This window comes from Stenotrophomonas sp. YJH_SMC_40 (assembly GCF_059368615.1).
This window is the reverse complement of record NZ_JCAFRX010000002.1, coordinates 111648-222907: the sequence shown is the minus strand read 5'-3', so window position 1 is coordinate 222907 and position 111260 is coordinate 111648. Positions and strand designations below refer to the sequence as shown.

Sequence of the window (111260 nt, the reverse complement as noted above, 5' to 3'; positions counted from 1 at the left end):
GCTCGCGCAGCGCCTGGCGCTGGCCCAGCAGGGTCCAGAAGCGGGTCGGCCACTGCGCCATCGGCAGGTCGCTGGCGACCGCGGCGAAGGCGCGCATCACCGCCACCAGGGTCTGCTCGGCTCGCGCGGCATCGCCGCACTGCAGCTCAGCCACCACCAGGGCGCGGCGCTCGACGCCACGCAGGAACGCCGACAGCGCGCCGGCCGCGGTCGAGGAAACAGGGGCGGGCACAGCCGTCATCGGTCACTCCAAAGGTCTGCCGGCATGATAGCGGCAGCCCATCGGCACCCGTAGGACTTGCGCGCGCCGGCACTTCGTGCTGCAGGTTGTGCACAGCACCACGCCCGCCTTGGGGAAAACTGCGGCATCCAGCTGAATTCACTCTGTTTCAGCAATGTTTCACACTCAAGTTGTTGATTTTGAATGACTTTGAAGTGTGGCGATTTTTTGACCAACCCAAGCGTGAGCTCGTCGCCATCGGCCTCCTGCGTTCCCGTCGACCGGTAACACACAACGTTATCCACAGAACATGTGGATAAGACTGAATCTCCAATGGACACCGATATTTAGGTGACATTTATGATTCGACGGAGGCCCCCCGGCAGTCTCTGGCCCCTGCCATCCGCGCGCGCATGGCCCGTTACACTGGCCCGATGCTTTCACCCATTCCGACCCTGCAGGTCGCCCTGCCCGTCCCGCTGCCGCGCCTGTTCGACTACCTGTCACCAGAGGGCGATGGCCCCACGGTCGCGGTCGGCTGCCGCCTGAAGGTGCCGTTCGGCAACCGCGAGCTGGTCGGCGTAGTGGTGAGGCACGGCCAGACCGATGACGGCCAGGGACTGCGCCAGGCCTTGGCCTGGTGCGACCCGCAACCGCTGCTCCAGGGCGAGCTGTGGCACAGCCTGCAGTGGCTGGCGCGCTACACCCATGCGCCACTGGGCGAGGTGCTGAGCACCGCCCTGCCGGGCCCGCTGCGCCATGGCGACGCCCTGCCCGACACCCATCACTGGGGCTGGCAGCTGACCGCCGAAGGCCGCGCCCAGCGCGAAAAACTGCGCGCCGGCAGCCGCCCCCGGCAGCTGGCCGAGCTGCTGGCCGACGCCATCGTCGATGAGGACGTGCTGGGCGAACGCATGGACGACTGGCGCACCGCCGCGCGCAGCCTGGCCAAGCGCGAGCTGGCCGAACGCGTGGCGCTGCGCGTCGCTCCGCAGCACGCGCAGCCACTGCCTGGCCCCACCCTCAACACGGAGCAGGCAGAGGCCGTGGCGGCGATCAACGCAGTCGAGGGCTTCCAACCGTTCCTGCTGGATGGCGTAACCGGCAGCGGCAAGACCGAGGTCTACCTGCAGGCCATCATCCACTGCCTGGCCCAAGGCAAGCAGGCGCTGGTGCTGGTGCCGGAAATCGGCCTCACCCCGCAGACCCTGGCACGCTTCCGCGGCCGCCTCGGCATCGCCGTGCATGCACTGCATTCGGGGTTGAACGACAACGAGCGCGCCCGGGTCTGGGCGGCGGCTTCGCGCGGCGAGGCACGGGTGATCGTCGGCACCCGCTCGGCGGTGTTCACGCCGCTGCCGCAGGCCGGCCTGCTGATCGTCGACGAGGAGCATGACGGCAGCTACAAGCAGCAGGACGGCATCCGCTACCACGCACGCGATTTCGCTCTGGTCCGGGGCAAGGCGCTGGGCGTTCCGGTGCTGCTGGGCAGCGCTACGCCTTCACTGGAGACGCTGCACAACGCCTATGCCGGGCGCTACACCCACCTGCGCCTGAAGCAGCGTGCCGGTGATGCGCGGCCACCGCGCGTGCGCATCCTTGATGTGCGCAAGCGACCATTGCATGACGGCCTCTCGGCCGACGTGCTGGCCGGCATCGGCGAGCACCTGCAGCGCGGCCAGCAGGTGCTGGTGTTCAAGAACCGCCGTGGCTATGCGCCGGTACTGCTGTGCCACGACTGCGGCTGGACCGCGCCATGCAACCGCTGCGATGCACCGATGACCGTGCATGGCGGCGGTCGTCGCCTGCAGTGCCATCACTGCGGTGCGCGGCAACCGGCGCCGCTGGCATGCCCCGCGTGCGGGAGTCTGGCGCTGCAACCGCAGGGCATCGGCACCGAGCGCCTGGAAGAACATCTCACCGCCGCCTTCGCCGACTTCCCGGTGGTGCGCATCGACCGCAGCACCACCTCGCGACGCGATGCACTGGAACAACAGCTGGCGAAACTGGGCGACCAGCCCGGCATCCTGGTCGGCACGCAGATCCTGGCCAAGGGCCACGACCTGCCCAAGCTGACCCTGGTGGTGGTGGTCGGCATCGACGAGGGCCTGTTCTCGGCCGACTTCCGCGCCAGCGAGAAACTGGCGCAGCAGCTGATCCAGGTCGCCGGTCGCGCCGGACGCGCGCGCGACCCGGGCGAAGTCTGGCTGCAGACGCATCACCCGGGGCACCCACTGCTGGAGACCCTGGTCAGCGGTGGCTACCACCCGTTCGCGCAGGCCGAGTTGAACCAGCGCCAGGCCGCAGGATTCCCGCCGTTCGCGCATCTGGCGCTGATGCGCGCCGAAGCGCAGCAGGTGGAGCATGCCAATGCATTCCTGCTGGCAGCGCGACAGCTGCTGGGCGAGCAGGACGTGGTGGAAGCCTATGGACCCATGCCGGCGCCGATGCCACGGCGCGCAGGTTACCAGCGCGCCCAGCTGCTGCTGTCTGCCGCGCAGCGGCCACCGCTGCACGGGGTGCTTTCGCAACTGGTACCGCAGCTGTATGCGCTGCCGGAAGCACGCAAGGTGCGCTGGTCGCTGGATGTGGATCCGACGGATCTTTATTGAGGGGTCAGAGCCTACCCGTCGGGTGGGATCCGACCCCGATGCCCTGGGGTCGGATCCCTTTTCGCAGAAAAGGGCTCTGACCCCGGACGCTTTCGCTTACGTCAGCGGCGACATCACGCCGCGCTGGTAGGCGGGGCGCTCGCGAAGACGGGCGTACCAGTCGGCCAGGTGCGGCAGTTCCGGACGCTGGATCGGCAGTTCGAACCAGGCATAGATCAGCGAGCCCAGCGGGATGTCACCCATCGCGAATGTCTCGCCGGACAGCCACGGCTGCTTGGCCAGGGTGGCATCGGCCATCGCCAGGTAGTCGCCGGCGCGCACGATGGCGGCATTGATCCGCGCTTCGTCGCGGTCGGCCGGGGCGGTGCGCATGATGCCCCAGATCAGGTCGGTGTACAGCGGCGCCATGCGCGAGGTGCTCCAGTCCATCCACTTCTCGGCCTGGGCGCGTTCCATCGGGTCTTCGGCGTACAGCGTGCCCAGCGCGTAGCGCGCACTCAGGTAGCGCACGATGGCGTTCGATTCCCACAGCGGCAGGCCGCGGTCTTCGATCACCGGTACCAGGCCATTGGGATTCATCGCCTGGTATTCCGGCGTCTGCGTGCCGCCGTGGCTGCCACCGACCTCGATGGACTCGTACGGCAGGCCGATTTCCTCGGCACACCACAGCACCTTGCGGACGTTGCTGGAATTGCGACGGCCCCAGATCTTCAACATGCGGGTATTCCTTGCTGGCAATGCGAGCGGCAACGATACCCCTGATCGGGCGGGGTGTGTGCATACCGGATGCGGGATCTGGCGTCAGGGAATTGCCGGCCAGCGGCCGGCACTACCGGTTCCTCGCTGGCCAGCGGCCGGCATTACCGGTTCTTTTTCGGCAGCGCGCGCACGTAGGACGACTTGCCATCCTTCTTCAGTTCGAACAGGCCGATCGCTGCCAGCAGATCGCTGAGCTTGCCGTAGCCGTAGTTGCGCGGGTCGAACGACGCCTGGTTGCCGATCTGGCTGCCGACCGGGCCGAGGTGCGACCAGCCATCCTCGCCCTCGGCCGCGGACACCGCGCGGCGCAGCATCTTCACCAGCCGCGTGTCGCTGCGCATTTCCGCACCGCTCTTGCGCGGGCGCGCATCGTCGTTGGCCACCGGCTCGTTCGAGGCCTGTTCGCTGGATGCCTGTTCGGTATCCGGCACGCTGGCGTGGGTCTGGCCCAGTGCTTCCAGGTAGGTGAATTTCGAGCACGCGTTGACGAACGGCTCGGGTGTTTTCTTCTCGCCGAAACCGTACACCTTCACGCCATCGGTCAGCAGGCGCATCACCATCGGGGTGAAGTCCGCATCGCTGGAGACGATGGCAAAGCCATCCAGGTTGCGTGCGTACAGCAGGTCCATGGCATCGATCACCATCGCCATGTCCGAGGCATTCTTGCCCTTGCTGTAGGCGAACTGCTGGATGGGACGGATCGCATACTCATGCAGCACCGCTTCCCACCCCTTCAGTCGCGGGCTCTTCCAGTTGCCATAGGCGCGGCGCACGTTGGCCACCCCATAGCGGGCCACTTCGGCCAACACCTCGTCGATCTTCGAGGCCGGCGCATTGTCGGCGTCGATCAACAGGGCGATGCGCTTTTCCGGTTCGCTCATGGACTCCTCGCGGGCGGTTGCCTGAACCCGAGTATCGCCGATCCACGCGGGCGCTGACGTGACAGGCGGCCGCCGTGCGAAGATGCCAGGCGCTTCCCCCAATGCCCCCACTGGAGTGAGTCGATGAGTCGCGAGCGCGTTCCCCACCTGGTTGTTGTCGGCGGCGGTTTTGCCGGTCTCTGGGCCACCCGTGCCCTGGCCCGCGAGCGCATACGCATCACCCTGGTCGACCGCCGCAACCATCATCTGTTCCAGCCGCTGCTGTACCAGGTGGCCACCGCCGGCCTGTCCGCGCCGGATATCGCTGCACCACTGCGCCATATCCTCGGCCACCAGCGCAACGTGGAAGTCCGCCTCGGCGAAGTGGTCGCCATCGACAAGCAGTCCCGGCAGATCCGCATGGCCGATGGCAGCACGCTGGACTACGACAGCCTGCTGCTGGCCACCGGCGCCACCCACGCCTACTTCGGCAACGACCAGTGGGCCGATGATGCGCCCGGCCTGAAGACGCTGGACGATGCGATCGCGCTGCGCCGCAAGCTGCTGCTGGCGTTCGAGCGTGCCGAAGCAGAACCGGACCCGGCGAAGAAGGCCGCGTGGCTGAGCTTCGCGGTGGTCGGTGGCGGTCCCACCGGTGTTGAACTGGCCGGCACCCTGGCCGAGATCGCGCGGCATACATTGCGCAATGAGTTCCGCCACATTGATCCGGCCAGCGCCAAGGTGCGGCTGGTCGAAGCCGGCCCGCGCGTGCTGTCCTCGTTCCCGGAAGTGCTTTCGCTGAAAGCACGGCGGCAGCTGGAAAAGCTGGGCGTGGAAGTGCTGACCGGTACCCCGGTGAGCGACATCGACAGCCAGGGCTTCACGCTCGGTGACCAGTTCGTGCCGGCCCGCACCGTGGTCTGGGCCGCCGGCGTGGCCGCTTCACCGCTGGCGCGCACGCTGGACGTGCCACTGGACCGCGCCGGCCGCGTGCCGGTGCAACCGGACCTGACCCTGCCCGATCACCCGGAGCTGTTCGTGGCCGGTGACCTGGCCGCACTGAGCCAGGCCAACGGCAAGCCGGTACCCGGCGTGGCGCCCGCCGCCAAGCAGATGGGCAAATACGTGGCCGAGGTGATCCGTGCACGCCTGCACGGCAAGCCCGAGCCCGGCCCGTTCAAGTACGCCGACTACGGCAACCTGGCCACTATCGGTCGCATGGCCGCGATCGTGCACCTGGGGCGGCTGCAGCTGTCGGGCGTGCTGGCCTGGTGGTTCTGGCTGGCCGCGCACGTGTTCTTCCTGATCGGCTTCCGCAACCGCATCGTAGTGCTGCTGAACTGGGCCGTGGCGTACTGGAGCTACCAGCGCAGCGCGCGCATCATCTTCGGTGATGACCAGGAAGACCGGCGACCCCGACGGTAGTGCCGGCCGCTGGCCGGCTGCCGCGCGGTCCGTCCCCTCTCCGCAGGAAAGGGCTCTGACTCCAACATCATCCATGCATGGCGTGGATCTACCGCTTCATCGGGCCGCCGGGCACCCGCCGTTTCGACCATGCGCGGCAGAAGTCCTCCTTCCTTGCGGTGTCGGCAATCTGCGCGGCACTCCAGTTGCGGGTAATCCAGATCGTCAGTGCCGTGCTGCTCAGATGCCAGCGCAGCATGTCGTGCCGTGGCTGCCGCCAAAGATGGCGGCGGGCAATCCAGAACGCCTCCCGTTCCACCTCTGGCACCTTCTTCTTCATCGCGTCGTCGTCGAAGAACTGCGCGGCGAAACTCCAGGGATTCATCGGCTGAAATCCTGTTCGCGGTTCACTGCTGCACGCAGCCACACCACTGGGCGCACGGTCTGCTGGCTTCGGCCAACCGCCCACCAGGGCAAGCCCGAGCAGGTACAGCAGGCCAGGCAGCAGTGCGATGCCGGCGGCCAATACGACGACGGAGACCCATGCCTTACCGGCGGCACGCATCGTGCTCACTTCGCCTTCGGTTTCGGGTACCACAACGCATTGACGATGACCCAGCGCTGGTCGAAGCGCCCCATGTGGAAGTAATCGACGAACCACGGCGTTTCCAATCGCACCGAGGCGGCATTGCCGGTCACGTCCAGCACCGTGCAGCGGCGGTCCCATTGATCCTTCGGGGTTTTCAGCGCGCCCTGCTTCGTCAGCGCGACCAGTTCTTCCTTCGACATGCGGCGCAGGCCCAGCCGCTCGTCGGGCGTATCGCCGAGGACCGCGCGCTTGGCCAGGTCCGGGTGCAGGGAGCGGGCGACGCGCTGCGGGTCGGCCTCCAGCTGGCCGTCGACGTAGTCATGGCAGGTGGCTTCGATGGCCGCGAGGGTGGCCGGGTCGGCAGCGGGACTGGTTGACGCGGAGAGAGCGAACAACAGGGCGACGGTGGACATCCGGGTCTCCAGCGCTGAGGGCTGGGCGATCATCGCATGGCGGCACAGAGGCATCCATGTATGCCATGGATCTACAGGGACCGAGCATCCACCGCCTGCAGCCAGGCCAGCTTGCGTTCGCGCGGCTGCTGCTTGAGCTGCCATTCGGCGCGGGAGGCGGCGGCCCGGTCCGGGTACTCGCGCACGGCCAGCACCCGCAGCGGCGGCCGGGCCCGGGTGTAGCGCGCGCCCTTGCCAGCCTGGTGGGCGGCGAAACGCGCGTCCACGTCGGTGCTGATGCCGGCGTAATAGCTGCCATCGCGACATTCGAGCAGGTACAGGAACCACGGGCGGAGGGACGGGGCCATGCCCGGATTATGCCGTGCTGCACTGCAGCGGATATACTGGCGCCCGAATGCAGGAGAGAGGCGCCGCGCTGGCGCCCGCCGAAGGCGCAGGCTCCCATGATCGCTCAGGCCGGTGGGCTGGAATCCCACCAACCATGCATTCGACTCGCCGAGCTGGAGAGAGGTCACCGGGCATGCCCGGGACGATCCGCCGAAGGGGCACGCGGCCCATGCCGCTGAACTCTCAGGCAAAAGGACAGCGGGAGCGGCACCGGTCATCGTCATTCCGTCATTGCGCAGGCAATGGCGGCGTCCGCGCATGGCCGGCCCCACCGCGCCCGGAGCCTGCCCCATGCTGCTGTCCATCATCTACCTGATCGCCATTTCCGCCGAAGCCATGACCGGCGCGCTGTCCGCCGGCCGCCGCCGCATGGACCTGTTCGGCGTGGTCATGATCGCCTGCGTCACCGCACTCGGCGGTGGTTCACTGCGCGACATCCTGCTCGGCCACTACCCGCTGGGCTGGGTGAAGCATCCCGAGTACCTGGGCTTCACCGTGTGCGCGGCGCTGATCGCCACCTGGGTGGCGCGCTGGATGCACCACTTCCGCCGCACCTTCCTGGTGCTCGATGGCCTGGGCCTGATCGCCTTCACCCTGATCGGCTGCTCGATTGCGCGCGAAGCCGGCCATGCGATGCCGATCGTGCTGATCGCCGGCATGCTGACCGGCGCGTTCGGCGGCGTGCTGCGCGACATCCTCTGCAACGAGGTGCCGCTGATCTTCCAGAAGGAGCTGTACGCGATCATCGCGCTGCTGACCGGCGCGGCCTACCTGTTGCTGCTGCACTGGGGCGTGGCCGACGCCACCGCGATCCTGTGCTGCCTCGGCGGCGGCTTCGCGCTACGCCTGCTGGCGATCCACTACCGCTGGGAAATGCCGAAGTTCGTGTACCACGACGAAGTGCATTGAGGTTCGCGCGGCGGAATCCGCACCACCCCGGCGATGTACCTGGCGCTGTCGCTCATGCGCAGCGCCAGGCGCATCGCCGGTGCAGATGGGCCGGTCTCCAACTCCGACCGGCCCTGATCGCGGCCGCACCCCCGCAGGCGCTGGCCGCCATCCACACACGTGCCGCAGTCAAGCGGCTTCGGACACCTTCACGTCGCGACGGGCGCGCACGGCCGCGGCCAGTCGCTCCAGCACCGTCACGGTGGTGTCCCAGTCGATGCAGCCATCGGTGATGCTCTGCCCGTAGACCAGCGGTTGGCCTTCCACCAGTTCCTGGCGACCACCGACCAGATGGCTCTCGATCATCACACCGACGATGCGCTGTTCACCGTCTTCCAACTGAACGGCGATGTCCTCGATCACCTTCGGCTGGTTGTCCGGATTCTTCAGGCTGTTGGCATGGCTGGCGTCGATCATCAGACGAGTCGGCAGCTTGGCCTTGGCCAGCGCCTGGCAGGCCTCGGCGACACTGCCTGCATCGTAGTTCGGCTGCTTGCCGCCGCGCAGGATCACATGGCAATCCGGGTTGCCAGTGGTCGACACGATGGCGGTGCCGCCCTGCTTGGTGACCGACAGGAAGTGATGCGGATTGGAGGCCGCACCCACCGCGTCGGCGGCGATCTTCACGTTGCCATCGGTGCCGTTCTTGAAGCCGACCGGGCACGACAGCCCCGAGGCCAGTTCGCGGTGCACCTGGCTTTCGGTGGTGCGCGCACCAATGGCGCCCCAGGCCACCAGATCGGCGATGTATTGCGGCGAGATCACGTCGAGGAACTCGACGCCGGCCGGCAGGCCGAGCTTGTTGATGTCGCGCAGCAGGCCACGGGCGATGCGCAGGCCCTTGTCGATCCTGAAGCTGCCGTCCAGGTCCGGATCGTTGATCAGGCCCTTCCAGCCCACCGTGGTGCGCGGCTTCTCGAAGTACACGCGCATCACGATTTCAAGTTCCCCGGCCAGCGCGTCACGCAGCGGCTTCAGGCGCTGGGCGTACTCGATGGCGGCCTTCGGGTCGTGGATCGAGCATGGGCCAACCACCACCGCCAGGCGGTCGTCACGGCCATGCAGGATCTGGTGCAGGGCCGCGCGCGAGGCGCTGACGGTGTCGGAGGCTTCATCGTCACACGGCAGCATCGCCAGCAGCTGGGCAGGCGGTGTCAGCGGTTCGATGGTGCGGATACGCAGGTCGTCGGTGTGCGGGGGCATTGGGGGAGGTCTCCGGAACGTTGGGGGTCCCCAGCGTGGCAGCATGAAAAAAGCCGCCAGGTTCGCTGGCGGCTTTCGGGAATGCGTCTGAAGCTTTCTTCAGGGTGAGCGCAGTCCTTCCTCCGCCAGTGGCTTCGGAAAGTAATACCAGTAAAAGCGGGTGGCGGCTGCGTTCATGGGTTGTATTGATAGCACAGCTTTTGCGCAGTGCAAAATGTTTCATCCGCAACTGGGGACGCGGTTCAGCGAGATGCGCGCCAGCCCTGCCCACGCGGCGGCACCCACGCAACGTCGCTCATTTGCCATGCACTTCCACGTCCAGCAGCAGGCCCTCATGGATGTCGGCCCAGCGTTCCAGCACGCGATCCAGTTCCTGCCGGGCCTCGTCCAGCTGCTCGGGGTTGAGCAGGGAACGCGCGGTGTAGAGATCGGAAACCAAGCGCCGCAGGGCCGATTCCTGGATGGCCACCGACGGCCCCTCCAGCCCCGGCAACTGCAACGCCGGGCTGTCGCCAAGAGGGCCGAACAGCGTGACCTGGAGCGTGCTCTGCATGATCGACCTTCCTGCGGATGGACATGGGCAATGTCCTGTTTACCGCGTCTGCGTGACAGGCGCATGTGCCACCCATGCCCAGCACCGGGATCTGCCGGCGTCTGCCGCCCCGCTACAAGGCCGCCAGGTCGGCAAGGTGCTGGGCCATGCTGTCCATCGCGCCTACCGCCTGGGTGGTGGTGAAGTACTCATGCCAGCCGGTAGCGGCAATGCCGGCCATCAACGCATCGACCTCCTCGCGGCTTGCGCAGCGCCAGACCGCATAGAACTGCTCATCGCTGCCGTGCGGTACGCCCGAGGCAATGCGGCCCATCGCCAGCGGCGTGATGCGGACCGGATCGAACTGCTGCATGCCGGCGCCGATACGGGCGAAGAAGGCGTTCCGCTGCTCGGGCGGAAGTGTGGTCCAGGCAGGAGTGGCGGTGTAGAGCTCGATGAAGGTGTGCGACATGGTGGTTCTTCCTTGAGGGTTCGGGGGTTGCCGGCCAGCGGCCGGCACTACCGGAGCGAGCGCAGCGCGCGTTTGCGGATGTAGGCGTTGGCGTCGCTGTGGCGCTCATGCTGCCAACGCGTACACAGCTGGCGCAGCCACTGCGGCTGGGTCTTGCCGGCATCGTTGAGCCAATTTCCGACCGAATCCTGCACATAGCGTTCCGGATCGTCGGCCAGTGCTTCCAGCAGCGCGGATGCATGTTCCGGGTGCTGCTTGAACAGTGCGATATGCGTGGCCCAGACACCGCGCGGACGCAGTGCTTCGCAGGCGAAGCGGCGCAGGTACGGCGATGTTTCCTGTGACCACGGTTGCAGGTGCTCCAGCGCCTGCAGTGGTGCGGCAACGATGTCCGTGCGTAGTGCCAGCCACGCCCATTCGCGCACACCGAAATGGGGGTCATCGGCCAGTGTGCGCATCTGCTGCAGCTTCCCTGCCAGCGTTGCGCGGGCATCGCTGCCGATCAGGTAGCAGGCCCAGCCGCGCACGGTATCGGAGCTGTGATGCTGCCAGAGCGCAGGCGCCCCCTGCCCCGCCTCACGCAGCAGTTGCGCAGCCAGGGCCATGCGCAGCGTGATGCCCTTGCCTGAGGCGTCCCGCATGCGTTGCAGCGCCTCCGGTGCAAGCGCAGGCGCCACCACCTGCAGCAGCGCGGCAAAATCCACTGCCAGGCATTCTGCCAGATGGGTGGCGGGGACGCGGCCGGTGTTGAGTGCTTGCCGGCGTTCCGCAGGAATGGCCGTGCTCATGCTGCGGATTCCCGCCCGGCGTCCGTGTGCTGCCAGACCTTGTGCAGCAGCTGTGACAGCTGCTGCTGTTCATCAGCATCCAGGCCGTTGAACAGCCCACCGATCCATTGCGTGTGCTGCTCGAACAGCGATTCGGCCAAACGCTTTCCCGGTGCGGTCAGCACGATCTGCAGGCGGCGGCCATCCCCGTCATCGTTGCGACGCTGCAGCAGGCCTTCGCGCTGCAGGCCATCGAGCAGGCCGCTGATGGTGGCGCGGGTCACGCCGGCGCGCTCGGCCAGCACATGCGGCGGCAGTGCGCCACCGGCCCCGTGCAACAGGAACAGCACGATGAAGCGACCCTCGCTGAGCCCATGCGGTGCCAGCCGCGCGGCGCAGTCGCGATCGATCGACGAGGACAGCGAGAGCAGCTGGAAACACAGGCGCAGCGGCGCGATGTTGGCGTGACCGCGTCGCTGCGCTTCCTCGATCAGGGCATGGTGCTTGGCTTCGATCATCTCACGCACGTGATATGGTTAGGTGGCTAATCATACAGCCGAACAGCCGCTGCCTGTAAACCACAGCCGATATCAGGTGAACTTTCCCAGCAGCAGGCACGCAACCAGCCCGCCGCCCTCCCGGTGCAGCAGCTGCAGTTCGCCCGCGTGCCGCCTCGCCACATTGGCGGCCACTGCCAGCCCAAGTCCCGCACCACCGGTGGTGCGACTACGAGAACGCTCGCTGCGCTGGAACGGTTGCAGCAGGCGTACTCGGTCGCCCTCGGCGATACCTGGGCCCCGATCCATCACCTCCAGCTGGACCCCTCGCTCAACCACGGCAAGCCGCAGTTCCACCGCCCCGGCATAGCGATCGGCATTGTCGATAAGGTTGTCGAACGCGCGCCGAAGCAGCAGCGCGTCGCCGTGCCAGGGCAGACTGTCCGGCCCCTGGATGGAGATCTCGACACCGCGCAGCAACGCTGCCTGCACGCACTCCTCCAGCAGCGCGGCCAGATCCAGCGGGCGCATCTGCAACGGCTGCAATTCGCCGCGTGCGTAATCGAGCACCTGCTCGATCATCGTGTCCATGCGCTCGATGTCCGCCACCATCCGGGCCGCCTGTGGTGTGGGCGCGAACTCGGCGCGCAGTCGCAGGCCGGTCAATGGTGTGCGCAGGTCGTGCGCCACTGCAGCCAGCATATGGGTCATGTCCTGGGCCTGCGCACGCAGGCGCTCTCGACCGGTGCCGATCGCGGCGGCCAGCATCTGTACCTCGCGCGGGCCATCATCCGGCAGGGGCGTGTCGGCTTGCAGGTCCACACGTGCACTGGCATCGGCCAAGCGTCGTAGTGGACGCCCCAGCCGGATCGATGCCCACGCCGCCAGCGGCGCCAGCAACACGGCACCGCCCAGCAGCGCCAGTATCACCTGTCGCCGCCAAGCTGCCAGATCACTGTGATCGCTGCCGACCACCCGCCAGCGGCCATCGGCCTGGCGCACGCCCAGTTCAAACGGCGGCCATTGCATCGCGGTCAGCAGCGCGGCCTGCGCCTTCAGTACACCGACCCGCGCCGTGCCGTCGAGCACCGCGCCGCCTTCGATGACCTGCACATCAGGCGCCTTGCCCTGTCCGCTCCAGACCAGGCGCACCTCCTTCGCCGGCAAACCCATCTGCAGCGCCGCCAACTGGGTGAGCCAGTCACTGGCACTGCCCTTTGGTGGCGCATCCTGCGTCGCCAGATGCAGGCCCAGTGGTGCCGCGGCCTGCTCCCCCCGCAGCACCTGCACGGCCTGGTCCAACCGCATCGGTGGCGGCGCGGGCCGAGGCATCCAGCCAACCACGGCCACGCTGACCAGTGTCGCCAGCAGCAGGCTGGCCAGGGCCAGCATCGTGATCCAACGCGCGGTCGGCCACCGGCTGTTCACAGCACCTGGACCTCGGCGTGGAAGCGATAGCCTTCGCCACGCGATGTCTGCACCAGGGCTTCCGCACCGGGTGAGGCCTGCCCGAGCTTGCGGCGCAGGCGGCTGATCGCCAGGTCGACCGCGCGGTCGACGCTGTCACTCGGTTCGCCACGGCTCAGCTGCAGCAGCTGCTCGCGCCCCAGCACCCGCCCGGGGCGTTCGGCCAGCGCCAGCAACAGGCTGAATTCACCACGGCTGAGCACCAGCTCGTTCCCATCCGGCGCCAGCAGGCGACGTTGTTCCGGCAGCAACCGCCAACCAGAAAAGCGCAGTTCACTGGCTACCTGCGCGCGCAGCTTGTCCTGCCGGCGCAGCAGCGCGCGTACCCGCGCCAGCAGCTCGCGCGGGTCGAACGGCTTGGCCAGGTAGTCGTCCGCGCCCATCTCCAGGCCGATCACCCTGTCCGGTGCGCTGCCCATCGCCGACAGCATCAGGATCGGAATGGCCCGTGCCTGCAGCCGGCGGCAGACCGACAGGCCATCCTCACCGGGCATCATCCAGTCGAGGATGATCACGTCCGGGCGATCGACCTGCAGCAGCACGTCCAGCGCCGTCGCGTCCGCTGCCACCCGTACCTGGTAGCCATGCAGCAACAGGCAATCGGCGATGGCATCACGGATGCTGGCGTCGTCATCGACAACGATGACACGGGCGGGAGTCGTCATGCAGGCAGTATCAGGCAGGTCTGTATCAGGACGGTATCAACGCCGATATTCCCGCGATACGCCGCTGCGCGCCAATGGTCACCCATGATCACTGCGGAGACTTGCCTTGCGCCTCATCCCATTCGTCCTGCTTGCTGCCCCGCTGGCTGCGCTGGCGTCCGATTCCCCCGAACACATCCTGCCGATGTGGATGCAGGGCGGTCATCCGGCCGTGGCCGTGTCGCTGGACGGGCGTGCCGAACCGCTGCGCTTCGTGGTCGACAGCGCGGCAGGCGCCACGCTGGTCGATGACCGCGTCGTGCGGCGCTACGGTCTGGGAGATGCGGATGCGGAGGTATCGCAGGCCCAAGGGGCAAGTGCAGCCTCCGCGCGGCTGCAGCGCATACGCAGAACGTCCTGGCAGCTGGGCAGTTGGCAGCTGCAGGCCCAAGCCATGAAGGTCGATCTGTCGTCGTTGCCGAAGGACGATGATCCGGCCATTGACGGCTTGATCGGCAACGATCTGACCGGACGCTGGGACACCCGTTGGGACTTCGGCCGCAATCAACTGGCGCTGTGGACACCCGGCGGATTGAACCTGGAAGGACCGGGTTGCCAGCCCAATGCGCTGCCCGGACGCACTGACGGCCTGCGCCAGTTCGGTTTCATCATGCTTGCACTGGGCGCGCCCGCGGTGGACGCCATCGCCGTGGTCGACACCGGTGCCGCGCAGACCGTCCTCAACGCCGAAGCAGCCCGCGCACTGGGGCTGCGCACCGACGGCAGCGACGCACGGGTGCGGGTGCGTGAAAAGGGCACCGAAGGCCTGGGCGGCGGAAAGCAGGCAACCTGGCTGTACACCCTGCCCGGCATGGCCGGCAACGGCTGGCAGCACCCCTCGATGGAGGTCCGCATCAGCGAACTGCCAGTGTTCAAGGCGATCGGCCTGGAGGGCCGGCCGGCGCTGATCCTTGGTGCGGATGCAATGCGCGGCGGCCAGGTGGACATCGGTGCCGGCGCGTCCCGGATCTGCCTGCGCCGGCCGCAGGCCAGCTGACATCCGGCAATGACGCCAGCGGCAGCCTGGCGTAGCATCACCGTGCGCCCCACCAGGAGTTCCACGCATGTGCCGTGCTGCCCTGATGTTGCTGACGCTGTTCCCGCTGGCCGTGCTGGCTGCACCTCCCCCGGTACCCTCGCCGGCCCGCATCGATGCCGAAGCGCAGCGGTTGATGCAGGCCGCACAGGCGCGCGGCATGGCACTGGCGGTGATCGACGGCGGCAAGGTGGTGCACGTCGCCGCCTACGGCGAGCGCAATACCGCAGGCGAACCACTGCGCACTGATACGGTGATGTACGCCGCCTCGCTGACCAAGATGGCATTCGGCCATCTGGTCGCGCAGCTGGCGCAGGACCGCAGGATCGATCTGGATGCCAGCATCGCCACAGCGCTGGACAAGCCGTTGCCAGACTATCCGCCCGAAACGAAGAAGTACGCCGACTACAGCGTGCTGGCCGATGATGCGCGCTGGCGCCAGCTCACCCCTCGCCTGCTGCTCAACCACGCCAGTGGTTTTGCCAACTTCGCGTTTCTGGAACCGGACGGCCGGCTGAAGTTCCACTTCGATCCAGGCAGCCGCTACGGCTATTCCGGCGAAGGGCTGATCCTGCTGCAGTTCGTGATCGAACGCGGACGGCTGGGCGAGGATGTGGGTGCGTTGATGCAGCAGCGGGTATTCGACCGCTTCGGCATGACCCGCACCAGCATGATGTGGCGCGGGGACTTCGCCACCAACCTGGCCGACGGCTGGACCAAGGAGGGCACCGCCGAGCCGCACGATGAGCGCAGCCGCGTACGCGCGGCCGGTTCGATGGATACCACCATCGCCGACATGGCCCGTTTCGCCGCCGGCTACGTGCGCGGCGATGGGCTGTCAGTGACGATGCGCAAGGAGCTGGTGCGGCCGCAGCTGCCGATCACCACCGCCAGCCAGTTCCCCACCCTGCAGCCGGAGCTGCCGAAGGCGCTGCAGCGCAAGGACCTGGCGGCCGGCCTGGGGGTGGTGACTTTCCGTGGCCCGCAAGGCGCGGGCTTCTACAAGGGCGGCCACGATGATGCGGTCGGTAATACGCTGGTGTGCGTCGAGCAGCAGCAGCGCTGCGTGGTGATCCTGGGCAACGATGTGCGCGCCGAGGCGACCTTCCCGGCGATGGTGGCCTTCGTGCTGGGCGACATCGGCGTACCGTGGCAGTGGGAGTACGGCGCAGCGAAGGCATTCGTGAAGTAGATCCACGCCATGCGTGGATGATCTCCCTTCAACGCGCCTGCTCGAAGAACATCAGGTAGACCAGCCGCCCATTCTCCGGCCGGTCGCCGAAGGCCGGGCCGGCGGTATGCCAGAACCACGGGCGCAGCAGCACCAGGCGGTTGAAGCGCATCGGGATGCGCATGGTCATTTCCCACTGGCTGTCGTCGACGCTGTCGCGCTCGATGATGTCCCGATGCATGTCGCCGCCGTTGGCGTAGCCCAGCGCAGCCAGCTCGTGGGCGTTCAGCGCCATGCGCTCGGTGTTGGTGCGGCGATGGCGGAAGAACTCGGTACCCCCTTCGCAGTGCTCCGGGGCGCTGAGGTAGAGGATGCCGGACCAGTGCGAATGGTCGGTGTGCACCTTGGCGCGACCCACATCGCTGGCCAGGGTCAGCCGGAACTTGCCGTGCGACTGCAACGGATTGACCGGCCGCAGCGGCTCGTTGACCAACCGCGACGCGGCCTCGGACAGGCCGTCCAGCTCCAGCCGTTCGAGCGAATTACGCCCGGGGAATGCCCCCTCCTGCGCCGGGTAGGTCAGGCCCAGCCCGGCCTGGCGCAGGCCGTGTGCATCGGCTGGAGAGAGGAAGTCGTCGACGACGATGAACGAGGTAGGCATGGTCCTGCGAGCGTAGCGACGCGGCGCCATGGCGGCAACCGGACAACAAAAAAACCCCGCCTCGCGGCGGGGTTTTTCCTTGCATCGGGGAGACGCGCCGGCCAGGGCCGGCAACGTCCGACGCGGGCGTGGACCTTAGAAGTCCATGCCGCCCATGCCACCCATGCCGCCCATGCCACCGGCGCCGCCCATGGCCGGCTCGTCCTTCTTCGGAGCTTCGGCAACCATGGCTTCGGTGGTGATCATCAGGCCAGCGATCGAGGCCGCGTTCTGCAGCGCCGAACGGGTCACCTTGGTCGGGTCCAGGATGCCGAACTGCAGCATGTCGCCGAACTCGCCGGTAGCGGCGTTGTAGCCGAAGCTGCCGGTGCCTTCCTTGACCTTGTTGATGATGACCGACGGCTCGTCACCGGCGTTGGCAACGATCTCGCGCAGCGGGGCTTCCATCGCACGCAGGGCGATCTGGATGCCGTGGTTCTGGTCTTCGTTGGCGCCCTTCAGGCCGGCCAGCGCGGTGATCGCGCGGACCAGGGCAACGCCGCCGCCCGGAACCACGCCTTCTTCAACGGCCGCACGGGTGGCGTGCAGGGCGTCGTCGACGCGATCCTTCTTTTCCTTCATTTCGATTTCGGTCGAGGCGCCGACCTTGATCACGGCAACACCGCCGGCCAGCTTGGCCACGCGTTCCTGCAGCTTCTCGCGGTCGTAATCCGAGGAGGTGTCCTGGATCTGGGTCTTGATCTGCGCCACGCGTGCATCAACGTTGGCCTTGTCGCCGACGCCGTCGATGATGGTGGTGTTCTCCTTGGAGACCTGCACCTTCTTGGCGCGGCCCAGGTCCTTGATGGTGGCCTTCTCCAGCGACAGGCCGACTTCTTCGGAGATCACGGTGCCGCCGGTCAGCACGGCCATGTCTTCCAGCATCGCCTTGCGACGGTCGCCGAAGCCCGGGGCCTTGACGGCCACGACCTTGACGATGCCACGGATGGTGTTGACGACCAGGGTGGCCAGCGCTTCGCCTTCAACTTCCTCGGCCACGATCAGCAGCGGCTTGCCGGCCTTGGCGACGCCTTCCAGCACCGGCAGCAGGTCACGGACGTTGGAGATCTTCTTGTCGTGCAGCAGGATGAACGGGTCATCCAGGTCAGCGGTCTGCGACTGCTGGTTGTTGATGAAGTACGGCGACAGGTAGCCGCGGTCGAACTGCATGCCCTTGACCACGTCCAGCTCGTTGTCCAGGCCCGAGCCTTCTTCAACGGTGATGACGCCTTCCTTGCCGACTTCCTTCATCGCGTCAGCGATGATCTGGCCGATCGACTCGTCCGAGTTGGCCGAGATGGTACCGACCTGGGCGATCGCCTTGTCGTCGGCGGTCGGCTTGGAGATGTTCTTCAGCTCGGCGACGGCGGCCGAAACGGCCTTGTCGATACCGCGCTTGAGGTCCATCGGGTTCATGCCGGCGGCAACGGCCTTGGCGCCTTCGCGGATCAGGGCCTGGGCCAGCACGGTGGCGGTGGTGGTGCCGTCGCCGGCATCGTCGTTGGTGCGCGAAGCAACTTCCTTCACCATCTGCGCGCCCATGTTCTCGAACTTGTCAGCCAGTTCGATTTCCTTGGCGACGGAGACGCCGTCCTTGGTGATGGTCGGGGCGCCGAAGCTCTTTTCCAGCACGACGTTGCGGCCCTTCGGGCCCAGGGTGGCCTTGACGGCATTGGCGAGAACGTTGACGCCGCGCACCATGCGCGAACGGGCGTCTTCACCGAAACGAATATCCTTGGCAGCCATTGCATTTACCTCATTGGTAGCGCCGGACGGTGCCCGGCGGCTGGGAGTTTGGGATCAGGTTGAAACAGGTCGCGCCGAGGCTCAGCCGATGACGGCGAGCACGTCGTCTTCGCGCAGGACCTTGTATTCGACGCCTTCGCTCTTGTACGAGCTGCCGGCGTACTGGCCATAGATGACCTTGTCGCCGACCTTCAGCGACGGCGCGCGCACGTTGCCGTTGTCCAGCGGCTTGCCCGGGCCGACGGCCACGACCTCACCCTTGGTGGACTTTTCCTTGGCCGAGTCGGGGATGACGATGCCACCGGCGGAGATTTCGTCGGCTTCGATCGGCTTGACCACAACGCGGTCGTGCAGCGGCTTGATGCTCATAGGAGACCTCTTAAGTGATTGATTGGTCTAAAAAAGTCCGGCGATGTTAGCACTCACCCCAGGCGAGTGCCAGAACCGCACGTGAAGAAACCCGACAACGTCGGGAGCAGGGCAGAGATGGAGCCCCGCCGCCCCCTTTCAAGGGCGGAATGAAAAAATTTTTCCACCCGCGCGCCTCGGCCAAGGCGTCGGTCCTGGACAATTTCGGTGACAAGCGTCGCACTGTCAGATATCTGACGTTCATTTACGACAAAGTGTCACTGGATCAGCCTTAGGCTCGGTCAGGCATTCCCAATCACAAGGAGTAGTCGATGCGATTGCTGTCCCCGCTTGCCGCCGCCTGCCTGCTGGCACTGGCCGCGGCGCCGGCCCAGGCCGAGGTCTTCATCAACGAACTGCACTACGACGACAGCACCGCCGCCGGTGACGTCGGCGAAGCCATCGAAGTGGTCGCTACCGCAGGTGAAGACCTGTCCGGCTACCGCCTCTACCTCTACAACGGCAGCAATCCTTCGGCCGCCACGGTCTACGCCAACAACCCGGTCCCGGCCGGCACCGCCGCCGGTTGCGGCAGCGCCAGCATCGCCGTGGTCAACTACCCGACCAACGGCATCCAGAACGGCCCGAACGACGGCATCGCCCTGGTCGACGCCAGCGGCAAGGTGGTCCAGTTCCTCAGCTACGAGGGCGCCATCACCGCCTCCGGTGGCCCTGCCGCCGGCATGACCAGCCAGAACATTCCGGTGGCCGAGACCAACAGCACGGCGCCGGGCACCTCGCTGCAGCTGACCGGCAGCGGCAGCCAGTACGCCCACTTCACCTGGGCCGAGTCGGCCAGGCAGACCTTCGGCAGCTGCAACAACGGCCAGACCTTCAGTGGCGGCGGCACCCCGGGCCCGAACACGCCGCCGTCGGTGTCCACCACCACCCCGGCGCAGGGCAGCAGCACCTTCCCGGCCGCGGCCGATCTGGAAGTGGTGTTCAGCGAGACGGTGAACCTGGCCAGCGGCGCGTTCGCGCTGAGCTGCGGTACCTCCGGCAGCGTGCCGCTGACCTTCCCGGCCAGCGGACGCAGCGTGAAGCTGTCCACCAACACCGCGCTGGTGGCCGGTGAAGCCTGCCGCTTCGACATCCGCGCCGCGCGCATCACCGACCTGCAGGGCGCACACCCGGCGGCCGACAGCCGCATCGCCTTCACCGTGGCCAGCACCGGCGGCAATCCGGACCCGGGCAACCCGGGTGTGCCGGCCGGCTACTACTCCAAGGTCAACACCTCCAGCCCGAGCCAGCTGCGCTGCTCGCTGCACGCGACAATCAAGGGCCACACCGCCTACCCGTACAGCGGCTCGGGCACCAGTACCTGGACCATCCTGGAGATCGCCGACGAGGACCCGAACAACCCGAACCGCATCCTCGACGCGTATCGCAACCGCAGCTACGCCAAGGTGACCGATCGCGCCGGCAGCGGCAGTGGCCTGAAGTACAACCGCGAGCACACCTGGCCGAACTCGCTGGGTTTTGCCACCACCACGGGTGACAAGGGCCTGCCGTACGCGCCGTATACCGACACCCACATGCTGTACCTGACCGATGCACAGTGGAACGCCGACCGTGGCAACAAGCCGTTCGGCAAGTGCGACGCCAGCTGCGGCGAGCGCGCCACCGAGGCCAACAACGGCCAGGGTGGCGGCAGTGGTGGCTATCCGGGCAACTCCAACTGGGTGCGCACGCCGGACGGCAACACCGGCACGTTCGAGGTGTGGGGCAAGCGCAAGGGCGACATGGCGCGTGCGGTAATGTACATGGCGATCCGCTACGAGGGCGGCAAGGATGCAGCCACTGGCCAGTCCGAGCCGGACCTGGAGCTGACCGACGACCGCAGCAGGATCGTCAAGACCAGCAGCTCACCGGCCTACATGGGCCTGCTGTCGACGCTGATCGACTGGCACCTGTCCGACCCGCCGGATGATGCCGAGCGCGCGCGCAATGACGTGATCTACAGCTTCCAGGGCAACCGCAACCCGTTCATCGACCACCCCGAGTGGGCGACCCCTGGCCTGTTCACCTCGGCCAAGCCGGCCACCTGCCAGCTGGCCAACTGACCGCGCAACGCAGCGGTCCACGGCCGCCGCCGGGTCCTGACCCGGCGGCGGCCCTATACTCGACGGTCATGTCGACCGTCGATCCCGTCCTGCTGCTGTTGACCACCTGCCCGGACCGGGCCAGTGCCGAGCGCATCGCGCACGCGCTGGTTGGCGAGCGCCTGGCCGCGTGCGTGACCCGCCTCGATGGCGCGCAGTCGACCTACCGCTGGCAGGGCGAGGTGACCACCGACGCCGAGCTGCAGCTGCTGGTGAAGACCACCGCGAGTCGCGTCAATGACGCAATCGCCCGGATCGTCGAACTGCATCCGTATGAACTCCCGGAGTGCATCGCGGTCGAAACCCGGGCCGGCCTGCCGGCGTATCTGGACTGGATCCGGGCACAGACCCGGGAGGACACTGATTGAAGACTCTGTTTGCGCGTGGCGCCGCCCTGTGCGCCCTGTTGTGGCTCTCGCTGCCGGCGTTCGCCCTGGATGAGAAAGACCTGCTGCCGGTGGACCAGGCGTTCGCGCTGACCGCCACCGCCCCCGAACGTGGCCAGGTGCAACTCCAGTTCAAGATCGCGCCCGGCTATTACCTGTATCGCCACCGCACCAGCGTCAAGGCCGACCCGGCCTTCAATGCCGGCGCGCTGCAGATGCCCAAGGGCGACAAGCACCACGACGATTTCTTCGGCGAGGTCGAAACCTATCGCGAGCGCCTGCAGGCCAGCCTGCCCGGCACGCCGACCGAGGCCGCCGGTACCATCGGTCTGGAAGTGCGTTACCAGGGCTGCGCCGATGCCGGTGTCTGCTACCCGCCGCAGAAGCGCGTGGTGCAGGTCACCCTGCCCGGCAGCGGTGCACAGGCGGCGGCCCCGGCCAGCCGCGCCGGTGCGGCCAGTCCGTTCAACAACCCACTGGCCGGTGCCGGCAACAGCGGCGGCCTGCGCCTGCCGGGTGCGGCCAGCAACAGCCAGGCGCTGCCGCTGCCGTCGGAACAGGCGTTCGGCTTCGATGCCATCGCCAGCGACGGCAACACCCTGCTGCTGCGCTTCAGCCCGGCACCGGGCTACTACCTGTATCGCGACCGCACCTCGCTGAAGCTGGAAGGCAGCACCGGCGTGCAGGCCGGCACGCCGCGTTGGCCAGCCGCGCAATCGCATCGCGACGAGCACTTCGGCGATGTCTCGGTGTACTTCAACCAGGTGGAAGTGCCGCTGCCGTTGCGGCGCACGGTTGCCGACGCGGTTGACGGCACCCTCGTGGTGACCTTCCAGGGCTGCCAGACCGATGGCATCTGCTACCCGCCAATGACCCGCCGGGTGAAGCTGTCGATCCCGGCCGGCAAGGTCAGCGCCAGCGCCGACCAGGCACCGCCGCGCAACGAGGTAATCAGCCCGTTGGCTGTGGCGCCACGCGAAGGCGCCAACGGCGCCCCCCTGCGCCTGCTGCCGACGGTGCCCAATACGGATGCCGCCCCCCCGGCCGTCGCAGGCACCGTGGACGGCAATGAATTCGCCGCCGATGCGCGCGGTGACAACGCGCTGCGTACGCGCCCGCCGGCGACCACACCGAACCCGGACCGTTCGTTCGTCTGGGTGCTGCTGCTGGCGCTGGCCGGCGGCCTGGTGTTGAACCTGATGCCCTGCGTGCTGCCGATCCTGTCGCTGAAGGTCCTGAGCCTGGCACAGAGTGGCGAAAGCCCGCAGCGCGCACGCAGCCACGCGCTCTGGTACACCTTGGGCGTGCTGGTCGCATTCGCGGTGATCGGTGCGTTGATGGTGGGCCTGCGCGCAATCGGCAACGCCGTCGGCATCGGCTTCCAGCTGCAGCACCCGGGCGTGGTGGCGGCGCTGGCCTACATCATGTTCGCGGTAGGCCTGAGCCTGTCCGGCGTGTTCACCCTGGGCGGCGGCATCGGCAACCTGGGCCAGTCGCTGGCCAGCCGCAGCGGCCCGGCCGGTGACTTCTTCACCGGTGCGCTGGCCTGCGTGGTCGGCAGTGCCTGCGTCGGCCCGTTCATGGGTGGCGCGATCGCCTACGCGTTCATTGCCCCGCCGCTGAAGGCGATGACCGTGTTCCTGTTCCTCGGCCTGGGCCTGGCGCTGCCGTTCCTGCTGATCGGCTTCGTGCCGGCGCTGGCGCGCCGCCTGCCCAAGCCCGGCCCGTGGATGGAAACGCTCAAGCACGTGCTGGCCTTCCCGATGTACGCCACCGCGCTGTGGCTGCTGTGGGTGCTGGGCAAGCAACGCGGCGTGGACGGCATGGCGCTGGTGCTGGGTGGCCTGTTGCTGTTCGCCTTCGGCCTGTGGCTGTTCGAGCGCAACCGCTGGACCGGCTCGCGTGCGGTGACCCTGCTCGGCGTGCTGCTGGCGATCGGCGCATTGGTACCGGCCTGGGGCGTGACCCAGCTGGCAGCGCCGGCACGCGCCGCACAGGCCGCCAGCGACAACGTGGTGGAGTATTCGCCGCAGTTGCTGGACCGCCTGCGCGCCGACAACCGCGTGGTATTCGTCAACATGACCGCCGACTGGTGCGTGAGCTGCAAGGCCAACGAGCGCGCCGTGCTGTCGCGGCCGGAGTTCAAGGACCTGCTCAAGCGCACCAACGCGGTGTACATGCGCGGTGACTACACCAACGTCGATCCGCAGATCACCACGTTCCTGGAAGAGCACAAGGCCGTCGGCGTGCCGCTGTACGTGGTGTACGGCCCCGGCGCACCGCCGACCGTGCTGCCGACCCTGCTGACCCAGGCGGTGGTGGAGGAAGCGCTGCTGCGCACCGCACGATGAAGTGGCAACGGCCAGCGCTGCTGTGGACAGCGGTGCTGGCCGCCGGCCTTGGCCTGTGGGCCGGGCATCGATTGGCTCCTGCGCCGGTTGCGCCTGAGGCCATGCCAGCGGCGCCTGCTGTGGCGGCTGCGGCACCTGCCCTGCAGGTCGGCGACAGCCTGCCCGCGCTGTCGCTGCCCGATCTTGAAGGCCGGCCGCTGGACCTGCGCCAGCACGCTGGCGGTCGCCCGCTGTTGATCAATGTCTGGGCCAGCTGGTGCGCGCCCTGCGTTGAAGAAATGCCCGAACTGGCGCGTTTCGCACATGTCCAGGGCGAGCACGGTGTACAGGTGCTGGGACTGGCGCTGGATACGCCGGAAGACGTGCGCGGTTTCCTGCAGCGGGTACCGGTGGATTATCCGATCGTGATCGAGACCCCGGGGCCGCGCGATGCCAGCGTGCAGCTGGGCAATACACAGGGCCTGCTGCCCTACAGCGTGCTGTTCGATGCGCAGGGGCGGCTGGTGAAGGCAAAGCTGGGACCGTTCGCCCACGGCGAGATCGACAGCTGGGTGAAGTGAGGGTGTTTTTTTCAGGGCTTGCAGCCCTGCACCCTGCTCAATGCAACGGCAACAGCCAAAGCCAAAGCGGGCATTCCGTGGGATGGCGGGGCGGTGTCGGAGTGCGGGGACGCTGCAAGTACGTCCCTGTAAGCTTGGCAGCCGCATCCATGCGGCTGACACCCCGCACTCCGACACCGCCCCGCCTCTGACAGATCTTCGCGGCTGTTGGTAGGTGTCGACCTTGGTCGACACATCTGTCAGATATCGATATTCAGAACGGAATCAGACCCCGTGCCGACCAACGGTCGGCACCTACCAAAGCAGAACGCCGTTCCGACAGATCGCAGGAAACTGTCGAAGGCGGGGTGGGTCCGGCTGAGGGGGCGTGAGCCGCATGGATGCGGCGACCGAGCTTACATGGGTGAGGGCGCTTTGCTTGCGAAGCACTGCTTCGCAAGCGCCCGAACGCACAGCCGCCAGCGGCTGGGCCGGGCCCCGGAGGGGGACTTGCAGCGTCCCCCTCAACCGGACCCACCCCGCCAACCCACGGAAAGCCAGCTTTTGACGTTGACGTTGCTCCGGCTTGTAGCGGGTGCAGGGCTGCAAAGCCCTGCAACAAAACCCTCCTTGACCGTAGCCCGTCCGCCACGGAAAATTCCGCGACTAATTCTCATTTGCTGTTGCGCAGGATGCGGGCGGCAGCCTTCCAGGCCCTCCTCCTTCCATGTTCAAGAACGTCCTGTTCCAACTGCACTGGCTGCTGGGCATCACCGCCGGTGCCGTATTGGCCGTGATGGGCCTCAGCGGCGCCGTGCTGTCCTTCGAGGACGAACTGCTGCGCGCGGCCAACCCCGGATTCGCCGAAATCGCCGAGCACCATGCCGACGGCCAGCTTCCGCTTGAACTCAGCGAAGTGGTGCCGCTGCTGCAGGCCGGCGGTGATCGCCCCCTGCAGCGCCTGCGCGTGGACGCCACCGGGCAGCGGCCCTCGGTGGCACGCTTCGCTGGTGGCAAGGAACACTGGGTCTACTTCGACCCGTACAGCGGCGAGCGCTTCAGTGCCTTGCGTGGGCAGGCGTTCTTCGATTTCGTCGAGGACCTGCATCGCCACCTCGCCGCCGGCGAGCGCGGCAAATGGATCACCGGCAGCTGCGCCATCGCCCTGCTGTTCTTCACCCTGTCCGGTCTTTACCTGCGCTGGCCTCGACGCTGGTGGCACTGGCGCAGCTGGCTGGCGGTGGAATGGAAACGCAGCGGCCGTGGCTTCCTGTGGAGCCTGCACTCGGTGGTCGGCACCTGGGTGCTGCTGATCTACCTGATGAGTGCGCTGACCGGCCTGTGGTGGTCCTTCGACTGGTATCGCAGTGCCGCCAATACGCTGCTGGGCGTCGCACCGGCCGCCAAGCACAAGGTCGCCACCGGCGCCACCCTGAACCTGGAGCGCATCGAAGCCACGCTGTATGCCCTGCCCGGCGTGCACACCGGCTACATCGACCTGCGCCTGCCGGAAAAGCCTGGCCAGGCGCTCAACGTGCGGGTGATGGCTGGCGATCCGTCACAGCGCGGTGGCCACCATGACCGTGCACATGATCTGCTGCAGCTGGATCCGGCCAGCGGGGCAATCCTCGATTCGCGCCCCTACGCGCGCCAGGGCGCCGGCGCGCAGCTGGCCACCAGCGTGTTCGCATTGCACTCGGGCAGCTACTTCGGCATGCCCGGGCGTGTCGCGGTGATGCTCAGCAGTCTGGCCATGAGCCTGTTCTTCATCACCGGCTGGATGCTGTACCTGGACCGCCGCCGCAGCCAGCGTGCCGCGCGCGGGCTGCGCCGGTCGCTGCCGGTTGCCACCGATGATGGCCACGCACCTTGGCTGGTCGTGCATGCCAGCCAGAGCGGGCTGGGCGAGCAGCTGGCCTGGCGTGCGGCCGCGCAGCTGCAGGCCGCTGGCCATGGCGTGCAGGTACTGCCATTGGCCCGGGTCGATGCCACGCAGCTCGCGCGCACTGCGCAGGCATTGTTCGTGCTGAGCACCTTCGGCGATGGCGAGCCGCCGGATGCGGCACGGGGCGCTGCGCGGCGGCTGCTGGCACAAGCGCCCGATCTGTCGGGCCTGCAGTTCGGCCTGCTCGCCCTGGGTGACCGCCAGTACCCGCATTACTGCGGCTTTGGCCGCCAATTCGATGGCTGGCTGCTGGGCAACGGCGCACGTGCGCTGTTCGAGCGCATCGATGTCGATGCCGCCGCGATACCGGCGCTGCGCCAGTGGCAGCAACATCTCGGCGCGCTGACCGGCATCGCCACCGATGACAGCGTGTTGCCGGCCGCGACGCAGATGCACGAGTGGCGCCTGCTCGGCCGTGACCGCCTCAATCCAGGCAGCATGGGCGGCGCCATCTGGCGCATCCGTCTTGCGCCACCGGCCGATGTGCAGTGGCAGGCGGGCGACATCCTGCACATCGCGCCCCGCCACAACGCGCGGCACGCCGCTGCAGTGCTGAAGGCACATGGGCTGGATCCCCAGCAGCCGTTGCTGACTGACGGCCAGCCACGCACGCTGTTGGCGCTGGCCAGCGAGCGCGAGCTGCCCGATGCCGATGCTGCGCTGGCGGTGCAGGATGCCTGCCTGTGGCTGGCAGGGCTGCCACTGCTGCCGGGGCGCGAGTATTCCATCGCATCCTGTACGGATGAAGGTGCGGTCGAGCTGGTGGTGCGGCTGGTCCATGACGAAACCGGACGCACCGGCCTGGGTTCGGGCTGGCTGTCGCTGCATGCGCCGGTCGGTGCCAGCATCGTGGCCCGCGTGCACCGCAACCCCGGTTTCCATCGCGTTGGCGGTGCGCCGATGGTGCTGATCGGCAATGGCACCGGCATCGCGGGCCTGCGCAGCCTGCTGCGCGAAGCCGCGCATGCAGGTGAGCACGGGCACTGGCTGCTGTTCGGCGAACGCCAGCGCGCGCACGACTTCCTGTTCGCCGCTGAGATCGAAGCGTGGCAGGCCGATGGCCATCTCGCGCGGGTGGACCTGGCGTTCTCGCGCGATGGTGAGGGCGGCTATGTGCAGGATCGCCTGCGTGCAGCAGCCGATGCCCTGCGCGACTGGATGCAGCGTGGTGCGGTCATCCACGTCTGCGGTTCGCTGCTGGGCATGGCCGAAGGCGTGGACCAGGTGCTGCGCGAAGCACTGGGTGATGAAGAAGTGGAAACGCTGCTGGAGACCGGGCGCTACCGTCGCGACGTGTATTGAGCCACAAGGGTAGTGCCGGCCAGCGGCCGGCACTACCGGAGCACGATCAGGCCGCAGCGCGCGCCTGTGGCATCGACTGCAACTGGAACGCGCCCACCGCTTCGGCCAGCGCGTGTACCTGCGCCTGCATCTGTGCGGTGGAGGCACCAGCCTCTTCCACCAGGCTGGCGTTGCGCTGGGTGCTGGCTTCCATCTGCACGATGGTCTGCTTCACCTGCGCGATGCCGGCATGCTGGTCCTGCGATGCACTGCGGATACCGGCCAGCAGCTCGGCCAGCTGCTGCACGCTGCCAACGATCTCGCCCATCGTGATGCCCGCCTGCTCGGCCTGCTGGTTGCCTTGGCCAACACGCGCCACCGAATCCTCGATCAGTCCTTTGATCTGCTTGGCCGCTTCGGCACTGCGCTGGGCCAGCAGGCGCACTTCCGCAGCCACCACGGCGAAGCTGCGGCCCTGCTCACCTGCACGCGCAGCTTCCACCGCGGCATTCAGCGCGAGGATGTTGGTCTGGAAAGCGATGCCATCGATCAGCTGGGTGATGTCGCCGATCCGCCGCGAGGCCTCGCTGATGCCATGCATGGTCGCGACCACCTGGCCGACGGCCTCGCCACCGCGCTGGGCCACCGCGGCCGCCCCCTGCACCAAGGCATCTGCGCGGCCCGCGGCATCGGCATTGCGGCCAACGGTGTCGGTCAACTCGTGCATCGACGCTGCCGTCTCTTCCAGGTTGGCCGCCTGCTGTTCGGTACGCTGCGACAGATCATGGTGCCCGGCAACGATCTCACCAACGCCGGTGTCGAGGCTGGACGTCGCCTGCTGGATGCGGGTGACGATGCGGCCCAGTTGCGCGACCGTGGCGTTGGCATCGTCGCGCATGCGTGCGAACACGCCCTGCAGCTCACCTTCCATGCGCACGCTGAGGTCACCACGGGCCAGCGCCGCCAGAAGCGCCTGCAGATCGCCGAGGTTGGTCTCGAAGGTCGCCAGCAGGCGGTTGATGCTGGTCGACAACGTGCGCACGAAGCCCTGTTTTCCCTCCAGCGCGATGCGGCCGTGCAGGTCGCCATGTGCGGCGGCGTCGACCAGTGCTGCCACTTCGGTTTCCAGCAGCGTTTCCAGCGCGCGGCTGCGCCACTCCACTGCCACGCCGAGGAAATGCCCTTCATCGGTGATGGCATTGGCGATCAACTGGTAGCGGACGCCGGCATGACCGATCTCGCGCTCCTCGCGCTGGCGCACGCCAGCCAGGCTGGCCAGTGCCGGATGCAGGCGTACCGCATCGCTCCCCACCAGATCTTCAAGCCGGAGTGCAAGCTGCTGCAGCAGCGCCGGATTGGCGTACGCCACCAGGCCTTCGGCATCAATCACCATCAAGCCGGCCTGTGCGCTGTCCAATGCCTGCCGCACGCGGGTGTTGCCGCGGGCCACCGCACGCTCGGTCTCGATGCGCGCGCGCAGGCGCTGCTGCATGTCGACCAGGCGCTGGGCCAGCTGGCCGATTTCATCGTTGGCGTTGTAGACGCGCAGAGTGGTGTCGAGGCGGTCGTCGGCGATGTCGCTGGCGAAACGCAGGGTGTCCTGGATAGGCTGGCGCACCGCACGCAGCACCAGCACCAGGCTGGTGATCAGCACGCCGGCCACCAGCAGCAGGGTCAGTGCGAACACCACGCTCATGGTGCGCGCGCCGGCCTGCTGGCGTGCCTGCGCCCTGGCCAGCGCCGCCACCTGTGCCTGCTGGAATGCGGCCAACGCCGGCGCTACGCCCGTGGCGGTATCCAGCAGCGACTGCGCTTCCACATCCAGGCCGACGCGGGCAGCGGTATACCCCAGCAGTGCGGCCTGATACGCCTCCATCCCGGTGCGCAGGGTGTCCTGCACATCCGCAGGCAGGCCCGCCAGCGCGAGGTCGAACGGCAGCTTCTCCTCGCTGGCGCGGTCGGCGTGGGTGGAATCACCGTCGAGCAGCAGCAGTGCCTCCTGCCTTCGCATCTTCTGCAGGGACAGCGCCAGCGCGGGCCGCTGCTGCACATCCACCTGCGCCTGCAGGGTGTCGGCGGCCTGCTGCAGCTGCGCAGCGAGGCCGGCATCACCACGGCCCATCTCGTCGACCCGTTCGAACAGGGCGGCCACACCCTGCGAGAACGCGTCGGCGGCTTCGGTCAGCGCCTGCAGGGCCTTGCGCCGGCCAGCATCCATCGGCATCGCGCGCAGCGCCTGCAGATCGGTCTGCAACGCCTTCTGCGTGGCCAACAGCTGCGCGCGGTCGGCATCATCGAAACTGCGCGCATACTGGGTCTGCAGGCGACGCGCTTCGGCTACCCGCGTGGACAGGCTGGCAGCCAGATCGCTGCCGCGCTGGTAGCTGGCCTGGCTGCGCGCAGCCAGTGCGTTGGCATGGCCAGTCCAGGCGTAGACAGCAGCGATCGCCACCAGGCCCAGGCCGCAGATCCACAGTGTGGCCTTGAGCTTGTTGGCCACGCTGAGCCGATGTGGCTGCAGCCAGCGCAGCAGCCCGGGGGACGCCGAGTGCAACGCAGCAAGGCGCGTGCGCAGGGACCGGAGGTGGGGAACAACGGCCGACATGACAGACTCCAGGCGGAAAGACGCACCTGTATCGGCCTGACTCAGGACAACTTTAGCGCTTTCTTCGTCTGCGTCCCCCCATCGCTGGTGGACGCGGCCTTTGTACCGGGTGCAGGCGACGGAGGCATGACACGGCCGCCGCGCTTGACCTCAACCCCGGTTGGGGGAGCACAGTGGACATCCCTCCCCCGCCCGGTGTCTCCATGACGACGCTCGATGTACCCCGCTACCTGCAGCGCCTGCAGCTGGATGCACCGCCACCGCGGACCCTGGCCGGCCTGACCCTGCTGCAGCAGCGCCACAACGCACTGATGCCCTTCGAGACCCTCAGCTGCCTGCTGCGCGATGCGGTGCCGATCGACCTGGACAGCGTGCAGCGCAAGCTGCTCGACGAGCGCCGCGGTGGTTACTGCTTCGAACTCAATGGCGGGTTGCTGGCGCTGCTGCAGGCATTGGGCTTCGATGCGCAGCCATTGAGCGCGCGGGTACTGCTGGCCGCCCAGGACGGCGAACTGACCGCGCGTACCCACCTGCTGCTGCGCGTGAACGTAGACAGCGACGACTGGCTGGTGGATGCCGGTTTCGGCAGCCTGACCCCGACCGTGCCGCTGCGCCTGCATGATCCGCAGCCGCAGGCCACGCCGCACGAACGCTATCTGCTGCAGCGCCTGCACGACGAGGGTGATTTCGTACTGTCGGCCGAGTCCAACGATGGTTGGCGGGCGATGTATCGGTTCGACCTGCAGGCGCCGGCACCGATCGACAACGTGGTGGGCAACTGGTACGTGTGCACCCATCCCGACTCCAGTTTCCCCGGGCAGCTGCGCGCGTCGCTGACCGGGCCGGACTGGCGCCGCACCATCGGCAGCGGCAACTACACCGAGTATCGCCCCGGGCAGGCACCGGACAAGCGCCCGCTGCATGATGTGGGTGATGTGCGTGCCGTGCTGCAACAGCGCTTCGGCATGCAGCTACCGGACGACCCGCGACTGGACCCGGCCATCAATGACTGGCTGCAGCGCTCGCGCGCCGCGACCTTGTAGGGCCGAGCCCATGCTCGGCTGAGCTGGAGCGGCTGGGCCAACAGCAGCCGAGCGTGGTCTCGGCTCTACAGAGCTGCGCGCGCCTGCAGCGCAATGCGGTTGCCTTCGCTGTCGCGGATCTCGGCCACGCGCCAGTCGCCCGCGTCGGCGGGTCCGAAGCACAGCTCGGCGCCCGCTTGCAGTGCTCGCTCCAGGCTCGCATCCAGGTCATCGACGCCGATGTAGACGCGCGCCCCCTGTTCGGAAGGCCGGTAGTCCGCGCCGAGCACCAGCGCAATGCTGGCACCGGCGGCCTCATCGGAGAACGGCAGGTAGGCCATCCGGCAGTCGTGCAGCACGACAGGTTCGTCCACCGCGACCTGCAGCCACCGCTGGTAGAACGTGATGGCACGGTCCAGGTCACTGGCCGGGATTTCCACATGCAGGATCGGGTTCACTGGCACTCCTTGCTCGGTCCACTCAGATGATGCGCAGGGTAATCGCCTTCAGCACCGCACGGGTGCGATCGCGGGTGCCCAGCTTGTCGAGTATGGCGGACACGTAGTTCTTCACCGTGCCCTCGGCCAGGAACAGGCTGCGCGCGATCTCCTTGTTGCTGTAGCCACCGGCCAGCAAGCGCAGGATCGCCACCTCGCGTTCCCCGAAGGTATCGGTGGGCGGTGCTTCATCGTGGAAGCGGTAGCGGGCGCGTACCGGCTCGGTGCTGACCGGCAGCAGCAGGGTTTCGCCAACGGCGACGCGCTCGATCGCCTCGCGCAGGTCTGCGGGTGCGGCGTCCTTGAGCAGGAAGCCCTGTGCGCCGGCCTCGCTGGCGCGCAGCAGCAGGTCACTTTCATCAAAGGTCGTCAGCAGCAGCCACGGCGTGGCATCGCCGCGCGCGCGCAGCTGGCGCACTGCCTCGATGCCGTCCATCCCGGGCATGCGGATGTCACTGAGCACAACATCCACGCGCTGGGTGGACAGCGCGTCCAGCAACGCCTGGCCCTCCTCGGCCTCCAGCGCCACGTCCACGCCCAACCCCTGCAACAACGCACGCAGCCCGGCGCGGACCAGCGCCTGGTCGTCGGCCAGGGCAACACGGATCGCGCTGCCGTTCATGCCGGCACCCAGGCGGTCAGGTGCATGCCGCCCTGTGCGGTGCGGGCCAGTTCCAACTGGCCACGCACTGCGGCCAGGCGCTCACGCATGCCGGCGATGCCGTTGCCCTCGCGGATACGTTCGGCGCGCTGGCCGTCGTCACGGATGTCGATACGCAACCGGGAATCCTCCTCGTTGATCGTCAGCCATACGGTGTCTGCGTTGCCATGCCGGGCGGCATTGGTCAGCGCTTCCTGTACCAGGCGCAGCACGGTCTCGGCCATCAGCGGGTCAACTATGCGCACGCACTCGCCGATCTGCAGCTGCAGCTTCGGGCGCGGGAACGGCGCGGCCAGCGCGTGCAATGCGGTGGCCAGATCGAGGCCGCGATCATCGCGCATCGATTGCACCACCTGGCGGATGTCGGTCAGCAACTCGCCGGACAGCTGCTCGGCCAGCACCAGTCCTTCGCGCCTGGCCAACACAGGGTCGGCCGCAAGGGCACGCAGGTTCAAGCGCATCGCGGTGAGCTTGTGCCCGGCCACATCGTGCAGTTCGCGCGCCAGGCGCAGGCGCTCGGCATCGCGTGCGCTGTCGGCCAGCAGCGCGCGGGTGGCCAGCAGGTCGGCATTGACGCGGGCCAGGTCATCGCGGGCCAGCGCCGTGCTGCGGGCATAGTGTGCGGTCAGTGCAGCAAAGGCCTGGAAGCCGCCATAGAGCAGCACCACCAGCAGCGGCTGGCTGAAGCCGCTGTAGCGCAGCACGAGATACATGGCGAGGTTGGCCAGCAGTGCAACAGCCAGCACGAAGCGCGGTGGCCAATGCTCGGCCAGCTGCGCCACCAGCACCACCAGCAGTACCGGTGCGGTGCCGGTACGCGGCTGCAGCGCAACCAGCACGACCGCCAGCAACGCCTGCAACACCGCCGCGACAGCGCGCACGCGGGATGGCACCGACGCCCAGCCGTGCACCACGAACAGCAGCAGGAACACGGCAAGCAGCAGCAGGCTCAGCCCGGCACCGTTGCGCTGCACCGCGAATGACAGGCCCACCACCAGCACGGTGGCCAGGCCGGCGAGGCTGAGGGGACGCAACAGATGGCGGAACAGGCTGGGCATGGCCAGATGCTGACCGCCGTGCACGCCGGCGGCAATGGGTCCGGCGCAGAAAGTGACTTCTGGCACGTCGAATCGATGACCACTGGCCCTGAACCCGGTGCAGCGCCGCACGCAGACTGGCGCCACACCGCCACACACACTTCCGGAGCCACTGCCATGATCCGCACCGCCCTGCTCAGCATCGCCCTGACTGCCCTGGCCCTGGCCGGCAGTGCCCACGCCGCCGACCTGGCCGTGACCGTGCACGACGTCCGTGTGCAGACCGGCACCCTGCGCGTTGCGCTGGTCGACAGCGCCGCCGCCTGGGACGGCAAGGCCAGGCCCGTGCAGGCCCAGCAGGCGGCGCCCAGCGGCGACAGCGCCCACTTCACGTTCAAGGGCGTTCCGGCCGGCAGCTATGCCGTGCTGCTCACCCACGACGAGAACGACAACGGCAAGCTCGACACCAACCTGGTAGGCATGCCGGTGGAGGGCTACGGCTTCAGCAACAATCCGCAGGTGATGCGCAAGCCGACCTTCGACGAGGCGCGCGTCGACGTACCGGCCGCCGGCACCGCCATCGACATCACCCTGCGCTGATTCCTGCATCCAGACCCGAGGCCACCATGGACCGTCGCCGCTTCCTTCGTACCCTGCTCAGCAGCAGTGCCTGTCTGGCCCTGGGCACCACCGCGCTGCGCAGCGCTCCCGCCTTCGCCGGCGACCCGGCGCGGTTCGCGCAGGGCATGCAGGAACACCCTTGGCTGCTCGGCTGGCGTAGCGTCGGCAGCGAAAGCCTCGGTCCGGCCACCGTGCAGTTGCAGGGAAAGCTGCCGTCAGGCCTGGCTGGCACGCTGTACCGCAACGGTCCGGCGTGGACCGAGCGCGATGGCTTCCGCTACGACCACTGGTTCGACGGCGACGGCATGGTGCATGGCTGGCGCTTCAATGGTGATGGCAGCCTGACCCATCACGGGCGCATGGTCGCCACGCCGAAATTCACCCGTGAACAGAAGGCCGGCCGCTTCCAGTATCCGGCCGCCGGCACCAGCGTTCCCGGTGCGCTGGCGGTACGCAACAACGATGATGCCAACGTGGCCAACACCTCGGTGACGATGATCAATGGCCGCCTGTTCGCCCTGTGCGAATCCGGTTCGGCGTTCGAAGTGGACCCGGATTCGCTGCAGACGCTTGGCCCTGTCACCTGGCGTCCGGACCTGGCGGCGCTGCCGTTCTCGGCGCACCCACTGACCGACCACGACGGCAGCCTCTGGAACTTCGGCTCGATCAGCCTGATGGGGGGCCATGGCCTGCTGGTCTGGCACATCGGTGCGGACGGCCAGCTGCGCAGCGCCAATGTGATCGAAACACCCGAGCATGGCTACCTGCATGCCTTCGCGATGACCGACCAGCACCTGGTGTTCGTGATGATGCCGTTCGATTTCACCGGCGCAGGTGGCAGCTTCTTCGAGCGCATGCAGTTCGCACCGCAGCGTCCGGTGCGCATCGCGGTGGTCGCCAAGGATGCGCCGGGCAAGGCGCAATGGTTCGAGGCCCCGTTCGCGGCGATCTACCACTTCGGCGACGCGTTCACCCGCGATGGCGGCATCGTGCTGCGCGCAGTGCGCCACGACGACATCAACGAGGCGCGCTCGCCGATGAAGGAAGCGATGGCCGGTGATGGCGCACACGCGGCCAACAGTGGCGCCAGCCTGGTCGAGCTGCATCTGGACCTGCGTCGTGGACAGGCCCGCTGGCAGACGTTGGGCATCAGCGCGGTGGAGTTCCCGTTGTTCGACCCGCGCTCGGCGAACACACGTGGCGCACGGCTGTATGCGCCGACCATCGACGGCACGGCCACTGCGCCGTACTTCAACGCGGTGGCCGCGTTCGAGATCGAGCACGGGCGCCGCCAGCTCTGGAACTACGGGGCGGACATCATGGCCGAAGAGCATGTGTTCGTACCGCGCCCGGGCAGCCGCAACGCCGATGACGGCTGGCTGATCGGCACCCTGATCGATCCGGTGAACCAGCGCAGCGGTCTGGCCGTGCTGGATGCGCGCCATGTGGATGACGGTCCGCTGGCCCAGGCGTGGCTACCGTATGCGGTGCCACTGGGCTTCCACGGCACCTTCGCCGCGCGCGGCTGAGTCCACGCCACGCGGACACCGTTGTTGGCATGCTGGGTCTCTCCTGCCCCGTGGAGTCCTGCATGTCCCTGGCCGACCACCGACGTACGCTGGCACCGCACGGTTTCCTGCGCGTGGCGATCAACCTGGGCAACCCGGTGCTGGCACAGGGCGATGCGCGCTCACCGCGCGGCCCCTCGCTGGAACTGGCTACCGCGTTGGCGCAACGGATGGGGGTGCAGGCACGCTTCACCTGCCACGATGCCGCAGCCTCGGTGGTCGCCGCAGCGGACGAAGACGGCTGGGATCTGGCCTTCCTGGCGATCGATCCGGCGCGTGCCGACCGCATCGCCTTCAGCGCTCCGTATGTGGAGATCGAAGGCACTTACCTGGTGCGCGAAGACAGCCCGGCGCAGCAAGTGGCCGACCTCGACCGCGACGGACTGCGCATCGCGGTGGGGCGTGGCGCGGCCTATGACCTGTTCCTGAGCCGGGAACTGCGCCATGCCACGATCGAGCGGGCGGACACCTCGGCAGCGGCCATCGCCCTGTTCGACCAGCACCGCCTGGATGCCGCCGCCGGTGTACGCCAGCCGCTGGCGGCCTGGGCGAAGGCACATCCCGGCCATCGGGTGCTGGCCGATCGCTTCACCGCGATCCAGCAGGCAGTGGCGGCACCGGCCTCACGCCCGGCCAATGCGCTGCGGGCGCTGTTTGAGGAAGTGGAAGCGATCAAGGCGGGCTCGTTGCTGGAGGAAGCGTTCGCGCGTGCCGGGCAGGCGGTCACCCTGGTGCAGTGACTGTAGAGTCGGGATCGAGCACCGCGCGGCGTTACAGATACGCGTCCGCCATGTGCTGCACATGCTCGGCGGCCTGCGCATGCAGCCAGTCGCGGAACGCGAGGAAGCCGCGATGGCTGGCCGAGCGCTGCGGGTACACCAGCCAATGCGGCCACGCCGTCTTCAGGCGCTGGCTGGACAGCGCGACCAGCTGGCCGGATTCCAGCAGCAGACGTGCCCGGGTCACCCGGCCAAGGGCCACGCCTACGCCATCCAGTGCGGCGCGATGGTGCGCCTCCGAATCATCCAGCACCGCCACGAAGCGCGATGGCGGGCTCTGCCCACTCAACGCGAACCAGGCGCCCCACGCGCCGTCGGGATCACCGAGCAGCGGCCACTGGGTCAGCGGTACACGGTCGATGCCCCCCATGCGCTCGATCAGCGCGGGGCTCGCCATCGGCACCAGCCACTCGTCGAACAGCGGTTCCACCACCAGGCCCGGCCATTGCCCGCTGCCCAGCCGCAGCGCGGCGTCGAACTGGCGCTGCCGCTCGAAATCAATCAGGCGCTCACTCGACTGCAGGTTGATCTCGATCTGCGGGTGCTCAGCCACGAAGTGACCCAGGCGCGGCACCAGCCAGGCCGATGCCATCGATGGCACCGCACTGATCGTCAGCACGTGCTCGGCACGCGCGGCATAGGGCTGGAAGGCTTCGTTTATCGCATCCAGATGCGGCCCCACCTGCTCGAGCAGGCGCTGCCCCTCAAGGGTAAGGGTGATACCACGCGGCTGGCGGATCAGCAGCGGCTGCCCGAGCCGTTCTTCCAGCTGCCGCATCTGGTGGCTGAGCGCGCTGACGGTCAGGTTCATCGACGCCGCCGCGCGCGACAGGTTGCCAAGCCGGGCGGCAGCCACGAAGCCCTGGAGGGCATGGAGCGGAGGGCGGGACATAAGGCTTGAAATTCTCTCAAGTCATGCTTGCGGAAATGTCGCTTTTTGCCCGTCCATGCTGCCCGTATCGTGCAATCCACTCAAGTGGAGGCACGCTCATGAACATCTTCGGCGGCTTGTTGTTCCTGCAGGGCCACGTGGCCAGCGCCGAGCTGGCACGCCAGCTGGCCAGCCCGTCCACACCTGCCCCGCAGTGCGCGCGGCAACCGGCCGCGCCGGTTCAGCCGCCGCGAACCCGTTGAAGGCTCCTCAACCTGCATACCAGCGTTGGACGTGTTCAGGCAGCCACGGGATCGGATCGATGTCCAATGCCCGACAACCGTCGAGGGTGTCACGCAGCGCGCCCTCGCCGGGGCCACCGGGGATCCGCAGGCCTTCCTCTTCGGGAAGCTGCACCGCCGCCCAGTCGTGCAACCGGTCCATGCGCAGGCGAAGCGCGGCTCGCAGCCACCCCTTCAGTGGATAGCAGCGATAGCCCTGTTCGCCCAGGCCGGCAACCGCAAGCGACAAAGCGTGGTTGGCACCACGTACCCATTCGGTGCGGCCTCCAGCCTTGTCCTGGACCGTCATCGGCGCCGGCGCGCGGTGCGCCTTGAACGGCGAACGCAGCTGCAGCTCCAGATCCCGCGCATCGCGCTCGCTTTCCGCTTCCACCAGCGCACCGGCGTCGAGATCGAAGAACTCGAACCAACGCCGGTGCAATGCGCTGATGCGCCCAAGCGGATCACGTGAGAAACCAATCTTCGCGTAGTCTTCCCACGCACAGGGGAAGACGTAAGCGAAGACACGACCGTCGATGCGGATATCCGACTGCATGTACGCAGGCTGCCTCGACAACAGCCCGCGTGCAACCGGGCGTTACCGTGGACGCTGCAGCGCTTCCTGCACTGCGGCAGCCACGTCGGTATTGTCGATGTAGCTGCCGTCGTTCCAGCGCACGTGCTGACGGTAGCCGGCATCGACGCCCCGCACGCGCTTCCCCAGCAGCTCCGCGCCGGCGCCCCTGGCCCACAGCGGCACCAGCGCGTTGGAGTGGTTGCCGGTGGGGCGGAAGCTGATTCCGGGCATGCGGCCGCGACCGTTGTTGCGTACCGGCGCGAAAGCCACGTCCTGTGCATCCGGGCCCATCGGCATGCTGTTGTCGTGGTCGGTGGTGACGATCAGCAGGTTGCGCTCCCAGCCACCGTTGCGCTCGATCCAGTCGACCACCGCCTCCACCGCGTCATTGAACTCCACGGTCTCTTCGATCAGCCGGCCATGCTGCGGCTGATCGCTGCACTGGCCGTAATGCCATTCGGTGCCGCACGCACTGGTATGTGCGGCCCAGTCGGTGGCGCCGCCTTCCACCATCAGGAACAGCCCCTTGGACGAGCGCTGCTGCAGGAACTGCAGTGCGCCACGCGTCATGGTCGCCAGATCGGGCACGCTGTCGATCTTCCTCACTCCCGAAGGCGTGCCTGCATCCTTGCCCAGCACCTGCAGCTGGCGCGCCTGCTGCAGTGTGTTGGCCACGCGCGGTACACCGATCAGCGGCCGGTCGGCCGGCAACCGTCCCTGCGCCAGTGCGGCGAACGCTTCCTTGCTGCGGATCAGGCGCCACGGTCCCGCCGGATTGCCGCCGATGGTGCTGCCCGCTTCCAGCTGCTGCCAATCCTGCTGCGACACCCACTCCCATGGATTCGCACAGCCCTCCGCCTTCGCCGCGTCCGTACCTTCATGGCAGGCGCGGCCGTCGACGCTGTAGCCGGGGCCACCCGTGCCCATCACCAGGTCCATGTGGCCCTGCGCCAGCATCTGGTGTGCGATGGCGTGATAGTTGCTGCGCGATTCGTTCTGCGCCGCGAACGCGGCCGGCGTGGCATGCGCGAACGGCACCGAGGTGACCACGCCGGTGGCCATTCCCAGGCGCTTGGCGCGCAGCGTATTGAACTCGACCGGCTGGCCATCGTTGTTGAAGTTGATGGCGTTGTTGTAGGTCTTGATGCCCGAGGACAGCGCAGTGCCCGCCGCCGCACTGTCGGTAGCCACCGCGGCCAGGTACTGGTAGCCCACAAAGGGCAGGTCCTGCGCAGGAACCGGCGCGTCATCCCAGGCCTTGCCCGGGTCGTAGCCAAGCGTCTGCGCGTTGTCACCGGTCGGCTGGCTGCTCGCGTTCAACGGAAAGGTGGTCACCGCCAGGCGCAGTGGGAAATCCGCATAGGGTGCGCCTTCACGGCTGCCGTACTGCCAGTAGGCGGCGGCGTCCCAGGCACCCCAGCCGGCACCGTCGTTGATCATCACGATCACATTGAGCGGACCGGCTTCGGCGGTGGAAACAGCCTCGGCGCGCAGGTTGGGCTGGCAGCCGCCAAGTGCGGCCAGCGCGAGCAGCAACGAAGAATGAACCCAGCGGCGTGGAATGCGTGCAGTCATCGGATGTCCCGTCGGGCCATCGGCGGCCCACAATTACGATACGTTATATCGTTGCAATATTTCAGCTTCGTGCAGCCGCCGCACACTATCCTGCTGGGTCCCCACTGCCATCGTCGCTTCCATGCCGTCTCCTGCTCCTGCTCCTGCGCGTGCACCGCTGTCGTCCATCACCCTCGATGCGGCAACTTTCGCGGTGATTCACCAGCACAACGCGGATATCGCCAGGCAGCCGGCCTCGCTGACCAAGCTGATGACCGCCTACGCGGCTTACGAATGTGTCGAGGAGCGCGGGCGCTCGTGGGGCGACGAAGTCACCATCGCCGCCGACGACGTGCATGCGGTCGCCGACGATGAAACGCGCATGGGCCTGGTGCCCGGCGAAACGGTCACGCTCGCGCGCCTGCTGGAAGGGTTGATGATCGTCTCCGGCAATGACGCGGCGCTGGCCATGGCGCGCCACCTGGACGGATCGCAGCCTGCGTTCCTGGAGCGCATGAACCGGCACGCACGCCAGCTCGGCCTGCGCAGCAGCTGGTTCGCCAGCGTCTCCGGCATCACCACGCCGCGCCATGCATCCAGCGCGCGCGACATGGCGGTGCTGGCCGCCTGCCTGCTGAATGACCATCCGCAGATGCGGGCAATCACCGCGCAGCGCGCGTTCGTGCATGGCAGCTTCAGCCGCAACAACCAGAATGCGCTGCTTGGCGATGACGGCGTGGATGGATTGAAGACCGGCTACACCCAGGCAGCAGGCTTCTGCCTGGCCGCCACCGCATGCCGGGCAGTGCCCGGGCGGGATCAGCCGGTACGCCTGATCACCGTGGTGCTGGGTTCTGAAAGCCGCGACGCGCGCGATGCCCTAGTGCGCGATCAGCTGGCGGCAGGATTCGCCACGCTGGCCAGCAGCACTGCCGGGGCCTGACGCCCGAAGCCGCTCAGCGCCGCTTGACCGTCGCCACGATCAGCCGCTGCAGCTCGGCCTCGGCGTTGGTCTTGTCCAGCGCGCCTGCCGCCACGGCTTCAGACAGGGCTTCAGCCGCACCGAGAATCGCCCAGCGCCCAGCAAGTGGCACCGTGCCACCGGCGGCAAACGGACCCAGCCATACGTCGCAGTTGTCGATGAAGTCCTGCTGGTAACGCCGCCGCACCTCGTGCAGTTCCGGCGCTCCCACCAGCGCGGCGAGGATGCCCTGCACTTCACTGCCCTGGCTGAGGATGCAGTCGATGTAGCCGGAGGCGATGGCCGCCGCACGGTCGGCCAGCTGCGCGCGGGCGCGGCCGATACGCTCGTGGAATACCACCGTCTGGCGCCCGTCATAGTCATCGTAGAGCGCGGCCAGCAGGCCGTTGCGGGTCACGAAGTGATCGTAGGCCACCGGCTTGGTCACGCCCGCCGCCTCGGCCAGCCGACCCAGCGTCAACGCGTCGGTGCCTTCTTCGCCAACCAGCGCCCAGGCCACGTCCAGCAACTGCCGGGCGCGTTGCTCGCGGGTCAATCGGCGGCGCGTGGGAGCGGCGTTGGCAGGCATCGGCGGAACACGGCGATCAGCGCATCGGGGTGCCTATTTTACGGCCGATCGCCAGCGCGGTCTGCAGATGCGTTCCGGCCGCACCGGTATCGGCATCCAGCAGCAGGTCGGACGTCAGCACGCGCGCGCCGCAGTAGTCGAAGATGCCCATGTCGATCTGCGTCTTCATCGCCGCATCGTAGCCACGACGTTCAACAATCGCTGCATCGGCGCCGCCCAGCCCCACCAGATGCACGTTCAGGCGCTGCAGCTTCTTCACCAGCTTGCCCTGCGCATCCTGTGCGTAGGCCCATTCGTTGGTGAAGACACGGTCGATCCAGCCCTTCAGCAGTGCCGGGAACGACCACCAGTACAACGGGAACACCAGCACCAGTGTATCGGTGGCCTCCAGCCGTGCGTGCTCGGCGGCGATGTCGGCCGGTACCGCGCCGGTGCTGCGGAACAAGGCCTGGTCCTGGGCGTTGAAGCGCGGATCGAAGCCTTCGGCCATCAGATCGGCGTAGGCCACGGTGTTGCGGGCGTCGGCAGCAGTGATGGCATCGCCGATGCGATGCGCCATCGCATGGGTCAGCGAACCGGGTTCAGGGTGGGCGATGACAATGAGGCTGTGCATGGGAGTCTCCAGGAATCAATACCTACCAATAGTAAGTAGTGATTTTCGGGATACCAGCGCCATCGATGGGACGCTGTTTTCGCATCCACCGTATAGTGCGGCGGTGCCCTGTGAGACACCCGAACATGGATCGACGCCTGCCCCTGACGATACTGATGCTGCTGTCGCTGTTGCTGCCATCCGCCTTCGCAGGTGAACTCAGTCCCAGTGATGCGAAGGCACTGCGCGAAGATGTGCGCGCCATGATGACTGCATACGCCCGCGGCGATGCGGACTTCCTCATCGAACGCACCCATCCCAGCCTCAAGCGACTGGCCGGCGGCGATGACGCCTTCCAGGCGATCACCCGTGATGCGTTGAAGAAGCAGCACAACGCCGGTGTAGTGATCATCAGCGAAGATGTAGGTGTGCCGACCCGGACCTATGCTGCCGGAGAGGAAGAAGTCTGCTTCGTGCCACGCCAATCCCTGATACGGGTGCGTGAAACCCCAATGCGCAGCACCACGTTCATGGTGGCCGTGCGCCGCGTTGGTGGTTCCGGCTGGACGTATCTGGATGGCACCGGGCTGCAGGGCAATCCAAACCTGCTTCGCCAACTGCTGCCAGCGCTGGAACCCGACGTGACCTTACCCAAGCGGGAGATCGAGGCGCTGTAGTCGCCGGCCCCTCCCGCCTTGCACGGCGTGGATCTAGCGGAACAGCGCGTTCAAGGCAGCCCCGGAGGCCGCCTGCTGCAGCCCATCGAAGCGTCCGTCCTGCACGATCGGCTGGGTCGCCTGCATCAGCCCGCCCCACGCGGCACGGGCGAGTGCGCCGCCCAGACTCACCCGGCGAATGCCGAGCGCGGCAATGTCCTGCAGGCGCAGCGGTGTCGGTCCACCGACCAGCAGGTTCACCGGCTTCGACCCGGCAGCGGCGACCACCGCGCTGATCTGCTCGCGCGTGCTGATGCCAGGTGCATACAGCACGTCGGCACCGGCCTCTGCGTAGGCACGCAGGCGCTGCAGGGTGTCCTGCAGATCCGGCACGCCAACGAAGAAGTTCTCGGCGCGGCCGACCAGCAGCACGTCGCCACCCGCGCGGTCGATGGCTGCACGGGCAGCGCGCAGGCGCTCGACCGCCTGGTCGATCGGACGCAGCGGTGCATCGGCCACGCCGCTGGCATCCTCGATCGACAATGCCGCAATGCCGGTGGCGATCGCCGCGGCCACCGCCTCCTGCACCGCCTGCGGCGTGGCGCCGAAGCCATCACCGAAGTCGGCATTCAACGGCAATGGGGTCGCTGCCACCATCACGCGCAGATGCGCCAGCGTGGCCTGCAGCGAAACCGCTCCGTCCGGCCGTCCTTCGCTCCAGGCGCAGCCGGCACTGGTGGTGGCCAGTGCCTGGAAGCCCTGCCGCTGCAGGTAGCGGGCACTGCCCACATCCCACGGGTTGGGCAGCACGAAGCAACCCTGCGCGTGCAGCTGGCGGAAAAACGCGCGCTTTTGCTGTGTGTCGGCATCGGGCGAGATCATGGAAGGGCTCCGGGCGGCAGACCTGCACCCTAGCCCGCCCAGCGGCCACGCTCAACGACAACGGGGCGCACCTGCATGAGGTGATGCCCCCTGCTTATTGGACGCTGTGGATGCGGGTGCCCGAGCGTGCTTGCCTGCCCACACGATGCCGCCACGGAGCCCTTCATGCACCCGGACCCGCAGACCCTCACCGACGCCGGCGATGATGACGCCCACTGGGCCGACCTGCTGTCGCCGGCACGGCGCCGCCTGATCGCTTCGGCGGGTCTGGCCGCTGGCGGCCTGGCCAGTGCCTCGACCGCCGCCGCAGCACCGCGCGGCAACGACGCGGTGAATACCACCGAGCCTGGCCGCCCCGGCTTCCGTGCCATCGTGCCGCCAGCACCGGAAGGGCGCAGCCCCTGGGGCCAGGCCACGGCCAGCGAACCGACCCCGCGCCCGGCCAGCGTGCGTCCCGGCGAGGCCACCCTGCCCGTGACCCCACGCGCCTACACCGACATCAAGAGCTATCACGCGCACATCTACTTCGACGAGGACAGCTTCGAGAAGGCTGCGCTGCTGCGGCGCTGGGCGGCCGAGCGCTTCCCGGTGGAGCTGGGCAACTGGAACCTGGAACCGCGCGGGCCGCACGTCACCCCGTCGTTCTACTTCGGCTTCACCAACGACCTGCTGCCGGTGCTGGTGCCCTGGCTGCAGCTCAACAGCCTGGGCCTGACCATCCTGATCCACCCCAATACCGGTGATGGCCGCGCCGACCACCTGTATTACGCGTTGTGGGTAAACCGCGCGCAGCCGGTGAATGCCTACAACTGGCCGGCACCGAAGCCTGGAGAACGGGAACCGCTGGAAGAGGTGTTCCCGAACGTGGTGCCGACGGTGCCGCTGGAGACGTGAGCGGGGGCGTGGCGGGGGGCAGTGGGTGGCGTGCGGCGCACCTTGGGCTGCCCCTCGGTGGGTGCGTAGCGTGCTACGTACCGAACGTCCTCCATCCACGCATCGCGTGGATCTATTGAATGGTGGCCTCATCCGCGCGTGGCGTGGATCTACTGCAGCACCACCCATGACAGCATCAGCCCTGCCCATGCCTGCCGCCATCGTCGGCCTACGTGCATGCATCCCCGGCCTGCGAGCCATTCAGCGCGCCTTGATCCAGCGCCCCCCATACGGCCACAAGCGCTCCGGCAGATTTCAAACGTTCGATTGAAACGCTGCAAACTTCGCCGAACTGGACAGCATCCGCCGGTTCCGCCAGACTGCCGCCCTTTCCCGTCTTCCGGATCCCATGGCGAAGCTGCTGGTCCTGCACGGCCCCAACCTCAACCTGCTCGGCACACGCGAGCCGGAGGTCTACGGCCACACCACGCTGGCCGACATCGACCAGGCCCTGGCCAGCCAGGCATCGGCCGCCGGACACGCGGTGGAGAGCCTGCAGTCCAATGCCGAGCACGTGCTGGTGGACCGCGTGCAGGCCGCACGCGACGACGGAACCGCTTTCATCCTGATCAACCCCGCCGCCTTCACCCACACCTCGGTTGCCCTGCGCGATGCGCTGGCCGCGGTGGCGGTGCCGTTCATCGAGATCCACCTGTCCAACCCGCATACCCGCGAACCGTTCCGCCAGCACAGCTACTTCAGTGACAAGGCGGTGGGCGTGGTGTGCGGCTTCGGTGCCGACAGCTACCGCTACGCGATGGACGCGGCGCTGCTGCGGGTATCCGCCACCTGATTGTCGACCCGGGCGCCCACGGCGCTCTCCTCACCTAGATAGAAACCAAAGAGGCCCTCATGGATCTGCGCAAAATCAAGAAGCTGATCGACCTGCTGGAAGAGTCGAACCTGGCTGAAATCGAAATCAAGGAAGGCGAAGAGTCGGTGCGCCTGTCGCGTGCCCCGGTGGCCGGCTATGCCGCCCCGGTCGCCGCCCCGGTGTACGCCGCTCCGGCCGCCCCGGCACCGCAGGCAATGCCGATGCAGTCGCCGACCGAAGCCTCCACCGGCGGTACCGCCAAGCCGGGCCCGGCACTGCCGGAAGGCCACGTGCTGCGCTCGCCGATGGTCGGCACCTTCTACGCGTCGTCCGCCCCGGACAAGCCGGCCTTCGTCACCGTTGGGCAGCAGGTCAAGGAAGGCGAGACCCTGGCCATCATCGAAGCAATGAAGATGTTCAACCCGATCGAAGCCGACAAGTCTGGCACCATCGTCGCCATCCTTGGCGAGAACGGCCAGCCGGTGGAATTCGACCAGCCGCTGTTCGTGATCGGCTGAGGGGCACGCCATGCTCGACAAAGTCGTCATCGCCAACCGAGGGGAGATCGCGCTGCGCATCCTGCGCGCGTGCCACACCCTCGGCATCCGCACGGTGGCCGTGCATTCCACGGTCGACCGCAACCTCAAGCATGTGGCCATGGCCGACGAGTCGGTCTGCATCGGCCCGGCGCCGTCGCCGCAGAGCTACCTCAACATTCCGGCGCTGATCGCCGCCGCTGAAGTCACCGACGCGCAGGCGATCCATCCCGGTTACGGCTTCCTGTCGGAGAACGCCGACTTCGCCGAGCGCGTGGAAGAATCCGGCTTCATCTTCATCGGCCCCAAGGCTGACACCATCCGCATGATGGGCGACAAGGTCGAAGCCATCCGCGCGATGAAGTCGGCCGGCGTGCCGTGCGTGCCCGGTTCGGGCGGCCCGCTGGGCGATGACATCGTCGCCAACACCAAGATCGCCCGTGAGATCGGCTACCCGGTCATCATCAAGGCGGCCGGTGGCGGTGGCGGTCGCGGCATGCGCGTGGTGCATGCCGAGGCCTCGTTGAAGACCTCGATCGAAACCACCAAGAGCGAGGCCAAGGCCGCGTTCGGCAATGGCGAGGTCTACATGGAGAAGTTCCTGGAGAACCCGCGCCACGTGGAAATCCAGGTGCTGGCCGACGGCCAGGGCAACGCCATCCACCTGGGTGAGCGCGACTGCTCGATGCAGCGCCGCCACCAGAAGGTGGTGGAAGAAGCGCCGGCACCGGGCATCACCGCCGAACAGCGCGAGCAGATCGGCAAGGTCTGCACCGAAGCCTGCGTGCGCATCGGCTACCGCGGCGCCGGCACCTTCGAGTTCCTGTACGAAGACGGCCGCTTCTACTTCATCGAGATGAACACCCGCATCCAGGTGGAACATCCGGTCACCGAAATGGTCACCGGCATCGACCTGGTGGCCGAGCAGCTGAAGATCGCCGCCGGACAGAAGCTGTCGATCAAGCAGAGCGACGTGGTGCTGACCGGCCACGCGATCGAGTGCCGCATCAACGCCGAAGACGCCGAGACCTTCGTGCCGAGCCCGGGCACCATCACCGGCTTCCATCCGCCGGGCGGCCCCGGCGTGCGCGTGGATACCCACATCTACAGTGGCTACCGCGTGCCGTCGAACTACGACTCGATGATCGGCAAGCTGATCGTGCACGGCCCGGACCGCGAAACCGCCATCGCCCGCATGCGGGTGGCGCTGAGCGAGATGGTGGTCGACGGCATCAAGACCAACATCGCCCTGCAGCAGCGGATCATGCGCGACAAGGGCTTCCAGGCCGGTGGCCAGAACATCCACTACCTGGAAAAGCGTCTTGCCGAGCGCAAGAACAAGCCGATCGCACTGACCTGATCGGCAGCAGGTACTGGACATGAAAAGGGCGGGGATATCCCCGCCCTTTTTCCATTGCCGTAGAGCCGAGCGTGGGCTCGGCTCTACGGCAGGTGCATCAGCGCTTGTCGGCAGCTTCGGCCGGGATCTGCGAATTCGCCAGCGGGCGTACACCATTGGGCGAGCTCGGGTCGACGATCACCATCGTCTCGGTGGACCCATCGGGCCACACCACCTGGAAGGTACTGCCTGCCGGCAACGATGCGAACGGCATGCCGCTCTGCGCGCGATAGACCGCAGCGACCTGGCTGGCACCCACGCGGCGCACATCTTCCTGCGCCTTCACCGTGGTCAGTTCCACTTTCGACAGATGCCGGTAACGATCTTCATAGGTGTCGATCATCAACAGCCCGACCGCGCCGGCCGAATAGGCCACGAACAGCGCCACCCAGAACCAGAACTTGGCCCCATGCAGGAATCGACGGTAGTTCATTGCCCGCCCCTCTTGCCAACCAATCGCTTGATCCACTGCTTCATTTTCCCCGCACCTTGCCGCGAAACCGCAGCGTCATACACGAAATCACGGAAATCCTGCGTCCCATCCTGCGAACAGATCCCTCCATTCGCGCAAAAACTGTTGACCAGCACGCTGTCGGCACCACACGGTAGACCGAGCTCGCAGGCCGCAACCCGCCACGCCAGTTCACTGAGCTGTTCACCCGCGACCAGGCCAGTGAGCGCCTGGTCGCCCGCCGCGCGCACGCCCATGCCCGGTGCAATGGCCATGAAGGCCTCCGGATCGCGCGATGTGCGCACCCGCTCGACCAGGTCACGGCGGTACTCGGGGCTGTCATTCAGCGGCTCGCCTTCGGCAAACAGCGATGCTTCCGCTGCGAGGTTGCCCTGCGTGGCCGCCTTGCGGCGCTCGGCCAGCACCAGCGCGGACCCCAGCTTGTCGCCCGGCACGAAGCCGCCACAACGCTGCGCCACGCGCTCGCGCGCCTGCACCATCGCCGGTGCAGCGGTCAGGCCCAGCCCGGCCAGCACATTGTTGTCCAACCGATAACCGCCCGGATCGATGGCGTACTGCGCGCAGTAGTCGTAGACCCGGCTGAGCATCCAGCGCGCCTCGTGATTGCCGTCGTCGGCCTGCACGCGCAGGCGCTGCGCGTAGGCGTACAGATCGGTCGCATCCTCGATGTCCGCGCGCAGGTCCAGCGGCAGGCCCGAAGGCAGCGCGTTGCCGCGCTCGAACGCCGCCAGGCGACGCGCCAACGCTTCCGGCACGACCGGCAGGGGCGCCGCAACCTGCGCCGTCGGCAGTTCGCCTGCGGTCACCGGTACCGACCCGGCATGGCCGCTGGCCCGATACCCGGCCACGCCCAGCACGGCCACCGCCGGCAGCACGAGCAACCAGGTTTTCAGGGTCGGAGCAAAGGCCATTGGCGGCAGTGAGCGTTCATGGCGCACAGGAAAGCAGCAAGTTTAGCAAGGCCTGCCAGGCCTGTCTGAATCGGTTCCGTTCATCTCCAAGCGGCATCTCAGGCAATACGGAGACGCTCCGATGGTCTAGCATGGCCCCCTTTCCCGCGATTGCCCCCACCGCCATGCCGTTCCTGGAACTGACCCTGCGTTGCACCGAAGCTACCCAGCCCCGCTATGAGAATGCGCTGGAGGATGTCGGCGCACTGGCCGTCACGCTGCTTGATGCCGAGGCCGATACCAGCAACGAACAGGCCATTCTCGAGCCGGGCGTGGGCGAGACCCCGCTATGGGACACCCTGGTGCTGAGCGCGCTGTTTCCCACCGACAGCAACGCGTTGCTGCTGCTGGCCGCGCTGGAAGCATTCGACCCGGAACTTGACTGGAGCAGCGGCAGTTTCCGCGCGGTTGAGGACGAGGACTGGGAACGCGCCTGGCTGGACCAGTTCCAGCCGATGGCTTTCGGCAGCCGCACCTGGATCGTGCCGTGGAACCATGAACTGCCGGAGGCCGCACAGGCTGCAGACGCCGCCGTGGTGCGGCTGGACCCGGGCCTGGCGTTCGGCTCGGGCACCCACCCGACCACCGCGCTCTGCCTGCGCTGGCTGGACCAGCTGGCCGTGGATGGCCTGCTGCAGGGCCAGCGCGTGCTCGACTTCGGCTGCGGCTCCGGCATCCTTGCGCTTGCCGCGCTGAAGCTGGGCGCCGCTGAGGCCATCGGCGTGGACAACGATCCGCAGGCCCTGGTCGCCACCGCCGACAATGCCGAGCGCAACGGCGAACAGGCGCGCATGCACGTGTACCTGCCGCCGGACGAACCGGTCGCCACCTACCCGATCGTGGTCGCCAACATCCTCGCCTCGGCACTGGACGCGTTGGCCGAGCTGCTGGCCGCGCGCGTGGCTGCCGGCGGCCGTATTGCCCTGTCCGGCATCCTGCACGGCCAGGAAGGTGAACTGCTGCAGCGCTATGCCGAATGGTTCGACGACCTGCAGGCGACCCAGGATGGCGACTGGATGCGCATCACCGGCGTGCGCCGCGCCTGATCGTGGTTGAATGACTGCTGGATCCGAGCCCGCACCCTGAGCATGTCCGAGCCGAACCCACCGCGACGCCCTCTGGCAACCTTCCTGCGCACCGCCCCGGAAGGTTCGCCCGTGCCTGCGACCGATGCGCGCACGCAGGAACCAGAAGAACACGCGTCGCCTGCCATGCAGGTGCCAGCCGGGCCCGCCGAAGCGGCGCATGTGGCGGCAGAGATGCAGCACGACGATGCGCCTGTCATCGTTGATGACATTGCGGCCATCGCGTCGGCACCGGTTGCAGTGCCGGCGACGACGGCCGCCGTTGACGCGCCGAGTTTCCTTGGCAGTGCGCGCCCCCGCGGCCTGCCGGCACCGCGCTGGCACTGGCTGCTGGTTGCAGGGCTGGCGCTGCTGCTGGTGCTGCAGAGCCTGCTGGCCGACCGTGCGCGGCTGGCCGCCGACGCTGGCAACCGTGCTTGGCTGGGCACGCTCTGCGGCCTCCTGCGCTGCAGCCTGCCGGCCTGGCATGAACCCACTGCCTTTACCATGACCAGCCGCGAGATCCGGCCGCTGCCCGGCCAGGCCGGCGTGCTGCAGGTGCAGGCCAGCATCCGCAACGACGCACGCTGGGCACAGGCCTGGCCGGACCTGCGCCTGTCACTGTCCGATGCTGATGGCCGGGTGATCGGCAGCGGTGTGTTCACGCCTGCGCAGTACCTTGGCGAGAACCCCGGCGCCGCGCTGCTGGAACCGGGCCAGAGCGCGCGCGTCGCCTTCCGTGTGCAGGAGCCCGCCGCATCCACCGTCGCATTCACCTTCGACTTCCTCTGAACGTGAAAAGGCGACCGGCCGTGGCAGGCCGGGCACGCTCGCGCTAGACTGGCCGCCACCACCTCGTCCGGCCGCGCGCACCGCGCGCACGGGCCCACCGAATCGGGAACCCCCTTGAACGCTGTCCTCTCTCGTCCTGACAACAGTCGTGGCGCTCCCCGGCCACCGCTGCGTGAACATGTCGCCCAATCCGTGCGCCGTTACCTGCGTGACCTCGATGGCTGCGACGCGGACGATGTCTACGAGATCGTGCTGCGCGAGATGGAGATCCCGCTGTTCGTGGAAGTGCTCAACCACTGCGAAGGCAACCAGAGCCGCGCCGCCGCGATGCTGGGCATCCACCGTGCCACCCTGCGCAAGAAGCTGAAGGAATACGGCATCAGCGCGTAAGCGCGCGCGGGTAGTGCCGGCCGCTGGCCGGCAACCCCACGAACGATGGCAGGATGTTGCAGTTGCCGGCCAGCGGCCGGCACTACCGGTAGATCCACGCCATGCGTGGATGGAAGCCCGGCAGAATCAACCGCCACCGCCCGCCTTCCAGTAATACCGCACCACGTGGAAGAACACCGGCGCGGCGAAGCACACCGAATCCAGCCGGTCGAGCATGCCGCCATGGCCCTCGATCATGTGGCCCCAGTCCTTGATGCCCCGGTCACGCTTGATCGCCGACATCACCAGGCCGCCCCAGAACCCCATCAGGTTGATCAGCAGCGACAGGCCGAACGCCTGCAGCGGCGTGAACGGGGTGATCCACCACAGCGCCGCGCCCAGTGCGCTGGCACTCAGCACGCCGCCGACGAAGCCCTCCACCGTCTTTGACGGCGACAGCTTCGGCGCGATCAGGTGCTTGCCCAACAACTTGCCCCAGATGTACTGCAGCACGTCCGAGGACTGCACCACGATCACCAGGAAAGCAAACAGCAGCACGTTGCGCGAGGGGTCATGGCCCGGCACGTGCAGGTTCAGCAGCAGCGGCACGTGCGAGATGCAGAACACGCAGATCATCAGCCCCCACTGCACCTTCGCCGTGCGCTCCAGGTAGTGCGTGGTATCGCCGCCGATGGTCGACAGGATCGGCAGGAACAGGAACGCATAGACCGGAATCAGCAGCGTGTACATGCCGTACCAGTCGATCCACACCAGGTAGTACTGCCACGGCAGCACGATGTAGAACGCGGCCAGCAGCGCGTAGTAATCGCCTGAGCGGGTCGGCGCCAGGGTGATGAACTCGCGCAGTGCGAACAGCGAGATGATCGCGAACAGCACGATCACCCCGGCGCGGCCGAAGAACAGCGCCAGCCCGACCACGATCGCCATTACCCACCACGCGCGGATGCGCGACACCAGGTTGGCGATGACCGCGCTGGGCCGGCCGCGCTGGCGCCATCGCAGCGTTTCGGCCACCAGCGTGGCCAGTACCAGCACCGCACCGACGCCAGCGAACAGCAGGCCGGTCTGCTGGCCCACGCTCTGCGCTGCCAGGTCGCCGGACACATCGATCAGGAAACTCATGCGCGCCCCCCGTTCGGCGCCAGGTCCAGCAGCGCCTGCCGGCTGCGGGCCAGGAAGGCCGCCTTGTCCTCGTCGGCCTGCAGCCGCAGCGGCGTACCGAAGGTGGCCGTGCACAGCAGCGGCAGCGGCAGGAACCGGCCCTTGGGCATCACCCGCTTCAGGTTGTCGATCCACACCGGCACGAATTCCAGCTCCGGCCGTTGCCGTGCCAGGTGATAGATGCCGCTCTTGAACGGCAGCAGCGGTTCATCGCCCACGTTGCGGGTACCTTCCGGAAACAGGATCAGCGAGCAGTCTTCGTCCACCGCGTCACGCAGGGCCTGCAGCGGATCCTGCTGGCGATGGCCGGCCTCGCGCTCGACCAGCACGCCGTTGAACACCGCATCGATCAGGTAGCGACGCAAGCCGTCGCGCTGCCAGTATTCGGCCGCGGCAACTGGCCGCACCTGGCGCCGCAACGCAGGCGGCATCGACGACCAGATCAGCACGAAGTCGCCATGGCTGGCGTGGTTGCCGTAGTACACACGGCGCTCGCTGGACGGCGCGCAACCGATCCACAACGCGCGGGCACCGGTCACTACATGGATCGCACCACTGCAGGCGCGGGCAATCAGTTCGGCGAACATTGGTCCCTCCCGTTCACGTCTGCGGCCACAACACGGCCAGCACCAGCAGTGCGAACTGCACCGCTGTCAGCAGGTACTGGCGCAGCAGCAGGCGACGCATGCCGGCCCAGCGCGCGTCCCAGCCCCGCAGGGGCGCATCGGGCGACGCGCGGCGCAGGCCGCTGTCCTGCAGCAGCTGATCAGTGCGGCGCGCGGCGGCATCGCCGTCCAGGCGCTCATCGCGCAGCAGCTGCAGCAGGCTGGCGTCCAGCGCAACCCGCCACGCGTGGTACGCCTGGGCCACCCCTGCAGACATGCTGGCCAGCAGCAACCCTGCAGCGATCATCGCCAGGCCCGGCTCGGTGCCGAGCAGCAGCAATGCCACCAGCAGCAGCCCCAGCGACAGGCATGCCGGCCAACGCCCCTGCCGCAGCAGCAGCTGCATGGTCGCCAGATCGGGAACCGTGCTCATGCGCGCACTCCTGCCGCGTCGGTGATGGCACGCAGATGGGCCGTACCCAGCACGATGCCAGGGCGCGCAGCACGCACGATCGCCACCGCCGCGTCCGCATCGGCCGCACGACCGCTGCGCAGCAGCCAGGTGGCCACGCTGGCGGCGCTGCGCGAATAGCCCAGCGCACAGCACACCAGCAACGGTCCGTGCGCATGCAGGCGCTCGATGGCCTCGGCCGCTTCGCGCAGCTGTTCCGGTGCAGGGACCACCAGGTCCAGCATCGGCACGCTGGCATACGCGGCGCCCTGCGCGCGACAGGACAGCTCGGCACAGGCATCGACCACGCCCACCAGGGGGGCCGGCAATGCCTCAGAGGGAATGCGCCCCAGCCACACACCGTCCATCACCGGCACCGGCTGCGGCGCACGCCGCGTCCACAGCCGCGAGTTGATCCAGGCAGCGCCCAGGTACGGTGCCAGCAGCCATCGCGCGGCCATCGTCAGGCGGCCATCGGCGCGCTTCTGGAACACCGCTGTACCCAGCCCGGCATAGGCCAGCGCCACCAGCAGCAACGACGTCACCGGCCACAGCAGCCACAACGCGGCGCCACGCAGAAGCACCACCGGCACCAGCAATACGGCGGCCCCCAACAGGTACAACGCTGCCAATCGCCAACGCCTCGCATCACGCGCGGTGTGCCAGGCCCGCAATGGTGGCGTGCCCTGCTCCGGCCACAGCCAGACGCACAGCCAACCGGCCAGCAGGCCGGTCGGGATATCGATGAAATGGTGCTGGAACGTGGTCAGCACCGAGACGCCGATCAGCAGTGCCCACACATGCAGTAGCCCGCGCCACACGCCATGCAGGTACTGCGCGAACTTCACCCACAGCACGATCAACAACACGATGTGCAGCGACGGCGCCTGGTTGAACGGCCTGTCGAAGCCCAGCAGCACATCGAACAGCCAGCCGAACACACCCCCGATCTCCGGACGCTCGAAGCTGAAGCGCAGCGGCCACAGCAGAAAACAGGTGACCGCGATGACCTGCGCACTGAACAGTCGCAGCGCATGCCGGTCCAGTTCCAGCCGACGCCGGCACAGGAAGAACGAGATCGCGTAGAACAGATCGATCGACCAGTACGGCACGATCGTCCACGGCACGAACGGGATGCGTGTCTCCCACGCGAACGCCATCACCGGCAGGGTGGCGTGGCGGCCGGCCATCCAGTTGGCGAAGCCATAGCTTGCGAAGAAGAACGGACCCAGCAGGGCCAGCCACAGCAGGGCGCGCCGCCAGGGGCGCCCTTCCGCGGCCAGCGGGGTTGCGGCGAGCGTCGCCATCACGCGGTCCGGCGCGCCAGCGACACGGTGAAGATGCCGAAGTCGTCGATGCGCTGCGCCACCTTCTCGAAACCGGCCAGGCGCACCAGCTCATCCATCTCCTGCTGGGTACGGCGACGCATCACCCACGCCGCGCCACCGCGATGGCTGGTCAAGGCGCGGGCGATGAATTCCAGCTGCGGGTGCCAGGGTTGGCCGGTGTAGGCCAGGTAGCCGCCCACCGGCACCGTTGCGGCGATACCCTGCAGCGAGCGCAGCACGGCGTCGTTGTCGGGGAACAGTTCGTACAGGCCCGAGACCACCGCCAGTGTCGGTACTGGATCGACCTTGGCCAGTTGCGCCGGATCGAACGCATCGCCCTGCTCGAAGCGGGCGATGTCGGCCGCACCGAGGCGCTCGATCAACGCTTGGCCCTGGGTCACGTTCAGATCGCTGAAATCACGCAGCACGATACGGTCGGCGCGCTGTTCGCCCTGGCCCAGCGCTTCCAGCACATACCGGCCATGGCCGGCGGCCACGTCCAGCACACGCACCGGCGTGCCCTGCCCGCGCAGGCGCTGGGCAGCGTCGCGCAGCAGTTCCTGCAGGTGCTGGCCGCGCACGCGGATGCCACGCCAGCCGATTGCATCCAGGTAGTTGCGGTCGACCATCCGCCCCAATTGGCCCTTGCCGCGCGCCTCATTCCGGTAGATGTAGTCCAGCGTGCTACCGGAATCGAAACCGGTCCGCAGGCCCAGCGCGATGCCTTCGGACAGCGTGCCGCCGAAGCGCAGGCCGCCACGCACCACGCGCCAGCGCAGGTCGGCCAGGCTGTTGCGCTCCGGTGGCCAGGCCAGGATCTCGGATTCTTCGAAGGTTGGCCCGTGACGGTGCGCGTCGCGGCGTGACAGCTCGCGCAGCGGCTCGGCAAAACGCGCCTGGATGAAGCCGCGGATGCGCGCCAGTGCTGGTGCACGATCGCGCTCGCCCAGCGTGTCGTGGAAGAAGCCCGGCAGATGCACACGCTCCTTGATCGGGCTGGACAGGCGCTCGTAGAAGCGGTCCTGCGGGCCACGGTGCACGACGAAATCCGAGCCGGACACCAGCAGCTGCACCGGTACGCTGATTGCCTGCGCATCGGCCACGATGCGGTCGGCCGCCTCGTACAGGCCCAGCAGCACGCGCACCGAAATCGGCCGGGTAATCAGTGGGTCGGTGCGGTAGCTTTCCGCCCGCGCCGGATCGTGGGTCAGCCACTGCGGCTTGACGTAGCTGTTGACGAAGAAGTTGCCACGCAGCTTCTGCATCAAGGCCAGGCCCGGCCGCGCGAACGGCACGTACAGCTTCACCTTGAACGCCGGCGAGGCCATGACCAGCGCGCGCAGGCGTGGCGCGTAGTCGTGCACCCAGGTCGCGGCGACCACCGCCCCTACGCTCTGCGCGATCACCACGATGTCTTCCACCGCAATGCCGTGCTCGGCGCCGATGTGGGCGATGAAACTGTCCAGATCACGCACCAGCGCCGGGAAGCCCGGTGCATCGCCCCGTGCGCCCGGCGAACGGCCATTGCCGCGCGCGTCCCAGGCGAAGAAGGCGGTGTCGGGCAGGTCCAGCTCATCGACCAGGTGGGTGACCCGGCCGGAGTGCTCATGGCCGCGGTGCAGCAGCACGATGGCCTTGGTGGCCGGCGTTGCGGTGGTGCCCGCCCAGTACCGGTAGAACAGCGGTACCTGGTCGAAGCTGTGGAATTCCCGTTCCTGCGCCTGACGCATGCAATCTCCTGATTGTCTTCTTGTATCTGCTTGATTAATTCGGCGAAACCGCTGCTTCCCGCAGTCCCCGACGGACGCGGTTGACCATCGTCAGCACGCACAGCACCGCCATGACCGCGGCCACGCCAGTGACCGTCATCGCGCCAACCCACTCGAACGCCAGCAGCAGGCCCAGCGCACCGATCACGAACGCGCGGTCGCTCTTGCCCATCGGGCCGTCGTAGCGGCGGCTGGCACCGACCATCAGCCCCAGCACCCCGGCGTACTCGCTCAGGGCCGCGGTCCAGGCCAGCAGCCACAGCATCTCGGGGCGCACGCCCGGCACGCTGAGCAGGCTCAGGTACAGCGCCGCGTCGGCGATTACATCGCACAGCTCATTCAGATAGGCGCCCAGCCGCGACTGCTGGCCGAACTCGCGGGCCAGCATGCCGTCCACGGCGTTGAGCGCCATGCGCAGCAGCATCCACAGTGGCAGCAGCAGGTACAGCAGGGGCTGGGCCGGCGCGCAGCACCAGACGGCGGCAGCCACCAGCAGCGAGACCACGGCAGCGGCCACGGTCACCGTATTGGCAGTGATCCCCATGCGGTACAGGCCGCGTACGGCTGGACGCAACAGGTCCTGGAAACGTCCTTTCAATGCATAGATCGACATGATCCGTACCCGCTGATCCTTGGCAGTGCGGGCACAGCCTACCCCATCGTTGGCAGATTCCGACAACCCTGCTCTGGTCCGCAGGCCAGCCCCCGGATCGGGCCGGATCGGTGTGCCCGACCCGGCCTTGCGTCGATCGCCACGGCAAATTACCCCTTCCAGCGCCCGCCACCGGCCCCCACCGCCTACAATATCGGCCCCGCTCCGCTGCCGATTCTGTCCCATGACTGCCGATCTGTTGCCCGTCCGCCGGGCCCTCCTCTCCGTTTCCGACAAGACCGGCCTGGTCGAGCTGGCCACTGCGCTGGCCGCACGCGGCGTGGAGCTGCTGTCCACCGGCGGCACCGCCAAGGCGATCCGCGATGCGGGCCTGGCCGTGAAGGACGTGGCCGACGTCACCGGTTTCCCGGAAATGATGGACGGCCGGGTCAAGACCCTGCACCCGATGGTGCACGGCGGCCTGCTGGGCCGTTCCGGCCTGGATGATGCGGTGATGGCTGAGCACGGCATCGGTGCCATCGACCTGCTGGTGCTGAACCTGTACCCGTTCGAATCGGTCACCGCCAAGGCCGACTGCACCCTGGCCGACGCGGTGGAGAACATCGACATCGGCGGCCCGGCCATGCTGCGTTCGGCGGCCAAGAACTTCGCCCGCGTGGCAGTGGCCACCGACCCCTCGCAGTACGCCGAGCTGCTGGCCTCGCTGGACGCCAACGACGGCCAGCTGTCGGCCAGCACCCGCTTCGCCTTCTCGGTGGCTGCGTTCAACCGCGTCGCCCAGTACGACGCGGCCATCAGCAACTACCTGTCGGCGGTCACCGCCACCGACGCCGCCGTGCCGGCGCGTGCCGAGTACCCGGCGCAGATGAATTCCACCTTCGTGAAGGTGATGGACCTGCGCTACGGCGAAAACCCGCACCAGAGCGGCGCGTTCTACCGCGACCTGTACCCGGTGCCGGGCACCCTGGCCACGTTCCAGCAGCTGCAGGGCAAGGAACTGAGCTACAACAACCTGGCCGACGCCGATGCGGCGTGGGAATGCGTGCGCCAGTTCGATGCGCCGGCCTGCGTCATCGTCAAGCACGCCAATCCGTGCGGCGTGGCGGTTGGCGCCGGCAACGGCGATGCCTACGAGCTGGCCTACGCCACCGACCCGACCAGCGCCTTCGGCGGCATCATTGCCTTCAACAAGCCGCTGGATGCGGCCACTGCAAAGGTCATCCTCGACCGCCAGTTCGTTGAGGTGCTGATTGCCCCGGATTACGAGCCGGCCGCGCTGGAATACGCACAGAAGAAGGCCAACGTGCGCGTGCTGCGCATCCCGCACGGTGATGGCCTGAACAACTTCGACAGCAAGCGCGTCGGCTCGGGCCTGCTGCTGCAGTCCTCGGACAACCGCGGCATGACCCGCGACGAACTGAAGGTGGTCAGCAAGCTGGCACCGACCGACAAGCAGTTCACCGACCTGCTGTTCGCCTGGAAGGTGGCCAAGTTCGTGAAGTCCAACGCGATTGTGTACGCCAAGGACAACCGCACGATTGGCGTGGGCGCCGGGCAGATGAGCCGCGTCTATTCCGCGCGCATCGCCGGCATCAAGGCGGCCGATGCAAACCTGGTGGTCGAGGGTTCGGTGATGGCTTCCGATGCGTTCTTCCCGTTCCGCGACGGCATCGACGCCGCTGCTGCCGCCGGCATCAAGGCGGTCATCCAGCCGGGCGGTTCGATGCGCGATGCCGAAGTGATCGCCGCCGCCGACGAACATGGCCTGGCGATGGTGTTCACCGGCGTGCGCCACTTCCGCCACTGATCCGCATCACGAAGCCGGGCTCTGCCCGGCTTATCTCTTCCGTACCCGAGAACCCTGTCCCATGAAGATCCTCGTCATCGGCTCTGGCGGCCGCGAACACGCCCTGGCATGGAAGCTGGCCCAGTCCTCCCGTGTCACCGAAGTGATCGTGGCACCCGGCAACGCCGGCACCGCCAGCGAAGACAAGTGCCGCAACGTGGCGGTGAAAGTCACCGATATCGACGGTCTGCTGGCGCTGGCCCAGGCTGAAGGCGTGGCACTGACCGTGGTCGGCCCTGAAGTACCGCTGGTGGCTGGCGTGGTAGACCGCTTCCGCGCCGCCGGCCTGCGCATCTTCGGGCCGACCGCCGCCGCCGCGCAGCTGGAAGGCAGCAAGGCCTACGCCAAGGACTTCCTGGCCCGCCACAACATCCCCACCGCGTTCTACGCCGTGCACACCGACGTGGACGCCGCCCTGGCCTACATCCGCGAGAAGGGCGCGCCGATCGTGGTCAAGGCCGATGGCCTGGCCGCCGGCAAGGGCGTGATCGTGGCGATGACCCTGGCCGAAGCCGAGGACGCGGTACGTGACATGCTCTCGGGCAACGCGTTCGGCGATGCCGGTGCGCGCGTGGTCATCGAGGAGTTCCTCGACGGCGAGGAAGCCAGCTTCATTTCGATGGTGGACGGCGTGCATGCGCTGCCGATGGCCACCTCGCAGGACCACAAGCGCGTCGGCGACGGCGATACCGGCCCGAACACCGGCGGCATGGGCGCCTATTCGCCGGCCCCGGTGGTGACGCCGGAGGTGCATGCACGGGTGATGCGCGAGGTGGTGAACCCCACCGTGCAGGGCATGATCGCCGACGGCATCCCGTTCACCGGCTTCCTCTACGCCGGCCTGATGATCGATGCCAGTGGCGCGCCGAAGGTGATCGAATTCAACGTGCGCTTTGGCGACCCGGAAACGCAGCCAGTGATGCTGCGCCTGCAGTCGGACCTGGTCGAGCTGGTGGAAGCTGCCATCGATGGCCGCTTGGACCAGGTCGAAGCGCAGTGGGACGTGCGCCCGTCGCTGGGCGTGGTGCTGGCGGCCAGGCCGTACCCGGAAGCGCCGATCACCGGTGACGTGATTTCCGGCCTGGACGACGTGCCGGCCAGTGCCAAGGTGTTCCATGCGGGGACTGCATTGGACGCGCAGGGCCACGTGGTCAGTGCCGGCGGTCGCGTGCTGTGCGTGGCCGCACTGGGCGACAGCGTGCGCGACGCGCAGGCCACTGCCTATGCCGGGGTGGCCAAGGTGACCTGGGCCAACGAGTTCCACCGCAACGACATTGGTTGGCGCGCGATCGCACGCGAGGGGTGAGGCCTGGTAGATCCACCACGCAGCCTCCTGCATGGAACCAGATCACGGATTCTGGGAGTTTTCACCGTCCTCGGCATGGAAGCCGGGACGGTGCGCTTCGGGAAGAGGCGACGCACATCAAGCGAAGGAAATTACGCTGAGTGAATCCGCTATTTCGCCGAGTCAAGATAACGTTTCCAGTTCTCGAAGAGACGCGCAACATTCTGCTCATGTGAGTGCGCAGTCGGATCATACCCATCAGAAGCTGGCATGTACCTGACAAAGCTCTCCAGAGACTCCGGGTAATCAAAATCAGCGTAGATCCTCTCAACCTCTCCGAGCGGATCAGCAATCTCATCGCGCTTGGCGTAAGCGTCCGCGAGAAATGCAACAAGCCATCTTCTGAGAATCTCATCCTCGTTTGAGTTCTTATCGAATGCCGCCAACTGCGCAGCTACGCTATTACGCTCATCGGGAAAAGCCCCTTCAAGTCTTTCAATCAAGGCGTTCAGATTGAACTTCTCTTCCAGTTCCTTCTGCTCCGACGCGCAGTGCTTCACAACCTCAAAGTCAATCAGATGGCGCCCCAGTGCCCACGCCACCTCGGTCTGACTCCAGGGTCCATAGGGCTGAATACAGTCATACGTTCTCATGTAGACACTCACTTCTTGTTTGGTATTCCGTTCATGCTGCCACCTTCCACAAATCTTTGATGGGTCAAGTCGCCAGCCTTGTCGACTATGTATTCAAATCGACCGGCCTTTCCATTGAGTTCACCTGGCAGCTGAGTCAGAGTGCGGACCACGCCGTCACCCCCTGTCAATGGAGTATGAACACCCGCTTCTGCAGCGGTCTCTCGCATGAAGGTCGCCGAATTGTGCCCAGCGTCGGCTTTGAGTGCACTTCCCACAGGTCGGGAATTCAAAAGTGCCCGACCTTCAACACTCAGAACTTTGGATGCCGCCACACCTGCTCCACCGGCACCTGTAACTCCTGCGATATCAGCAGCGATACTGGTAGCTGCTGATACGACACTTGGATTGGCCATCGCAACCATGCCAGCTTCGATCAGCACTGGGGCAACCATTGCCGCTGTAACAGCGATTGCGGCCGGTCTCATCGGCTCGTATACGGCGCCATTTCCGGCAGCAATATCCCTCCGATGCCGCTCAACGAATCGCTCTGCGGCCTGCCTTCCATCCGCATCGACGAACCTGTAGGGATTCCCGTTCGCGTACCGATACCTATTGAACTGCTCAACTGGCTTTTGGTGAGCGGTGACTGGGTCCACTGACAAAAACACACCCAGTTGTGGATCCATGTAGCGCTGTTGCATGTAGCTCAGCCCTGTGGCCGAGTCGCTCACATGTCCGGCGTACCCAGGTCCATCCGTGACCTGACCGCCTACCACGGCCCCGTAGGGCTCGTAGTCATATCGTTTGATGACGTTGCCGTTGGCATCGCTTTCGGCCACAACCGAGCCGAGGGCATCAGTGTGAATGTATGTGATCGTTGTCTGGGCGATTGCGGATGGTGACAGGCCAAGGCCCATCAGCAGCAAGCAGCACAGCCAGGCGCCTATAACACCAAGCTTGCGAGTTCGATCTTCAAATGCCCCGAAGCGGGTCGACACACCGCCTGCAGTTCCCCCGAACCTGCGCATCATTCCAATCCATGAAAGAGCCTTGAAGCAAGGCTTGGCATTCATAGCACAGGAAGGCAGTCATCGGAGTCCAACTCCAGGACTGAGGCCAAAATGACCATTCTGAATTGGACCAGGCCCTGGGCTATAAACCTCGCGAGGGATTGAACGGCCACCGGAAGCGCATGACTGCCAGCCATGGGCTGGTACTACTGAATCCGCCGATCAGCGGCCGGCATTACCAACTGCCATGCTGGCCAAACGAAAAGCCCCGACCAACGCCGGGGCTTTTCATCAGAACGCGTTCCGGAAATAGGAACCGAACCTAAGATCTATGCCTTACGCGGTGAACAGCGCCTTCATCTTCTTCAGCGCGTTCGCCTCAACCTGGCGGATGCGCTCGGCGGACACGCCGTACTCGTCGGCCAGCTCCTGCAGCGTCACCTTGCTGTCGGCGTCCAGCCAGCGACGGCGGATGATGTCGCGCGAGCGGGCATCCAGTTCGGCCAGGCCTTCGCGCAGCAGCTGCATCTGGTTGTCTTCGCTGTCCTCGCGCTCGTAGGCCATCGACGGGTCTTCGTCATCGGCAACCAGGAACGCAGCCGGCGACGGCGGTGCGTGTTCGTTGTCCTCGTCGGTCGGCGCGTCGAAACCGATATCGCGGCCGGACAGGCGCGACTCCATTTCCATGACCTCGCGCTCGGACACGTTCAGGTCCTTGGCCACCGCGCTCACTTCCGCCGCGTTCATCCAGCCCAGGCGCGTCTTCGACTTGCGCAGGTTGAAGAACAGCTTGCGCTGCGCCTTGGTGGTGGCGACCTTCACGATGCGCCAGTTCTTCAGGATGAACTCGTGCATCTCTGCACGGATCCAGTGCACGGCGAAGGAGACCAGGCGCACGCCCATGTCCGGGTCGAAGCGCTTGACCGCCTTCATCAGGCCGATGTTGCCTTCCTGGATCAGATCGCCCAGGGCAAGGCCGTAGCCGTTGTAACCGCGGGCCACGTGCACCACGAAGCGCAGGTGCGAGTGCACCAGCTCGCGGGCGGCGTCCAGATCGTTGCCGTCGCGGAAGCGACGGGCCAGGTCCTGTTCGTCATCGACCGACAGCACCGGGATCTGGTGCACGGCACCGATGTAGGCGTCCAGCGAACCGAGCGCACTGGGAATCGGGAGATTGTTTGCCACAAGGGCAGTAGAGGTGTTCTGGCTCATAGGCACCCATCTTAGCAGTCCGGGATTTGGACTGCTAAAGGAGGAAAAAGTTCCAGCATCCTATTGATGCAACACTGGTCCCAAACAGAGCCCTACCGTAGCGCGATTTGATGACAGTGGCGAGCGCGCTTTTCGGGATTCACAATCCCTTGGAATTCAAGCGATTACCTGCCGGAAACCGGCCGATTCCGGTCAAGCGGAGCTGAACGGGCCGTTCTGGAGGCCCATTCAGGCCAGGGAACGTTGTCCGGCGTTCAGGCCCGGCCGCCAGCCGGCGCTCAGAGCACCGAGCGCGGCGGCAGCGACCAGTCGATCGGGGCTTGGCCGCGACGCTGCAGGTACTCGTTGGCCATCGAGAAATGGCGGCAGCCGAGGAAGCCACGATGGGCCGACAGCGGCGACGGATGCGGGGCCTTCAGAACGCGATGGCGACGGGCATCAATGACCTTGCCCTTCTGCTGCGCGTAGGCACCCCAGAGCATGAACACCAAGCCTTCGCGTTCGCGGTTGAGCACGTCCACCACGTGATCGGTGAAGCCTTCCCAGCCACGGCCCTGGTGTGCGCCGGCCTTGCCCTCCTCCACCGTCAACACGGCATTGAGCAGCAGCACGCCGCGCTGCGCCCACGGGATCAGGCAGCCGTGGTCCGGGCGCGGGATACCGAGATCGCTCTCGATTTCCTTGTAGATGTTCAGCAGCGACGGCGGCACCGGCACGCCCGGCGGCACCGAGAAACTCAGGCCATGCGCCTGGCCACGGCCGTGGTACGGGTCCTGGCCGAGGATCACCACCTTCACCTGCTCGAATGGCGTGGCGTCGAACGCGGCGAAGATCTGCGGGCCGGGCGGGAATACCGCCGCGCCACTGGCCTTGCGCTGGCGCAGGAAGCTGGACAGCTCGCGCATCTGCGGCTGCAGGAGGTAATCGCCGACATGCTGCTTCCAGCTCGGTTCCAGCTGGATCGTCGGGGTGTCCGCTACTTCATCAATCATTGCACCACTTCATCGAATCAGGGGTCCATCGTTCAACCGGGCCAGGCGCAACTGGAACAGCACCTTGGTGACCAGCAGCCGTTCTTCGATCGGCTTGAGTACCAGGTCGTTGGCGCCGGACTGCAGCAGCCCGGTCTGGTTGTGCGGGTTGCCGTCGCCGGTCATCACCAGCACCGGCAGGCGGCGCTTGCCGTAACCGAAGTCCACGCGCACGCGCTGCACCACGTCGCGGCCGCTCAGTTCGCCCTTCAGGGTGACGTCGGTCAGCACCAGGTCGATGCGATGGCGGCTGCGGCCCAGCGACTCGGCGGTGAGCAGGGTGAACGCCTCTTCGGCGCTGACCACGTGCAGCACGTTCAACTGCTGGCGTTCGAGCATGCGCTTGGTGGCCTCGGCCACCACGCGGCTGTCCTCGATGTAGAGGATGGTCGCGCCGGGAATGGTCTGCGGCTGCACATAGCCGCGGATGAAGGTCGCCAGCGCCTCGTGGCCCAGCGCCTTGTCGAAATAGTCGGTGACGTACTCGGTGAAGCGACGCTGCTCCAGATGCTGCTGGGCATCGCCGGACACCACGATCACCGGCACGTAGGCCTGGCCGGCCGCTTCGCGGATCATCCGCGCCAGCGCCAGGCCGTCGCCATCACGCAGGGTCAGCGAGGTGGTCACCAGGTCCACCGGGCCCTGCGCCAGCGCCTGCTGCGCATCCTCGATGCTGTCGCAGCCAATCACCTCCACGCCCGGCAGGTCGCGCTGCAGGACGTCGGCGATCAGCTTGCGGACCAGCTTCGAGCCATCGACCACCATCACCCGCGTCGCGGGCCCTTCAAGGTGCTTCAGCGCTTGCGGTTGCATGCCGGTCTCAGGTGTCGGTCGGTCGGGTCTGGCGCAGGAAGTGGCCGGTGACCAGCCACGCACCCAGCCAGCCCAGCAGCAGCGTGCCGAGCAGGACCAGGCCACCGTGCAGCAGGTCCAGGCCGTGCAGCACGAACGGGCTGCCGTAGCTGCGCGAGAGTTCGGCCAGCGGCACGCGCAGCGCGGCACCGGCGGCGCCGATCAGGGCCAGCGCAACCGCGCCGGCGCCCAGGCCATACCACGCACCCAGGTACAGGAACGGGCGGCGGATGAAGCCATCACTGGCGCCGAGCAGCTGCAGCACGCCGATCTCTTCGCGGCGGGCCTGGATGTCCAGGCGCACGGTGTTGCCGACCACCAGCGCGGCACCGACGCCGAGCAGGACCGACAGCACCTGCACCAGCCGCGCGCCGAACGCCAGCCAGGCATCCAGGCGCTGGCGCCACAGTGCATCGTGCTGCACCAGGTCGGCCTCGGGCAGGCTCTCCAGCGCGCGTGCCAGGCGCGCGTCGTCCTTGCCCTGGCCGGGGGTGATCACCAGCAGCGAGGGCAGCGGGTTGTCATTGAGTGCGTCGATCGCCTCGCCGAGGCCGGCGTCGCGCAGTTCCTGCAGGCCCTGCTCGGGCGTGCGCACGTTCACTTCGGCCACGTCGTCGCGGTCGCGCAGCTGGCCGGCCAGGCGCAGCGCGCCGGGGCCATCGACGTTGCCCTTCAGGAACACATTGATGTCGCGCGACTGCTGTACGCTGCCGGCGAACTGCTTGAGGTTGTCCAGCGCGATCGACAGGCCCAGCGGCAGGGCCAGCGCCAGCGCCATGACCATCACCGTCAGCAGGGTCGCCCACGGTTTGCGGCAGGCACGGCCGAGGCTGAACACCACGCTGTGCGCGTGGTGCTGGAACCAGACGCCCACGCGCGAGGGGGCGGCGGCTTCGCTGTTTTCGTTCTTCGCCATGCGTTACTCCGCCAGATCCTGCGGCGAGATGTCATCCACCAGCCGGCCGTGGTCGAGGATCAGCACGCGCTTGCGCATGCGGCGCAGCAGCGGCAGGTCGTGGCTGACCACCAGCACGCTGGTGCCGCGCGCGGGCAGCTCGGCGAACAGGGCCATGATCTCGGCCGCCAGGGTCGGGTCGAGGTTGCCGGTCGGCTCATCGGCCACCAGCAGCTTGGGCTCACCGACGATGGCGCGGGCGATGCCGACGCGCTGCTGCTCACCGGCCGACAGCTGCGAGGGCAGCGCCTTCTCGCGGTGGCCCAGGCCCATCCGTTCCAGCACCGAGCGCACGCGCTTGCTGATGTCGCCACGGCGGGTGCCGCGCAGGATCAGCGGCAGCGCCACGTTCTCGGCGATCGAGCGGTCCATCAGCAGGCGGTGGTCCTGGTAGACCGCACCCACCGCGCGACGGTGGCGGGGCACATCGCCGCCACGCACCTTCAGCAGGTTGCGCTCGTCGAACACCACCGCGCCACGGCTGGGCCGCTCGTCCAGGTGGATCAACTTGAGCAGGGTGCTTTTGCCCGCACCGGAATGGCCGGTGACGAACAGCATCTCGCCCGGCGCGACCTCGAAGCTGACATCGGTCAGTGCCTCGTGGCCACCGGCGTACTGTTTGCTGACATTGTCGAAGCGCAGGACACTCATGCCCCGATTATGCAGGACCGGCGCGACGTCGTGGAGACGTCACACGATCGGTAGTGCCGGCCGCTGGCCGGCAACCCACACAACTGCCGGCCAGGGTGGGTGCCGACCGTTGGTCGGCACGCCCTTGAAGCCACCCGACCAACGGTCGGGTGCTACCCGCTGATCGACAGCGCCGATCAGCTACCCGACAGCATCCGGCGGATCTTGCGGCCGATGCGGGTCAGGAACGAATCGCCGGTATCAGCAGCCGTGCGCACCGGCTTGGCCACCACCTGCACCGGCGTGACCGGGCTGGCGCCATTGCCGGCGGCGTTCTGCACGCCCTCGGCACCCTCGACCGGACGACCGTGGCGACGGCGGCGGCGCTTGCGCGGCTTGTGCTCGCCGTCCGCAGCACCTTCCGGTGCGCCTTCGGCGCGCGGCGGGCGCGGCGGACGCGGGGCCTGGGCAGCGGCGCCTTCGGCACCGGCGGCCGGCGCGGGAGCGCCCTGCTCGCCTTCCGCGCGTGGCTTGCGCGGGCCACGCGAACGGCGTTCGCCGCTGCGCTCACCGTCACGGCCACCACGGCCACCACCACCGCCGCCGGAACGGCCGCCACTGCGGCCACCGCCCCGACGCTCTTCCTCGGCGGCGCGGGCTTCGCGCGCTTCGCGGAAGATCTGGCCGACGCTTTCGTTGTCCTCGCCTTCCTCGCCTGCAGCCGGAGCCGGGCGTTCCGGGCGCGGCAGCGGGGTCAGCAGTTCCTTGGTGACCGGCTCGGACGGAATCTTCTGCTCGATATAGGCCTCGATGTCCGGCAGGCCCATGGCGTAGCGCTCGCAGGCGAAGCTGATCGCGTCGCCCTCTTCACCCAGGCGCGCGGTGCGGCCGATGCGATGCACGTAGTCTTCGGCGTCGAACGGCAGGTCGTAGTTGTAGACGTACTTGATGCCGTCGATGTGCAGGCCGCGCGCAGCCACGTCGGTGGCCACCAGGATTTCCAGCTGGCCCTTCTGGAAGCGGTTGAGCAGGCTCTCGCGCTTCTTCTGCGGCACGTCGCCGGACAGCACGCCGACGCGGTAGCCGGCCTTTTCCAGCGAACGCGCCACGCGCTCGACGAACACCTTGGTGTTGACGAAGACCATGGTGCGCGCGCCTTCGCTGCGCGACAGCAGGCCCAGCAGCAGCGGGATCTTCTCGTCGTCGGCCGGGAAGTAGATGCGCTGGCGCACGCGCGCGGCGGTGATGGTCTCGGCTTCGACCACCAGCTTCTGCGGCTCGTTCATGTGCTCGTAGGCCAGCTCCAGCACGCGGTGGCTGAGGGTGGCACTGAACAGCAGGGTCTGGCGGGTGGTGCGCTCCGGCATGCGGCGCAGCAGGAAGCGGATGTCCTTGATGAAGCCCAGGTCGAACATGCGGTCGGCTTCGTCCAGCACGCAGATCTCGCAGGCGTGCAGCGACACCACCTTGTGCTGCTTGACGTAGTCGATCAGGCGGCCCGGGGTGGCGATGATCACGTCCACGCCCTGCTGCAGCAGCTCGCGCTGCTTGTCGTAATCCACGCCGCCGTAGACCAGGGCGAAGCGCAGGCCCAGGTCGGAACCGAACTTCACCGCGTCCTTGTGGATCTGGATGGCCAGCTCGCGGGTCGGGGCGAGGATCAGCGCACGCGGATCTTCCGGCTTGCGATCGGCCAGCGCCGGACGCGTCAGCAGGCGGTTCACGACAGCGACCAGGAAGGCCAGGGTCTTGCCGGTGCCGGTCTGGGCCTGGCCGGCAACATCACCGCCGGGCAGCGCGACCGGCAGGGTCAGCGCCTGGATCGGGGTGCAGCGGGTGAATCCGGCTCCTTCAAGGCCGACCTGCAGGGCCGGGTGCAGCTCGAAGGAGGAAAAGGTCAAATCGGTCAGCGGTTTGTCGCTCATGAGTCCGTCTTGGTATGGCCGCCGGCCCGTGGGGCGGCTGGCACTTCATCGTCTAGGGGCACCGTCGCAAACTGCGGCCCCTGCGGCGGGTTGGCAGGCTGGGACCACCCGGTCCGCGCGCCGCACAATGGCCCAGTTTAACGCACTCGGGCCGGCAAACCGGAATGCCCTGTCTCACCGGATGGAGAGACGGCGCGCCTTCATCCAGCCACACGGGACTTGAACGACCCCGCCGGTCCCGCTGGTGTCGCCCGCTGCCACCCCCATCTTCGGGAAGACAGTGAAATCCGACACATACCGGGCTTCGAAGCGATCACGATACGCTGGGTTCCAGCCTGCGCCTGTCCCCGCCCTGCGATAGGGGTACACTGCCGGCCGTGAGCGTCCAGGCATCCCGCCGAACGCACCGCGGCAGTGCGCCGCGAGGCAACGACGAGGGTCGCGCCACCGGGCATGGCCCAGTTCACCCACCTCCGGCATGGCCGGGTGCAATCCAAGACGAGAAACCAAGATGAGCGACAAGGTTGTACATGTCGGCGACGCCGACTTTGATAGCGCAGTGCTGAATTCCAAGGAACCGGTGCTGGTCGATTTCTGGGCCGAATGGTGTGGCCCGTGCAAGATGATCGCCCCGGCGCTGGACGAACTGGCCGATGCCTACCAGGGCCGCGCCAAGATCGCCAAGGTCAACGTCGACCACAATCGTGCGCTGGCCGCCAAGTACCACGTGCGTTCGATCCCGTACCTGGTCGTGTTCAAGGACGGCGAGAAGGTCGGCGAGCAGATCGGTGCGGTGGGCAAGGCCCAGCTGGCCGGCCTGCTGGACAAGGCCCTGGCCTGATCCTGCTGTTTTCCGGCAGCCGCCACCCGCGGCTGCCGGCGGACGCCCTGCGTCCATGATGAATGCTGTTCCCGGCAGCCCTTGCACGGCGCCGCAGGCCGATGATAGTGTCGGCACATCCGGCCGCGTTCGCGTGCCGCACCCTCTGGACGCAGTTTCTTCCAGACCCATTCCCAACGTTCGCCGCCCCAGCCGGGCGCTCGCACCTTCAAGCGAGGAATAACGCTCTTGTCCGATAACACTTCCGAAACCGGCAGCGCCGATGCGCCCGCCGAAAAGCGCGTGCGCAAGCCCCGCGTGAGCAAGGCCGCCGCCCCGGCAGCCGCCGAAACCAGCGCCGCTCCGGCGCAGCCGACCCTGCCGCTGGCCGCCGCGCCCGAGGCACCGGCCCCCGCCCCCGCACCGAGCGCGCCCGCCGCCGAGGCCCCTGCCAGCAGTGGCGGTGGCGAAGGTGGTGAGGGTCGCGAATCCGGCCAGCCGCGGCAGCAGAACCACCAGGGCGGTGGCCAGAACCAGGGCCAGAACCCGTACAACCAGAACGGCCAGCAGGGCCAGGGGCAAGGCCAGGGCAACCGCCGTGACCGCTTCCGCAACCGCCGCGACCGTGACCGTGACCGCAACAACAACCGCTTCCGCGACGACGGCATGCCCAACGACGGCGGCGAGCAGCAGCCCTTCGTGCCGCGTCCGCACGCCAACGTGCCGGAAGGCTTCCCGGTCTATTCGCTGAGCGACCTCAAGCGCATGCCGGCACAGAAGCTGCTGGAAATCGCCGAGCAGCTGCAGATCTCCGAAGGCGTGGCACGCGCCCGCAAGCAGGATGTGATCTTCGCCCTGCTGAAGGTACTGACCCGCCACGGTGACGGCGTCGCCGCCGACGGCGTGCTGGAAATCCTGCCGGACGGCTTCGGCTTCCTGCGCGCGGCCGAAGCCAGCTACCTGGCCGGCCCGGACGACACCTATATCTCGCCCAGCCAGATCCGCCGCTTCAACCTGCGCACCGGCGACCATATCTCCGGCCGCATCCGCTTCCCGAAGGACGGCGAGCGCTACTTTGCGCTGAACATCGTCGACACCATCAACGGCGAGCCGATCGAAGCGTCGAAGAACAAGGTGCTGTTCGAGAACCTGACCGCCCTGTTCCCGCGCCGCCGCTTCACCCTGGAGCGCGGCAACGGTTCGTCGGAAGACATCACCGGCCGCATCCTCGACCTGATGGCGCCGCAGGGCAAGGGCCAGCGCTCGCTCATCGTGTCGCAGCCGAAGGCCGGCAAGACCATGATGATGCAGCAGGTCGCCACCGCCATCACCACCAACCACCCGGACGTGCACCTGATCGTGCTGCTGATCGACGAGCGCCCGGAAGAAGTGACCGAAATGCAGCGCACCGTGCGCGGCGAGGTCATCAGCTCGACCTTCGACGAACCGGCCGCGCGCCACGTGCAGGTGGCCGAAATGGTCATCGAGCGCGCCAAGCGCCTGGTCGAGCACAAGAAGGACGTGGTGATCCTGCTCGACTCGATCACCCGCCTGGCCCGCGCCTACAACAACGTGGTGCCGAGCTCGGGCAAGGTGCTGACCGGTGGTGTGGACGCCAACGCCCTGCACCGCCCGAAGCGCTTCTTCGGTGCCGCGCGCAACGTGGAAGAAGGCGGCAGCCTGACCATCATCGCCACTGCGCTGGTCGACACCGGCTCGAAGATGGACGAGGTGATCTACGAAGAGTTCAAGGGCACCGGCAACAGCGAAGTGCACCTGAGCCGTCGCATCGCTGAAAAGCGCGTGTTCCCGGCGATCGACATCAACCGTTCCGGCACCCGCCGCGAAGACCTGCTGATCGAGCCGGAACTGCTGCAGAAGATCTGGATCCTGCGCAAGCTGCTGCATCCGATGGATGAAATGGCCGCGATGGAGTTCCTGCTCGACAAGATGAAGAACACCAAGTCCAACGACGAGTTCTTCGGTTCGATGAAGCGCTGATCCACGGCATTGCATCGAAAAGAACCTGCCGCTCGCTGCGGCAGGTTTTTTTTTACCTGCAGGGCGACCCACTTCACTTCACCGCCGCCCGGTTTTGGCGATAATCCGCCCGATGCCCTGCCCGGCCCCGAGGGCCTGGCCACCGATTCCCGCTGTCGCCCCTTCCGGAGAACCGGTCGGGTCCAGCCTCCTGCCGGATCCGTCGAAGCATGCGAACGCTGTCTCCCCGCCTCAACCTGGGCAAGCTGATCCTCGCCCTGGCCCTGCTCAGCGCCATCATCGCGCTGGCCAACACCCTGCTGGCCAGCTACCGGGTGCAGCGCGACCAGCTGGTCGGCAACACCCTGGAGGCCAACCGCGTCTACGCCACCAAACTGGCCGAAACGACCCAGAACTTCCTGCTGGCTGCCCAGCAGGAACTGGCCTACGCCGCCACGCGGCTCGGCCAGGGCAACCTCGACCCGGCACAGGCCCAGGACGAAGCCAGCCGCCTGCAGCTGCAGACCAACAGCTTCAACTCTTCGCTGGTGGTGGATGCCGACGGCCTGGTGATCGCCACCTCGCCGCAGACCCTGCAGCTGCAGGGCGAAGTGCTGCACAGCGTCGGCAACAATGCCGCGCTGGCCGCGCGCCAGCCGATGATCAGCGACCCGTACCAGTCGGCCACCGGCAAGCTGCTGGTCTCGCTGTCGCACCCGATCTTCGATCGCCAGGGCCACTACCGTGGTTACGTCAGCGGCACCCTGTACCTGCGCCAGCGCAGCGCACTGCACACGCTGCTGGGCAAGCACTACTACCGTGATGGTTCCTACCTGTACGTGGTCGATCGCCATGGCCGCCTGCTGTACCACGCCGATGGCAAGCGGGTAGGCGACTACGTGGTCGGCAACCCCGCAGTAAAGGCCGTGGTGCGCGGCGAGCGTGGCGCGCAGCAGGTGCGCAACAACCTGGGCGTGTCGATGCTGGCCGGCTATGCGCCGGTGGCGGCCACCGGCTGGGGCATCATCGCCCAGCGCCCGACCGAGGCCACGCTGCAGCCGCTGTCGCGGTTGATGACTGCGGTAATCTGGAACGCAATCCCGCTGGGCCTGCTGTCGCTGCTGATCACCTGGTGGTTCGCCCGTCGCATTTCGATGCCGCTGTGGCAGCTCGCACGCAACGTGCAGGGCGGCGAAGACACCGGCAATGCGATCAACCACGTCAGCGGCATCCGAGCGTGGTACTTCGAGGTCGCCCAGCTCAAGCAGGCGGTACTGCACAGCTTCAATGCACTGCAGGACCGCATCGGCACGCTCAACCGCGCCAGCCGCACCGATCCGCTGACCAGTCTTCTCAACCGCCGCGGCCTGCAGCAGGCGCTGGATGCCCTGCAGGTACAGGGCATCCCGTTCGCGATCCTGGCGCTGGACATCGATCGCTTCAAATCGATCAATGACAACCACGGCCATGACGTCGGCGACGCTGCCATCGTCCACATCGCCAACCAGATGCGCCGCTACTCGCGCGACAGCGATATCCTCTGCCGCGCCGGCGGCGAGGAGTTCCTGCTGCTGTTGCCGGGCATCAGCGCCGAGTCAGCGCGACAGGCTGGCGAGCGTCTGCGCCAGCACATTGCCGACCATCCGTTTGAACCGGTCGGCACCATCACCGTCTCGCTGGGCGTGGCCCACTTCCCCAGCTTCCATGTCGATGCCGAGCAGGCGCTGCGGCTGGCCGACAAGGCGCTGTACCTGGCCAAGGAGCAGGGCCGCAACCGGGTGGTGGTCTACCCCTACGCCGATTGACGCGAAGCCGGGCTGGCCGGCTCCGCAGTGATCGTCAGCCCTGCTCCAGCGGCGTCAGCAGACGCAGGCCGCGCTTGGCGCCGTCGACCATGTAGATGCCGCCCTCGGGCAGCAGGTCGCTGCCGGCCTGCTCGATCGCATCTGCCTTCCGCCACGGCACGGCCTGCCGCGGGCCCGGGATGAAGGCACGCCAGCGGCCATAGCGCTCCGCTCCATTGGGATCATCGTTCAGGCCGAAATTGACCGGTATGCGTACCGTCCAGCTGTCGCGGGTGCTGGCTTCGCCGGTGGTCGGTGGGTTGAACGTCCACTTGCGGGCACTGCTGACGGCGGCCCTGGCCAGGGTTTCGCGCATCTTGGCAAGGGTCCGCTCGCGTCCGACCACGGTCATGTTCACCTGCTCGGCAATCACATCGGCCACCGTGCCGTCACGCGCGATCCTGACCACCAGCAGCACTTCGCCTTGGCCGCCGCTCCGATAGACCTCTTCCGGATAACGCGGGGGCGCCATGCGACCTTGGGTCACCGAATCTGTGGCTTTCTCATCGTACTCGCTGAAGTTGACGCTGGTCATGCTGACTTCGTAGCCACCATCGGCCATGGCTTTGCCCCGCAGGCGCACCCGCAATGGCGCACGTGCCGCCACCGCCGTGCCATCGCGCAGGGTGGGTTCGAAGCGCCAGCCACCGATGGTGCCCTCCACGAAGGACGCGATGCTCGGAGACAGCATCGACTTCTGGTCCAGTACCAACGAACTGACCGCGCCCTCGGGCGTGACCTCGATATGGCCAGAGAGCACCATGCTCATCTCCGCGGTGGCACGCACCGCGCGCGTGGTCTGCGCGCTGGCATCGCCGGCGAACAGCGGAGCGCCGGCACCGACGGCCAACGCGAGAGCGAGGAACAATGGGGAACGCATCATTGCCGGATCCTTGGTGATGAAGGGCGAGAGTACCTCAGTCCCAACACCCATGACAGCTGGCTCACGCCAACCGGTGCGCGCCAGCATAGGGCGGCGTGTCCGGATAGTCACCTCGGGCGAAGCGTTCCTGCAGGCCCTGCCACCAGCCCGGGTCGAACAGGTGCCGGTAGTGCTCGCGCACCGCTGCCAGCTCTGCAGCGGGCAGGCCCATGAACGGGCCGAAGCGCTCGGGAAACACGTCGCGCGGACCGACATGGAACCATGGCTCATCGGACATCGCTTCCTCCGGCGTACGCGGCTGCGGCCAGGCGCGGAACACGCAGTCGCTGACCAGGCACAGCTCGTCGTAGTCGTAGAATACGGCCCGGCCATGCCGTGATACGCCGAAATTCTTTGGCAGCATGTCACCGGGGAAGATGTTGTTGCGCGCCATGTCGGTGATGGCCTGAGCGTAGTCGAGCACCGCCGCCCGCACCGCCTCCGCACCCTGCTCGCGCAGGTACAGATTCAAGGGACGAAAACGACGCTGCACATAGCACAGTGCGACTTCGACCTCATCGCCATCGATGCGTACGCTCTGCGCGCACTGCTGCAGCAGTTCATCCAGCAAGGCGGGCGCGAAGCGCTCGCGCGGGAAGCGCAGATGACGATAGGGCTGCGCATCGAGCAGGCGGCCGACACGATCGAGGTTGAACACCAGCGCGTACTTCTCTTCCACCTGCTGTCGCGACATCGCCTTGGGCCACGCGAAACGGTCGCGGATCAGCTTGAACACCAGCGGGTAACTGGGCAGGGTGAACACCGCCATGACCATGCCCGGCGTGCCCTCTGCATGCACCAGCCGCTCCTGCGGGTGCTCGTTGAAATGACGGAAGAAGGTGCGGTAGCGCTCGGTCTTGCCCTGCTTGGCGCGGCCCAGCACGGTGTATATCTCATCGATGGGCTTGCCCGGCAGCAGACTGCGCAGGAACACCACCGCATCACCGACCGTGGCCAGGTTGGCCTGGAAATAGCTGCGTGACACGCCGAACAGGTGGGCCACGTCCCGGCGCCGGGTCAGCACTGCATCGGCGCGCAGGCCACGCTCGTCGTTCACCAGGGCAATCACGCACGGCGAGAACCGGTGCTCGCCGAACACGCGGCCAACCAGGTAAGCGCGGCGCTCGCGGTAGAACACCGTGTCGAGCAGCTCGATGCTGCGTACCGGCGTATCGCCCCAGTGGGCCAGGTCATCCTGCAGGCGCACCGCGATGGCCGCGGCGCAGCGCAGTTGGTGCGCATAGGGGATATCGAAGCGATAGTCGGCCAGCACCCGCTGCAGCGCCTCCACCGGCCGCGTCGGCGAAACCGCGTAGGTATGCCGCGCCACCGGGTGGGTGATGGCATCGGAGGGTTCGACATCGAAGGCGATGAACTCCAGCGCCGGGTCCACGCCCCGGGTGGCAAACAGGCGCCGCGACAACGTGTTGTAGAAGGTCTTGTACAGCTCGGCGTCGATCAGGCCCTGCAGCAGCGCGCTGTAGCGGGCGTGCACCCGCAACCACAGCGCGCGCTCGCCGATCGCGTCACCGGCGAGGCGGCGCAGCGCATCCATCTGCTCGGCGATGCACAGGTCGTACAGGGCGATGCGCTCGACCGCATCCTGTCGCGCACCGGCCCAGTCGCGCTGCTCGAAGCGCTGCCGCGCCCGCGCGGTGATCGCCGCAAAGCGGGCGTGGTACTGCTCGAAACCGTCGCGGATGGCTACCGCGATGCGCGGTGCCAGCTCGGCAGCGATGTCAGGCCTGGACATGCATGGCTCACCCGGGAGGACCGGCTTCACCATACGCTGGCGTGTGCGATGCCGTCGAGCGCGAAGGTAGTGCCGGCCGCTGGCCGGCAGCACCTGGACCGTCGATGGATCGATGCAGATGCCGGCCAGCAGCCGGCACTACTGGCTCAGATCGCCAGTTCGGCTTCCACGTCCTGCACCTTGCGCCGTGCCAATGCCAGGTTGGACCTGGTACGGTCCAGCACGATGTAGAAGAACAGGCCCTTCTTCTTCGCCACCGGGCGCATAATGTGGTACGCCTTGCCCAGCGAGATCAGGATGTCCTCGATGCTGTCGTTGAGGTTCAGCGATGCGGCGGTCTTCATCTTGGCACGGATCACTTCGGTGTTGCCGGCGGCGGCCACTTCCATGTCCATGCCGGCACCGGCTTCGCCCAGCAGCATGCCGCTTTCATAGTCGACCAGCGCCACTGCCTGCGCGCCGTCGATGCCCATCAGTGCGTTCAACGATTCATTCAGTCCAGCCACGTCGCACCCCTTGTCGATGTTGGTTCGAGCCCCTCGTTCCCCTGCGGCCGGGCTCACGATCCGCCGAGTTCGGCCAGGATCGCCTGGCCACATTCCCTGCTCTGCCACAGCACCTGGCCGATCACGCTTCGCTGGTCGCAGGCCGCCATCAGCAGCAACGGCACGCGCCCCTCGGCCTGGATCGCCTGCATCAGCACCTTGCCGCCCGCGGCCTCCAGCATCAGCGTCTGCAGATCCCCAAGCACAAGTTCGCGCCCGACCGCTGCAGCCAGCGCCAGCATCGCGCTGGTCATCGCTGCCAGGCGTTCACCGCGCCCTTCGGCACCGGCACTGACCAGGGCGAAGCCATCCACACTGGCCAGCACCACCGTGCGTATGCCTTCCACCCGCTGCTGCAGGTCTCGCAGCAAGGGCTGCAGGCGCTCACGCTGGCCGGCGTCGGGCAACAGCGCCACCTGCCCGTCAGCCATGCGCGGCCACCAGTGCGTGCGCTTCCATCTCGCCCATCAATACATCCATCAGCAGCAATCCCTGTTCGCGGTCGCGGGTATCCACGGCCAGTAGCGGCAGCGGCTGGTCATCAAGGCAGGCAAGGGCGGCCCAGTCATCCAGCGCGGCGTGCGGTGCCTGGTCAAGATGGGTGACGGCCACCACCAGCGCCAATGACGATGCGAACGGCCGCAACACCTGCAGGTAATCCTCCAGTTCGGCAACCACGCCCGCGCGCCGCGCATCCAGCAGCAGCACGGCGCCGCGGGCGCCCTGCAGCAGGATCGGCCAGAGGAAATCGAAACGCTGCTGTCCCGGCGTGCCATACAGGCGCAGCCGCTCGCCATTGGGCAGGTCGATATCCGCATAGTCCAGGGCGACCGTGGTGGAGGCCTTGTCGGCACCGAGGCGGTCGCTGTTGGCCACGTCGGTGTCGACCACCGCGCCGGCTGCGATGCTGCGCACCAGGGTCGACTTGCCACTGCCCATGCCGCCCAGCACCACCACCTTGTGCTCACGCATTGCGTTCGCTCCCACGCAGGTGACGCCACAGACGGGCGAGCAGGCCGTTGTCAGCGCCGGCAGCGCGTTCCGCCAGCGGTACCGCCGGCGCTGCCTGCAGCTGCGCGTAACCGCACAGGTAAGCGGCATGGATGAAATCACGCACGGCCGCAGGCGGCAGATCAAGCAACATCGCGCACTCGTCCACCGTGCACGCGCGCTTGAGCAGCAGCGAGCACAGGCGGAAGCCATCATGGTCATGGCCCAGCACACGGAAATCGGGCCAGCGCAGCAGCTTTACCGAAGCGCCGCGCAGGCGTTCGTCCAGTGCCTGCCAATGGCGGCTGCGTTGCGCCCATTGCCACAGCAGCGGCCGCAGTGGCTGGCGTGGCCGCTCGCCGGCCAGGCCATGCAGGCGTGCGGGTGTCAGCGCATCCAGCTGCAGGCGTTCGAAGGCATCGGCCAAACGCTCCACCAGGGCCGTAGCCGGTTCCTGCAGCAGCACGGCCTGGTCATGCTCCAGGTCCATCAGCAGCAGAGGCTCGCCCGCATCACTCAACAGGGCCTGGCCCTGTCGCAGCGGCAGCCGCTCGCGCAGCAGACGGGTGATGGCATGCGCACCATCAGCCAGGCGGATCGGTGCGGGTGCGTGCATGGCCAAGGGCTCCACTGCCAACTGCATGCGACGCAGCGCGCGACCGATGGCACTGTCATCAAGCACGTCCTGGTGCCCGTCGCCATCACGCAGCTGGCCGCCGATGTCTTCGATCCAGCACTGCAGTCGCGGACGCTGCTGGCGCATGCGCTGGGCCGCGTTGCGCAGCGCCGGCGTATCGCGGATGACCAGCAGGTCGCAATCGTCCAGGTCCTGGCTGCGGCGGATCTGGCCGTCCGGCAGGGCCGATGCCACGCGCAGCCGCTGCAGCAGGGCCTGCTCGCCCTGGATGTCGGTTCCCACTACCAGCACGCGTGCCATCCGTGTTCCCCGTGCGGCCACCTCCCCGGTGGCCTCGCGTCGCCAAGGCTAGGGCATCGCCAGCGGCAGCCGTCGTGATCGACTGCTCAGATCGAGGGCGGTTGCAGACGGTGCCCGATCAGTTCTGCGACGGCCATCGCGGGCAAGTTTCATGCCTCGTTGACGACATTCCGACAGCCGACGGGAATCACGGTTCTGGACGCGGGTCGAATGGGGTCAGATCCCTTTTGCATGGCAAAAGGGTTCTGACCCGGAGCCCAAAAGAAACCCGCGCCGAAGCGCGGGTTCCGGTGTCACGACCGAACGGCGATGGATCAGCCGCGCAGCTGCTCCAGCGCGGCGTTGAAGGTCGCGCTCGGGCGCATCGCCTTGCTCGCCTTGGCGACGTCCGGGCGGTAGTAGCCGCCGATGTCCACGGCCTTGCCCTGCACCGCGATCAGCTCTTCGACGATCTTCTGCTCGTTGTCGGTCAGTGCCTTGGCCAGCGGTGCGAAGCGTGCCTTCAGTGCCGCATCTTCGTCCTGTGCGGCCAGCGCCTGCGCCCAGTACAGCGCGATGTAGAAGTGGCTGCCACGGTTGTCGATGCCACCCAGCTTGCGCGACGGCGACTTGTCGTTGTCCAGGAACTGGCCGTTGGCTTCGTCCAGCGCCTTGGCCAGCACGCGGGCGGCGGCGTTGTCGTAGCGGTTGCCCAGGTGTTCCAGCGACGCGGCCAGGGCCAGGAACTCACCCAGCGAATCCCAGCGCAGGTAGTCCTCTTCGACGAACTGCTGCACGTGCTTCGGGGCCGAACCACCGGCGCCGGTCTCGAACAGGCCGCCACCGGCCATCAGCGGCACGATCGACAGCATCTTGGCGCTGGTGCCCAGCTCCATGATCGGGAACAGGTCGGTCAGGTAGTCGCGCAGCACGTTGCCGGTCACCGAGATGGTGTCCTCGCCCTTGCGGATGCGGTCCAGCGAGAACGCGGTGGCTTCCACCGGCGGCAGGATGCGGATGTCCAGGCCGGTGGTGTCGTGGTTCTTCAGGTACTGCTCGACCTTGGCGATGACCTGCGCGTCGTGGGCGCGGGCGGCATCCAGCCAGAACACGGCCGGGGTGCTGCTCAGGCGGGCGCGTTCGACGGCCAGCTTGACCCAGTCCTGGATCGGAGCGTCCTTGGTCTGGCACATGCGCCAGATGTCACCGGCTTCCACGGCGTGTTCGAACACCACGTTGCCGGCATCGTCGGTGACCTTGACCACGCCGTCGGCAGCAATCTGGAAGGTCTTGTCGTGCGAACCGTACTCTTCGGCCTTCTGCGCCATCAGGCCGACGTTCGGCACCGAGCCCATGGTGGCCGGGTCGAAGGCGCCGTGCGCCTTGCAGTCGTCGATGACGGCCTGGTACACGCCGGCGTAGCAGCGGTCCGGAATGACCGCCTTGGTGTCCTGCAGCTTGCCTTCGGCGTTCCACATCTTGCCCGAGTCGCGGATCATCGCCGGCATCGAGGCGTCGACGATCACGTCGCTCGGCACGTGCAGGTTGGTGATGCCCTTGTCCGAATTGACCATGGCCACGCCCGGACGCTGCGCGTACTCGGCGGCCAGGTCCGCTTCGATCGCGGCGCGGGTGGCTTCCGGCAGCGACGGCAGGCGCGCGGCCAGGTCACCGATGCCGTTGTTGGCATCGAAACCGGCCTGCTTGAGCACGTCGGCGTGCTTGGCCAGCACGTCCTTGTAGAACTCGTTGACCGCCACGCCGAACATGATCGGGTCGGAGACCTTCATCATGGTCGCCTTCAGGTGCAGCGAGAACAGCACGCCCTGGGCCTTGGCATCGGCGATCTGCTCACCGATGAACGCGGCCAGCGCCTTGCGGCTCATGACGGCGGCATCGACGATCTCGCCGGCCTTGACCGTGGTCTTTTCCTTCAGCACGACGGCGCTGCCGTCCTTACCGTGGAAGGTGATCTTCAGCGCACCGGCGTTGGCCAGGGTGGCCGACTTCTCGCTGCCGTAGAAATCGCCGGCGGCCATGTGCGCGACGTGCGACTTCGAATCCGACGCCCAGGCGCCCATGCGGTGCGGGTGCTTGCGCGCGTAGTTCTTCACCGACAGCGGTGCACGACGGTCGGAGTTGCCTTCGCGCAGAACCGGGTTCACCGCACTGCCCTTGACCTTGTCGTAGCGCGCCTTGTAGTCGCGCTGCTGGTCGTCGGCCGGGGTTTCCGGGTAATCCGGCAGCGGATAGCCCTGGTCCTGCAGTTCCTTGATGGCCGCCTTCAACTGCGGCACCGAGGCGGAGATGTTCGGCAGCTTGATGATGTTGGCGTCCGGGGTGGTCGCCAGCTGGCCCAGCTCGGCCAGGTCGTCGCTGACCTTCTGCGCGTCGGACAGCAGTTCCGGGAACTGCGACAGGATGCGGCCGGACAGCGAGATGTCACGGGTTTCCACCACGATGCCGGCAGTGGCGGTGTAGGCGTCGACGATCGGCAGCAGCGACTGGGTCGCCAGGAACGGTGCTTCGTCGGTCAGCGTGTAGAGGATCTTGGACATGGGGGACTTGGACTCTGTAGCAATGCTCAGGGGAAGGCCGGCGCCAGCGCCGGGCCACGTGCAACCGTGTCGCTTTCCCCCGTCGCCGTCAGGGTGGGCGCGCGGCGGGGAAACCCCTGCATTGTCGCGTTTTCAGCCGCGCGGGGCAAAGCCGCGCCATACGCGGCGGTACTGCACGGCGGCAACGCTGTGATCCATCCACGCACGGCGTGGGTCTGCGCGAACGCCGCCGTCAGTGGATCCACGCCATGCATGGATGAAGCCAGCCACCGGCCAATAAAAAAGGACGCAGCCTTGCGGCTGCGTCCATCGTGAGTCCTGCCGGGAGAGAGTCGGCAGGACTTACTTGACCTCGAACTCCTGCGGCGTTCCAGCCGCCTTGCCATCGACCGTGACCTCGGCGCGGTACTTGCCGGCCGGCCAGCCCTTTGCATTCTTGAACGTGACGTTGGTGGTCTCCGCGCCGCTGGCATTCAGGGTCGCGGTCTGTTCGCCGGCCACCTGGCCGTCCTGGAAGGTCAGCTTGGCACCGACATTGACGTTGTTGGCGGCGCCATCGGTCTTGACCGAGACGATGACATCATCCTTCGGCGAGAACAGTGCAGCCGGGGCGACCGATTTGTCGGCGGCAGCGGTCTTGCCCACGGTGACGGTGGAAACGCTGACCGCGGCAGCTTCCGCCATCGGCGGCGGTGCACCGGTCATCGGTGCCGGCGCTGCCGGCTCGGCCGGAGCCGTGGCGGCCGGAGCGGCGTTGGTGTCGGTCGACTCTTCCTTCTTCTTGCAACCGACCAAGGCAACGCTGCCCAGCAGGGCGGCGATCAGGGCGGTCTGGAGCGGGGTGGTCTTGATCATTCGGGGTTCCTCCCAGGGATTGTCGGACGGCGTTCGATCGCCGGCTTACTTCGGCGGCAGTTTCAGGGTCTGGCCCGGGAAGATCTTGTCCGGGTCGTCAAGCACATCGCGATTGGCTTCGAAGATCTTCTTCCAGGCGTTGGCGTCGCCCAGATGCTGCTTGGCGATCTTCGACAGCGAGTCACCCTTCTGCACGGTATAGGTGCCGCCGCTGACGATCTCGGCGGTGCTGTCCACCGAAGCGCTCACGCCGGAGAAGTCCGCCTTCGGCACCTGCTCGGCGGTACTGTCGACGCTGGCGCTGACGCCGGAGAAATCGGCTTTCTTCTCGGTACTCATCCACAACTCCCGTCTGCATGACTACGTGGCTCGCACGGTGCCATGGCGGTTGTTAAATGGGGATGGTGCAGATGTGAAGCCGCCCCGGGGGGCGGCTGAACAATCGGGAGAGACGGTGCCCGGTAGTGCCGGCCGCTGGCCGGCTGTGCCAGGGGGATCCGGCCTTGGCCGATTGCCGGCCAGCGGCCGGCACTACCCGTAACCGCCTGCGAATCATGGGAGTGCCGGCCGCTGGCCGGCGCTCGCCGGGCATGGCCCGGCACAACGGGCAACCGCCTGCAGCGGTTACTGGCGCAGTTCGCGGTAGGTCGCGGCCGGGGCGGCAATGCCGGGACTGGCGCGCCACGGGTTGATGTCCAGGCCACCACGGCGGGTATAGCGCGCCTCCACTTCCAGCCATTGCGGCTGGCAGCGCGCAGACACCTCGCTGAAGATCCGCTCAACGCACTGCTCGTGGAACTCGGCGTGCTCGCGGTAGCTGACCAGATAGCGCAGCAGGCCGGCACGATCGATCTTCGGCCCGCGGTAACGCAGGCTGACCGTCGCCCAGTCCGGCTGGCCGGTGACCGGGCAGTTGGACTTCAGCAGTGCCGAGACCAGGGTCTCCTCCACCACCTCACCGGCATTGGCCGAGAGAAAGTCCGCCTGCGGCGGGCCGTAGCAGTCGATCTCCAGCTCCAGCCCGTCGATGGATTCACCGAGCGGCGTCTCGCGCAGGCCCGGCAGCCCGAACTCGACCTGGACCGGCGCACCGGCACAATCCGACAGATCCGCCACGATGCGCGCGCGCAGTGCCTCGGCGCTGTCGATGCGGGTGCTGTTGAGGGAGTTGAGGTACAGCTTGAACGACTTCGATTCGATCAGCCGCGGCGACGTGCACGGCACCTGCACGGTGGCCACGGCCACCTGCGGCTTGCCACGCGGGTCGAGCCAGCTCAGCTCGAAGGCGTGCCAGCGGTCATGGCCGACGAACGGCAGCGCGGCCTCATCGAGGCCGATCTCGGCGCGGGCGCCGCTGCGGGGGATGGGAAACAGCAGGCCGGGATCGTACTGCGACGGGTAACTGACCTCGCGACCGAGGCTGGAATCCTGTGGGGTGTTCATGGGGGTCATTGTATCGCGCGGACGGCGTGCCTTCGGCCGGGCCGGCCAACGGCGGAGCCCCTCCGTGGTGGTTTTGTTGTTTGGTCGTGGAAGGCGGTCTATCGGCTTGGCCGGGTGGGTAGGCGGGTCGGGGGACGCCGTAAACCCGTCCTTGGGGGCTTGGCCGCGGCATCCATGCCGCGGACACCCCCGCCCCGCCTACCCACCCGGCCCCTGACAGTTCCTTGCGCGCCACCACCACCACGGGAAAGATCAGGAAAATCAAAATCAGAAGCCGATCCTTCAGACATTCATGACGTCCGCCGTGCCGACCAACGGTCGGCACCCACCAACAGCAGCGGGCACCAACAGCCGCGGGAAACTGTCGAAGGCGGGGTGGGTCCGGTGGCAGGGGCGTGAGCCGCATGGATGCGGCGACCGAGCTTACATGGACGTACTTGCAGCGTCCCCTGCCACCGGACCCACCCCGCCATCCCACGGAATGCCCGCTTTTGACGTTGACGTTGATTTAGGCGGGTGCAGGGCTGCAAGCCCTGCCGGAAACCCTCACCCCGCCGGAGTGCCGGCACCGTGCAGGTAATCCAGGCTCACCTGCAGCAGCGCGCGCAGTCCGACATCCAGCGCCTTCTCATCCAGCAGGAACTTCGGGGAGTGGTTCGCCGGCGCCGTCGCCGGGTCGATGCCCACGCTGGTGGAACCAACGAAGAAGAACATCCCCGGCACTTCCTTCGCGTACAGCGAGAAATCCTCCGCGCCCATCTGCAGCGGTGGCTCGTAGACGTTGTCCTTGCCCACCACCGCCTGCAGGCTCGGCAGCATCTTCGCGGTCAGCGCCGGGTCGTTCACCGTGGCCGGGTTGCCTTCTGATTCGTAGATGTCGGTGACCGCCTTTGCCCCGTGCGCGGCGGCGGTGTGTTCGGCCACGTTGCGCAGGTCGGCGAAGATCTGCTGGCGCATGCCCTCGTCGAAGGTGCGGATGGTGCCGACCATCTCCACCTCGTCCGGAATGATGTTGTAGCGGATGCCGCCGTTGATCGCACCGAAGGTCAGCACCGCCGGTTGCTTGGAGAGGTTGGCGCGGCGGCTGACGATGGTCTGCGCGGTACCGACCAGATCGGCCGTGGCCACGATCGGGTCGACACCGTTCCACGGTGCGGAGCCGTGCGTCTGGCGACCGATCACCTTGATGCCGAAGCGGTCCGAGGCTGCCATCAATGGGCCACCGCGCACCGCGATCTGGCCGGCCTGCACGCTGGAGAACACATGCAGGCCAAACACCGCCTCCGGCTTGAAGTCGGCGAACAGGCCTTCCTTCAGCATCAGCGCGGCACCGCCCTCTTCCGGCGGCGGTGCGCCTTCCTCGGCCGGCTGGAAGATCAGCATCACCTGGCCCGGCAGGTCCTTCTTCATCGACACCAGCGCTTCGGCCACGCCCAGCAAGGTGGCGGTGTGCGCGTCATGGCCGCAGGCATGCATCACGCCCACGGTCTGGCCGCGGTACTGGTCGGTGGCCTTGGAGGCGAACGGCAGCCCGGTCTGTTCGGTTACCGGCAGCGCGTCCATGTCCGCGCGCAGCGCGATCTTCGGGCCGGGCTTGCCGCCTTCGATGATCGCCACCACGCCGTGGTGGGCGATGCCAGTCTTCGGCTTCAAGCCCATCGCACGCAGGCGCTTGGCGACCTCGGCCGAGGTGCGCGCCTCGCGGTTGGACAGTTCCGGGTGCTGATGGAAGTCGCGGCGCCATTCAACCACCTTGGCCTGCAGGCGCTGGGCAGCAGCGGTCACTTCGGGGCGTTGCCCGTCCTGGGCGTGGGCAACGGCCGGCAGGGCCAGCAGCAGGGCGGACAGCAGCAGCGAACGGCGCATCGCAATCTCCACAGCAAGAGGGGTCCAGCTGAATGTAGGGCAACACCGCCGCCACGGGAACCTCCGCGGCCGGATCCGGTCTTAGCGCCCGTCCCATCCGTCATGCAGGAAACGTGATGTGGCACAGGTATGCTTTGCGCATTGCCAACCGGGGCCGCGCCCCGTCCAGCCCTCTTGGAGTCCTCGTAATGTCACGTGTTTGGAAGATCGTGCTGCTGGTCGTGGCGGTTCTGGTACTGGCCGTGGTCGGCCTGCGCGTCATCGGCGGGGGCAAGGACAAGGCTGGAAAGCCGGCAGCGGGAGCGCGCCAGGGTGGCGAAGACCCGGATGCCGGCCCGGTGCCGGTGACCGTGGTCCAGGCCACGCACCAGGACGTACCGGTGTATGCCAGCGCACTGGGTACCGTGACGGCAATGAACACCGTCACCGTCAGCCCGCAGGTCGGTGGCCAGCTGATGAGCCTGAACTTCCGCGAAGGCCAGGAAGTGAAGAAGGGCGACGTGCTGGCAGTGATCGATCCACGCACTGCCCAGGCCAGCTACGACCAGGCCGCGGCAGCCAAGCGCCAGAACGAGGCGCTGCTGGCCACCGCGCGCTCCAACTACCAGCGCTCCAATGCGCCGGAGTATCGCCAGTTCGTCGCCAAGACCGATCTGGATACACAGCGAAACCAAGTGGCACAGTACGAAAGCGCAGTCGCGGCGAACGAAGCCAGCATGCGCTCGGCACAGGTGCAGCTGCAGTACACCAGGGTCACCGCACCGATCACCGGCATCGCCGGCATCCGCGCGGTCGACGCGGGCAACGTGGTCAACGCCGGCACCGCGCTGGTCACCCTGACCCAGATCCACCCGATCCACGTCCTGTTCAACCTGCCCGAACGCCAGCTCGGCGACGTGCGCCAGGCGCAGGCCGCCGGCGCGGTGCCGGTGGCAGCACTGGACCGCGCCGACTCGCACGTGCTGTCCGGCGACGGCAAGCTGGACGTGGTCGACAACCTGATCAGTGCCGACAGCGGCACCTTCAAGGCGCGCGCGCTGTTCGACAACACCGACAACGGCCTGTGGCCGGGCCAGTTCGTCAACGTGCGCATGCAGCTGCGCACGATTGCCGGCGGCGTGGTCATTCCGACCCAGGCCGTGCTGCGTGGGCCGGATGGCGAGTACGTCTACGTCGTGCAGGGCGACAACACGGTGAAGATGCAGACCGTGCGCAGCGGCGTGGAAGTGGGCGACAGCCAGGTGCAGATCGCCGAAGGCCTGAAGGGCGGCGAGCGGGTGGTCAGTGAAGGCCAGTTCCGCCTGAAGCCGGGCAGCAAGGTCACCGCGCTGAAGCCGGGCGAAACCCCGGCCGCACCGACCGAGGCCGAGCTGAAGGCGGCCGAACAGAAGAACGGTGGCGGCGGTGGCCGTCGCGGTGGCGGTCCGCGCTGAGCGCAGGCCACGGTTCTCCCTCGCGCCGGCGGACCCGCCGGCGCCGACATTGAAGTGCCAGCAAGGATCAGTCCGTGGGCTTTTCGACGATCTTCATCCGCCGCCCGATCGCTACCTCGCTGTTGATGGCGGGCCTGTTGCTGCTGGGCATCCTCGGTTACCGCAAGCTGCCGGTGTCGGCGCTGCCGGAAATCGATGCGCCCAGCCTGGTGGTCACCACCCAGTACCCCGGCGCAAACGCCACCACCATGGCCTCGCTGGTCACCACGCCGCTGGAGCGCCAGTTCGGGCAGATCTCCGGGCTGGAGCTGATGACCTCCGACTCGTCGGCTGGCTTGTCCACGATCATCCTGCAGTTCTCGATGGACCGCGACATCGACATCGCCGCGCAGGACGTGCAGGCGGCGATCCGCCAGGCCACCCTGCCCTCGTCGCTGCCCTACCAGCCGGTCTACAACCGGGTGAACCCGGCCGACGCGGCCATCGTCACCCTGAAACTGACCTCTGACACGCGCCCGCTGCGCGACGTCAACAATTACGCCGACTCGATCCTGGCCCAGCGCCTGTCACAGGTGCAGGGCGTCGGCCTGGTCTCGATTGCCGGCAACGTGCGCCCGGCCGTGCGCATCCAGGTCAATCCGGCGCAGCTGTCGAACATGGGCCTGACCCTGGAACAGCTGCGCAGCGCGCTCACCCAAGCCAACGTCAATGCGCCCAAGGGCTCGTTGAACGGCAAGACCCAGTCCTACAGCATCGGCACCAACGACCAGCTGGCCAGCGCCGCCGAGTACCGCGACACCATCATCAGCTACAAGAACGGCCGCCCGGTGCGGCTGTCCGACGTGGCCGAGGTGGTCGACGGCGTGGAGAACGACCAGCTGGCGGCCTGGGCCGATGGCAAGCCGGCGGTGCTGCTGGAAGTGCGCCGCCAGCCGGGCGCCAACATCGTGCAGACCGTCGAGCGCATCCGCGCGATCCTGCCGCAGCTGCAGGGCGTGCTGCCGGCCGACGTGCACCTGGAGATCTTCAACGACCGCACCGAGACCATCCGCGCCTCGGTGCACGAAGTGCAGTTCACCCTGATCCTCACCATCGGCCTGGTGGTGGCGGTGATCTTCGTATTCCTGCGCCGGCTGTGGGCCACGATCATTCCCTCGGTGGCGGTGCCGCTGTCGCTGGCCGGCACCTTCGCGGTGATGGCCTTTGCCGGCATGTCGCTGGACAACCTCTCGCTGATGGCGCTGGTGGTGGCCACCGGCTTCGTGGTCGACGATGCGATCGTGATGATCGAGAACATCGTGCGTTACATCGAGCAGGGCAAGAGTGGCAAGGAAGCGGCCGAGATCGGCGCACGCCAGATCGGCTTCACCGTGCTGTCGCTGACGGTCTCGCTGGTGGCGGTGTTCCTGCCGCTGCTGCTGATGCCTGGCGTCACCGGCCGCCTGTTCCACGAGTTCGCCTGGGTGCTGAGCATCGCCGTGGTGCTGTCGATGCTGATCTCGCTGACGCTGACCCCGATGATGTGCGCCTACCTGCTCAAGCCCGACGCCCTGCCCGAAGGCGAGGACGCGCACGAGCGTGCAGCGGCGGCCGGCAAGCAGAACCTGTGGACGCGCACCGTCGGCCTGTACGAGCACAGCCTGGACTGGGTGCTGGGCCACCAGCGCCTGATCCTGGCCGTGGCCGGTGGCGCGCTGGTATTGACCGTGCTGCTGTACGTGCTGATTCCCAAGGGGCTGCTGCCCGAGCAGGACACCGGCCTGATCACCGGCGTGGTGCAGGCCGACCAGAACATCGCTTTCCCGCAGATGGAACAGCGCACAAGGCAGGTTGCCGAAGCGCTGCGCCAGGATCCGGACGTGACCGGCGTGTCGGCGTTCATCGGTGCCGGCAGCATGAACCCCACGCTCAACCAGGGCCAGCTGTCGATCGTGCTGAAGGAGCGCAGCCAGCGTGATGGCCTGGATGAGATCCTGCCGCGCCTGCAGAAGGCGGTAGCCGGTATTCCGGGCGTGGCCCTGTACCTGAAACCGGTGCAGGACGTGACCCTCGATACCCGCGTGGCCGCCACCGAATACCAGTACTCGCTGTCGGACGTGGACAGCGCCGAAGTGGCCACGCAGGCCACGCGCCTGACCGAAGCGCTGCGCAAGCGCCCGGAACTGGCCGACGTGGACAACAACCTGTCCAACCAGGGCCGCGCGCTTGAACTGAACATCGACCGCGACAAGGCCAGTGTGCTGGGCGTGCCGATGCAGACCATCGACGACACGCTCTACGATGCCTTCGGCCAGCGCCAGATCTCGACCATCTTCACCGAACTCAACCAGTATCGGGTTGTGCTGGAAGTGGCGCCGGAGTTCCGCACCAGCACCGCGCTGATGGAACAGCTGGCCGTGGCTTCCAATGGCGCCGGCGCGCTGACCGGCACCAATGCCACCAGCTTCGGCCAGGTTACCTCGTCCAACTCGTCCACCGCCACCGGCATCGGCGCGCAGAACACCGGCATCACGGTCGGCGCCGGCAACATCATCCCGCTGTCGGCGCTGGCCGAAGGCAAGGTCAGCAGTGCGCCGCTGGTGGTCAGCCACCAGCAGCAGCTGCCGGCGGTAACGGTTTCGTTCAACGTGGCGCCGGGCTATTCGCTGTCCGAAGCGGTGCGTGCGATCCAGGAGACCAAGGACAGCCTGGACATGCCGGCACACCTGCATGCCGAGTTCATCGGCAAGGCCGCCGAATTCACCGGCAGCCAGACCGATGTGGTGTGGCTGCTGCTGGCCTCGCTGGTGGTGATCTACATCGTGCTCGGCGTGCTCTACGAGAGCTACATCCACCCGATCACGATCATCTCCACGCTGCCACCGGCCGGCGTCGGCGCGCTGCTGGCGCTGATGCTGTGCGGGCTGAGCCTGTCGGTGGACGGCATCGTCGGCATCGTGCTGCTGATCGGCATCGTCAAGAAGAACGGCATCATGATGGTGGACTTCGCGATCGAGGCGCGTCGCGCCGGTGCCAACGCGCATGAAGCGATCCGCCGCGCCTGCCTGCTGCGCTTCCGCCCGATCATGATGACCACCGCCGCGGCAATGCTCGGCGCACTGCCGCTGGCGCTGGGCACCGGCATCGGCTCGGAGCTGCGCCGCCCGCTGGGCATCGCCATCGTCGGCGGCCTGCTGCTGTCGCAGCTGGTCACGCTGTACACAACGCCGGTGATCTACCTGTACATGGAACGCTTCTCCGAATGGCTGGCGCGCCGCCGCGAGCAGCGCGCACTGCGCAACGGTTCGCTGCAGGAGCCGCAGGCATGATCCACGCCCCGCTGCTGCGGTGGGCCGCACGATGAACCTGTCCGGCCCCTTCATCCGCCGCCCGATCGGCACCGCGCTGCTGGCCATCGGCCTGTTCATGGTCGGCCTGATCTGCTACCTGCGCCTGGGCGTATCGGCACTGCCGAACATCGAGATCCCGGTGATCTTCGTGCACGCCAGCCAGTCCGGCGCGGATGCGGCGACCATGGCCTCGACAGTCACCGCGCCGCTGGAGCGCCACCTCGGCCAGCTGCCGGGCATCGACCGCATGCGCTCGTCGAGCTCGGAAGGCAGCTCGCTGGTGTTCATGATCTTCCAGAGCGGCCACAACATCGATTCGGCCGCGCTGGACGTGCAGACCGCGATCAACTCGGCGCAGGCCGACCTGCCTTCGGGCATGGGCTCGCCGATGTACCAGAAGGCGAATCCGAACGACGACCCGGTCATCGCCATCGCGCTGACCTCGCAGACGCAGTCGGCCGACGAGCTGTACAACGTCGCCGACTCGCTGCTGGCCCAGCGCATCCGCCAGATCAGCGGCGTTGCTTCGGTCGACATCGCTGGCGCTTCGACGCCGGCGGTGCGTGTGGACGTCAACCTGCGCCTGATGAACGCGCTCGGCCTGACCGCCGACGACCTGCGCAACGCCGTGCGCGCGGCCAACGTGACCTCGCCCACCGGCTTCCTCAGCGACGGCAACACCACTACCGCGATCATCGCCAACGACTCGGTGGCGCGTGCCGCCGACTTCGCCGACCTGGTGGTCAAGACCCAGGGCGATGGCCGGGTGATCCGCCTGAAGGACATCGCCAACGTCTACGACGGCCAGCAGGATGCCTACCAGGCCGCGTGGTTCGACCACAAACCGGCGGTGGTGATGTACGTGTTCACCCGTGCCGGCGCCAACATCGTGGAGACGGTGGATCGGGTCAAGGCGCAGATCCCGACCCTGCGCGATTACCTGCAGCCCGGCACCACGATGACGCCGTACTTCGACCGTACGCCGACCATCCGCTCGTCGCTGCATGAAGTGCAGATCACCCTGCTGATCAGCCTGGCGATGGTGGTGCTGACCATGGCGCTGTTCCTGCGCCGGCTGGCACCCACGCTGATCGCCGCGGTGACCGTGCCACTGTCGCTGGCCGGTGCCGCGCTGGTGATGTACGTGATGGGCTTCACCCTGAACAACCTGAGCCTGCTGGCGCTGGTGATCGCCATCGGCTTCGTGGTCGACGATGCGATCGTGGTGATCGAGAACATCATGCGCCACCTCGACGAAGGCATGCCGCGGATGCAGGCGGCGCTCACCGGCGCGCGCGAGATCGGCTTTACCATCGTCTCGATCACCGCCTCGCTGGTGGCGGTGTTCATCCCGCTCCTGTTCGCCAGCGGCATGATGGGTGCGTTCTTCCGCGAATTCACCGTCACCCTGGTGGCGGCCATCGTGGTCTCGATGATCGTCTCGCTGACGCTGACTCCGGCGCTGTGCAGCCGGTTCCTCAGCGCACACGACCACAGCGCGCCGCCGTCGCGCTTCGGCCGCTGGCTGGATGCCGGCCATGAGCGCATGCTTCGCATCTACACGGTCTTCCTCGACTTCTCGCTGCGCCACGCGCTGCTGCTGTCGCTGACCCCGCTGATCCTGATCGGCGCCACCGTCTTCCTGTTCGGCGCGGTGAAAAAGGGCGCGTTCCCGCCGCAGGACACCGGCCTGATCTGGGGCCGCGCCAATTCCAGCGCCACGGTGTCCTTCGAGGACATGGTCGCCCGCCAGCGCCGCATCACCGACATGCTGATGGCCGACCCCGCGGTGAAGACCGTGGGCGTGCGCCTGGGCAGCGGCCGCCAGGGCTCCAGCGCACAGTTCAACATCGAGCTGAAGTCGCGCAGCGATGGCCGTCGCGAAACCACGGCGCACGCACTCGCACGGCTGAGTGCCAAGGCCGACCGCTACCCCGACCTGCAGCTGCGCCTGCGCGCGATCCAGGATCTGCCCAGCAACGATGGCGGCGGTTCCAGCCAGGGCGCGCAGTACCGCATCTCGCTGCAGGGCAACGACCTGGCATCGCTGCAGGAATGGCTGCCCAAGCTGCAGGCGGAGCTGAAGAAGAACCCCAAGCTGCGCGATGTCGGTACCGACGTGGACAACGCCGGCCTGCGCCAGAACATCCAGATCGACCGCGCCAAGGCCGCACGCCTGGGCATCACCGTGGGTGCCATCGACGGTGCGCTGTACGGTGCGTTCGGCCAGCGCCAGATCTCCACCATCTATTCGGACATCAACCAGTACAGCGTGGTGGTCAACGCCCTGCCCTCGCAGACCGCCACCCCCGCCGCGCTGGACGAGGTGTACGTACGTGCGCGCAATGGCGACATGGTGCCGATCACCGCGGTGGCCACGCAGATGCCCGGCCTGGCCCCGTCGCAGATCACCCACGAGAACCAGTACACGACGATGGACCTCAGCTACAACCTGGCTCCGAACGTGAGCATGGGTGAGGCCAAGGCGATCATCGACGCGACCGTGGCCGGCATGCGCATGCCTGGTGACATCCGCCTGGCCGATGATGCGGGCTTCGGCTTCAACTCCGACCCCAGCGACATGCTGATCCTGGTGTTCGCCGCGATCCTGACCGTGTACCTGGTGCTGGGCATGCTCTACGAGAGCCTGATCCATCCGGTCACCATCCTGTCCACGCTGCCGGCGGCGGGCGTGGGTGCACTGCTCGCGTTGTTCGGCACCAACACCGAGTTGTCGGTGATCTCGATGATCGCGCTGGTGCTGTTGATCGGCATCGTCAAGAAGAACGCGATCATGATGATCGACTTCGCGCTGGTGGCGCAGCGCGAGCATGGCCTGGCACCGCGCGATGCCGCGCGCGAGGCCAGCATCGTGCGCTTCCGCCCGATCATGATGACCACGATGGTGGCGATCCTGGCGGCGGTGCCGCTGGCGATCGGCCTGGGCGAAGGCTCCGAACTGCGCCGCCCGCTGGGCATCGCGATGATCGGCGGCCTGCTGTTCTCGCAGAGCCTGACCCTGCTCAGCACGCCAGCGCTGTACGTGATCTTCTCGTGCCTGGCCGAACGCTGGCGGGCCCGTCGCGCGCGCAAGCGCGAAGCGAAGCTGCTCAAGCGCGCGCAGCGTGCGTAGAACGGCCCATCCACGCATGGCGTGGATCTACGGGTAGAGCCGGCCGCTGGCCGGCTTTCTCGGTACGGCAAATCTGCCGGCCAGCGGCCGGCACTACCGCGGTGGTCCGCCCTCCATATTTCACGCGCACCCCGCAATAATGGTGGGAGATCCTTCCGCCGAGCCTGCATGCCCGCCCGCCAATCCCGCCTCAGCCGCCTGTGGGCCCACGAGAAGGCCAGTTACGGCCTGCGCGTGTTCATCGCCCTGACCGCAGCGCTTGCCGTGTGCTGGCAGCTGGATGCGCTGACCGCCCTGCCCGGCGTTTTCCTCGGCATCATCGCCAGCGCCATCGCCGAGACCGACGACAACTGGTGGGGCCGGACCAAGGCGGTGGCGCTGTCGCTGCTGTGTTTCTGCATCGCTGCGGCGTCGGTGATCTGGCTGTTCCCCTGGCCGTGGATCTTCATCGGCGCGCTGGCACTGTCCACCTTCTGCCTGACCCTGCTGGGCGCGCTCGGCGAGCGCTACGCATCCATCGCCCAGGCCACGGTAACGCTGGCGATCTACACGATGATCGGGCTGGAGCAGCACGGTGCCAGCGACCTGCACACCGCGCTGCAAGCGGTCAGCCACCTGCTGGCGGGCGCCGTCTGGTACGGACTGCTGTCGATCCTGTGGACCGCACTGTTCGCCAACCGACCGGTGCGCGAGCGCGTGGCGCGGCTTTACATCGAGCTGGGCCGCTACCTGCAGCTGAAGGCCGCCCTGTTCGAACCGGTACGTGAGGCCGACCTGCAACGCCGCCAGCTCGACCTGGCCGAGCAGAACCGGCGCGTGGTCGGCGCGTTGAACGAGGCCAAGACCGCGATTCTCGCCCGCTTCGGCCGTTCCGGGCGGCCGGGCGTGAACTCCGGCCTGTACCTGCGCCTCTATTACATGGCACAGGATTTCCACGAGCGCGCCAGTTCCTCGCACTACCCGTACGGCGCCCTGGTCGATGCGTTCTTCCACAGCGACGTGCTGTACCGCTGCCAGCGCCTGCTCGATCTTCAGGGCCAGGCCTGCGCGCGCCTGGGCGAGGCGATCCGCCTGCGCCGCCCGTTCGTGTATGGCGAAACCAACCAGCAGGCCGGGCGCGACCTGGCCGATGCGCTGGCCTACCTGCGCGACCAGCAGCGCCCGCAGTGGCAGCGACTGCTGGGTTCGCTGGACCTGCTGGTGCATAACCTGCGCAGCATCGAACGCCGCCTGCTTGACGCCGAACGCTCCGAGGCCAGCCTCGACAATGTCGATACGCGCCTGCGCGACAGCAACCCGCATACCCTGCGCGAGATGGGCGTGCGCGTGCGCCAGCAGCTCACGCCCGGCTCGGTCCTGTTCCGCCACGGCCTGCGCATGGCATTGGCGCTGATCGCCGGTTTCGCCGCGATCCGCCTGTTCAATGCGCAGAACGGCTCGTGGGTGCTGCTGACCATCGTATTCGTGTGCCGGCCCAACTTCGGCGCCACCCGCCAACGCCTGGCGCAGCGCATCGTCGGCACCGTGGCCGGCCTCGTGCTCACCTGGGCGCTGCTGCAGCTGTTCCCGCAACTGCACGTGCAACTGCTGATCGCGCTGCTGTCGGCGCTGCTGTTCTTCTTCACCCGCACCGACCGCTACCTGGTGGCATCGGCGGCGATCACGGTGATGGCCCTGACCTGCTTCAACCTGATCGGCGATGGCTTCGTGCTGATCGTGCCGCGCATGGTCGACACGCTGCTGGGCTGCGCGATCGCCGCTGCCGCCGCGTTCCTGATCCTGCCCGACTGGCAGGGCCGCCAGCTGCACCTTGTGCTGGCGCGGGTGCTGGAGACCGCCGCGCGCTACCTGGATTCGGTGCTGGGCCAGTACCGCAGCGGCATGCGCGATGACCTGGCCTATCGCATCGCCCGCCGCGACATGCACAACGCCGACGCCGCGCTGTCCACCGCGCTGTCGAACATGCTGCGCGAACCCGGTCATGTGCGCCGCAACCTGGATGCCGGCTTCCACTTCCTGGCGCTCTCCAACACGCTGCTTGGCCATCTGTCGGCGCTGGGCGCGCATCGCGACCAGGTGGAAAGCTTTGCTGGCGACCCGCTGGCCTTGGCGGCCGGTGAGCGCGTGCGCAAGGCGCTGCAGCAGCTGGCCTCGGCCCTGACCGCACGGCAGCCGGTCAACGAGGACGACAACGACGCTGATCGCGCGGTGGCGGCCGAACTGGAGCAGATCGACGAGGCGATGCCGGCGAAGCTGCAGTTGATCCGCACGCAGATGGCGCTGGTGCTGCGGATGCTGCCGAAGGTGCGGGCGGCGGCGAATGAGGCGGTGCGCACGCTCACCTGAAGGCCGGCGCCGGGCATGGCCTGGCGCGACCCGCAGTAGATCCACGCATGGCGTGGATCTACTGCACCGTGTGCAACCGTGTGTTGCGCCTGGCGCCGCATCCCGATCACGGTCCTGCGCGGATACTGGGTGATCCCCTGCTCCTGGACTCCCCCCATGAAGATCGAACTCGCCGGCCGCACCGCGCTCGTTACCGCTTCCAGCGCCGGCATCGGCCTGGCGATCGCCCAGGGTCTTGCCGCGGCGGGTGCGCGGGTCATTCTCAACGGCCGCAGCACCGACAGTGTCGAACGCGCCCGCCAGCGCCTGCTCGCCGCCGTTCCGGGTGCCGAGGTGATCGGCGTCGCCGCCGACCTTTCCGATGCAGCCGGTGTCGATGTGCTGCTGGCCGGCCTGCCCAAGGTCGACATCCTGGTCAACAACGCCGGCATCTTCGGCCCCGAGGACTTCTTCGAGACCGAAGACGCCACCTGGGAGCGCTACTGGCAGACCAACGTGATGTCCGGCGTGCGCCTGTCGCGGGCACTGCTGCCGGCGATGGTCGACGCCGGCTGGGGCCGCGCGCTGTTCATCTCCTCCGAATCGGCACGCAACATTCCCGCCGACATGATCCATTACGGTGTCAGCAAGACCGCGCAGCTGTCGCTGTCGCGCGGCCTGGCCAAGCGCGTGGCCGGCAGTGGCGTCACCGTCAACGCGGTGCTGCCCGGCCCGACCCTGTCCGACGGTTTCGCGGCGATGTTCGAAGATGAACGCCAGCGCAGCGGCAAGCCGCTGGAGCAGATCGGCCGCGAGTTCGTGATGGCACACCGGCCGTCTTCGGTGATCCAGCGCACCGCCACGGTCGAGGAAGTAGCCAACATGGTGGTGTACCTGGCCTCGCCGCAGGCTTCGGCCACCTCCGGTGCAGCACTGCGCGTGGATGGCGGCGTGGTCGACGATATCGTCTGAGACCATCGACAGGTGTGCGGACCAACGGTCCGCACCCACAGGTCCGCACCCACAGCGGATAGGCAGGAATGCTAGGCTGCGCCGGTCAAGGAGGTTCCATGTCCGGTCACAACCAGTTCGCCCTGCTGCGCCAGCGCCGTTTCCTGCCGTTCTTCGTCGTCCAGGCGCTGGGTGCGTTCAACGACAACGTGTACCGGCAGGCGATCATCAGCATGTTGCTGTTCATGGCCGTGCCGGAGGAAGAACTGGGGCTGTACGCCACGCTGGCACCGGCCATCTTCATCCTGCCGTACTTCCTGTTCTCGGCACTGGCCGGGCAGATCGCCGACAAGCTGGAAAAATCGCGACTGATCGTGATCACCACCACCATGGAGATCGTGATCATGTCGCTGGCGGCAACCGGCTTCCTCACCCAGAGCCTGCCGGTGCTGCTGGTCGCCTTGTTCTGCACCGGCATGCAGTCAACCCTGTTCGGCCCGGTGAAGTACTCGGTGCTGCCCTCGGTGCTCAAGCCCGAAGAGCTGACCGGCGGCAACGGCCTGGTCGAGATGGGCACCTCGATGTCGATCCTGTCCGGCATGATCGTCGGCGGCCTGGTGTTCACCGTGGCCGGCAGCCATGGCACGGTGGTGGCCGCGTGCGCGATCATCGCGCTGGCGATCTGCGGCAACATCGCCGCCCGCCTGATTCCCAAGGTCGATGCCGGCGACCCGGACCTGAAGATCAACTGGAACCCGCTGCCGGAATCGCTGGCGGTGCTGCGCATGGCGCGCCAGCAGAAGGCGGTGCGCAATTCAATCCTGGGCGTGTCCTGGTTCTGGTTCGTCGGCACCGTGCTGACCTCGCAGCTGCCGGCCTATGCGGTGACCAACCTCGGCGGCGAACCAACCCTGTACATCTTTGCGCTGGCCCTGTTCTCGGTCGGCACCGGCGTCGGCTCGCTGCTGTGCGAAAAGCTGTCGGCACGCACGGTGGAAATCGGCCTGGTGCCGTTGGGCGCGTTCGGCATGACCGCGTTCCTGCTCGACCTGTACTTCGCGCGCAGCGGCGAGGCGACGGTGCACGGGTTGACCATCGGCACCTTCCTGCAGCAGTCCGGTAGCATCCGCATCGTCATCGACCTGATCGGCATCGGCCTGTTCACCGGTATCTTCGTGGTGCCATTGTTCGCGCTGATCCAGAGCCGCACGCCGAAGGCGCAGATGTCGCGCGTGTTCGCGGCGCTGAACATCCAGAATTCCGGCTTCATCGTCGGCGCAGCCCTGTTGTCGCTGGCCGCGCACAAGCTGCTGCACTGGAGCATCCCGCAGCAGTTCCTGGCGCTGGCCATCGCCAACGCGCTGGTGGCGATCTACATCTTCACCATCGTCCCCGAATTCCTGATGCGCTTCCTCAGCTGGCTGATGGTGCGCACCCTGTACCGCCTGCGCCCGCACGGCATCGAAGCCAACGTGCCCGACGAAGGTGCCGCGCTGCTGGTCTGCAACCATGTCAGCTACATGGACGCACTGATCCTGTCGGCGACGATTCCGCGTCCGGTGCGCTTCGTCATGTACTACAGGATCTTCAACATCCCGGTGATGCGCTGGATCTTCCGTACCGCCAAGGCGATCCCGATCGCCGGTGCGCGCGAAGACCCGGCGCTGATGCAACGCGCGTTCGATGACATCGACGCCGCGTTGGCCGAAGGCGAGCTGGTCTGCATCTTCCCGGAAGGCGCACTGACCAGGGATGGTGCAATCGCCCCGTTCAAGTCCGGCGTCGAGAAGATCCTCGAACGGCGGCCGGTGCCGGTGGTGCCGATGGCCCTGCGCGGCATGTGGTCGAGCATGTGGAGCCGGCGCGACAGCCGCCTCGGCCGCATGCGGGTGCCGCGCCGTTTCCGAGCCACCGTCGAGGTAGTGGCGGCACCGTCCATGGACGGCCACACCACCAACGCCCAGGCGCTGGAAGCCCAGGTGCGGGCCCTGCGCGGCGATCACGCCTGACAGAATCGGACTGACAGGCAGGCCCGGCAACCTCCCCCGCATACGCCACCGTCCAGTGGCGAACACGACATGCCGTGCGTGTAAACGCATACATGCAACGCCGGTTGCGGTAGATTACGCACCCACAGGGGGGAGGTTCGGCCGATTCACCAAGGCCGGCCACCAAGGAATGGAGTCTCGCTTTGAATCAACCACCACCGCTCAGCCGTCCGGTCTACATCCCCAACCATCTGGTCTGGGCGATCCTGACGACGCTGTTCTGCTGCCTGCCGTTGGGCGTGGTGTCGATCGTCTATGCCTCCCAGGTCGATGGCCGCCGCGCGGCTGGCGATCTGCCGGGGGCCTACAGCGCGTCGCGCAAGGCGGGCTGGTGGGCAGTGGCTTCGGCCGTGGCCCTGCCGGTCCTGTTGCTGTTGTGGCTCGGGCTGTTCGGCGGCTTGGCCGTACTGGGCGCTCTTTCCGACCAATGATTCACCACCACCACCCATCAAGGAGCTTGAACCCATGAATACCGCTACTCCGCAGGTCCCGAACAACCTGGTCTGGGCCATCCTGACCACCCTGTTCTGCTGCCTGCCGGCCGGCATCGTATCGATCGTCTACGCCGCACAGGTCAACGGCAAGCTGGCCGCTGGCGACATCGCCGGCGCCCAGGACTCCGCCGCCAAGGCCAAGAAGTGGGCCATCTGGTCGGCCATTGCCTGGGCCGTGCTGGTCGTGCTGTACGTGCTGTTCTTCGTCGTGCTCGGCGGCATGGGCGCGATGAGCAACAGCGGCTACTGATACGCCTGGACGGATCCGGCGCCTGCGCCGGATCCGTTGTTGCATGTCCGCGCTTCCCGCTCGTTCCCGACTCGCCCGCTGGGCACCGCTGCTGGCTTCCGCCGGCCTGGCCGTGGGTGCCACGGTGGTGCTGCGCAACGTCAATCCGTATGTCGCCGGCAATCCACTGCCGAGCTGCCCGCTGTACGCCCTGACCGGCCTGTACTGCCCGGGCTGTGGCAGCACGCGCTGCCTGTATTCCCTGGTCCACTTCGACCTGCCCGGCGCGATGGCGATGAACCCGCTGCTGGTCATCAGCCTGCCGTTCCTGTTGCTGATGCTGCTGAACATCGCCGGCATCCGCCCACGCGTGCTCGACCCGCTGATGCGGGTGCTGGCCAATCCCGTGTTCTGGCTCTGGGTGCTGCCCGGGTATGCGCTGCTGCGCAACCTGCCGTGGGCACCGTTCACTGCACTGGCACCGATCTAGGTATCCAGCCAACGGCGCAGCCCCTCGTGGTGGGCGGCGTTTGTCGGTCATGGGATAGGCCGGGCGGGTGGACTGCGCAGGGGTCGCTGCGAGTACGTCCATGTAAGCTCGGTCGCCGCATCCATGCGGCTCACGCCCCTGCACAGCCCACCCGCCCGGCCACGGACAGTTTCCGTGCGCGTCCACCACGGAAAAGAAAGAAAAGATCAAAAGCAAAAGCGGATCGCTTCGCTCTGCATCCACGCATGGCGTGGATCTACCGTGTCGACCAAGGTCGACACCTACCAACAGCCGCGGGAATCTGTCGGGGGTGGGGCGGTGTGGGGCTGCAGGACCGTTGGCGCCATGGATGGCGCCATCGAGCCCCCAAGGACGGGTTTACGGCGTGTCCTGCAGCCCCACACCGCCCCGCCCAACCCTCAGCAACCCAGAGCCGCTTTGGCTTTGGCTTTGGCTTTGGCTTTGGCTTTGGCTTTGGCTTTGGCTTTGGCCTCTGCAGGTGCAGGGCTGCAAGCCCTGCAAAGCAACTACGTCACCCAGCCTGCAATCACCAGCAGGGCGAGGATCGCCAGCCACAGCAGCAGCATCCGCCACACCAGGCTCATCGCATCACGCAGGTCCGGCAACCGCTGCCACACCGGCAACAGCCCCGCCTCGGTGTAGTCGTGCGCATCCTCGCGCAGTTCGGCGTTGACGCTGGCCCGCGCCACCGTACCCAGGAACCCGGTATTGCCGGTCAGGCGCTCCCCATGGGCCTGGCGCCACGCCTTCCACGCCGTATCGAAGTTGCCCACCAGCGCCATCGAGAACGCCATCAGCTGTGCCACCGGCCACTCGATCCAGCCCAGCAGCCGCTGCGCCAGCGCCAGCGGCTCGACCGGCACGCGGGCACGCATCGGGCTTTCCGCCATCAGCGCCAGCAACCGGTAACCGAGCGCGCCAGCCGGGCCCAGCAACAGGAACCAGAACAGCACCGCGAACCAGCGCCGCAGTGCGTTGAGCACCGTCGCCTCGACCAGTGACGGAATGTCCTCGCGCAGGCTGCCGCCGGCCGACTGCAGGTTGCGCACTGCAGCCTGCCGCGTCGCCGCATCATCGGCATCGATGATGGCCTCGATATCGCGGTCCAGGTCACGCGGGCCCCAGCACCAGGCCAGCACCGCCACGCCCAGCAGCAGCGACGGCAGGCCGAACAGCACCCCGCGCAACAGCCACGCCAGCAGCGCCATCAGCAACAGCGGCGGCAGCAGGGCCAAGGCAACGCCGGCCGGTCCCTGCCAGACCTTGCCACCACGCGCATCCAGCCAGCCCAGCCAACGCCGGAAACCGTCGAAACGGCGCAGCGAGGCAGCAGCGGCCGGAGCAACATGGCCCAGGGCCAGTGCCACCAGCACGGCGGCCAGAGTGGTGAACATGGCAGGTCTCCCTACGAAACAGAACGCTCGGCGCCGCTACCTTACCTGTCGCAGCGGCGCCCTCAGCGGTGAACCGGACTGTAACCCGTGCCGTGTTCAGGTGGCGGCAATGCAATCACCCCAGCCGGCCCGCCTCAGCCCTTCTGCTGGCGGTACCAGTGCTCGATCAGGCCGCGCGAAATCGAGATCGGCGGCGACAGGCGGATGCCCTGGCCATCGTCCTCCACATCGCGCGCCAGTGCCGCGCCGACCTCGTCGGCACTGAACCAGCGCGCGTCTTCCAGCTCGCCGTCCACGGTCGGCAGGTCATCCTGCGCCTGTGCGCGAAAGCCAACCATCAGCGCACCCGGGAATGGCCACGGCTGCGAACCGAGGTACTGGCAGGCCGTCACCCGCACTTTGCTCTCCTCGTGGACTTCGCGCACCACGGTCTGCTCGAAGGTCTCGCCCGGTTCGACGAAGCCGGCCAGCACCGAGTAGCGACGTGGCGCCCAGTTTGACTGGCGGCCGAGCAGCAGGCGGCCCTGGTTTTCAACCGCCACGATCACAGCGGGGTCGACACGCGGATAGTGCTCGGTGGAACACTGCGCGCAACGCCCCACGAAGCCGCCACGGGCAAACGCCACGGCACCACCGCATACCCCGCAGAAACGGGTGCGCGAGTGCCAGTAGGACATGCCACGTGCGTAGCTGAAAGCGGTCGCATCAGCCACCGACCACAGCAGCGCGGCCTGGCGCAGGTCGAGGCGACGTGGTGCGGTGACGGTGACGCTGGCGGCTTCAACCGAGAACCACGCTTGTTCCCCGCGCAGGCCGAGGAAGATCGCGGAGCCGGGACCGCCGCCGATGTCGGCGCCGGTCAGCGCCAGCGGCTGGTCGTCATCGCCGGTGAAGGCGCTGCCGTCCTGATCGAGCACCAGAATGTGCGCGCCCGGCCACAGGCGCGCCAGTGCATCGGCATCTTCGCGCAGGGCATCGGCGCGCTCCAGCGGTTCGCCCACGAAGGCGAAACCGGAAAGCGGCGAAGGAGTATTGGGCATCCTGCAAGCGTGCCGCCAATCGATGCGGGTGGCAAGCCGCGGGCTTTGCCGAAGCCGTCTGTGGGTGTGGAGCTTGCTCCACACACCTTGTCGCGCGGGACGCAGGCCCCGCGCCCCGCCTACATGCTGAAACTGCTGCCGCAGCCGCACGTGGTCTTTGCGTTCGGGTTGCGGATCACGAACTGTGCACCGGTCAGGCTCTCGGTGTAGTCCACCTCGGCGCCCATCAGGTACTGCAGGCTCAACGGGTCGACCAGCAGGGTCACCCCGCTGGTCTGTACCGCCAGATCGTCCTCGGCACGGTTCTCGTCGAACTCGAACCCGTACTGGAAACCCGAACAGCCACCACCTTCGATGTACACGCGCAGGGCCAGGTCGGGGTTGCCCTCTTCCTGGATCAGGGATTTGACCTTGGCGGCCGCCGACTCGGTGAAGTTCAGCGGGCGCTCCAGCGACTGGTAATCGGGCGCGGCGGCCGGGGTGGCGCCGGGCAGGGAGACTAGCGTGCTCATGGTGTCAGCATGGGGGTGCCGACGATGGCTTTCAAGCCATCGCCTCGGCCAGCTTGCGGCGCGCGGCGGTGTCACCCTTGCCGCCAGTGGCCTCATCAGCTTCCGGGGCCGGCAGGGCGGCCATCGGGGCGCTGGCATGGATCAGGCGACCGTTCAGCTGGGCGCCCGCATTCATCTCCACCACCTGGTAATGGACGTTGCCGTTGACCCGCGCGCTCGGGGTCAGTTCGACTTTCTCGCTGGCGTGCACGTCGCCGTCCAGGCGGCCACTGATGACCACCACCTGGGCACGGATCTCGCCCTCGATCACGCCATGCTCGGCGACCGTCAGGGTCGCGCCACTGGCGCCTTCTGCGGCGATCACCTTGCCATGGATGCGGCCTTCCACGTACAGGCCACCACTGAATTCCACATCACCGCGGATCACCACCTGGTTGCCGATCAGGGCATCCACCACCAGCTGGCCTTCACGGTTGGATTTGCTGCTTCCGAACATCTGCCTACTCCCCTTTGCTGGCCGGCGCACCGGCCTGTTTCCAGTCGAATACCTGGGTGGTACCCCCCGTACCACTCCCCAATGTCACCCGCACGCGTTGCGGGGTGAAGTCAGCCGGCAGCATCACGCTGCCGGTGAGCTGCTGGAAGTACCGGAACGAGTAATCCTGTCCCGGTACCTTGCTGCGCTGGTGCAGATCATCCCAGCTGATCGTGGCCAGCTTGCCGTTCTTGACGCCTTCCACGGTGAAGCGCATCTGCCCCTGGCTGATGGCGCCGCGGTTGAGGTTCTGGGTCAGCACCGCGGTGTACTGCCAGGTGCCGGCCGCTTCCGGGCTGAACTCGATCGAATGGGTGTTCAGGCCCTTGCGCTGGCTGGTCGAACCCACCAGGCGCTCATAGAAGGCAACGTCGGCACGCAGGCCGGCGATTTCCTCATCGCGCTCGGCCAGCGAGGACTGCACCTCGGTGTTGGCGGCGCGGCTGATGCGGTCGGAGGCTTCCAGCGTGGCCTGCTTCTGGCGCAGTTCGGTCAGCTGCGCCTGCAGCGTCTCGGCACGCTTCTCGGCGGCCTGCAGGCGCTGGCCCTGCGCATCGCGCGGGGTGGCCATCCAGCAGCCGCCGAGCACCGCCAGCACCAGGCTGAGCAGCCAGATGCCGCCGATCACCAGCAGGCGGCGGCGGTCGGCCGGCGGTTGCGGCGCGCCGGGCAGGCGGACCTGCACGCGCATGGGAGGACGGTTGGTCATGGGTGGATTCCGGGGCATCGCGAGGGCGACACCGGTACGGCCCCTGTGGCAAACGACGGGCTAGTGTATGACAGGACGGGTGGGTTTCCTGCGCAGTGGCGAGCCACGGTCTGTGGCGTTCAGGCATGCCATCGTCGATAGTGTGGTCCCCTGCACAGTTCCGTCGCCGGAGCATCGCCATGACCGAAGCCCACCTGTTCGTGATCGGCATCCTGCTGGCCTGGCTGGCCGGCATCCGCGTCTACCTCACCGTGTTCGGTGTCGGCCTGGCCGGCCTGCTCGGCTGGGTCGACCTGCCACCGGCCCTGCAGGCCACTGAATCGTGGTGGGTGCTGGGCACCTCGGCGGCGCTGGCGGTGACCGAATTCTTCGCCGACAAGATTCCCGGCGTCGACTCGGCGTGGGATCTGGTGCAGACCCTGGCACGTGTACCCGCAGGTGCCTTCCTTGCCGCAGCCACGCTGTCGCCGGATGGGCAGCTGGGCACCGGCGCACTTGCTGCCGGTGCAGGTGTCGCGCTGGCCAGCCACGGCCTGAAGGCAGGCACCCGCGCCCTGCTCAATACCTCGCCCGAGCCTGCCAGCAACTGGGTGGCCTCCGCCGCCGAGGACACCGTGGTGGTCGGTGGCCTGGCCCTGGCCCTGGCACACCCGTGGATCGCGCTGATCGTGGTGCTGGCCTGCAGCCTGGCGGGCGCGCTGCTGGTGTGGCTGGTCTGGCGCACCCTGTGGAAGGGCGTGCGCTGGCTGGCACGCAGTGCGTCGCCCGACAGTCCACGCCAGCCCGGCACCGGTTGATCGCCGGGCTTGTCGCATAATGGACGCGAACACCAGGAGCACCGATGGCCGCAATCGAATCCCCCGCGGGCGCCCGCCCGGGACGCGCTGAAACCCCTCCGGCCGATCATTGGCAACGCTGGACCGCTGAACCGGCGAGCGCCGTCGCCGCAGCGCCGGCAGCGGTTCCGCCGCTGGCCGCCTCCGACGCACCCGCATCGATCGGCAGCGCACCGCCGCCGCTGCCCGGCCCATCCCTGCTGGCCGAGGCCGGCGGCAATGACCCGGCACCGCTGCACTCCGATTCGCCCTACCGCGTGCTGATCGTCGAGGATGATCGCGCCCAGGCACTGTTCGCACAGAGCGTGCTGCATGGCGCCGGCATGCAGGCGATCGTGCACAGCGATGCCGACGGTGCGCTGCAGGCGATCAAGGAACATCGCCCCGACCTGATCCTGATGGACCTGCACCTGCCCGGTCTGGACGGCATGCGCCTGACCGCGCTGATCCGCCAGCAGCCCGGCCTGCAGCTGCTGCCCATCGTGTTCCTCAGCGGCGACCCGGACCCGGAACGCCAGTTCGAGGTGCTCGACAGTGGCGCCGACGACTACCTGAGCAAGCCGATCCGACCGCGCCACCTGATCGCTGCCGTGGCCAACCGCATCCGCCGCGCGCGGGCGCAGGCCGCAACCCTGCCCGGCGTATCCGGCACCCCGGCCACCAGCAATCCGGAAACCGGGCTGCCGACGCGGCATCACGTGCTGCAGCAGCTCAACGCCGCGCTCGCCCACCGCGACCAGGGCGGCGTGCTGTTCGTCGAGATATCCAGCGCACTGGGCCTGCGCGAGCGCTATGGCTATGCCGCCTTCGAGCGCCTGATGGTGCAGGCCGGGCAACGCCTGGCAGAAGCCGGCCACCCGCACCTGCTGGCGCGCCTGAACGACAACAGCTTCCTGCTGCTTGCGCGCAATGTCAGCGAGGACAGCCTGGAAGGCATTGCCGCTGCGCTGCGCGAGCAGTTGTCGGCGCGGGCCTTCGTGATCCGCGATGACGAATCGGTGCATCTGCGGGGCGTGGTCGGCTATGCACCGCTGTCGCCGGGCTTCGACGATGCCAACAGCGCACTGGAGGCAGTCGAGCGCACCACCCTGCAGGCACGGTTGCTCAGCGCCGGCGTGGCCGGCCACGTGCACCGCGACGTGACCAGCGAGCAGGAACACCTGGCACTGCTGGAAGGCCAGCTTGAGCTGGCCTACCAGCCGATCGTCGCCGTCGCCGGCGGCAACACCGCGCAGTACCAGCTGCTGCTGCGCCTTCGCCAGGCCGACGGTACGCTGCTGGCGGCAGGCCAGGTGATTCCGGCCGCAGAGGCTGCCGGGCGCATCGCCGATCTCGACCAGCAGGTCATGGACCATGCACTGGGCCTTCTCGACCTTTACCGGCACGCGACGCAACCACTGAACCTGTTCGTTTCGCAGTCGCTGCGCACCCTGCAACGCGATGCGTTCGCGGATTGGCTGCTGGAATCGCTGCAGCAGCGCGACCTGCCCGGCAGCGCGCTGGTGATCGACGTCCGCCTGCCCGACGCGCTGATCCATACCGTGCCGCTACAGCAGTTCTGCCAGCGCATGGCCGGCGCCGGCGTGCGCTTCTGCCTGAGCCAGTTCGAACCCGGGGGCGAAGCCGATGCGCTGCTGACCCAGCTGCCGTTGTCGTTCGTGCGCATGGCCGCGCGCTTCTCCAGCAGTCATTCCAATCCGGCCACGCGCGAAGAGCTGCGCCGGGCAATCGAGCGGGCGCACGCCGCCGGGCAGCAGATCATCGGCCAGCAGATCGAAGATCCGCAGGCCGCCGCCGCGATGTGGGTGGGCGGTGTCGACTACATCCAGGGCAACATGGTGCAGTCGGCCGGCAGCGATCTGAACTTCGACTTCCACAACGCGGTGCTCTGACGTGCCGATGTGGGTCGCGCTGCTGGTTGCCCTTGCTGCGGCCTCCATCACCGCGCTGCTGTTGGGCCTGCGGCTGCGCGCGCGCAACCGGGCACTGGCCCAGCTGCAACGCGAGCGCAGCCTGCTGGCCGCCGAACGTGACCAGCTGCGCCGCACCACCGAACGACAGGGGCAGCTGGAACAGCAGCTGCTGCAGGCCAAGCAGGCCGCCGAGGCGGCGGTGCTGGCCAAGGGTGAGTTCCTGGCCACGATGAGCCACGAGATCCGTACGCCGCTCAACGGCATCCTGCCGATGCTGGAGCTGATCGCACGCGGCCCGCTGGGCGAGGACCAGCGGCAGATGCTGGCCACCGCCTCAGCCAGCTCGCAGCAGCTGCTGCGCATCGTCGACGACATCCTCGACTACTCGCGGCTGGAAGCACAGGCGCTGGAACTGGAGATCACCAGCTTCAACCTGCGCGACCTGCTCGATGGCGTGGTGCAGCTGATGCAGCGCGCCGCCGACGCCAAGGGCCTGTCGCTGGGGCTGCAGCTGGACCCGTCGGTGCGCCTGCCGGTGCGTGGCGACCCGGTACGCCTGCGCCAGGTGTTGAGCAACCTGCTGGCCAACGCGATCAAGTTCACCGCGCGCGGCCAGGTACAGCTGCGCGTGCAGCGCCTGGGCGAAGGCGCGGCCCAGCACCAGCTGCGCTTCGAGATCATCGACACCGGCATCGGCATTGACGAGGCACTGCAGGCGCGCCTGTTCCAGTCCTTCAGCCAGGCCGATGCCTCAACGACCCGCATCTACGGTGGCACCGGCCTGGGCCTGGCGATCTGCAAGCGCATCATCGACCTGATGCACGGGCGCATCGGCGTGCAGTCCACGCCCGGCCAGGGCGCCACGTTCTGGTTCGAGATCCCGTTGTTGAAGGTGCCCGGCGACCTGCCGGCCATGGCGCGCACGCCAGACGCGCTGCTGCTGTTCAGTAGCGATGCCACCCTGCAGGCACGCATCGAGCGCATCGCGGCCCATCATGGACTGCTGGTGCACGCCCTGGCGCAGTTCGATGCCGTAGTCGAGCGCCTGCGCGCGGTGCCGAGGCCGGGGCAACCGGCACCGGCGTGGCTGCTGGTCGATGCACGTGCGCGCCGCATCGGTGAAGCGACGCTGCAACAGGCGTTGGCCGAACGTGGCGAAGACGACGGGCTGCAGGTGCTGTGGCTGCAGGACGATGCCCTTCCGCCACGCCCACGCCAGCGGCAGCTACCCTCGCATTTCGACGACGCTGGGCTGCATGCACTGCTGGCTGCACCGGTTGCGCATGCGCGCCCTGCCGCGCTGCTGGCCAACGCCGGACAGGGCCAGCCCACGCCCACGCTGCCGCCGCTGCACCTGCGCGTGCTGCTGGTGGAGGACAACACGGTCAACCGCATGGTGGCCGAGCAGCTGCTGCGCGTGTTCCAGTGCGAAGTGCGCAACGCCGCCGATGGCGAGCAGGCGTTGCTTGCCCTGCGCGAAGGCGACGTGGATGTGGTGCTGATGGATTGCCAGATGCCGGTGCTGGACGGCTATGCCGCCACCCGCCGCTGGCGCGCCGAGGAAGTGGAAAACGGGCGCCCGCGCCTGCCGATCATCGCGATGACCGCCAATGCCATGGCCGGTGACCGCGAGCGCTGCCTGCAGGCCGGCATGGACGACTATCTGTCCAAGCCGATTGCACGCGACACCCTGCATGCGCTGCTGCAGCGCTGGGGCGGCGGCAAAGCCGCATCACCTGCACCGCCTTCGATAGAGCCGAGCCATGCCCGGCTGACGGCCGATAGCCGTCGCGCTCCATCAGCCGAGCATGGCTCGGCTCTGCAGGACGATGACAGCCGAGTCGGCTCCAAGCCGCAGCCGGTGCTGGACCGCGACGTGCTGGACGAACTGCATGCAGTGATCGGGGAGAGCGCCATCCAGATCGTCTCGGTGTTCCTGGAGGATGCGCCGGCAATGGTGCAGCAGCTGCAGCAGGCCGCGCAGAACGGCGACGAGCCTCGCCTGCAGGCCGTCGCGCACAGCCTCAAGTCATCCAGCGCGAACGTGGGCGCACTGTCGCTGTCGTCAGTCGCGCAGCGCATCGAGCACGAAGCCCGCAGCGGCAGCCTGCAGCGCCCCGCAGTAGCGGTGGCGCTGCTGGTTGCGGAATTCGCCCGAGCACGCGTGGCACTGACGGGCTACCTGGCACAGCATCGCGCCGGCCAGGCCGGCTGACTCACTCTTCCAGCTTGCTCAGCAGGTACTTCGGTTCGCCGATGCGCTCGATCAGGTCGAGCTGGGTTTCCAGCCAGTCGATGTGCTCTTCTTCCGAATCGAGGATCTTCACGAACAGCTGGCGGCTGACGTAGTCGCCGACCGAATCGGCATACGCCACGGCCTCGCGCAGGGTGACCACGCCATCGCGTTCCAGCGACAGGTCGCACTGCAGGATCTCGGTCGGATTCTCACCAATGCGCAGCTTGCCCAGCGCCTGGAAGTTCGGCAGGCCTTCGAGGAACAGGATGCGGTCGGCGAGCATGTCGGCATGCTTCATCTCGTCGATCGATTCCTTGTACTCGTGTTCGGCCAGTTCCTTGATGCCCCAGTTCTTCAGCATCTTGGCATGCAGGAAGTACTGGTTGATCGCGGTCAGCTCGTTGTAGAGGACCTTGTTGAGGAATTCGATGACCTTGGTGTCGCCCTTCATGGGGATGCTCCTGCACGCTGAAAACGCAGGCACTTTAACGCCTTGCCTGCGGTCGTGAAGGAACGCGAATCGTGCGCATTGGCCTGTGCGGCCGCACGTGAAGAATGCGAAAGCGCGCCGTCAACGCGCCGCCAAGAGACGATCAGGCGACCTGGGCCAGACCCAATACCGGCAGCGGCAGATCGTGGGTGGCACGCGCCTTGGCCAGCAGATCGCCGGCCATGTCCAGGCAGGAACCGCAGGTAGCGCCACAGCCGGTACGCATGGTCAGTTCGGCCACCGTACTGACGCCATGGCTGGCGGCTTCGCGGATCTGGTGGTCGGTGACTCCGTTGCAGATGCAGACGTACACAGGCGTGAACCGGGCTGGCAGGCCAGAAGCGGCCTGTTGGCTATTCCAATGGAAACGAGAATGGTTGTCAATCAGAGACCTGAACCATTCTCGATACCGTTCAGCCCGTCAGCTGGCCGGGCCATCGCCCGTGGCCTTCTTCGGCCAGTAGCCGCGGGTCCGCGGGCGCTTGCGTGGGCGGTCGTGCCCGGCGGTATGGCCAGGCATCCAGGCTTCGGCGGCGCTCTTGGGCATGGCGGTAACCCCCTTCCCGGCCACCCCGCGGGCCAGCGGCGCCAGATGTCGCAACGCACGCGCATAGACGCCACGCTTGAACATCACCACATGCTCCACCGGGTACCAGAAGTCCACCCAGCGCCAGTGGTCGAACTCGGGCGAGTCGGTGTGGTCCAGCTTCACGTGGGATTCGTCGCCGGTCAGGCGCAGCAGGAACCAGACCTGCTTCTGGCCGATGCAGACCTGCCGCTCATTGCGGCGGATGGCCCGCGCCGGCAGCTTGTAGCGCAGCCAGCCGGGCGTCGCCCCGAGCACTTCCACATGCTCGGGCAGCAGGCCGGTCTCTTCCTGCAGTTCACGATACATGGCCTCGACAGGCGTCTCGTCGGTGTTCATACCACCCTGCGGGAACTGCCAGCCGTCCCGGCGCACGCGTCGTGCCCAGAACACCTGGCCGTCCTGCCGCATCAGCACGATGCCGACGTTCGGTCGATAGCCGTCCGGATCGATCACGATGCGGACTCCTAAGAAAATCTACTGGCCGGGACTATCCCATGCCCTCTGTCGGCCCACAAGCACGACACAAAAGTGTTGACAGGGGCGGTACACATCCGCAGAATAGCGGGCTCACCAAGGCTATGTAGCTCAGCCGGTTAGAGCACAGCACTCATAATGCTGGGGTCGGTGGTTCGAGTCCACCCATAGCCACCACACTGAAAATCAAGTTGTTTTTCAGCGTGAAAAGTGAGAAAATAGTTGCACGTTTTGCCCCGTCGCCAAGCGGTAAGGCACCTGACTCTGACTCAGGCATTCGGTGGTTCGAATCCATCCGGGGCAGCCAAATTAAAAGCAAAAGGCCAGATCGAAAGATCTGGCCTTTTGCTTTTAATCTGGTCGCGCATTCCACCTTGTCCCCGCGCCTGTCGGCGCACCCTCTTGAACAACAAGGGGGCTCTTCTCCAAAGAGAACCCTGGGGTCGGATCCTTTTCCGCAGGGAAAGGCCCTGACGCCACCCTCCCGGCACTCGAGACCACGGGTAGTGCCGGCCGCTGGCCGGCAACCAGGAAATCCATGACCCCGGAACGACAAAAGCCCGGCCGAAGCCGGGCTTTTGCTTTTCCATCCAGCGGGCTCCCGAAGGAGCCCAACCAGGCGCGGTAAATCAGCGCTTGGAGAACTGGGTGGCGCGGCGGGCCTTGTGCAGACCGACCTTCTTACGCTCGACTTCACGGGCGTCACGGGTCATGAAGCCAGCCTTGCGCAGCTCGGACTTCAGGGTTTCGTCGTACTCGACCAGAGCACGGGCGATGCCCAGACGGATCGCACCGGCCTGGCCGGTGGTGCCGCCGCCAGCGGCGGTGACCAGGATGTCGAAGCTCTCGGTGTTCTTGGTCAGCTCGAGCGGCTGGCGCACGATCATGCGCGCGGTCTCACGACCGAAGAACTCGTCCAGCGGACGGCCATTGACGGTGATGTTGCCCGAACCCTTGCGCAGGAACACGCGAGCGGTGGAGGACTTGCGGCGGCCAGTGCCGTAGTTTTGAGTGATAGCCATGATTAGATATCCAGAACCTGCGGCTGCTGTGCGGCGTGCGGATGCTCAGTGCCAGCGTAGACCTTGAGCTTGCGGTACATCTGGCGACCCAGCGGGCCCTTCGGCAGCATGCCCTTCACGGCGATCTCGATCACGCGCTCCGGGTGGCGCTCCAGCGCCTGGGCCAGGGACTCGGTCTTCAGGTTGCCGATGTAACCGGTGAAACGGTGATACATCTTGTCCTGCAGCTTCTTGCCGGTGACGGCAATCTTTTCTGCATTGATGACGACCAGGTAGTCGCCGGTATCAACGTGCGGGGTGTAGACCGGCTTGTGCTTGCCACGCAGACGGCGGGCCAGCTCGGTGGCGAGACGGCCCAGGGTCTTGCCCTCGGCGTCGACGAGGTACCAGTCGCGCTGGACGGTCTCGTTCTTGGCAGTGAAAGTGCTCATGAAGAACTCTAGGTTAGGTCGGGCTCATTGCGGCGAAAGGCTCGCCGGAACTCTGCCACGCGTTGTGAAAAGGTGAAGCGTAAGAGGCGGGATTGTACTCATCCTGCCGCGGGAGCGCAACCCGTCCCCTGGGCCGGGTTGGCAGGGGCGCGGGGCCGGGCGAGAATCGGGGGGTCTTCCGCCCCACCGCGTACTGCCATGACCGTGCTCCGCCAGACCACTCC

General features: G+C 67.3%; 105 protein-coding genes, 2 tRNA genes and 2 riboswitches (2 of these 109 cut by a window edge). Of the genes, 44 read left to right on the top strand and 63 right to left on the bottom strand.

Features of this window, described 5'->3' with window-relative positions; all coding sequences use genetic code 11:
• Nucleotides 1–241, bottom strand: the start of a protein-coding gene (locus AC5P6X_RS04020) for a hypothetical protein (RefSeq protein ID WP_049450295.1). The gene continues 764 nt to the left of window position 1, outside the view; 241 of the gene's 1005 nt are visible here — the first part of the coding sequence; it begins with the start codon at nt 239–241; its stop codon lies beyond the left edge, outside the window.
• 413 nt (nt 242–654) lie between these two features.
• Between AC5P6X_RS04020 and AC5P6X_RS04015 the strand changes: the two genes are divergently transcribed.
• Nucleotides 655–2832, top strand: a complete 2178-nt coding sequence (locus AC5P6X_RS04015; protein WP_049450436.1) for a primosomal protein N' — start codon at nt 655–657, stop codon at nt 2830–2832.
• Nucleotides 2833–2928: 96 nt separating this feature from the next.
• On the opposite strand, the gene AC5P6X_RS04010 is transcribed toward AC5P6X_RS04015, so the two are convergent.
• Both AC5P6X_RS04010 and AC5P6X_RS04005 read right to left on the bottom strand, forming a co-directional pair.
• Nucleotides 2929–3549 (bottom strand): glutathione S-transferase family protein, encoded by a 621-nt coding sequence (locus AC5P6X_RS04010; RefSeq protein WP_169448973.1) that lies wholly within the window; start codon nt 3547–3549, stop codon nt 2929–2931.
• Between the two features lie 143 nt (nt 3550–3692).
• On the bottom strand, nt 3693–4472 hold the full coding sequence (locus AC5P6X_RS04005; RefSeq protein ID WP_005411210.1) for an NYN domain-containing protein: 780 nt from the start codon (nt 4470–4472) through the stop codon (nt 3693–3695).
• Nucleotides 4473–4595: 123 nt separating this feature from the next.
• On the opposite strand from AC5P6X_RS04005, the gene AC5P6X_RS04000 reads away from it, so the two are divergent.
• Nucleotides 4596–5876 (top strand): NAD(P)/FAD-dependent oxidoreductase, encoded by a 1281-nt coding sequence (locus AC5P6X_RS04000; protein WP_099605095.1) that lies wholly within the window; start codon nt 4596–4598, stop codon nt 5874–5876.
• Nucleotides 5877–5964: 88 nt separating this feature from the next.
• Here AC5P6X_RS04000 and AC5P6X_RS03995 read toward each other — a convergent pair whose 3' ends face one another.
• From AC5P6X_RS03995 to AC5P6X_RS03985, 3 genes are all read right to left on the bottom strand, one after another.
• Nucleotides 5965–6420, bottom strand: coding sequence for a hypothetical protein (locus AC5P6X_RS03995; protein WP_049450292.1), 456 nt, complete (start codon nt 6418–6420; stop codon nt 5965–5967).
• A 5-nt stretch (nt 6421–6425) separates the two neighbouring features.
• The gene (locus tag AC5P6X_RS03990; RefSeq protein WP_005411213.1) at nt 6426–6857 is read right to left on the bottom strand and encodes a nuclear transport factor 2 family protein; all 432 of its coding nucleotides are present in this window, start codon (nt 6855–6857) and stop codon (nt 6426–6428) included.
• Between the two features lie 71 nt (nt 6858–6928).
• Nucleotides 6929–7204 (bottom strand): GIY-YIG nuclease family protein, encoded by a 276-nt coding sequence (locus AC5P6X_RS03985; RefSeq protein ID WP_049450289.1) that lies wholly within the window; start codon nt 7202–7204, stop codon nt 6929–6931.
• Between the two features lie 40 nt (nt 7205–7244).
• Nucleotides 7245–7334, top strand: a riboswitch (glycine riboswitch).
• A gap of 13 nt (nt 7335–7347) precedes the next feature.
• A riboswitch (glycine riboswitch) is annotated at nt 7348–7453 on the top strand.
• A gap of 82 nt (nt 7454–7535) precedes the next feature.
• On the opposite strand from AC5P6X_RS03985, the gene AC5P6X_RS03980 reads away from it, so the two are divergent.
• Complete coding sequence (locus AC5P6X_RS03980; RefSeq protein ID WP_005411215.1) at nt 7536–8153, top strand: trimeric intracellular cation channel family protein; 618 nt, start codon at nt 7536–7538, stop codon at nt 8151–8153.
• A 168-nt stretch (nt 8154–8321) separates the two neighbouring features.
• Here the strand turns inward: AC5P6X_RS03980 and AC5P6X_RS03975 are convergent, their stop codons facing one another.
• The 7 genes from AC5P6X_RS03975 to AC5P6X_RS03945 form a co-directional block, all read right to left on the bottom strand.
• Nucleotides 8322–9395 (bottom strand): 3-deoxy-7-phosphoheptulonate synthase, encoded by a 1074-nt coding sequence (locus AC5P6X_RS03975; RefSeq protein ID WP_005411216.1) that lies wholly within the window; start codon nt 9393–9395, stop codon nt 8322–8324.
• Between the two features lie 295 nt (nt 9396–9690).
• Entirely contained in the window at nt 9691–9948 is a 258-nt protein-coding gene (locus tag AC5P6X_RS03970) for a hypothetical protein (protein WP_005411217.1), read from the bottom strand.
• A 112-nt stretch (nt 9949–10060) separates the two neighbouring features.
• Nucleotides 10061–10399, bottom strand: a complete 339-nt coding sequence (locus tag AC5P6X_RS03965) for a DUF6616 family protein (RefSeq protein ID WP_005411218.1) — start codon at nt 10397–10399, stop codon at nt 10061–10063.
• Nucleotides 10400–10446: 47 nt separating this feature from the next.
• Nucleotides 10447–11187 carry a DNA alkylation repair protein gene (locus AC5P6X_RS03960; RefSeq protein ID WP_005411219.1) on the bottom strand — a complete coding sequence of 247 codons (741 nt, stop codon included), beginning with the start codon at nt 11185–11187 and terminating at the stop codon, nt 10447–10449.
• Nucleotides 11184–11684 (bottom strand): MarR family winged helix-turn-helix transcriptional regulator, encoded by a 501-nt coding sequence (locus AC5P6X_RS03955; protein ID WP_005414623.1) that lies wholly within the window; start codon nt 11682–11684, stop codon nt 11184–11186. Before AC5P6X_RS03955 ends, AC5P6X_RS03960 begins: the two co-directional genes overlap by 4 nt.
• A gap of 72 nt (nt 11685–11756) precedes the next feature.
• On the bottom strand, nt 11757–13055 hold the full coding sequence (locus AC5P6X_RS03950) for a sensor histidine kinase (RefSeq protein ID WP_285311383.1): 1299 nt from the start codon (nt 13053–13055) through the stop codon (nt 11757–11759).
• A gap of 32 nt (nt 13056–13087) precedes the next feature.
• Nucleotides 13088–13795 (bottom strand): response regulator, encoded by a 708-nt coding sequence (locus AC5P6X_RS03945; RefSeq protein WP_005411222.1) that lies wholly within the window; start codon nt 13793–13795, stop codon nt 13088–13090.
• 106 nt (nt 13796–13901) lie between these two features.
• Between AC5P6X_RS03945 and AC5P6X_RS03940 the strand changes: the two genes are divergently transcribed.
• Nucleotides 13902–14831 carry an aspartyl protease family protein gene (locus AC5P6X_RS03940; RefSeq protein ID WP_049419070.1) on the top strand — a complete coding sequence of 310 codons (930 nt, stop codon included), beginning with the start codon at nt 13902–13904 and terminating at the stop codon, nt 14829–14831.
• A 67-nt stretch (nt 14832–14898) separates the two neighbouring features.
• Entirely contained in the window at nt 14899–16062 is a 1164-nt protein-coding gene (locus AC5P6X_RS03935) for a serine hydrolase domain-containing protein (RefSeq protein ID WP_329752838.1), read from the top strand.
• Nucleotides 16063–16090: 28 nt separating this feature from the next.
• Here the strand turns inward: AC5P6X_RS03935 and AC5P6X_RS03930 are convergent, their stop codons facing one another.
• The 3 genes from AC5P6X_RS03930 to AC5P6X_RS03920 all read right to left on the bottom strand — a co-directional run bounded on the left by AC5P6X_RS03930 (nt 16091) and on the right by AC5P6X_RS03920 (nt 18856).
• Entirely contained in the window at nt 16091–16702 is a 612-nt protein-coding gene (locus AC5P6X_RS03930; protein ID WP_005411225.1) for a DUF6445 family protein, read from the bottom strand.
• 135 nt (nt 16703–16837) lie between these two features.
• On the bottom strand, nt 16838–18487 hold the full coding sequence (groL, locus tag AC5P6X_RS03925; RefSeq protein ID WP_005411226.1) for a chaperonin GroEL: 1650 nt from the start codon (nt 18485–18487) through the stop codon (nt 16838–16840).
• A gap of 81 nt (nt 18488–18568) precedes the next feature.
• Nucleotides 18569–18856 carry a co-chaperone GroES gene (locus AC5P6X_RS03920; protein ID WP_005411227.1) on the bottom strand — a complete coding sequence of 96 codons (288 nt, stop codon included), beginning with the start codon at nt 18854–18856 and terminating at the stop codon, nt 18569–18571.
• Nucleotides 18857–19167: 311 nt separating this feature from the next.
• Here AC5P6X_RS03920 and AC5P6X_RS03915 point away from each other — a divergent pair, with 311 nt between their 5' ends.
• The 5 genes from AC5P6X_RS03915 to AC5P6X_RS03895 all read left to right on the top strand — a co-directional run bounded on the left by AC5P6X_RS03915 (nt 19168) and on the right by AC5P6X_RS03895 (nt 27520).
• Nucleotides 19168–20958, top strand: coding sequence for an endonuclease (locus tag AC5P6X_RS03915; RefSeq protein WP_005414629.1), 1791 nt, complete (start codon nt 19168–19170; stop codon nt 20956–20958).
• A 68-nt stretch (nt 20959–21026) separates the two neighbouring features.
• Nucleotides 21027–21365: a divalent-cation tolerance protein CutA gene (gene cutA / locus AC5P6X_RS03910; RefSeq protein WP_049396392.1), complete on the top strand. Its 339-nt coding sequence runs from the start codon at nt 21027–21029 to the stop codon at nt 21363–21365.
• Nucleotides 21362–23734 (top strand): protein-disulfide reductase DsbD domain-containing protein, encoded by a 2373-nt coding sequence (locus AC5P6X_RS03905; protein WP_329757041.1) that lies wholly within the window; start codon nt 21362–21364, stop codon nt 23732–23734. Before cutA ends, AC5P6X_RS03905 begins: the two co-directional genes overlap by 4 nt.
• Nucleotides 23731–24294: a TlpA family protein disulfide reductase gene (locus AC5P6X_RS03900; protein WP_049450279.1), complete on the top strand. Its 564-nt coding sequence runs from the start codon at nt 23731–23733 to the stop codon at nt 24292–24294. Before AC5P6X_RS03905 ends, AC5P6X_RS03900 begins: the two co-directional genes overlap by 4 nt.
• 706 nt (nt 24295–25000) lie before the next feature.
• Nucleotides 25001–27520 (top strand): PepSY domain-containing protein, encoded by a 2520-nt coding sequence (locus AC5P6X_RS03895; RefSeq protein WP_169448978.1) that lies wholly within the window; start codon nt 25001–25003, stop codon nt 27518–27520.
• Between the two features lie 46 nt (nt 27521–27566).
• On the opposite strand, the gene AC5P6X_RS03890 is transcribed toward AC5P6X_RS03895, so the two are convergent.
• Entirely contained in the window at nt 27567–30104 is a 2538-nt protein-coding gene (locus AC5P6X_RS03890) for a methyl-accepting chemotaxis protein (RefSeq protein ID WP_169448979.1), read from the bottom strand.
• Nucleotides 30105–30307: 203 nt separating this feature from the next.
• Between AC5P6X_RS03890 and AC5P6X_RS03885 the strand changes: the two genes are divergently transcribed.
• A complete protein-coding gene (locus tag AC5P6X_RS03885; RefSeq protein ID WP_049448482.1) occupies nt 30308–31147 on the top strand; it encodes an arylamine N-acetyltransferase family protein in 840 nt (279 codons plus the stop codon).
• A 65-nt stretch (nt 31148–31212) separates the two neighbouring features.
• Here the strand turns inward: AC5P6X_RS03885 and AC5P6X_RS03880 are convergent, their stop codons facing one another.
• The 3 genes from AC5P6X_RS03880 to AC5P6X_RS03870 are packed head-to-tail and all read right to left on the bottom strand — an operon-like array spanning nt 31213 to nt 33342.
• Entirely contained in the window at nt 31213–31584 is a 372-nt protein-coding gene (locus tag AC5P6X_RS03880) for a VOC family protein (protein ID WP_005411235.1), read from the bottom strand.
• A 22-nt stretch (nt 31585–31606) separates the two neighbouring features.
• On the bottom strand, nt 31607–32245 hold the full coding sequence (locus AC5P6X_RS03875) for a response regulator transcription factor (protein WP_164222586.1): 639 nt from the start codon (nt 32243–32245) through the stop codon (nt 31607–31609).
• Nucleotides 32242–33342 (bottom strand): sensor histidine kinase, encoded by a 1101-nt coding sequence (locus AC5P6X_RS03870; protein ID WP_049448487.1) that lies wholly within the window; start codon nt 33340–33342, stop codon nt 32242–32244. Before AC5P6X_RS03870 ends, AC5P6X_RS03875 begins: the two co-directional genes overlap by 4 nt.
• Before the next feature lie 156 nt (nt 33343–33498).
• Here AC5P6X_RS03870 and AC5P6X_RS03865 point away from each other — a divergent pair, with 156 nt between their 5' ends.
• From AC5P6X_RS03865 to AC5P6X_RS03855, 3 genes are all read left to right on the top strand, one after another.
• Nucleotides 33499–33921, top strand: coding sequence for a DUF2141 domain-containing protein (locus AC5P6X_RS03865; protein WP_049448536.1), 423 nt, complete (start codon nt 33499–33501; stop codon nt 33919–33921).
• 26 nt (nt 33922–33947) lie between these two features.
• A complete protein-coding gene (locus AC5P6X_RS03860) occupies nt 33948–35471 on the top strand; it encodes a carotenoid oxygenase family protein (RefSeq protein ID WP_329757074.1) in 1524 nt (507 codons plus the stop codon).
• 62 nt (nt 35472–35533) lie between these two features.
• Nucleotides 35534–36250, top strand: a complete 717-nt coding sequence (locus AC5P6X_RS03855) for an ABC transporter substrate-binding protein (RefSeq protein WP_329757072.1) — start codon at nt 35534–35536, stop codon at nt 36248–36250.
• A gap of 31 nt (nt 36251–36281) precedes the next feature.
• On the opposite strand, the gene AC5P6X_RS03850 is transcribed toward AC5P6X_RS03855, so the two are convergent.
• A complete protein-coding gene (locus tag AC5P6X_RS03850; RefSeq protein ID WP_123959112.1) occupies nt 36282–37181 on the bottom strand; it encodes a LysR substrate-binding domain-containing protein in 900 nt (299 codons plus the stop codon).
• Nucleotides 37182–37279: 98 nt separating this feature from the next.
• Between AC5P6X_RS03850 and AC5P6X_RS03845 the strand changes: the two genes are divergently transcribed.
• Nucleotides 37280–37423, top strand: a complete 144-nt coding sequence (locus AC5P6X_RS03845; RefSeq protein ID WP_172958424.1) for a hypothetical protein — start codon at nt 37280–37282, stop codon at nt 37421–37423.
• Between the two features lie 7 nt (nt 37424–37430).
• On the opposite strand, the gene AC5P6X_RS03840 is transcribed toward AC5P6X_RS03845, so the two are convergent.
• Together AC5P6X_RS03840 and AC5P6X_RS03835 are read right to left on the bottom strand one after the other, a co-directional pair.
• Nucleotides 37431–37997: a GIY-YIG nuclease family protein gene (locus AC5P6X_RS03840; RefSeq protein ID WP_033834050.1), complete on the bottom strand. Its 567-nt coding sequence runs from the start codon at nt 37995–37997 to the stop codon at nt 37431–37433.
• Nucleotides 37998–38039: 42 nt separating this feature from the next.
• A complete protein-coding gene (locus AC5P6X_RS03835) occupies nt 38040–39593 on the bottom strand; it encodes an alkaline phosphatase (protein WP_329757070.1) in 1554 nt (517 codons plus the stop codon).
• Between the two features lie 121 nt (nt 39594–39714).
• Here AC5P6X_RS03835 and AC5P6X_RS03830 point away from each other — a divergent pair, with 121 nt between their 5' ends.
• On the top strand, nt 39715–40515 hold the full coding sequence (locus AC5P6X_RS03830) for a D-alanyl-D-alanine carboxypeptidase family protein (protein ID WP_329757068.1): 801 nt from the start codon (nt 39715–39717) through the stop codon (nt 40513–40515).
• A gap of 13 nt (nt 40516–40528) precedes the next feature.
• Here AC5P6X_RS03830 and AC5P6X_RS03825 read toward each other — a convergent pair whose 3' ends face one another.
• Together AC5P6X_RS03825 and AC5P6X_RS03820 are read right to left on the bottom strand one after the other, a co-directional pair.
• Nucleotides 40529–41122, bottom strand: coding sequence for a TetR/AcrR family transcriptional regulator (locus tag AC5P6X_RS03825; protein ID WP_049448495.1), 594 nt, complete (start codon nt 41120–41122; stop codon nt 40529–40531).
• Between the two features lie 16 nt (nt 41123–41138).
• Nucleotides 41139–41735, bottom strand: a complete 597-nt coding sequence (locus AC5P6X_RS03820) for an NAD(P)H-dependent oxidoreductase (RefSeq protein ID WP_108270001.1) — start codon at nt 41733–41735, stop codon at nt 41139–41141.
• Between the two features lie 125 nt (nt 41736–41860).
• Between AC5P6X_RS03820 and AC5P6X_RS03815 the strand changes: the two genes are divergently transcribed.
• Nucleotides 41861–42391 carry a hypothetical protein gene (locus AC5P6X_RS03815; RefSeq protein WP_049448500.1) on the top strand — a complete coding sequence of 177 codons (531 nt, stop codon included), beginning with the start codon at nt 41861–41863 and terminating at the stop codon, nt 42389–42391.
• Nucleotides 42392–42424: 33 nt separating this feature from the next.
• Here the strand turns inward: AC5P6X_RS03815 and AC5P6X_RS03810 are convergent, their stop codons facing one another.
• Nucleotides 42425–43252 (bottom strand): isocitrate lyase/PEP mutase family protein, encoded by an 828-nt coding sequence (locus AC5P6X_RS03810; protein ID WP_049448502.1) that lies wholly within the window; start codon nt 43250–43252, stop codon nt 42425–42427.
• Nucleotides 43253–43417: 165 nt separating this feature from the next.
• Between AC5P6X_RS03810 and AC5P6X_RS03805 the strand changes: the two genes are divergently transcribed.
• The 4 genes from AC5P6X_RS03805 to accC all read left to right on the top strand — a co-directional run bounded on the left by AC5P6X_RS03805 (nt 43418) and on the right by accC (nt 46895).
• Nucleotides 43418–44146, top strand: a complete 729-nt coding sequence (locus AC5P6X_RS03805) for a DOPA 4,5-dioxygenase family protein (protein WP_033834056.1) — start codon at nt 43418–43420, stop codon at nt 44144–44146.
• Nucleotides 44147–44534: 388 nt separating this feature from the next.
• On the top strand, nt 44535–44978 hold the full coding sequence (gene aroQ, locus AC5P6X_RS03800; protein ID WP_005411251.1) for a type II 3-dehydroquinate dehydratase: 444 nt from the start codon (nt 44535–44537) through the stop codon (nt 44976–44978).
• Between the two features lie 59 nt (nt 44979–45037).
• The gene (accB, locus tag AC5P6X_RS03795; RefSeq protein ID WP_010481080.1) at nt 45038–45517 is read left to right on the top strand and encodes an acetyl-CoA carboxylase biotin carboxyl carrier protein; all 480 of its coding nucleotides are present in this window, start codon (nt 45038–45040) and stop codon (nt 45515–45517) included.
• A gap of 10 nt (nt 45518–45527) precedes the next feature.
• Nucleotides 45528–46895, top strand: a complete 1368-nt coding sequence (gene accC / locus AC5P6X_RS03790) for an acetyl-CoA carboxylase biotin carboxylase subunit (RefSeq protein ID WP_005411253.1) — start codon at nt 45528–45530, stop codon at nt 46893–46895.
• A 97-nt stretch (nt 46896–46992) separates the two neighbouring features.
• On the opposite strand, the gene AC5P6X_RS03785 is transcribed toward accC, so the two are convergent.
• A complete protein-coding gene (locus AC5P6X_RS03785) occupies nt 46993–47367 on the bottom strand; it encodes a hypothetical protein (protein ID WP_005411254.1) in 375 nt (124 codons plus the stop codon).
• A complete protein-coding gene (locus AC5P6X_RS03780; protein WP_049448507.1) occupies nt 47364–48317 on the bottom strand; it encodes a hypothetical protein in 954 nt (317 codons plus the stop codon). Before AC5P6X_RS03780 ends, AC5P6X_RS03785 begins: the two co-directional genes overlap by 4 nt.
• A gap of 164 nt (nt 48318–48481) precedes the next feature.
• Here AC5P6X_RS03780 and prmA point away from each other — a divergent pair, with 164 nt between their 5' ends.
• The 3 genes from prmA to fis all read left to right on the top strand — a co-directional run bounded on the left by prmA (nt 48482) and on the right by fis (nt 50602).
• Complete coding sequence (gene prmA, locus AC5P6X_RS03775) at nt 48482–49402, top strand: 50S ribosomal protein L11 methyltransferase (protein WP_329757075.1); 921 nt, start codon at nt 48482–48484, stop codon at nt 49400–49402.
• Between the two features lie 42 nt (nt 49403–49444).
• On the top strand, nt 49445–50212 hold the full coding sequence (locus AC5P6X_RS03770) for a DUF3426 domain-containing protein (protein ID WP_164222570.1): 768 nt from the start codon (nt 49445–49447) through the stop codon (nt 50210–50212).
• A 114-nt stretch (nt 50213–50326) separates the two neighbouring features.
• Nucleotides 50327–50602: a DNA-binding transcriptional regulator Fis gene (fis, locus tag AC5P6X_RS03765; protein ID WP_005419706.1), complete on the top strand. Its 276-nt coding sequence runs from the start codon at nt 50327–50329 to the stop codon at nt 50600–50602.
• Between the two features lie 126 nt (nt 50603–50728).
• On the opposite strand, the gene AC5P6X_RS03760 is transcribed toward fis, so the two are convergent.
• From AC5P6X_RS03760 to AC5P6X_RS03735, 6 genes are read right to left on the bottom strand one after another with little or no spacing between them, the layout of a single operon-like run.
• Nucleotides 50729–51724 (bottom strand): phosphatidate cytidylyltransferase, encoded by a 996-nt coding sequence (locus AC5P6X_RS03760; protein ID WP_005414654.1) that lies wholly within the window; start codon nt 51722–51724, stop codon nt 50729–50731.
• Entirely contained in the window at nt 51721–52350 is a 630-nt protein-coding gene (locus tag AC5P6X_RS03755) for a lysophospholipid acyltransferase family protein (RefSeq protein WP_005411260.1), read from the bottom strand. The genes AC5P6X_RS03760 and AC5P6X_RS03755 overlap by 4 nt, the downstream gene beginning before the upstream one ends.
• Nucleotides 52351–52363: 13 nt before the next feature.
• Nucleotides 52364–52801, bottom strand: a complete 438-nt coding sequence (locus AC5P6X_RS03750; RefSeq protein ID WP_164222567.1) for a hypothetical protein — start codon at nt 52799–52801, stop codon at nt 52364–52366.
• Complete coding sequence (locus AC5P6X_RS03745; protein ID WP_164222565.1) at nt 52798–54126, bottom strand: phosphatase PAP2/dual specificity phosphatase family protein; 1329 nt, start codon at nt 54124–54126, stop codon at nt 52798–52800. The genes AC5P6X_RS03750 and AC5P6X_RS03745 overlap by 4 nt, the downstream gene beginning before the upstream one ends.
• On the bottom strand, nt 54126–55877 hold the full coding sequence (locus AC5P6X_RS03740) for a bifunctional alpha/beta hydrolase/class I SAM-dependent methyltransferase (protein ID WP_329757065.1): 1752 nt from the start codon (nt 55875–55877) through the stop codon (nt 54126–54128). Before AC5P6X_RS03740 ends, AC5P6X_RS03745 begins: the two co-directional genes overlap by 1 nt.
• A gap of 34 nt (nt 55878–55911) precedes the next feature.
• Nucleotides 55912–56529, bottom strand: coding sequence for a CDP-alcohol phosphatidyltransferase family protein (locus tag AC5P6X_RS03735; RefSeq protein WP_005411264.1), 618 nt, complete (start codon nt 56527–56529; stop codon nt 55912–55914).
• Nucleotides 56530–56752: 223 nt separating this feature from the next.
• Between AC5P6X_RS03735 and purH the strand changes: the two genes are divergently transcribed.
• Nucleotides 56753–58336: a bifunctional phosphoribosylaminoimidazolecarboxamide formyltransferase/IMP cyclohydrolase gene (gene purH / locus AC5P6X_RS03730; RefSeq protein ID WP_012481416.1), complete on the top strand. Its 1584-nt coding sequence runs from the start codon at nt 56753–56755 to the stop codon at nt 58334–58336.
• A gap of 61 nt (nt 58337–58397) precedes the next feature.
• Nucleotides 58398–59681 carry a phosphoribosylamine--glycine ligase gene (gene purD, locus AC5P6X_RS03725; protein ID WP_005414660.1) on the top strand — a complete coding sequence of 428 codons (1284 nt, stop codon included), beginning with the start codon at nt 58398–58400 and terminating at the stop codon, nt 59679–59681.
• 149 nt (nt 59682–59830) lie between these two features.
• On the opposite strand, the gene AC5P6X_RS03720 is transcribed toward purD, so the two are convergent.
• The 8 genes from AC5P6X_RS03720 to rhlB form a co-directional block, all read right to left on the bottom strand.
• Nucleotides 59831–60313: a DUF2247 family protein gene (locus tag AC5P6X_RS03720; RefSeq protein ID WP_053090762.1), complete on the bottom strand. Its 483-nt coding sequence runs from the start codon at nt 60311–60313 to the stop codon at nt 59831–59833.
• An 8-nt stretch (nt 60314–60321) separates the two neighbouring features.
• A complete protein-coding gene (locus AC5P6X_RS03715; protein WP_234411862.1) occupies nt 60322–61368 on the bottom strand; it encodes an RHS repeat domain-containing protein in 1047 nt (348 codons plus the stop codon).
• A gap of 273 nt (nt 61369–61641) precedes the next feature.
• Nucleotides 61642–62517 carry an RNA polymerase sigma factor RpoH gene (gene rpoH, locus AC5P6X_RS03710; RefSeq protein ID WP_005411269.1) on the bottom strand — a complete coding sequence of 292 codons (876 nt, stop codon included), beginning with the start codon at nt 62515–62517 and terminating at the stop codon, nt 61642–61644.
• Between the two features lie 278 nt (nt 62518–62795).
• Nucleotides 62796–63509 carry a uracil-DNA glycosylase gene (gene ung, locus AC5P6X_RS03705; protein ID WP_108270004.1) on the bottom strand — a complete coding sequence of 238 codons (714 nt, stop codon included), beginning with the start codon at nt 63507–63509 and terminating at the stop codon, nt 62796–62798.
• 9 nt (nt 63510–63518) lie between these two features.
• Nucleotides 63519–64361, bottom strand: a complete 843-nt coding sequence (locus tag AC5P6X_RS03700) for a response regulator (protein WP_043034539.1) — start codon at nt 64359–64361, stop codon at nt 63519–63521.
• A 7-nt stretch (nt 64362–64368) separates the two neighbouring features.
• Complete coding sequence (gene ftsX, locus AC5P6X_RS03695; RefSeq protein WP_005414664.1) at nt 64369–65316, bottom strand: permease-like cell division protein FtsX; 948 nt, start codon at nt 65314–65316, stop codon at nt 64369–64371.
• Nucleotides 65317–65319: 3 nt separating this feature from the next.
• Nucleotides 65320–66006, bottom strand: a complete 687-nt coding sequence (ftsE, locus tag AC5P6X_RS03690; protein WP_005411273.1) for a cell division ATP-binding protein FtsE — start codon at nt 66004–66006, stop codon at nt 65320–65322.
• Between the two features lie 176 nt (nt 66007–66182).
• Complete coding sequence (gene rhlB, locus AC5P6X_RS03685; RefSeq protein WP_049448521.1) at nt 66183–67910, bottom strand: ATP-dependent RNA helicase RhlB; 1728 nt, start codon at nt 67908–67910, stop codon at nt 66183–66185.
• Between the two features lie 511 nt (nt 67911–68421).
• Between rhlB and trxA the strand changes: the two genes are divergently transcribed.
• The 3 genes from trxA to AC5P6X_RS03670 all read left to right on the top strand — a co-directional run bounded on the left by trxA (nt 68422) and on the right by AC5P6X_RS03670 (nt 72515).
• Nucleotides 68422–68751 carry a thioredoxin gene (trxA, locus tag AC5P6X_RS03680; protein ID WP_005411275.1) on the top strand — a complete coding sequence of 110 codons (330 nt, stop codon included), beginning with the start codon at nt 68422–68424 and terminating at the stop codon, nt 68749–68751.
• Nucleotides 68752–68979: 228 nt separating this feature from the next.
• The gene (rho, locus tag AC5P6X_RS03675) at nt 68980–70731 is read left to right on the top strand and encodes a transcription termination factor Rho (protein ID WP_088436951.1); all 1752 of its coding nucleotides are present in this window, start codon (nt 68980–68982) and stop codon (nt 70729–70731) included.
• Nucleotides 70732–70940: 209 nt separating this feature from the next.
• Nucleotides 70941–72515 carry a sensor domain-containing diguanylate cyclase gene (locus AC5P6X_RS03670; RefSeq protein ID WP_088431065.1) on the top strand — a complete coding sequence of 525 codons (1575 nt, stop codon included), beginning with the start codon at nt 70941–70943 and terminating at the stop codon, nt 72513–72515.
• Between the two features lie 34 nt (nt 72516–72549).
• Here the strand turns inward: AC5P6X_RS03670 and AC5P6X_RS03665 are convergent, their stop codons facing one another.
• From AC5P6X_RS03665 to AC5P6X_RS03615, 11 genes are all read right to left on the bottom strand, one after another.
• Nucleotides 72550–73437 carry an energy transducer TonB gene (locus tag AC5P6X_RS03665; RefSeq protein ID WP_108270005.1) on the bottom strand — a complete coding sequence of 296 codons (888 nt, stop codon included), beginning with the start codon at nt 73435–73437 and terminating at the stop codon, nt 72550–72552.
• 61 nt (nt 73438–73498) lie between these two features.
• Nucleotides 73499–75229 carry a bifunctional isocitrate dehydrogenase kinase/phosphatase gene (gene aceK, locus AC5P6X_RS03660; protein ID WP_049448530.1) on the bottom strand — a complete coding sequence of 577 codons (1731 nt, stop codon included), beginning with the start codon at nt 75227–75229 and terminating at the stop codon, nt 73499–73501.
• A 146-nt stretch (nt 75230–75375) separates the two neighbouring features.
• Nucleotides 75376–75735, bottom strand: coding sequence for a hypothetical protein (locus AC5P6X_RS03655; protein ID WP_005411280.1), 360 nt, complete (start codon nt 75733–75735; stop codon nt 75376–75378).
• Nucleotides 75736–75788: 53 nt separating this feature from the next.
• Entirely contained in the window at nt 75789–76205 is a 417-nt protein-coding gene (locus AC5P6X_RS03650; protein WP_099485023.1) for a roadblock/LC7 domain-containing protein, read from the bottom strand.
• Nucleotides 76198–76746, bottom strand: coding sequence for a GTP-binding protein (locus AC5P6X_RS03645; protein WP_049418054.1), 549 nt, complete (start codon nt 76744–76746; stop codon nt 76198–76200). The genes AC5P6X_RS03650 and AC5P6X_RS03645 overlap by 8 nt, the downstream gene beginning before the upstream one ends.
• Entirely contained in the window at nt 76739–77701 is a 963-nt protein-coding gene (locus AC5P6X_RS03640) for a hypothetical protein (protein WP_024957688.1), read from the bottom strand. Before AC5P6X_RS03640 ends, AC5P6X_RS03645 begins: the two co-directional genes overlap by 8 nt.
• Before the next feature lie 314 nt (nt 77702–78015).
• Nucleotides 78016–80238, bottom strand: a complete 2223-nt coding sequence (locus AC5P6X_RS03635; protein ID WP_005414674.1) for an NADP-dependent isocitrate dehydrogenase — start codon at nt 80236–80238, stop codon at nt 78016–78018.
• A 342-nt stretch (nt 80239–80580) separates the two neighbouring features.
• Nucleotides 80581–81093 (bottom strand): hypothetical protein, encoded by a 513-nt coding sequence (locus AC5P6X_RS03630; RefSeq protein ID WP_005411286.1) that lies wholly within the window; start codon nt 81091–81093, stop codon nt 80581–80583.
• A gap of 45 nt (nt 81094–81138) precedes the next feature.
• Nucleotides 81139–81432 carry a LysM peptidoglycan-binding domain-containing protein gene (locus AC5P6X_RS03625; protein ID WP_005411287.1) on the bottom strand — a complete coding sequence of 98 codons (294 nt, stop codon included), beginning with the start codon at nt 81430–81432 and terminating at the stop codon, nt 81139–81141.
• Between the two features lie 285 nt (nt 81433–81717).
• Nucleotides 81718–82536, bottom strand: a complete 819-nt coding sequence (gene queF / locus AC5P6X_RS03620; RefSeq protein WP_033833570.1) for an NADPH-dependent 7-cyano-7-deazaguanine reductase QueF — start codon at nt 82534–82536, stop codon at nt 81718–81720.
• A gap of 546 nt (nt 82537–83082) precedes the next feature.
• The gene (locus tag AC5P6X_RS03615) at nt 83083–84402 is read right to left on the bottom strand and encodes a M20 family metallopeptidase (protein ID WP_012481426.1); all 1320 of its coding nucleotides are present in this window, start codon (nt 84400–84402) and stop codon (nt 83083–83085) included.
• Nucleotides 84403–84590: 188 nt separating this feature from the next.
• Here AC5P6X_RS03615 and AC5P6X_RS03610 point away from each other — a divergent pair, with 188 nt between their 5' ends.
• From AC5P6X_RS03610 to AC5P6X_RS03570, 9 genes are all read left to right on the top strand, one after another.
• Entirely contained in the window at nt 84591–85835 is a 1245-nt protein-coding gene (locus AC5P6X_RS03610) for an efflux RND transporter periplasmic adaptor subunit (protein ID WP_012481427.1), read from the top strand.
• 74 nt (nt 85836–85909) lie between these two features.
• Entirely contained in the window at nt 85910–89143 is a 3234-nt protein-coding gene (locus AC5P6X_RS03605; protein WP_329757064.1) for an efflux RND transporter permease subunit, read from the top strand.
• Nucleotides 89144–89174: 31 nt separating this feature from the next.
• Nucleotides 89175–92297 carry an efflux RND transporter permease subunit gene (locus tag AC5P6X_RS03600; RefSeq protein WP_005411292.1) on the top strand — a complete coding sequence of 1041 codons (3123 nt, stop codon included), beginning with the start codon at nt 89175–89177 and terminating at the stop codon, nt 92295–92297.
• A gap of 168 nt (nt 92298–92465) precedes the next feature.
• Nucleotides 92466–94643, top strand: coding sequence for a YccS family putative transporter (gene yccS / locus AC5P6X_RS03595; protein WP_108270554.1), 2178 nt, complete (start codon nt 92466–92468; stop codon nt 94641–94643).
• A gap of 156 nt (nt 94644–94799) precedes the next feature.
• Nucleotides 94800–95594 carry an SDR family NAD(P)-dependent oxidoreductase gene (locus tag AC5P6X_RS03590; RefSeq protein WP_329757063.1) on the top strand — a complete coding sequence of 265 codons (795 nt, stop codon included), beginning with the start codon at nt 94800–94802 and terminating at the stop codon, nt 95592–95594.
• A 98-nt stretch (nt 95595–95692) separates the two neighbouring features.
• The gene (locus AC5P6X_RS03585) at nt 95693–97582 is read left to right on the top strand and encodes an MFS transporter (protein WP_033833573.1); all 1890 of its coding nucleotides are present in this window, start codon (nt 95693–95695) and stop codon (nt 97580–97582) included.
• Between the two features lie 182 nt (nt 97583–97764).
• Nucleotides 97765–98052, top strand: a complete 288-nt coding sequence (locus tag AC5P6X_RS03580; protein ID WP_005411297.1) for a CD225/dispanin family protein — start codon at nt 97765–97767, stop codon at nt 98050–98052.
• Nucleotides 98053–98086: 34 nt separating this feature from the next.
• A complete protein-coding gene (locus AC5P6X_RS03575) occupies nt 98087–98365 on the top strand; it encodes a CD225/dispanin family protein (protein ID WP_005411298.1) in 279 nt (92 codons plus the stop codon).
• A gap of 43 nt (nt 98366–98408) precedes the next feature.
• Complete coding sequence (locus AC5P6X_RS03570) at nt 98409–98834, top strand: DUF2752 domain-containing protein (RefSeq protein ID WP_005411299.1); 426 nt, start codon at nt 98409–98411, stop codon at nt 98832–98834.
• A gap of 527 nt (nt 98835–99361) precedes the next feature.
• Here AC5P6X_RS03570 and ampE read toward each other — a convergent pair.
• From ampE to AC5P6X_RS03545, 5 genes are all read right to left on the bottom strand, one after another.
• Nucleotides 99362–100249, bottom strand: coding sequence for a regulatory signaling modulator protein AmpE (gene ampE, locus AC5P6X_RS03565; RefSeq protein WP_108270556.1), 888 nt, complete (start codon nt 100247–100249; stop codon nt 99362–99364).
• A gap of 134 nt (nt 100250–100383) precedes the next feature.
• The gene (gene nudC / locus AC5P6X_RS03560) at nt 100384–101289 is read right to left on the bottom strand and encodes an NAD(+) diphosphatase (protein ID WP_005414687.1); all 906 of its coding nucleotides are present in this window, start codon (nt 101287–101289) and stop codon (nt 100384–100386) included.
• Between the two features lie 119 nt (nt 101290–101408).
• Nucleotides 101409–101801, bottom strand: coding sequence for an iron-sulfur cluster insertion protein ErpA (erpA, locus tag AC5P6X_RS03555; protein ID WP_005411302.1), 393 nt, complete (start codon nt 101799–101801; stop codon nt 101409–101411).
• A 31-nt stretch (nt 101802–101832) separates the two neighbouring features.
• Nucleotides 101833–102297 carry a bactofilin family protein gene (locus tag AC5P6X_RS03550; protein WP_005411303.1) on the bottom strand — a complete coding sequence of 155 codons (465 nt, stop codon included), beginning with the start codon at nt 102295–102297 and terminating at the stop codon, nt 101833–101835.
• A 4-nt stretch (nt 102298–102301) separates the two neighbouring features.
• Complete coding sequence (locus AC5P6X_RS03545; protein WP_005411304.1) at nt 102302–103045, bottom strand: DUF6776 family protein; 744 nt, start codon at nt 103043–103045, stop codon at nt 102302–102304.
• A 179-nt stretch (nt 103046–103224) separates the two neighbouring features.
• Here AC5P6X_RS03545 and AC5P6X_RS03540 point away from each other — a divergent pair, with 179 nt between their 5' ends.
• Genes AC5P6X_RS03540 through AC5P6X_RS03530 form a run of 3 tightly spaced genes read left to right on the top strand, consistent with a single transcriptional unit; the run spans nt 103225 to nt 108009 of the window.
• Nucleotides 103225–103842 carry a DUF4126 domain-containing protein gene (locus AC5P6X_RS03540; protein ID WP_005411305.1) on the top strand — a complete coding sequence of 206 codons (618 nt, stop codon included), beginning with the start codon at nt 103225–103227 and terminating at the stop codon, nt 103840–103842.
• Nucleotides 103843–103886: 44 nt separating this feature from the next.
• Nucleotides 103887–105773, top strand: coding sequence for an EAL domain-containing protein (locus AC5P6X_RS03535; protein WP_088435782.1), 1887 nt, complete (start codon nt 103887–103889; stop codon nt 105771–105773).
• 1 nt (nt 105774) lies between these two features.
• Entirely contained in the window at nt 105775–108009 is a 2235-nt protein-coding gene (locus AC5P6X_RS03530; protein ID WP_099481262.1) for an ATP-binding protein, read from the top strand.
• Nucleotide 108010: 1 nt separating this feature from the next.
• Here the strand turns inward: AC5P6X_RS03530 and bfr are convergent, their stop codons facing one another.
• The 3 genes from bfr to AC5P6X_RS03515 all read right to left on the bottom strand — a co-directional run bounded on the left by bfr (nt 108011) and on the right by AC5P6X_RS03515 (nt 109562).
• Complete coding sequence (gene bfr / locus AC5P6X_RS03525; RefSeq protein WP_005414691.1) at nt 108011–108481, bottom strand: bacterioferritin; 471 nt, start codon at nt 108479–108481, stop codon at nt 108011–108013.
• A 142-nt stretch (nt 108482–108623) separates the two neighbouring features.
• Nucleotides 108624–108833, bottom strand: coding sequence for a (2Fe-2S)-binding protein (locus tag AC5P6X_RS03520; protein ID WP_005411309.1), 210 nt, complete (start codon nt 108831–108833; stop codon nt 108624–108626).
• 108 nt (nt 108834–108941) lie between these two features.
• The gene (locus tag AC5P6X_RS03515) at nt 108942–109562 is read right to left on the bottom strand and encodes an RNA pyrophosphohydrolase (RefSeq protein ID WP_329756987.1); all 621 of its coding nucleotides are present in this window, start codon (nt 109560–109562) and stop codon (nt 108942–108944) included.
• A gap of 121 nt (nt 109563–109683) precedes the next feature.
• Here AC5P6X_RS03515 and AC5P6X_RS03510 point away from each other — a divergent pair.
• Both AC5P6X_RS03510 and AC5P6X_RS03505 read left to right on the top strand, forming a co-directional pair.
• Nucleotides 109684–109760 (top strand) — tRNA-Met (locus tag AC5P6X_RS03510).
• 55 nt (nt 109761–109815) lie between these two features.
• Nucleotides 109816–109890: transfer RNA gene (locus tag AC5P6X_RS03505), tRNA-Gln, on the top strand.
• A 322-nt stretch (nt 109891–110212) separates the two neighbouring features.
• Here AC5P6X_RS03505 and rpsI read toward each other — a convergent pair.
• The gene (gene rpsI / locus AC5P6X_RS03500) at nt 110213–110605 is read right to left on the bottom strand and encodes a 30S ribosomal protein S9 (RefSeq protein WP_005411311.1); all 393 of its coding nucleotides are present in this window, start codon (nt 110603–110605) and stop codon (nt 110213–110215) included.
• 2 nt (nt 110606–110607) lie between these two features.
• A complete protein-coding gene (gene rplM, locus AC5P6X_RS03495) occupies nt 110608–111036 on the bottom strand; it encodes a 50S ribosomal protein L13 (protein WP_005414692.1) in 429 nt (142 codons plus the stop codon).
• A gap of 198 nt (nt 111037–111234) precedes the next feature.
• Here rplM and coq7 point away from each other — a divergent pair, with 198 nt between their 5' ends.
• Nucleotides 111235–111260: the 5' end (the start) of a 2-polyprenyl-3-methyl-6-methoxy-1,4-benzoquinone monooxygenase gene (coq7, locus tag AC5P6X_RS03490; protein ID WP_005411313.1), read on the top strand. The gene runs 619 nt beyond the window's last position; the window shows 26 of its 645 coding nt (coding positions 1–26); its start codon is at nt 111235–111237; its stop codon lies beyond the right edge, outside the window.

Excerpts from the sequence above, each read along its gene's own strand:
- AC5P6X_RS04015 (WP_049450436.1), top strand. The coding sequence starts at position 655 with ATGCTTTCACCCATTCCGACCCTGCAGGTCGCCCTGCCCGTCCCGCTG.
- AC5P6X_RS03945 (WP_005411222.1), bottom strand. The coding sequence starts at position 13,795 with ATGACGACTCCCGCCCGTGTCATCGTTGTCGATGACGACGCCAGCATC.
- AC5P6X_RS04005 (WP_005411210.1), bottom strand. The coding sequence starts at position 4,472 with ATGAGCGAACCGGAAAAGCGCATCGCCCTGTTGATCGACGCCGACAAT.
- AC5P6X_RS03585 (WP_033833573.1), top strand. The coding sequence starts at position 95,693 with ATGTCCGGTCACAACCAGTTCGCCCTGCTGCGCCAGCGCCGTTTCCTG.
- AC5P6X_RS03720 (WP_053090762.1), bottom strand. The coding sequence starts at position 60,313 with ATGAGAACGTATGACTGTATTCAGCCCTATGGACCCTGGAGTCAGACC.
- AC5P6X_RS03855 (WP_329757072.1), top strand. The coding sequence starts at position 35,534 with ATGTCCCTGGCCGACCACCGACGTACGCTGGCACCGCACGGTTTCCTG.
- AC5P6X_RS03875 (WP_164222586.1), bottom strand. The coding sequence starts at position 32,245 with ATGAACGGCAGCGCGATCCGTGTTGCCCTGGCCGACGACCAGGCGCTG.
- AC5P6X_RS03840 (WP_033834050.1), bottom strand. The coding sequence starts at position 37,997 with ATGCAGTCGGATATCCGCATCGACGGTCGTGTCTTCGCTTACGTCTTC.
- AC5P6X_RS03870 (WP_049448487.1), bottom strand. The coding sequence starts at position 33,342 with ATGCCCAGCCTGTTCCGCCATCTGTTGCGTCCCCTCAGCCTCGCCGGC.
- AC5P6X_RS03760 (WP_005414654.1), bottom strand. The coding sequence starts at position 51,724 with ATGAGTTTCCTGATCGATGTGTCCGGCGACCTGGCAGCGCAGAGCGTG.
- AC5P6X_RS03865 (WP_049448536.1), top strand. The coding sequence starts at position 33,499 with ATGATCCGCACCGCCCTGCTCAGCATCGCCCTGACTGCCCTGGCCCTG.
- AC5P6X_RS03715 (WP_234411862.1), bottom strand. The coding sequence starts at position 61,368 with ATGAATGCCAAGCCTTGCTTCAAGGCTCTTTCATGGATTGGAATGATG.
- AC5P6X_RS03700 (WP_043034539.1), bottom strand. The coding sequence starts at position 64,361 with ATGCAACCGCAAGCGCTGAAGCACCTTGAAGGGCCCGCGACGCGGGTG.
- AC5P6X_RS03625 (WP_005411287.1), bottom strand. The coding sequence starts at position 81,432 with ATGAGTACCGAGAAGAAAGCCGATTTCTCCGGCGTCAGCGCCAGCGTC.
- AC5P6X_RS03995 (WP_049450292.1), bottom strand. The coding sequence starts at position 6,420 with ATGCGTGCCGCCGGTAAGGCATGGGTCTCCGTCGTCGTATTGGCCGCC.
- AC5P6X_RS03950 (WP_285311383.1), bottom strand. The coding sequence starts at position 13,055 with ATGCTGGCCCTGGCCAGCCTGCTGCTGGCGACACTGGTCAGCGTGGCC.
- AC5P6X_RS03860 (WP_329757074.1), top strand. The coding sequence starts at position 33,948 with ATGGACCGTCGCCGCTTCCTTCGTACCCTGCTCAGCAGCAGTGCCTGT.
- ampE (WP_108270556.1), bottom strand. The coding sequence starts at position 100,249 with ATGTTCACCACTCTGGCCGCCGTGCTGGTGGCACTGGCCCTGGGCCAT.
- AC5P6X_RS03885 (WP_049448482.1), top strand. The coding sequence starts at position 30,308 with ATGACGACGCTCGATGTACCCCGCTACCTGCAGCGCCTGCAGCTGGAT.
- AC5P6X_RS03755 (WP_005411260.1), bottom strand. The coding sequence starts at position 52,350 with ATGTTCGCCGAACTGATTGCCCGCGCCTGCAGTGGTGCGATCCATGTA.
- AC5P6X_RS03545 (WP_005411304.1), bottom strand. The coding sequence starts at position 103,045 with ATGACCAACCGTCCTCCCATGCGCGTGCAGGTCCGCCTGCCCGGCGCG.
- trxA (WP_005411275.1), top strand. The coding sequence starts at position 68,422 with ATGAGCGACAAGGTTGTACATGTCGGCGACGCCGACTTTGATAGCGCA.
- AC5P6X_RS03640 (WP_024957688.1), bottom strand. The coding sequence starts at position 77,701 with ATGGCACGCGTGCTGGTAGTGGGAACCGACATCCAGGGCGAGCAGGCC.
- yccS (WP_108270554.1), top strand. The coding sequence starts at position 92,466 with ATGCCCGCCCGCCAATCCCGCCTCAGCCGCCTGTGGGCCCACGAGAAG.
- AC5P6X_RS03930 (WP_005411225.1), bottom strand. The coding sequence starts at position 16,702 with ATGCCTACCTCGTTCATCGTCGTCGACGACTTCCTCTCTCCAGCCGAT.
- aceK (WP_049448530.1), bottom strand. The coding sequence starts at position 75,229 with ATGTCCAGGCCTGACATCGCTGCCGAGCTGGCACCGCGCATCGCGGTA.
- AC5P6X_RS03820 (WP_108270001.1), bottom strand. The coding sequence starts at position 41,735 with ATGCACAGCCTCATTGTCATCGCCCACCCTGAACCCGGTTCGCTGACC.
- AC5P6X_RS03670 (WP_088431065.1), top strand. The coding sequence starts at position 70,941 with ATGCGAACGCTGTCTCCCCGCCTCAACCTGGGCAAGCTGATCCTCGCC.
- AC5P6X_RS03740 (WP_329757065.1), bottom strand. The coding sequence starts at position 55,877 with ATGCGTCAGGCGCAGGAACGGGAATTCCACAGCTTCGACCAGGTACCG.
- prmA (WP_329757075.1), top strand. The coding sequence starts at position 48,482 with ATGCCGTTCCTGGAACTGACCCTGCGTTGCACCGAAGCTACCCAGCCC.
- AC5P6X_RS03735 (WP_005411264.1), bottom strand. The coding sequence starts at position 56,529 with ATGTCGATCTATGCATTGAAAGGACGTTTCCAGGACCTGTTGCGTCCA.
- AC5P6X_RS03635 (WP_005414674.1), bottom strand. The coding sequence starts at position 80,238 with ATGTCCAAGATCCTCTACACGCTGACCGACGAAGCACCGTTCCTGGCG.
- accC (WP_005411253.1), top strand. The coding sequence starts at position 45,528 with ATGCTCGACAAAGTCGTCATCGCCAACCGAGGGGAGATCGCGCTGCGC.
- rpsI (WP_005411311.1), bottom strand. The coding sequence starts at position 110,605 with ATGGCTATCACTCAAAACTACGGCACTGGCCGCCGCAAGTCCTCCACC.
- AC5P6X_RS03650 (WP_099485023.1), bottom strand. The coding sequence starts at position 76,205 with ATGGCTGACGGGCAGGTGGCGCTGTTGCCCGACGCCGGCCAGCGTGAG.
- erpA (WP_005411302.1), bottom strand. The coding sequence starts at position 101,801 with ATGAGCACGCTAGTCTCCCTGCCCGGCGCCACCCCGGCCGCCGCGCCC.
- AC5P6X_RS03975 (WP_005411216.1), bottom strand. The coding sequence starts at position 9,395 with ATGCCCCCGCACACCGACGACCTGCGTATCCGCACCATCGAACCGCTG.
- rpoH (WP_005411269.1), bottom strand. The coding sequence starts at position 62,517 with ATGAGCCAGAACACCTCTACTGCCCTTGTGGCAAACAATCTCCCGATT.
- purD (WP_005414660.1), top strand. The coding sequence starts at position 58,398 with ATGAAGATCCTCGTCATCGGCTCTGGCGGCCGCGAACACGCCCTGGCA.
- AC5P6X_RS03850 (WP_123959112.1), bottom strand. The coding sequence starts at position 37,181 with ATGTCCCGCCCTCCGCTCCATGCCCTCCAGGGCTTCGTGGCTGCCGCC.
- AC5P6X_RS03920 (WP_005411227.1), bottom strand. The coding sequence starts at position 18,856 with ATGAGCATCAAGCCGCTGCACGACCGCGTTGTGGTCAAGCCGATCGAA.
- AC5P6X_RS03600 (WP_005411292.1), top strand. The coding sequence starts at position 89,175 with ATGAACCTGTCCGGCCCCTTCATCCGCCGCCCGATCGGCACCGCGCTG.
- AC5P6X_RS03835 (WP_329757070.1), bottom strand. The coding sequence starts at position 39,593 with ATGACTGCACGCATTCCACGCCGCTGGGTTCATTCTTCGTTGCTGCTC.
- AC5P6X_RS03590 (WP_329757063.1), top strand. The coding sequence starts at position 94,800 with ATGAAGATCGAACTCGCCGGCCGCACCGCGCTCGTTACCGCTTCCAGC.
- AC5P6X_RS03810 (WP_049448502.1), bottom strand. The coding sequence starts at position 43,252 with ATGATCTCGCCCGATGCCGACACACAGCAAAAGCGCGCGTTTTTCCGC.
- AC5P6X_RS03890 (WP_169448979.1), bottom strand. The coding sequence starts at position 30,104 with ATGTCGGCCGTTGTTCCCCACCTCCGGTCCCTGCGCACGCGCCTTGCT.
- AC5P6X_RS03960 (WP_005411219.1), bottom strand. The coding sequence starts at position 11,187 with ATGAGCACGGCCATTCCTGCGGAACGCCGGCAAGCACTCAACACCGGC.
- AC5P6X_RS03935 (WP_329752838.1), top strand. The coding sequence starts at position 14,899 with ATGTGCCGTGCTGCCCTGATGTTGCTGACGCTGTTCCCGCTGGCCGTG.
- AC5P6X_RS03895 (WP_169448978.1), top strand. The coding sequence starts at position 25,001 with ATGTTCAAGAACGTCCTGTTCCAACTGCACTGGCTGCTGGGCATCACC.
- AC5P6X_RS03900 (WP_049450279.1), top strand. The coding sequence starts at position 23,731 with ATGAAGTGGCAACGGCCAGCGCTGCTGTGGACAGCGGTGCTGGCCGCC.
- AC5P6X_RS03785 (WP_005411254.1), bottom strand. The coding sequence starts at position 47,367 with ATGAACTACCGTCGATTCCTGCATGGGGCCAAGTTCTGGTTCTGGGTG.
- AC5P6X_RS03535 (WP_088435782.1), top strand. The coding sequence starts at position 103,887 with ATGGCCGCAATCGAATCCCCCGCGGGCGCCCGCCCGGGACGCGCTGAA.
- AC5P6X_RS03645 (WP_049418054.1), bottom strand. The coding sequence starts at position 76,746 with ATGCGTGAGCACAAGGTGGTGGTGCTGGGCGGCATGGGCAGTGGCAAG.
- AC5P6X_RS03540 (WP_005411305.1), top strand. The coding sequence starts at position 103,225 with ATGACCGAAGCCCACCTGTTCGTGATCGGCATCCTGCTGGCCTGGCTG.
- AC5P6X_RS03780 (WP_049448507.1), bottom strand. The coding sequence starts at position 48,317 with ATGGCCTTTGCTCCGACCCTGAAAACCTGGTTGCTCGTGCTGCCGGCG.
- AC5P6X_RS03985 (WP_049450289.1), bottom strand. The coding sequence starts at position 7,204 with ATGGCCCCGTCCCTCCGCCCGTGGTTCCTGTACCTGCTCGAATGTCGC.
- AC5P6X_RS03980 (WP_005411215.1), top strand. The coding sequence starts at position 7,536 with ATGCTGCTGTCCATCATCTACCTGATCGCCATTTCCGCCGAAGCCATG.
- AC5P6X_RS03965 (WP_005411218.1), bottom strand. The coding sequence starts at position 10,399 with ATGTCGCACACCTTCATCGAGCTCTACACCGCCACTCCTGCCTGGACC.
- queF (WP_033833570.1), bottom strand. The coding sequence starts at position 82,536 with ATGAACACCCCACAGGATTCCAGCCTCGGTCGCGAGGTCAGTTACCCG.
- AC5P6X_RS03610 (WP_012481427.1), top strand. The coding sequence starts at position 84,591 with ATGTCACGTGTTTGGAAGATCGTGCTGCTGGTCGTGGCGGTTCTGGTA.
- AC5P6X_RS03825 (WP_049448495.1), bottom strand. The coding sequence starts at position 41,122 with ATGCCTGCCAACGCCGCTCCCACGCGCCGCCGATTGACCCGCGAGCAA.
- AC5P6X_RS03955 (WP_005414623.1), bottom strand. The coding sequence starts at position 11,684 with ATGATCGAAGCCAAGCACCATGCCCTGATCGAGGAAGCGCAGCGACGC.
- AC5P6X_RS03770 (WP_164222570.1), top strand. The coding sequence starts at position 49,445 with ATGTCCGAGCCGAACCCACCGCGACGCCCTCTGGCAACCTTCCTGCGC.
- AC5P6X_RS03550 (WP_005411303.1), bottom strand. The coding sequence starts at position 102,297 with ATGTTCGGAAGCAGCAAATCCAACCGTGAAGGCCAGCTGGTGGTGGAT.
- AC5P6X_RS03830 (WP_329757068.1), top strand. The coding sequence starts at position 39,715 with ATGCCGTCTCCTGCTCCTGCTCCTGCGCGTGCACCGCTGTCGTCCATC.
- accB (WP_010481080.1), top strand. The coding sequence starts at position 45,038 with ATGGATCTGCGCAAAATCAAGAAGCTGATCGACCTGCTGGAAGAGTCG.
- AC5P6X_RS04000 (WP_099605095.1), top strand. The coding sequence starts at position 4,596 with ATGAGTCGCGAGCGCGTTCCCCACCTGGTTGTTGTCGGCGGCGGTTTT.
- cutA (WP_049396392.1), top strand. The coding sequence starts at position 21,027 with ATGTCGACCGTCGATCCCGTCCTGCTGCTGTTGACCACCTGCCCGGAC.
- AC5P6X_RS03970 (WP_005411217.1), bottom strand. The coding sequence starts at position 9,948 with ATGCAGAGCACGCTCCAGGTCACGCTGTTCGGCCCTCTTGGCGACAGC.
- AC5P6X_RS03665 (WP_108270005.1), bottom strand. The coding sequence starts at position 73,437 with ATGATGCGTTCCCCATTGTTCCTCGCTCTCGCGTTGGCCGTCGGTGCC.
- AC5P6X_RS03990 (WP_005411213.1), bottom strand. The coding sequence starts at position 6,857 with ATGTCCACCGTCGCCCTGTTGTTCGCTCTCTCCGCGTCAACCAGTCCC.
- nudC (WP_005414687.1), bottom strand. The coding sequence starts at position 101,289 with ATGCCCAATACTCCTTCGCCGCTTTCCGGTTTCGCCTTCGTGGGCGAA.
- ftsX (WP_005414664.1), bottom strand. The coding sequence starts at position 65,316 with ATGGCGAAGAACGAAAACAGCGAAGCCGCCGCCCCCTCGCGCGTGGGC.
- rplM (WP_005414692.1), bottom strand. The coding sequence starts at position 111,036 with ATGAGCACTTTCACTGCCAAGAACGAGACCGTCCAGCGCGACTGGTAC.
- AC5P6X_RS03815 (WP_049448500.1), top strand. The coding sequence starts at position 41,861 with ATGGATCGACGCCTGCCCCTGACGATACTGATGCTGCTGTCGCTGTTG.
- AC5P6X_RS03570 (WP_005411299.1), top strand. The coding sequence starts at position 98,409 with ATGTCCGCGCTTCCCGCTCGTTCCCGACTCGCCCGCTGGGCACCGCTG.
- bfr (WP_005414691.1), bottom strand. The coding sequence starts at position 108,481 with ATGAAGGGCGACACCAAGGTCATCGAATTCCTCAACAAGGTCCTCTAC.
- AC5P6X_RS03915 (WP_005414629.1), top strand. The coding sequence starts at position 19,168 with ATGCGATTGCTGTCCCCGCTTGCCGCCGCCTGCCTGCTGGCACTGGCC.
- rhlB (WP_049448521.1), bottom strand. The coding sequence starts at position 67,910 with ATGAGCGACAAACCGCTGACCGATTTGACCTTTTCCTCCTTCGAGCTG.
- AC5P6X_RS03630 (WP_005411286.1), bottom strand. The coding sequence starts at position 81,093 with ATGATCAAGACCACCCCGCTCCAGACCGCCCTGATCGCCGCCCTGCTG.
- AC5P6X_RS03845 (WP_172958424.1), top strand. The coding sequence starts at position 37,280 with ATGAACATCTTCGGCGGCTTGTTGTTCCTGCAGGGCCACGTGGCCAGC.
- AC5P6X_RS03805 (WP_033834056.1), top strand. The coding sequence starts at position 43,418 with ATGCACCCGGACCCGCAGACCCTCACCGACGCCGGCGATGATGACGCC.
- groL (WP_005411226.1), bottom strand. The coding sequence starts at position 18,487 with ATGGCTGCCAAGGATATTCGTTTCGGTGAAGACGCCCGTTCGCGCATG.
- AC5P6X_RS03745 (WP_164222565.1), bottom strand. The coding sequence starts at position 54,126 with ATGGCGACGCTCGCCGCAACCCCGCTGGCCGCGGAAGGGCGCCCCTGG.
- AC5P6X_RS03575 (WP_005411298.1), top strand. The coding sequence starts at position 98,087 with ATGAATACCGCTACTCCGCAGGTCCCGAACAACCTGGTCTGGGCCATC.
- AC5P6X_RS03750 (WP_164222567.1), bottom strand. The coding sequence starts at position 52,801 with ATGAGCACGGTTCCCGATCTGGCGACCATGCAGCTGCTGCTGCGGCAG.
- AC5P6X_RS03615 (WP_012481426.1), bottom strand. The coding sequence starts at position 84,402 with ATGCGCCGTTCGCTGCTGCTGTCCGCCCTGCTGCTGGCCCTGCCGGCC.
- purH (WP_012481416.1), top strand. The coding sequence starts at position 56,753 with ATGACTGCCGATCTGTTGCCCGTCCGCCGGGCCCTCCTCTCCGTTTCC.
- AC5P6X_RS04010 (WP_169448973.1), bottom strand. The coding sequence starts at position 3,549 with ATGTTGAAGATCTGGGGCCGTCGCAATTCCAGCAACGTCCGCAAGGTG.
- aroQ (WP_005411251.1), top strand. The coding sequence starts at position 44,535 with ATGGCGAAGCTGCTGGTCCTGCACGGCCCCAACCTCAACCTGCTCGGC.
- ung (WP_108270004.1), bottom strand. The coding sequence starts at position 63,509 with ATGATTGATGAAGTAGCGGACACCCCGACGATCCAGCTGGAACCGAGC.
- ftsE (WP_005411273.1), bottom strand. The coding sequence starts at position 66,006 with ATGAGTGTCCTGCGCTTCGACAATGTCAGCAAACAGTACGCCGGTGGC.